The following is a 115,343-nucleotide window of genomic DNA, read 5'->3' on the forward strand; positions in this document are numbered from 1 at the left end:
GGCGCCTTGCGTGGTGCCCGCCTTCTCGATGGCCTTCTGCAGCGCGATCAACGCCGCCGCCGCGGACGCATGCACGTAGTCGGGGTCGTGCTTCTCGCGGGCGACGAATTCGTCGTAGAAGGCCTTGGTCGATCCGAACACGTCGTCCGCCTTGTATTGGGACGACTGATGCCACCAGGTCGCGCTGCTGACGTTGTTGGCCAGCGGGCCCAGCGCATCGATGAACTCCTGGTAGGCCGGACCGGTGATCATCGTGATGATCGGCGCGGTGGTGCCCAGGTCCGCCATCTGCTTGCGCACCAGGATCAGGTCCTTGGTGTAGCCGGTGATATAGATCCAGTCGGCGCCCGATGCCTTGATGCGCGACAGCGATGCGGAGTGGTCGAGCGCCCCGACCGGGAAATATTCGTTGTGGACAACCTTGAGCCCGGCCTTCTCGGCATGCGCCTTCATGGTCGCGGCCATCGAGCGCGGAAACACGTCCTCGCGGCCGAGAATGGCGATCTTCTTGACCGCAGGCATCTGCGCGGTGAAGGTGCGGATCATCGAATCGACCAGGCCGCCGTTCGGCGCCAGCGTGCCGAACAGGTATTTGTAGCCCTGGTCGAACACCGACTCCGACGACGCGGCCGACGCCATCACGGGAATGCCATAGCGCTCGGCCACGCCCGCGACGACCTTGGTATGCCCCGAGCCGAACGGCGCGGTCAGGAATTCGACCTTGTCCTGCGTGATCAGCTTCTCGGCCATCTGCTGCGCGCGCTTCTCGTCCGACTGGTAGTCGTAGGTGATCAGCTCCACCTTGCGCCGGGTGCCGCCGACATTGATGCCGCCCGCCGCGTTGACCCGCTTGAGCCACATGTCATAGGCAACCTGCTGCTTCTTGCCTTCGTCGGCCAGGCCTCCGGTCAGCGCCAGCGGCGCACCGATGCGGATGGTGGACTGGGCGTGGGCCAGCGCGGTGGCGCCCATCAGGAGCGCGGACAGCAGCGCGGTACGGATCAGCTTGGGGGTCATGGAATACCTCGTCACGGGACAGGTTTGGGGTCGAATCGATGGAGGTGGCGCGAACTCAGCGGCGGCCGAACGACAGCCACTGGCGGAGGCGGGCCCACAGCGCGGGCCAGAACAGCGCATTGAGGTCGAGCGGCGCGTTGGGCGGCGCGTTGGGCGGCGCGTTTGGCGGCGCATTCGTTGGCGCATTCGTTGGCGCATCCGTTGGCGCCTGGGCCGACGCCGCCCCCGGCGAACGAGGCGCCGTCTCGACAAAGGCCGGAGGCTCGGCCACGGCGGCCGCGGCTACCGTGGCGCCGGCCCCGGCCTCGGCCTCGAGCTTGCCGCGCAGGTTGGCGGCAAAGGCCTCGGTCAGCCGCGCGGCCAGTTCGCGCACGATGCCGCCGCGCGAGAACTGCGCGAGGCTGCCGGCGATCGCATAGTCCACTGCGATGTCGACCCGTGTGGCCGGCCCGCCGGTCGCGTCCGCAACGTCATGCAGCGAGAACGCGGCCTCTCCCTTGACGCGCGAGCCGCTCTTGCGGTCCGCTCCGGTGCCCGTCACCGCACCGCGGTAGCTGGCATCGTCCAGGCGCATCTCGCCGTCGCCGGCGAAGGCCGCAACGATGGGCCCGAGCTTGACGGTCATCGTCAGCGGCAACTTGCCGTCTCGTGGCGGCGCCGACAGCGACGCCCCCGGCAGGCAGGCAACGACGCCCTCGGTGTCGTGGAAGCAGCGCCATACCGCGTCGCGGGCGAATGGCAGCAGGAAGGTTTGTTGGAGTTCCATGCGGGGCTCGGCTTCTGGGTCGCGTCGGTCGCGTGGGTTGGCATCAGGCGGGGTTCGCCGCGCCGGCGGCCCCGCGGGCGTCCAGCACGCTGCGTATCGCCCGCACCAGGCCGACATAGCCGGTGCAGCGGCACAGGTTGCCGGCAAGCTCGTGACGGATGCGCGCATCGTCGGCGTCGGGCAGGCGCAGCACGATGTCGCGCGCGGTGGCCAGCATGCCGGGCGTGCAATATCCGCATTGCAGTGCGTGTTCGGCGCTGAAGGCCTCGCGCAGTTGCGCCATCACGGGGTCGGCATCGAAATCTTCGATCGTGCGTACCTGCGCGCCGGTGCAGCTGACCGCCAGCACGGTGCACGAGCGCGTCGGCACGCCATCGACCTGCAACGTGCAGGCGCCGCAGACGCCCTGTTCGCAACCGAGATTGGTGCCGGTCAGATGCAGGTGTTCGCGCAGGAAGTCGGCCAGGTGCGTGCGGGGCTCGACGACGGCGCTGACAGGCTCGCCGTTGACATGCAATTCGACAGGCATCGGGGACGTCATGCGCCTTCTCCGGTAAAGACCGCCAGCGCCGCGGCGGCGCGCCGCAACGCGACCGCGTGCAGCTGATATTCGTATGTGCCGGGCTCGAGCCCGGCCACGCACAGGTGGTGGTGCGCCAGCGTTTCGTCCCAGCGGTCGATCAGCGCGCCGGCGTCGGCGATCACGAACGGCGGGCCGTCGATGGCGCCGATCACCGCGCGCCGCCTGCCCTGCGCCGCATCGTCGACGAAGGCGCAGATCGCCTCGGCGAATTCGCCCGGCTTGCGGTTGACCTTGTAGTAGCTCCAGCGCGCGCCGGGGCCCAGCCGCGCGATCCGGACCGCGAGCAGCACTTCGTCGTCCGCGAGCGCCGTGGTGAATGCGCCGGCCATCCAGTCGCGCTGCGCAATCTCGCGTTGGCCGCGCGGGCCCGCCACGATGCAGCTGGCGTCGAGCAGCGCCATCACGTTGATCCAGTCGGCCGCCGGATCGGCATGGACCAGGCTGCCGCCCAGCGTGCCGCGGTTGCGCACCGCCCGATAGGCGATGCCGCGCGCCACCCAGGGCATCAGGCCACGGCTCGGATCGGGAATCGTTCCGTCCTCGATCTGCGCATGCGTGATGCCGGCGCCGAGCTGGACCGACGCGCTCTCTTCGCGGCATTCGCGCAATGCCGCGATGCCGCGCAGGTCGATCAGCTCGGCCGGCTGCGCCAGCCGCAGGTTCAGCATCGGGCCGAGCGACTGGCCGCCGCCGAGCGCCTTGGCAAAGCCACCGCTGCCGGCCAGGGCGGCGATGGCCGCGTCGACGGTGTCGGGCCGCCGATAGTCGAACGGTGCCGGCTTCATGCCACCACCTCCGCCGGCGACGACGGCATCGGCCTGGCGTGGCCGGAATGCCCGGCATCCCCGGCACGGGCGTTGGCCAGCGCCGCGAGGATCGCCCGTGGGCTTGCCGGCAGCTCGCGCAGCTCGGCGCCGAGCGGGCGCAACGCGTCGTTGATCGCATTGACGATCGCGGCGGGCGAGCCGATCGCCCCGCTCTCGCCGATGCCCTTCTGGCCGAATTCGGTGTAGGGCGCCGGCGTTTCCATATGGTCGATGCGGATCGCCGGCACTTCGGTCGCACCGGGCAGCAGGTAATCGGCCAGCGTCGAGGCCAGCGGCTGGCCGTCCTCGCTGTAGCGCATCTCCTCGTACAGCGCGGTGCCGATGCCCTGCGCAGTGCCGCCGTAGACCTGGCCGTCGACCACCATCGGATTGATCAGCACGCCGCCGTCCTCGACGATCGCGTAGTCGAGCAGTTCGACCTTGCCGAGTTCGGTGTCGACGGCGAGCGCTACCGCATGGCACGCGTAGCTGAAGGTGCCGGTGTCGCGCGTCGCCTGATAGGTCGTCATGACCTCCAGCCCGGCCGGATCGACATCGGCCGGCAATTTCTGCGGCTGCCGGTACCAGACATGGGCGAGCTCGGCCAGCGTCGCGCGGCTTCCGCCGGCCACCACCGCGCCGTCCTGCCAGCTGGCCGCCGGCTCTGGCATGCCAAGCAGATGGGCGCCGATGCGCAGCAGCCGGCTTCGCAACTGCTTGCAGGCCTGGCCCACGGCCCCGCCCGCCATCACGATCGAGCGCGAGCCCCAGGTGCCGGTCGAATACGGCGTGATCGCGGTATCGCCGAGCAGCACGCGCACCTGCCCGGTGTCGACGCCGAGCACCTCGTGCGCGATCTGCGCCAGCGTGGTTTCCATGCCTTGCCCGTGCGAATGCACGCCGGCACGGATCTCCAGCACGCCGTCCGGCGTCAGCCGCACCACGGCCGGCTCGCGGCCCGGCACCATCGGAATGCCCCAGCCGTGATAGACCGAAGTGCCATGGGCGCCTTGCTCGCAGAACACCGCGAAACCGACGCCGATGCGGCGCCCGTCGGGCTCGCCGCGCTGCTGGCGCGCGCGCAGGCCCGGCAGATCGATGGCCGCCACGGCGCGCCGCACGCATTCGGGGTAGTCGCCGCTGTCGAAATGCTTGCCGGTGATGTTGTCGTACGGCATGCGCTCGGGCGGCACCAGATTGCGCAGCCGGACCTGATGGGGCTCCAGCCCCGCCTCGACCGCGATCGCGTCCATCACGCTCTCGATCGCGAAGCAGACGCCGGTGCGCGCCACGCCGCGATACGGCAGGATCGGCGGCTTGTTGGTCGCCACCGACCAGGTGCGGCAGCGATAGCGCTCCATCATGTAAGGCCCGGGCAGGATGCTGCCCACCTGCGCGGCCTCCAGGCAAGCCGAGAACGGGTACGAGGAATAGCAGCCCGAATCGACCGTGGCCTCGCAATCGACCGCCAGCAGGCGGCCATCGCGATCGGCCCAGGCCTCGATGCGATAGACGTGCTCGCGGCAGTTCGCGTTGGCCGTCAGCTGCTCGCGCCGATCCTCGATCCAGCGCACCGGCCGCCCGAGTCGCATCGCCAGCCACGCGACGCAGACTTCCTCCGGCAGCAGGATGCCCTTGTAGCCGAAGCCGCCGCCGACGTCGGGCGAAATCACACGCACCTGCCCTTCGTCCAGGCCCAGACAGCCTGCCAGCCCCGTGCGGTTGATATGCGGCATTTGCGCCGCGGTGACGACCACCAGTTGGGCCAGGCGCCGGTCCCACCAGGCGACCACGCCGCGGCCCTCCATCGGCGCCATGCTCTGGCGCGCGGTACGCAGCGTGCGGACGACATGGATCGGCGCGCTGGCGCGGACGGCGGCCAACGCGGCCTCGTTGTCGCGGTCCGTGCCGACCGCCGTCGAAAGAAATACGTTGTCGCCCCAGTGCTCGTGCACCAGCGGCGCACCGGGCTCGCGTGCGGCCAGCATGTCCACCACCGCCGGCAGTTCGTCGAAGTCGACGAAGACCTGCGCGGCAATGTCCTCGGCCTGCGCGCGCGTCGGGGCCACGCACATCGCGATCATCTCGCCGACCTGGCGCACCTTGGCGTCGGCGAGCACCGGCTGCGCCGACGACTTGAATCCGGCCAGCCCGGAGTCGGCAACGATGGGCCGCACGCCGTCGAGATCGGCCAGCGTAAATACCGCATCGGCCAGCCCTTCGGGCTTCTCGATGCCACGGATGCGCGCATGCGCCAGCGGGCTGCGAACGAACGCGACATCGCGCATGCCGACCATCCGCAGGTTGGCGACATAGTCGCCTCGGCCCCGCAGGAAACGATCGTCCTCCTTGCGGCGCAGCCGCGCGCCGATGCCGCTGGTCTTGCTGCCGTTGTTGCCGCCGTTGTTGCCGCCGTTGCCGATGCGGTCGTCGTGCGCTGCCGGGGTCGTCATCGCGATCTCCCTAGGCGACCTGCGCCACCGGCAGGATCGGTGCGGCGGCGTCGAAGCGCCGACCGGCGCGCAGGCAGAACGCCGGCTCCAGCATCCGCTCGGCCACCACCTGGGTGCCCTCGTTGTCGGCCAGCACCCAGCGGCCGCGCAGATCCTCCAGCACCGAGACGTTCGCCTCGGCCCCGACGCGCAGCGTGCCGGCGCCGTCGGTCAGCCCTGCCATGCGCGCCGCATTGACGGTGGCCATGCGTACCACGTGATCGAGCGGCAGACCGAGCGCCAGCATGCTGGTCATCGCCGACACCAGGCTGAAGCGGACACGGCCGAGGAACATGTGGTCCTGGTCCGGATGTTCCGCCGGCGTCCCCGCTGGCGCCGGCACGTGCGTGTTGTAGCCGTGCATGTCGGCGCCCAGCGTATCGGGCACGATGCCGGCTTCGAGCACGGTGCGCGCCATCCGGTAGCTGAAGTGCGAGCCGTGACCGACATCGATCTTCAGCCCGCGCGCCGCGGCCTCGCGCGCCAGCGGGTGCACGGTGCCGTCGCGGTTGACGAAGCCGCCGGGATGGCGGCTGAACGGGTGCGCCAGCACGTCGCCAGGCTTGAGCATGTCGACCACCTGCTCGAGGATCGTGTCGGGGTCGATCTCGTGCGCGGGGTGGCCTGGCATCGGCCACAACTGGCCGAAATGGACATAGACAGGCAACCCGGTCTGACGGCCGATCTCGGCCGAGGCACGCATCACCTCGATACCCCAGCGCGCAAATCCGCCCAGTTCGGCATGGGCCTTGATGCCGCGCACCAGATCGGCATTGGCCAGCGCCGCCTTCACCGTGGCATCGACATCGACGCATTCGGGCCGATACAGCTCGGCGTAGTAATGGCCTTCGAGGCCGCCGACCAGATAGGCCGACAGGAAGGCATGGATGCGGCTGCTTGCCGGCTCGGCGACGTAGTGCCGAAACCCGGGCAGCGTCATGCAGCTCGCGCCCCCCTGATCGATCAGCGTGGTGACGCCGGAGTGTACGCCGCACATGTCCGCGTTCAGACCGAAGCGTCCGGTCACGTACTGGTAGACGTGGGCGTGGGTATCGATCAGGCCCGGCAAGACCAGCTTGCCGCGGCAGTCGATGACGTCGGCAACGGCCGCCTCGGCGGGCAATGCCAGCGAGCTGTCGCCGACCGCGGCGATGCGCCCGTTGCGGATCCATACATCGCACACCGCGTCGATGCCGGCGTCCGGATCGATGACGCGGCCTTGCCGAAGAACGATGTCGCGATTGCTTGCAGTCATGCTGGCCTCATGGGGTGAAAACGCTGGCTGCAAAACGCAAGAACTTTGCCAGTGCCTGCCGGCGCTCGCCCCGCCTTGGCCGCAAACCGTTGCGGCGCAAGGCTTTGCGGTTTTCCGGCCGCTTTCCCGGATGCGGGGTATGCCACCTATTGGGAGAGGATGCGCATGCGCGGCCCTGGTGCCGGCGCACCGCCAACCGGCGCAGACGGATGCTGCGCGCGGCGGGCGTGCCCCTTTGCTGTGCAATACGGGGTATGCCACGTATTCGGCGATAATGGGCGGCCGATGTCGCGCTGGAACGGCTCGTGCTTGACCAGCCCCAATCTGCCGGCGGCGAAGCGCCGTCGGTTTCGGACCACCACACCGCATGACGACCACCAAACGACCCATTGCCATCAAGACCGAGATCGATGCCGCCCGGCACCGCTCCACGCTGCTCGGACGCCCCGGCTTCCTGATCCGGCGCCTGCATCAGGTCCACTGCTCGCTGTTCCTCGAGGAAACCGAGGCGTTCGGCATCACGCCGGTCCAATACAGCCTGTTGACCGCGCTCGAGCAGCACGGCGAGCTGGACCAGAACACCGTGGCGCTCGAGGTAGGCCTGGAGCGCACCACGGTGGCCGAAGTCATTCCTCGGCTGGAGGCGCGCGGCCTGCTGCAGCGGCGGCAAAGCGAGACCGACCGGCGCGTCAAGCTGGTCAAGCTGACCCGCAAGGGCAAGACACTGGTCAGGAAGATGGAGGCTGCGGTTCAGCGCGCGCACGACCGCACCGTCGACCATCTGCCGCCCGCCGACCGTGAACGGTTCCTGCTGTATCTGATCCGGCTGGTCGAGGCGACCAACGAGCACGGCAGCGTGCCGTACCGGCTGCCGCCCGCGGAGTGACTGTCTGCGGAGAAATGTGACGAGTGATACATTAGCGCCAGCGCGATTTCCGGCTGGTCGTTGCCGTCGTTGCGCCAATCCACGTTCTTCCGCATGGAGCGCCGCATGAGCCCGTCCCGTTTTGCCGTCCCGCGTCGTGTTCTCCCACTCGCCCTTGCGGCTGCACTGTCGTGCGCTGCGCTGGCCGGCGCGCCGGCCCACGCGCAAGGCGTGCCCGCGCAGCAGCAGAGCCAGGTGCCCGGCTACTACCGGATGATGCTCGGGGAGTTCGAGATCACCGCGCTGTACGACGGCTATATCGATCTGGACCCCAGGCTGCTGCGCAACACCAGCGCCCGCGAGGTGCAAACCCTGCTGGCGCGCATGTTCGTCGAGTCGACCCCCGGCGTGCAGACCGCGGTCAACGGATTCCTGATCCACACCGGCAAGAATCTGGTGCTGATCGACACCGGCGCGGGCGCCTGCTTCGGCCCCGCGCTGGGCAAGATCGTCGACAACGTTCGCGCGGCCGGCTACGACCCGATGCAGGTCGACACGGTGCTGCTGACCCATCTGCACGGCGACCATGCCTGCGGCCTCACGGTCGACGGCAAGCCGGCGTTCCCGACAGCGACGGTCCATGCATCGCAGATGGACGCCGACTACTGGTTGTCGCAGGAGATCGCCGACAAGGCGCCGGCCGAGGCCCAGCCGTTCTTCAAGCTGGCGCGCGATTCGGTCGCCCCCTATCAGGCGGGCGGGCGCTTCCGTACCTTCAAGGCCGGCGACGAACTGGTGCCGGGCATCGCCGCGGTGGCCGCGTATGGCCACACCCCCGGCCATACCGGCTACCTGCTGCGCTCGGAGAAGAACGGCAAGGCGCACAGCCTGCTGGTGTGGGGCGACATCGTGCACAGCCATGCGGTGCAGTTCCGCCGGCCGGACGTGGCGATCGAGTTCGACGTGGACAGCCGCGCCGCGGTGCGCACGCGCAAGCGGCTGTTCAACGATGCCGCGCGCAACAAGCTGTGGGTCGCGGGCATGCACCTGCCCTTCCCTGGCATCGGCCATGTGCGGGCCGACGGCAACGGCTATACCTGGGTGCCGGTGGAGTTCGGTCCGATCCGCCCGGACCGCTGATGGCTGCTACCGGGGCGCACTAGCCCCGCTGCCGCTGATCCCGCCGCATCACGGCATCGCACATCGCCTGCAGGCGCGCCGCCATGTCGCGCGCGGGCGCCGACGGCTCCGGCCTGACATGCAGGCTCAGCTCGACCGGCGGCACCGCGCCGATCAGCGCCGGCTCGTCCAGCACCCGATGCGCGCGCGTGACCACGCGGCGCGGCAACAGGCTGATGCCAAGGCCGTCCGCCACCGCCGAGCTCAGGCTCGCGAGGCTGGCGCTGACGAAACCGATGCGCCAGCGCCGGCCGCTCGCCTCCAGCGCATGCGTCATCTCGCCGCGATACAGCGCGCCGCCGGGAAAGACGGCCAGCGGCACCGGATCGCGGCCGATGGCGGGACGCCGGCGGCTGTCGATCCAGCACAGCGGCTCGGGCCAGCTCGCCAGCCCCGCGGCGCTGCCCTCGCGCTGCTTGATCAGCGCCAGATCGAAATCCCCCTCCTGAAAGCCCTGCCACAGTTCGTGGCTCAGGCCGCTGGTGACCTCGAGCCGCACGCCGGGCCAGGCGTCGGCGAAATCGGCCAGCACCGGCGTCAGCGTCTGCGCCGCGAAGTCTTCCGGCACGCCGAGCCGGATCTCGCCCTGCACCGCGCTGTCGCGGATCACCGCGACAGCCTCGCCCGACAGCTGCAGGATCCGCCGCGCATAGCCGAGCAGACGCTCGCCCTCAGGGGTCGGCGTGACATAGCGGCCGCCACGGTCGAGCAGCACGCAGCCGCACTGCTCCTCGAGCCGGCGCAACTGCTGGCTGACGGTCGACTGGGTCAGATGGACGCGCTCGGCCGCGCGGGTAAAGCTGCCGCTGTCTGCCACGGCGACGAAGCTGCGCAGCAGCTGGGGATCGAGGATGCCGTTCAAGGAAGGTCGTCCGACCGGATGTCGGCAGGTATTGGGTTTCGCACTGCCGCGCATTCCATCATTTAATTTCCCAATTGCCAAGCACGCGCGTACAGTCTGCTCCTCTACCCGCAGGCTCTTTTTCCGCGAGGCATCCCATGTCCAACCACGAATCCCTGCTGCGCGAGGCCGTGCATCTGGCGCAGGCCAATCGCGCGCGCGGCGGCCGGCCCTTCGGCGCCGTGCTGGCGCGCGACGGTCAGCTGATCGCCACCGGCGTCAACGGCATCGTCCACAGCCACGATCCGACCAGCCATGCCGAGATGGAGGCGATCCGCGCTGCCAGCCGGCGGCTGCAAAGTCCGGACCTGCGCGGCTGCGCGATCTATGCCAGCGGCCATCCCTGCCCGATGTGCCTGGCCGCGCTGGTGATCAGCGGCGTGCAGGAGGTCTACTACGCCTTCGACAACAACGACGCCGCGCCCTACGGCCTGTCCAGCGAGGCCACCTACCAGGCGTTGCGGCTGATGCTCGACCCGCCGCCCCTGCCGCTGATCCGGCTCGATGTGGGTATCGGCGCGGATGCGGTCTATGGCCGTTGAGATCCATGGCAGTTGAAGTCTCCACCGGCCGGCGCGGCATCGGCGCGCCGGGCTGGGCGCTGGCCGCGATCGTGCTGGCCGGCCTGAACCTGCGCCCCTTCCTGACCGGCATCGGGCCGCTGGCTCCGGTCATCCGCAACAGCACCGGGCTGGACTACCGCGGCATGGCGTGGCTGACGCTGCTGCCGATGGTACTGATCGGCGTCGGCGCCTGCCTCGCCCCCGCGATGCGCCGATGGCTGGGTGAGCGGCGCGCGGTGCTGCTCGCGCTGGCGCTGGTCGGCATCGGTTCACTGTTGCGCCTCGCCTGGCCCGGCGGCACGGCGCTGATCGCCACGGCCGCGCTGTGCGGCCTCGGAACGGCGGCCGCGCAGGCGGCGCTGCCCGCGATCGTCAAGCGCCAGTTTCCGGCGCGGATGGCGATGGTGATGGGCCTCTATTCGGCCGCGCTGATGGCGGGCGGCGCGCTCGGCGCGCAGCTGACGCCGTGGATCGCCGGGCTGAGCGGCAGCTGGCATGCGGGGCTGGCGGCGTGGGCGCTGCCGGCATGGGCGGGGTGGCTGCTGGCGTGGCGGACGCTGCCGGGCGATGCGGCCGTCGAGCCAGCGACTGCTGCCGGCGACGTCGCCGATGCCAGGGCCAACGCAAACGCCACCGTTGATGCCAGAGCCAGGGCCAACGCCAGCCGCCCCACCGCCATTCCGGTGCTGCGGCTGCTCAAGCGCCCGCGCACCTGGCTGCTGATGGCCTCGTTCGGCGTGATGAACGGCGGCTATGCCTCGCTGATCGCGTGGCTCGCCGCCTACTACCAGGAGCGCGGCTGGAGCGGCCCGGCCTCGGGCGGCCTGATCGCGGTGATGTCGGTGGCGCAGGCCGCTGCCGCGCTGGCGCTGCCGACACTGGCGGCCCGCAGCCCGGATCGCCGCACATGGCTGGCGCTCGCGCTGGCCATGCAGGCAATCGGCTTCGCCGGCCTGGCCGGATGGCCCGATCTCGCACCGCTCGCATGGGCCATCATCGGCGGCGCCGGCCTGGGCGGCTGCTTCTCCCTCTACCTCGTGGTCGCGCTGGACCACCTGCCCCGTCCCGAAGACGCCGCCGCGCTCGGCGCGCTGATGCAGGGCGGCGGCTTCCTGCTGGCCGGCTGCGCCCCATGGCTGGCGGCGGTGCTGCACGACGCCACCGGCAGCTTCGCCGCCGCCTGGTGGTACCACCTCGCCGCGGTCGTGCTGGTGATGCTGGCCACCACGCGTTTCGATCCGCGCCGGTATCTAGCGGCGATGCCGAGCCGGGCCTGACGGTCTTGCTGGGGCGAAGGGGAAGGCCTTCGCCCCAGCCTTATCTGCTCTCCGTCCGCGTCGACCCGGCACTTCACCATCGTGGATAGACCTCCGATTTACGAATCTCGCCTGCCGGTACTTGCCCCAGGAAAGCTGCCTCGGAGACGCTTCGTAGAACCTTCAGTCATCGATGCATTCAAAAGTGTAAGATTGCAGTCAATGAAAGCAATTCTCACGAGGTGACTATGGCTATCCTGACGATCCGAAATGTGCCAGACGAGGTGCACCGCGCCCTGCGCATGCGCGCCGCGGTCCACGGCCGCAGCACCGAGGCAGAGGTACGACAAATACTGGAGAACGCTGTGATGTCGGAGCAACGTGTTCGGCTGGGTGACGCCTTGGCCGAAATCAGCCGCCGAGTCGGACTGACAAACGAAGACTTCGCCGTGCTGGAGCAGGGACGCGATAAAACGCCAGCGGAGCCAATGAGGTTCGAATGATCGTACTCGACACGAATGTCGTCTCCGAGGCGATGAAGCCGGCACCCAACGAAGCGGTACGCGCCTGGCTAAACGATCAGGTCGCGGAAACCTTGTATGTGTCCAGCGTGACGCTGGCAGAACTGCTGTTCGGCATCGGAGCGCTCCCGGACGGGCGACGCAAGCAAGGCTTGACGGAGGCATTGGACGGCGTGATCGCGCTGTTCGGTGAGCGGATATTGACGTTCGACACCGATGCCGCCCGGCACTATGCCGAATCGGCGGTCAAGGCAAGAGCAGCGGGCAAAGGCTTTCCGACACCCGACGGATATATTGCGGCCATTGCCGCGTCGAGGGGATTTATCGTGGCGACCCGCGATACCAGCCCCTTCGAAGCAGCCGGACTCACTGTCATCAATCCCTGGAACCGGCCGTAACCTGAAGTCGCCATTCCAGACCACCCGCCACGGTCCACCAACCAGCTACGCCCCGCGTACCCGTTTCTGCGTACAACCGAGGTGATGCCGGACACGGCCGTACCCGTTTCTGCGTAGACCGGCCCGGCCTTTCAATGAGGTCGTGATCCCAGGCACGGCGTGCCGATCGGCATGCCGCCGCCCTGCCACGTTCATTTCCGATGTAACGCCGCATTACGCGCGCGCAATGCACCGCGTCGCTTGCACACCCTTTCATCCCGGCGAAAAAGCCTTGCCGCGCAACGAGATACGCCGCTCGACGCCGTCGATCGGCGCGGCCGGCGCCATCCCATGGCGCTGTGAGAGAGCCTTACAAGTGCAACGTCCGCCGCAGCATGCGCGCCGCTACATTGCAGCCATGTTCAACGCGCCCCGACAAGGAGCCAAAGATGAAACGAACCAAACGAACGCTGTCGATTCTCGTGCTGCTGTCCGCCACCGCCGCCATGCTGTCCGCCTGCATCGTCGTGCCGCATGGACACGGACATGGGCATCACCATCGCCATCACCGTTATTGATTGAAATGCGGTCGCGCCGACTGGCCGGACCGCATCAGAACAAACCCAAGCTTGTTTCCCGAAGCAGGAGTACCCGATGACCCGTCCCTTGATTCTCGCGCTCGCCACCCTCGCCGCCGGCTCGGCCTTCGGATTCGTGTCGCCCGTCCAGGCATATGATGGCCATCGCTACGACCGCGACCCCGGCTATCGGCGCGATGCACCGCCACCGCCGCGCCATGAAGCGCCACCGGCCGCACGCCGGGGACAGGTGTGGGTGCCGGGCTACTGGCGCGCCGCCGGTCCGCGCTATGTCTGGCAACCGGGCCACTGGGAACGCGCCCGCCCCGGCTACCGCTATGTGCCCGAGCGCTGGGTGCGCGGGCCGCATGGCTGGGTGATGCGGCCTGGCCATTGGGTGCGATTCCGTTAGCGCGCAGTGCATGAATGCCGCCCCACCAGCGCGGGGGCGGCAACCGTGTCGGCATTCGTTGAATGCCGTTCCACCGAGCACCGAGAGCCGGCCGTTGTGCCGGCTTTTTTTGTCATCGCCGCGCCACTCACAGCGCCGCACGAGGACCGTCGACCTCTGTTGCCTAGCAAACATTGCTGCGGCACAGCGGTCGATACACTTGCCCTGACGGTTTCACCCAATCGCATCGGCACGCGCGCAGCGGCCGATTGGAGGTGTCATGGCAAGCGAGAATCGAATCGTACCGGTGGTGCTGTGCGGCGGCACCGGTTCGAGGTTATGGCCGCTGTCGCGCGACGGCCATCCGAAGCAGTTCCTGCGTCTGCTTGGCAACCATACCTTGCTGCAGGACACGCTGCTGCGCGTGCGCGGCATCGACGGCGTCGGCGCGCCGATCCTGGTCAGCAATGAAGCGCATCGCTTCGTCGTCGCGGAACAGGCGCGCGAGATCGGCTGCGAACCGGCGGCGATCCTGCTCGAGCCGCATGCCCGCAACACCGCGCCCGCCGCCGCGGTCGCCGCGCTCAAGGCCCAGGCCGGCGGCGACGATCCGATCCTGCTGGTGCTGCCGTCGGACCATCTGGTGCGCGACCACGTCGCCTTCGCGCGCTCGGTGGCGGCGGCCAGCGCAGGCGCGGCCGCCGGCGCGATCGCCACGCTGGGCGTGGTGCCGACCTTTCCCGCGACCGGCTACGGCTATATCAAGGCGGTACCGACCAACGACACCGGCCTGATGACGGTCAAGCGCTTCGTCGAGAAGCCTTCGCTGGAACAGGCGACCGACTTCCTCGGCGAGGGCAACTGCTATTGGAACAGCGGCATGTTCCTGTTCCGCGCCTCGGTCTATCTCGAGGCGCTGCGGCAATTCGCGCCCGAGATCCTGCGTGCCGCCGAACAGGCCGTGGCGCGCGGCAAATCGGACCTGGACTTCTGCCGGCTCGATGCCGATGCGTTCGGGGCGTGCCCGTCCGATTCGATCGACTACGCGGTCATGGAGCATCTGCGCGACGCACGCATGGCGCCGCTGGCCGCCGACTGGAGCGATATCGGCTCGTGGGACGCGGTATGGAAGGCGGCCGACAAGACCGAAGACAACAACGCGGCGATCGGCAATGTGGTCACGCACGGCGCGCGCGACTGCCTGGTCCACGCGTCGCACCGGATGGTTGCCGTGGCGGGGCTCGACAGCGTGATCGTGGTGGAGACGCCCGACGTCGTGCTGGTGGTCCACAAGGACCATGCGCAGGACGTCAAGCAGCTGGTCGAGGCGCTGCGTGCGCAGGGACGATCCGAAGCGACGCAGCACCGCCAGATCTACCGCCCATGGGGTTCGTACGATTGCGTCGACCACGGCCAGCGCTATCAGGTCAAACGCATCAGCGTCAAACCCGGCGCCAAGCTGTCGCTGCAGAAGCATCACCATCGTGCCGAGCACTGGGTGGTGGTGTCGGGCACCGCGCGGGTGCGCCGCGGCGACGTCGAATTCCTGCTGACCGAGGATCAGTCCACCTATATCCCGATCGGCGAAACCCACAGTCTCGAAAATCCCGGACGGATCCCGCTCGAACTGATCGAGATCCAGTCCGGCTCGTACCTTGGCGAAGACGACATCATCAGGATGGCAGATATTTATGGGCGCACTTGACCTGCAACCGCTCGGCCCGCTGGCGGCCGGCGATCTCGAACTCCAGCCGCGGCAGCACGACGAGGGAACGTCCGGCGGCGGCGCGCGCCGCAAGCGTGCGCTGATCACCGGCATCACCGGGCAGGACGGCGCCTATCTGTGCGAACTGCTGCTGGCCAAGGGCTACGAGGTCCATGGCATCAAGCGGCGCAGCTCGCTGTTCAATACGGAGCGGATCGACCATCTGTACCAGGACCCGCAGGCCCCCGACCGCCGCCTGATCCTGCACCACGGCGACATGACCGATACCGCGAGCATGGTGCGCGTGGTGCAGCAATCGCAGCCGGACGAGATCTACAACCTGGCCGCGCAGAGCCATGTGCAGGTGTCGTTCGAAGAGCCGGAATACACGGCCAACACCGATGCGCTCGGCACGCTGCGCCTGCTCGAGGCGATCCGCATCCTCGGCCTGGAAAAGACCACGCGCTTCTACCAGGCGTCGACCTCCGAGCTGTACGGCCTGGTGCAGGAGATTCCGCAGAAGGAGACCACGCCGTTCTATCCGCGCAGCCCGTATGCGGCCGCCAAGCTCTACGCATACTGGATCACGGTCAACTACCGCGAGGCGTACGGCATGTACGCCTGCAACGGCATCCTGTTCAATCACGAGAGCCCGCTGCGCGGCGAGACCTTCGTGACGCGCAAGATCACGCGCGCCATCGCGCGGATCGCGCTGGGCCTGCAGGACACGCTGCATCTGGGCAACCTGTCGTCACTGCGCGACTGGGGCCATGCGCGCGACTACGTGCAGATGCAATGGATGATGCTGCAGCAGGAGCAGGCCGAGGACTTCGTCATCGCCACCGGCGAGCAGCACAGCGTGCGCGAGTTCGTGCAGCGCGCCGCCGCCGAGCTCGGCATCACCGTGCGCTTCGAGGGCAGCGGCGTCGACGAGATCGGCGTGATCGCCGCGCTCGACAACAGCCGCCAGCAGCTGGCGCCGGGGCGCAAGGTCGGCGACGTGATCGTGCGGGTCGATCCGCGCTACTTCCGCCCGACCGAGGTCGACACGCTGCTCGGCGATCCGACCCGCGCGCGCGAGCGGCTGGGCTGGTCGCCGACCACCAGCTTCGACGAACTGGTGCGCGAGATGATCGGTGCCGATTACGCGGCGGCGCGGCGCGATGCGCTGTGCAAGCTGGCGGGCTTTCGCGCCTACGACCATCACGAATGATGCGGTGGACACGAGTTTGAACGCATAAGCGCATGGCATGACGGCCCGGGCCTGCCGCGGCAGCCGGGCCGCAAACGGAAGAGGCGAGCGTGGAGCGGATATTGCGCGGAATCGGCGCGAACGCGCTGGGCCAGGCGGTCACCATCGTGACGCAGCTGCTCAGCGTGCCGATGTTCCTGGCGGCATGGGGTCCGGAGCGCTATGGCACCTGGCTGATGGTGATCGCGGTGCCGGTCTATCTGGGGCTGGCCGACCTGGGCTTCACCGGCGTGGCGGTCAACCGCATCAACATGAGCATCGCCGCCGGCAACCAGCGCGCCGCGGTGGTGTGCTACCAGTCGGCGCTGGTGCTGCTGCTGGGGATCGGCGCCGTGCTGGCGGGTCTGTCGATGCTGCTCGGCGCGGCCTTCGGCAACGCGATCCAGGGCTGGACCGGCCTGGCCGGCGGCGCCGCGGTGCTGGCGATGCTGATGATCGCGATCCAGGTCTCGACCTATATGCTGGCGCTGCTGTCGCACGGCGTGTTCTGGAGCGCGGGCCGCTACGCCGAAGCCACGATGTGGTTCAACCTGTTCCGGCTGCTCGAGTTCGGTGCGCTGGCGGCCGGCGTGCTGCTGTTCGACGGCGGCTTCCTGCTGCTGCTGACGCTGCTGGCGATCGTCCGCGTGCTGCTGGTGATCGTCATGTATCGCCGCATGATGGCGTTCGCCCCGTGGGCGCGCGTCGGCGTGTCGGCCTTCTCGCGCGCCGAGGTGCGCGAGATGCTGCTGCCGGCGCTGGCGCTCAATGCCTTCCCGATCGGCAATGCGCTCAATATGCAGGGCATGGTGCTGTGCGCCGGCTTCGTGTTCGGGCCGGCCTTCGTGGCCTACTTCAGCGCGATGCGCACGCTGTCGCGCATCCCCTACCAGCTCGGGCAGCTGATCAGCCAGGCGCTGTCGCCCGAAATCGGCCGGCTCTATGGCCAGCGCAACGCCACCGCGCTGCGCGCGCTGTTCCGCCACGCGCTGACCGCGTCGGTCGGCCTGGCCACCGCCTGCGGCATCTTCCTGTACGTCGCCGGCGAATGGATCTGCCAGTTGTGGACGCACGGCAAGATCTCGCCGATCCATCCCGACTACAGCTGGCTGCTGGCCGCCGCGGTGGTCAATTCGCTGTGGCACACGGCGTCGGTGATGGTCACCTCGACCAACAACCATGCGCGGCTGTCGCTGGTGTATCTGGGCGCCAATGTCGCGGGCCTGCTGATCGCGGTGGTCGGCGGCAAGCTGTTCGGGCAGCCGGCGGTGTCGTTCGGCGTGCTGGCCACCGAGCTGCTGATCCTGCTGGTGCTGCTGCCGCAGATCCATGGATTTGCGCGGCACGGGTTGGCGGGGGCGCTGGTGAAGCCGTGACAAGCCGGCCGTGACATGCCGGGCGTGACAAGCCGGCCGTGACATGCCGGCCGTGCAATGCGGCCGTGCGACGCGTCATTCCCGCGCACGCATGCAGGTCCCCGCATTCGCGCGGACGGCGTCGGGCCGCTTCGCGCGCCGTGCGGCCTCAGACGATATACCCTTCCTCGCGGCGGAAATACGCCAGGTCTTCCGGCAGTTCCTGCACCGCCTTGGCGGGGCAGCCGCCGTACAGCATGTGCGGCGCCGCCATGCTGCGGTTCAGCACCGCGCCGGCGGCCAGCACGCTGTAGTCGGGCAGCGCCGCGCCGGGCAGCAGGATCGAGCCGGTGCCGACGAAGCAGTAGGCGCCGATCGTCACCGGCGCGCAGCGCTGGCGCGATTCGCGGATCGACACGCTATGCGTCAGGATCTGGCTGCGATAGCCGGCCACCGTCGAATAGGCGCCGACCGTGATCGTATCGGTGCAATCGAGGATATGGCGCGAGGTGATCGCGGCATGCCGCCCGATCACCAGCGCCGGATCGCGATCGGCGGCATCGCGAAAGTGCGGCGAGTCGGTCAGCCCCTGCGGGAATCCCGACACCCAGTTCAGGCTGCCGAGAATCGCATGCTCGCCCAGGCTCAACCGGCGGATACCCTTGACCAGCGTCAGATGGGCGATATGCGAGTGCGGCCCCATCTCGAGCTCGTCGCACAGCACCAGCGACCAGCCGATGCGCGCGCTCGGATCGATGCGCGCGCCGCAGAAGCGGTTCAGCAGCCGCCGCCGCAGCGGCCACGGCAGGCCGATCGAGACGGCCGCCAGCACTTTCCGGATCATGACTGCCTCCCGAACACGGGGCCGCGCACCACCCGTTCATAGGTCGCGCGCGGATTGGCCAGATGCTTGGTCACGCGGTACCAGGCCGATGCCAGGTCATCGTAGCGGCGCCGATCGCGCCCGAGAATCTTGCGGAACATGCGCTGCTCGAACTGCCGGTGCGCCTCGGCAAGCCGCGCCGAGCCGGTGATCGACTCGGCGTAGACGCGGTAGCAGCTGAGGAAGTCCGGCACATTGCGGAAGGTCGCTCCCGCCAGCGCCATGTCGACGACCAGTTCGCCGTCCCAGTTCGAGCGGTTCTCGACGTTGAAACCGCCGACCGCGCGATAGGTCTCGGCGCGGAAGAACGTCGACGGCTGGATCGCGATGCTCGCGCCATAGGCCGCGCGGCGCAGGCCGAAGCGGTCGGAGTACACCCGCCGCACCAGCGCGCCCTCGCCGTCGATCACGTAGCCGTTGCCGCAGATCACGTCGGCCGACGGATAGCGGCGGAAATACGCGGCCACCTTGGCGAACGCTTCGGGCAGGAACAGGTCGTCGGAGTTCAGGTAGCAGAAGATCTCGCCGGTCGCCGCCGCGAAGCCCTTGTTCAGTCCGTCGGCGGGGCCGCTGTCCGGCTCGAGGATGCAGCGGTCGATCGAGCCCGCATGGCGCGCGATGATGTCGCGGCTGCCGTCGGTCGATCCCGGGTCCACCACGATGTATTCGAGCTCGCAGCCGCGCTGGCCGGTGACCGAGCGGATCGCCTGTTCCAGATAGCGTGCCTGGTTGAACGAGACCGTGACCACGCTGAATTTCATCGCACGCTCCGCAGCTGGCGATAGCGGGAGGCATGGTGCCACGCGAACAGCATGCCGAGGAACATCGCGGACTCCCAGCGGTGGTCCGCCGAGAACGGCGAGAAGAACACGTCCCAGACGAACTGCGCGGTGCCGACATAGAAGAAGATCGGCATCGTGGGCATATTGCGCACGAACAGCCACAGCGTGCGGGCCAGCATGCAGATCCAGTAGAGGCCCCCGACGATGCCGCTCCAGATCAGCGCGCCCATCAGGAAGGAGTGCGCGGGAATCAGCGTGTCGTCGGTGACCACGATCTTGTCGTCGAGCGCCGCGCCCATCTGGTAGACCATCACGCTGTAGGCGTCCTGGTAGCCGTTGCGGTCGACCGCCCATGAACCGTGGCCGAGCAGCGGCGCATCGAGGAAGGCGCGCACCGAGATCAGGATCTCCGAGCGGCCGCCGAACAGGATGCCCAGCTCGCTGGTGGCCTGCACCGTATATTTGTGCGCCGCTTCGGGCGTCAGGAAGCTGAACTCGCCGGCGTGCGCGAAGATCATCGAGAACAGCGCGTTCAGCGAGGCGATCACCAGCACCAGCACGCCGAACAGCAGCGGAATGCCGCCGCGCGTATTGGTCAGGCTGCGTATCCATGCCACCACCGACGTTCGGCGCAGCAGATAGATCGCCAGCGCCAGCAGCGGCAGGCCGGCGGCGCTGCGGAAGTCGAACACCACCGATACCGCGCAATAGGCAACGATGCACAGCGCGATGCGCAGCGCGCCGGCACGCGCCATCGACAGGTAGCACAGCAGCAGCATCAGCACCGGCATCGCATAGCCCCATTTCCAGGGGTTGAACAGCATCTCTTCGGTGGGTGCGCGGCTGAGGTTGACGATCTCGCTGAGCGCGGCGCCGATCAGGAAGTACCAGATCCGCTTCGAGCTGCCCTGGCTGAAGTGGGTGCCGATGGCGAACACCGTCAGGAAGAACACGCCGGGCGCCAGCACGCCCTTGATCGACGAGTTCAGCGGCGTACCATTGGACAGGTCCGACAGCGCCTGCGCGAAGGCCCACATCAGCGTCAGGCCGAGGAAGGAGGCATAGGCGCGCTCGATCCGCAGCGTGGACAGCATCGCCAGCGCGTAGGCAGCCGCGACGAACTCGCCGACATACACTTCGCCGATCACGTTGACCTTGATCGCGCACAGTGCGCCCAGCCCGAGATACAGCAGCATGGCCGAGTGGCTGGTGCGGGCGCCGATCGGCAGGGTCGAGGTCGTTTGCATGGTCTGGCCGCCTTCTGAGTCGGTGAGCGGGTATGCCGTGCGGGCCATGAACCCGCATGGCCGCACGATGCCGGGGGGTAAGCATGTTTTCCGTTCGATGGCGCACACCGGTTCGACGCGGCCTGCGCGAATGTGCGCAAGCCCACAGTCGGCGGCGGGAGCGCGCGCTAGAGTCCGTCCAGTGCACGCCCTTCCGGGTGCAGCCCGGTGTGCCCGCCCATCGTCCGACGGCCACGTTGGTGGCCCACTTCGCCGATCCACAGTCAGTGTCACAGCCATGAATCAGCCTCCACACCGCATCTTCGTCGCCGGCCATCGCGGCATGGTCGGCGGCGCCATCGTGCGTGCGCTCGGCACGCGTCGCGACATCACCGTCATCACCCGCACGCATGCCGAACTGGACCTGTGCGACCAGGCCAAGGTACGCGCGTTCTTCGCCGAGCAGCGCATCGACGAGGTCTACCTGGCCGCGGCGCGCGTGGGCGGCATCCATGCGAACAACACGTATCCGGCCGAGTTCATCCAGCAGAACCTGATGATCGCGGCCAATGTCGTTCACGAGTCGTGGCGCTCCGGCGTCAAGCGCCTGCTGTTCCTCGGTTCGAGCTGCATCTATCCGGCCTTCGCCGCGCAGCCGATCGACGAGGCGGCGCTGCTGACCGGCGCGCTGGAGCCGACCAACGCGCCGTATGCGATCGCCAAGATCGCCGGCATCAAGCTGTGCGAGAGCTACAACCGGCAATACGGCACCGATTTCCGCTGCGCGATGCCGACCAATCTGTACGGCCCCGGCGACAACTACCACCCCGAGAACAGCCACGTGATTCCGGGCCTGCTGCGGCGCTTCCACGAGGCCAAGCAGAACGGCGCCAGCGAGGTCGTGGTGTGGGGCACCGGCACGCCGCTGCGGGAATTCCTCTACGCCGACGATCTGGGCAAGGCCTGCGTGCACCTGATGGGGCTGCCGCAGCAGGAGTACCGCAATCACGCCGGCGCCCCGGGCTTCTTCAATGTCGGCAGCCCGGACGAGGTCAGCATCCGCGTGCTGGCCGAGCTGATCGCCGACACCGTGGGCTTCCGCGGCGCGATCCGCTTCGACACCAGCAAACCCGACGGCACGCCGCGCAAGCGGCTGAACTCGCACCGGATCGAGGCAACCGGCTGGAAGCCGACCGTGTCGCTGGTCGACGGCCTGCGGCTGGCCTATCGGGACGCGCTGCAAAGCGGCCGCCTGGAAAGCCCGCCCAGACGCCAGCCGCGGCTGGTGGCGCTGCGCTGATCGCGCGCATCGAGAACGGCGCGCGCCGATGAAGATCCTCCTGTACTGCCTGAACTACTCCCCCGAACTGACCGGCATCGGCAAGTACACCGGCGAGCAGGCACGCTGGTTCGCCGCGCGCGGCCACCAGGTGCGCGTCGTCACGGCGCCGCCCTACTATCCCGCCTGGCGTGTCGGCACCGGGTATCGCGCATGGCAATACCGGCGCGAGCAGCACGATGGCGTGCAGGTATGGCGCGCGCCGCTGTGGGTGCCCAGCCGCCCCTCGGGCCTGAAGCGCGTGCTGCATCTGGCCAGCTTCGCGGCAAGCAGCGTGCCCTGCCTGCTGGCGCAATGGCGCTGGCGTCCGGACGTGGTGATGGTGGTCGAGCCGCCGCTGCTGTGCAGCCCGGCCGCGCTGCTGCTCGGGCGCTGGACGGGCGCGAAGACCTGGCTGCATGTGCAGGACTACGAGGTCGATGCCGCCTTCGCGCTGGGCCTGCTGAAGCAGCCGTTGCTGCGCAAGGTCGCCTTGGCGCTGGAACGCCATGCGATGGCCGGCTTCGACCGCGTGTCGACGATCTCCGAGGCGATGCTGCGGCTGGCGCGCGACAAGGGCGCGCCGGAGGCCCGCACCCAGCTGCTGCCGAACTGGGTCGACCTGCGCGCGATCCGGCCCGGCCGCGGCAGCCTCTATCGGCGTCGGCTCGGCATTCCGGCCGATGCGACGGTGGCGCTGTACTCGGGCAACATGGGCAACAAGCAAGGGCTGGAGGTATTGGCGCAGGCGGCGCGCCAGCTGCGCGACCGGCCCGACATCTGGTTCGTGCTGTGCGGCGACGGCGCCGGCCGCGCCGCGCTCGAGCAGGCCTGCGCCGGGCTGCCGCAGGTCCGCTTCCTGCCGCTGCAGCCGGCCTCGCGCTTTCCGGCACTGCTGGCCGCCGCCGATCTGCATCTGCTGCCGCAGCGCGCCGATGCCGCCGACCTGGTGCTGCCGTCCAAGCTGGCCGGTATGCTGGCCAGCGGCAGGGCGGTCATCGCGACGGCGCATCCCGGCACCGAGCTGGCCCGCCTGGCGGCGCGCTGTGGCCGCGTGGTGGCGCCTGGCGATGGGCTCGCGCTGGCCGCGGCGATCGAACAACTGGCCGCGGACCCGGCCACGCGCGACACGCTGGGCGCGGCGGGCCGCGCCTGGGCCGAGCGCCATCTGGACCGCGACGCGGTGCTTGGCCGCTGGGAGGCCGCGATGCAGGCCCTGTGCGGCGAGCACACGGCGGTCAGCGTGCCGGCCGCCAGCGTCGGCACCGAGCGATGATTCGCACGGCGGGGGCTTACCGGTCGCTGCCGCTGGTCACACCGCCACCGCCCGTGCCGCGATCCGAGGTGCCGCTGCCTTTGGTCGCGCCGGACGGCGTGCTGGCCTTGCCGCCGCCGGCACTGGCGCGGCTGCTGCCCTGGGTCGAGTCGGACACGCCGCTGGCACGGCGCGAGTCGGTCGCCGGCCTGCCGCCGGTCGCGTCGCCGCCGCGGTTCGCCGCGGCATTGCCCGCGGTGTTCGCCGTCCCCCCGCCGCCGGGCGCTGCCTTCGCGCTGCCGGGCGGCTGACGTCCGCCGGACGGCGATCCGGTGGTGGGACTGCCGCCATGCTCGACATCGCCGGCGCGGGATTGACGCGAATCGCCGGCGCCGGCTTGTGCGCCACCCTGAGCGCCACTCTGGACACCACCTTGCCCGCTTCCTTGCGTGTTCGACTGCGCGCCCTGCCCGGGACCGACCGCGCCGCGCGCACCGCCGCTGAGGGGACCGCTGGCGCCGCCCGCCGTGCCGGTCGCCGCACCGGCTTCGGCGCCGGTTCCCGACGATGTCGCGCCCGTGCCCGTGTTGCCCTGCGCGCTAGCGCCTTCGCTCATGCCGGTCGATCCCGCCTTGCCGCTGCCGCCGCTCGAGCGGCCCTGCGCCATCGCAAGCTGGCTGGCCAGCGCGAGGCAGGATGCGGCCACCACCAGCAGATGTCGTGGTTTCATGCTGTCCCTCCTGATTGTCGACGTGGCGACCCACGCGATCTCTGCGCGATCTCCAATCCCCCTCTTCACGCAAGCCGCATGCCGGCATGTGGGCACGATCCGCGGCATGCGGACGCCGCGCCGCGCGGCATGCTTGCAGAATTTGCTCCACGGACTTGCATATTTGGGGCCGGCACGCCCCGCGTATCGGCGAACGCTTCCCCCGTGGATCACGGCGCGGTGGCGAACGCGCTGGCCGGCACGCGGGCCGAGCGCCGCGCCAACCGTTCGAACTCGACCATGTCGTGGCCGCAGCAGACCGTCATGTGGCCATCGCGCCGTTCCTTCAGTTCGCGCAGATGCCGTTGCGTGGCCAGCCGCGCCTCGCGGTCCTTTTCCATCATCCATTGATAGAAGCGCAGCCCTGGCGTGCAGTACGGCCGCGCCGGGTCGAGTTCGCCGTGATGGAAATAGGCGTCGCCGGCCTGCAGCAGCCACTCGCCCTGCGCCTGTACCGCAATGCCCGCGTGGCCGAAGGTGTGGCCCGGCAATGCAACCAACGCCATCTCGGGCGGCAGGCCGTCGAGCGTGCGCACCTGGTCGAAGCCGTACCAGCGCTCGCCGGCGTCCGGCGCGTAGGCGCGCCAGCGCTCCTGCGTCGACCACTGCTGCGGGCGAAAGCGCTGGCGGTCCAGCCACGTACGTTGCAGCCGCGCATAGTCGCGTTCGGCGGCCATCAGGTGCACGGTGGCCCAGGGAAAGTCGTCGAGGCCGCCGGCATGGTCGAAGTCCAGATGCGTCAGCACGATGTGCCGCACGTCGCGCGGATCGAAGCCCAGCGCCTCCACCTGCCGATAGGCCGTCATCTCGTCGCGGAAATCGGGCCGCAGCAGCGTCAGGAAGAAGGCGCTCAGGCGCGAGCGCGGATCCTGCACGTCGCGCCGGCCGAGGCCGGTATCGACCAGCACCAGGCACTCCGGCAACTCGACGAGCAGGCAGTGGCAGGCCAGTTCGCCGCGCTCGAGGATCGAGCGCGAACGCCCGTCCATCAGCCGCCCGCCGAGCGGACAGGTCGAGATGCAGTTCAGATGATGGATCCGCATGAATGCCCTCCGGTTGGATCCACCGTTCGTGCAAGTCCCATTCCAGGCCACCTTCGCGGCGCGCATGGCGCGGGGTCTGTGACCGGCCGCACTGACCGGCGGCGTGCGCCGGCTCACCATCGTGCCGTGCGCGCCGTGCGCTGACCGGGACAGCCGATGCTGATTACGCAAGACGATCCGACCATGGGCCCCTCGTTTTCGCTGGGGAACCGCGTGCAGCGGCAGATCTGGAACTGGGTCTGGCTGTTGCTGTTCCGCCCCAGCCCGCGGCCCGCGCATGCGTGGCGCGCCGCGCTGCTGCGGCTGTTCGGCGCACAGCTTGGGCGGCATGTTCATGTCTATCCCGGCGTGCGGATCTGGGCGCCGTGGAATCTGCGCATCGGCAACAATGCCGGCGTGGCCGACGGCGTCACGCTGTACAACATCGAACGGATCGACATCGGCGAGTACTGCGTGGTGTCGCAAGGCGCGCATCTGTGCACCGGTTCGCACGACTACAACAGCCCGAACTTCCAGCTGATCGCGTTCCCGATCACGCTCGCCCCGCGGGTATGGATCTGCGCCGAGTGCTTCGTCGCGCCCGGCGTGTCGGTGCCCGAAGGCGCGGTGGTCGCGCCGCGCTCGGTGGTCACCAAGCCGCTGCCGACCGCGTGGACCGTTTACGGCGGCACGCCGGCAAGGCCGATCGGCAAGCGCAAGCCGCAGGGACGCTGATCGGCGACGCGCAGCGCGGTACTGCGTTCAGCCAACCAGGTCCATCACGATCTGCTGGTAGGTCTCGGCGAAGCGCCGACGGCGCCGTACCAGGTCGTCGCGCGCAACGCGCGCCTGTTCGGCGTCCCGTTCCGGCGCCGCCGGGCCGGCAAGGACCTGCGCCATGGCGTCGGCCAGGGCCGGCGCATCGTCCGGCGCGAAATAGACGCCGCGCGGCGGTGCCTGTTCCCGATGCACCTCGATATCGGACAGCAGGATCGGCTTGTCCAGCGACTTGGCCTCCTCCACCGTGGTGCTCCATCCTTCGAAGCGCGACGGATTGATCAGCGCGGCCGCGCCGCGCATCAGGCCGGTCAGATCGCCGTGGGGCACCACGCCGAGGAAACGGAAATGCCGTTGCAGCCCGGCCTCCTCGACGCTTCGGAACAACCGCTGGCCATAGCCGGGCTTGCGATGGTCCGCGGTCTGGCCGGTGGACAGCACCAGCGCGTCGATCCCGCGCCGACGCAGCAGGCGCAGCGCCTCGACCACGATGCCGTGGTTCTTGTGCTGCCACAGCTGGTTCGGCAAGTGAAAGTAGGGGCCGCGAAAGTCGTAGCGGCGTTCCAGTTCGGACACCGGCGGCGCCGGCGCCAGCGGATTGATGTTGGCGACGAACTGCAGCACGCGGGCGCGATGCGCCTGCGCCGGAAAGCAGCGCTGCAGGTCGCGGCACGCGGCGTGGCTGCTGACCAGTATCCGGGCCGAGCCCTCGCACAAGGAGGCGAACAGGCGATCGCGCATCGCGATCTCTTCGGCCGAGAACATCTCGGGCAGATGCAGATGCTGGAAATCCGGGATCCAGCCGAGCGTCGGCACGCCGGCGCGCGGACCGAGCGGGTTGTGGTGCGACAGCACCGCGATGCCCTTGCGGACCAGATAGCGCGCCAGCATCAGGTCGTTGCCGCTGGCCGCCTGGCATGCCTTGCGCATGTACCACCACGGATGGCGGCGGTCGAGCAGGCCCGTGCGGTGGACCGGCAGCGGCGGCATGCCATCGAGCAGATACGCCGGCGTACGCGCGCCGGTCAGGATCACCGGATCGATGGTCCGTTCGGGCAGCGTGTGCAACGCCCACAGCAGGTTGCGGAAGTAACTGATGCCGCCGAGCCAGCCACGATCCTGGAAGGCAAAGACGAAGCCGACCCTAGTCATCGCAGGCCGCCTCGAACCAGCGCGCAAAGCGCTGCACGCCCTCTTCCAGCCGGATTTGGGGGGCCCAGCCGGTGCTCAGCGTATGGCCGATATCGGCACGCTGGTCGCAGGGATCGCCATGGCGCGCCTCGCGCGAAAACCGCGGATGACGCGCGGGCGCCAGCTCCCGATACAGCAGCGCCAGTACCTGCCTGACCGTGGTGGCCGTGCCGCTTGCCCCGTTGTAGATCGCGCACGCCGGCGAGGCATGCGGCGCCACCGCGGCCACCAGGCGCGCCGCATCCTCGGCATGCAGCCAGTCGCGGCTCTCCTCGCCCGTGCCGCCATAGAGGTCGTCGCGCTGACGGATCTTGCGGCAGGCGTCCCACAGCAATTGCTTGCGCTGGCCCTCTCCATACAACGAGAAGAAGCGGACCACCGCGACCGGCACGCCGAAGTGCGCGCCATACGAGGCGCACAACTGTTCGGCCATCAGCTTGTGCGCGCCGTAGGGTGAGGCGGGCCGCAATGGCACCGTGCTCCCTTCGCGGGCCGGGCAATGCGCGGCGTCGCCATAGACGGCTGCGCTGGACGGATAGACCACCGGCGTGTTCGGGCAATGTCGACGGACATATTCGAGGACGGCGGCGGTACTGTCGACGGTGCGCGCGTGGTCGCCGAAGGGATCGCGCAGCGACGCCGACACCGAACCGCTGCCGGCGCAATGCACCAGCAGGTCGGGCTCGATCTCGAGCCGCTCCAGGCTCTCGAGCGCGACATTGGCGCGATGCCAGACCATGCGGCCCTGGCAGGCGCAACCCGGCAGCCCGTGACCAAGGCCGACCACGCGCCAGCCCGCGGCCAGATAGTGCTCCACGACGTAGCCGCCGAAGAAGCCCCTCGCCCCGGTCACCAGCACGGTCTTCTCAGTCATCGTCAAATCGCCTGCAACGCGTTGCCAACCCGAACGTTCGGTTGTGTGAACAATATAGCGTTGACGCCGGCAATCGAACGTTGCCTGGGCCTCATAACGTGAAGCGTCCTTGCTGACGGTCGTGCGGCGGGATCGGGAGCGCCCTGCGTGCTAGACGCAATGGCTGTGCAGCAGTTGCTTGACCTGTTCGCCGGCACTGCGCCAGTTCAGCCGTTCGGCGTACTCGCGGTACGCGCCCCGGGCGAGCGCGCCATAGTGCGGGGCGGACTGGAACACGCGCTCGATGTAGTCGCACCACTCGAGCGGATCGGCCTCGAGCTCGAAGGTCATGCCGTTGCGGCGATCGCGGACCGCGGTCGGAATGCCGCCGACGCGCGTGGCCAGCGACGGCAGGCCGAAGGAACTGGCCTCGGCCAGCACCACGCCGTAGCACTCGGCGGTCGACGGCAGCAGCAGGAAATGCGCCTCGCTCATCAGCCGCTCGAAACGGCGGCGGCCCTGCTCGGTCGTCTTCGGCACGAAGCCGTGCAGCTTGACGAAGCTCGGCGGCTCGTACGGCGGGCGGCAGCCGACCACATGCAGCTCGGTGGGCAGGCCGCGGCGGTTCAGGCACTGCGCCACCGCCAGCGCGGTTTCGCCGCCCTTGCGCGTCCAGTCCACGCCGACCAGCAACAGCCGGCACACGCGGTAGTCCTTGCCGAGCACGATCCGCTCGATATCCTGCGACGTGCGCCGGCAATCCAGGTTCGCGCCGAACGGCACCACCTTGACCTTGGCCGCATCGACGTCGTAGTGGCGCAGCGCGGTGGCGGCCGCCCATTCCGAGCTGAAGATCGCCAGCCGGCAGCGCGACAGCGCCTGCTGCTCGAGCCGATGGCCGTCGCGCAGCGTTTCCGCGCAGAAATTGCTGAAGCCGGGATAGAAGCCGACCATGCCGTCGAAGGTCGCGTCGGTCCAGATCGCGATCGGGCGGTCGGTGTCCAGGCACGACACCGGCAGCGTGCCGGGGCTGAGCACCGCGTCGCAATGCGCGCCCTCCAGGCGGCGCTGCACGCGCCGCGCATAGCGGCGCGCCACCGTCGGCGAGCGATCGCGCTGGTAATCGCGCCGCAGCAGCCGCCGATAGGCCAGCGCCTTGGCGCGCAGCAGGCAGGCCAGCACCGGCCCCTCGTCGACCTTGTCGATCACCTCGGTCTCGATCGCGCTGCTGCGCAGCGCGCGCGGGATATAGCTTGCCGATCCCGACCAGGCATGGGGATCGGAGGCATCGTATGTCGTCACATAGGCCACTCGCATGGTTCTCTCCAGCGGTGGCGGCGCAAGCCGGCTACAGGGGTAACTGCATCGCCCGTCGTCGCTGCTCCTGTACCTTCAGCACCACCATGTATTCGTAGATCGATACCAGCACGCAGTAATGAAATCCGGCCTTCCCGTCGATGAAGCCGAACTTCAGCAGGTACAGGTATAGAAAGCGCGCCACCGGCCGCATCGGCAGGCGGAACGACAGCTCTTTCAGCGCCCGCCGGCGCGCCGGCGGATCGGAGGCCAACAGCGAGGAAAAACGGAACTTGTCCTCGTCCAGACTGCGAATGGTCTCCAGCGCCTCCCCCATCGAATATTTGTTGTGCTTGTCGAACCAGGCGTCGAAGCCCTTGTTGAAGCTGTAGTGCAGGAAGTGATGGCGCAGGAAGCCGACCGACCCGTCGACTACCGGCGCCGGGTTGACGAGCCGCTCCCAGCGCACCTTGTCGGGCTGGAAGAAGCGCAGTACCCAGATCGGATAACCGCCGGCGAAGCGGATCCATTTGCCGAGAAAGTAGTTCTTGTAGCGCACGCGGTAGGCCACGGGCGCCGCGGCCTCATCGCCCGGCACCCGGTCGGCGATCTCGCGCAGCTCCGCCGCCAGCTCCGGGCTGACCACTTCGTCCGCGTCGGAGTAGTAGACCCACTTGTGCTTGAAGTCGATGTTCTCGTTGGCCCAGTTCTGATGGGCCGACCAGTTGTCGAACTTGCGCTGGAAGACGCGCGCGCCGTGGCGCCGTGCGATCTCCAGCGTCTGGTCCGTGCTGTACGAGTCGAGCACGACCACATCGTCGGACCACGACACCGATTCCAGGCACCGGGCGAGGTTCTTCTCCTCGTTCAGCGTCAGGATCAGCACCGACACCCGGGCCGTCTGGCATGGCACGGCATGCGTGCCGTCGGCGGCGGCCTGCGGCGTGTCGGGGCGCGCCACCGCCTGCGGCGGCAGGCTACGGGCCAGCGGAGCGGTCATTGGCCGTACCTCCGCAGCGCGATGCCCGCGCGCTGCAGCGCCGTGCGCAACGCGGCGGCGTTGACCAGCGGTTCGGTTTCGCCGCGCCGCCATGGTTCGGCGTAGCCCGGATGCACCGAGATCTCGGTGATGCCGTCGCGCAGCAGCTCCGGCAGCCGCGCGGCCCAGTCGGTGTTGTCGTGGTTGATCGCGCCGTAGTAATGGGTATGGCGCAGCCCGCTGAAGTAGCGCTGGCAATAGCTGTTCATCACCGCCTGGCGCGGATTGGCGGTGAAATAGAAGTTCTGCGGGCGCCGTACCCATTCGAGGCCGGCGCGTTCGAGTTCGGTGCGCAAGGAACTGATCACGATCGGGAACTTGTGCAGGTGGCCATGGCTGTCGACATAGGTGACCTCGACGCCGTTGTCGCGCAGCTCTTCGAGCTGGACGCGGAACTCGCGGGCGATATCGTGCTCGGACAGCATCCACGCGAGCGCGCGCACGCGCTGCCGATGGCTGGCGCGAAAGCGTCCGTCGCGCGAACACAGCGACGACGGCCGTCCCGCATGCGGCAGATGGCCATCGACCATGTTGAAATGCAGGCCGAACGAGAAGCGGCCGCGATTGCGGCGCGCGTAGTCGTACGCCTGCTGCGACGCCGGCCGGCCGGTCATGATGGTGGCGCTGGTCAGCAGCCCTGCCTCGAAGCAGGCAATGGTGGCGTCGCAGGTATCGGCATCCCAGCCGAAGTCATCGGCATTGAGGATCAGTTCTCGCATCTGGGGTCTCCCGGTCAACCGCTAAGGGGCCGCATGCGAAAGCGCCGGTCCCGAATCGCGGTCGGCCGGCGGGGCGCCATCGGCGCGGCCCTGGATGATGTCGAGCAGGCGTTCTCCGACCTGCCTGCTCTGGAAGCGGCGCGCGAACGAGAGCGGCGCGGCGGCGCGCATGCGCGCGCGCGTGGCCGCGTCGGCGGCCAGCCATTCGCGCAGCCCCTGTTCGGTGCCATCGACGGTATCGGTCCGCACGATGCCCGCGCCGTCGGCCTCGATCTCGCGCCAGATATTGACCTTGTCGGAGATCAGCACCGGCACGCCGCAACCGAGCGCCTCGACCACGGCCACGCCGAAGTTCTCCTGGTGCGACGGCAGGCAGAACACCTCGGCCGCATGGAAGGCGCCCCACTTCTGCGGGCCGGACAGCATGCCGGTCCAGACCACGCGCGGCGCGATGCCGACCCGTTCGGCCAGCATCTCCAGTTCCTCGCGCAGCGCCGGCGTGCCCGGGCCCGCGATCACCAGCTGCAGCGCCGGATCGACGTTGGCCACGCGCGCGAAGGCCTCGATCAGCAGATCGCAGCCTTTCTTCTCGTGGATGCGCCCAAAGAACAGCACGATGCGCTTGCCCTCGGTCTGCGGAAAGGCGGCGTGGAAGGCGGCGCGCAGCGTGCCGTCGTCGGCGGGCGGCTGCGCGGTGCCATAGGACGCGATGCGTTCGGTACAGCGGTACCAGGGAAACGACAGGCGAGCGCGCCGGCGCTCCTCGTCGCAGGTGAACAGCACCGCGGTCGCATGGCGCAGCGCGCGGCGCTCGAACAGCAGCCAGTACGCCAGCTTCTTCAGATGCTTGAGCGGATAGCGGGCCTTGAACCACGGATCCAGCATGCCGTGGGTGAACACGTAGTACGGCACCTTGCCGCGCAGCACCCGCAGCGCCGCAAGGCTGTGGAATTGCCACAGACCCTCGATGATCACCGCGTCGTAGCGCGCGCCGTGCTCGCGCAGCCATGGCACCAGCCGCGGGTTATAGGTGTAGATGCCCTTCGACGGCCCCAGCGCGATCACGTTGAGCTCGCTCTCGCGCACCCATGGCGCGGCGGGATCATCGCCGCAGACGACGTCGACATGCACGCCGCGTTCGACCAGCGGCATCCGCAACTGGCGCAGGCCTTCGATCGGGCCGCCGCCGGCCGGATTGATTGTCGCGATGATATGAAGAAGCTTCATGGCCCTGACCGTATCGGCATGCAGCAGAAGGGATGGCGCGCGCAACGGCGGAACGTGCCGCGCCAAGACGCGCCGTGCTGGCGGGCGGCGCTCCGTGCCACAAAGCGTAGGCAGCGCGATGGGCAAGCTCTGTTCGCTGGCGCACCCAGGGGCCGTGCCGACAGGCGGCGCCCGGAGGGTGGAAGCGGGAGGAAGGCGGGGTGGAGGAGGGACGAGGCGCCCGGCCCCGCGGCCATCATCCTGATGGTGGAGAACCCGCTCATCCATTTGGCGGGACCCTCGTTTGCGGGGTGCCTCCGGAGTGCGCGGCGCGATCCACGGCGGGGCGGACCGACACTGTTTCAGCGCTGTATCGACAGGCCACGCCAAGCCCGGCCTACTGCGATGGGAGCGTCATCGGCGAGGAGACGAGTTTCAACGCTGAAACATTATCCGACAAGCGCTGTTTCATTATTGAAACTCGAATGGGCGCATTTATTCTCACCCATTTGGGGAGGCTGGAAACGCTTATGGATCAAGGGTTACCGGATTATGAAAAGCGGTGGTAATCCCATCCTTCCGGGGCCCCGGAGGTGACTTGATTTCGACTGACTCAACCCATAAGATGCCCTAAACGGATTAAAGATAAATGTTTTGGGGTGGGGATCAGGGTTGGCTATCGGACCGGCGCACCACAGTGGCCTGGTGATGCCGACACCGACAGACGGGGGGAAGGCCTGAGCCGCTTCGCCGGGAAGCTACCTGCGATGGGGCAACTGCGTTCACCAGTGTGTTTACCTGTTTTCCGCCCACAGATACGGGGGAAAAAGAAGATGAATGCACTGTTGATTGAAAGCCATCCCTTGCTCCGGCTGGGCCTGCACCAGATGCTGGAGCGCATCGACGGAATCGACCAGGTCATCGCCATCGATCCCGCCGATGTCACGCTTCTCGATGGCACCGACGGCGACACCGACCTGATGGTGTTCGGCATGCCGCAGGATGTCGACGCCGGTTGGCAACTGCTGACCCAGGTTCGGCGGGTGCTCAACGCCCACCGCGTACTGCTGCTGTCCGATACGGTTCCCTTGCAGGTGCCCGCTGCCGCCATGGCGCAGGGCGTCTGTGGCTGCCTGCCGAAATCCGCCTCGCTCGCCGTGCTGGAAGCGGCCATTCGGCTGGCGATGGTCGGCGGCTATTTCGTGCGCGGCAACGGCGCCGCCGGCACGCTGTCGTCGTCGCTGCCGGGCGCAGGCTATGGCGGTCCGGTGGTCGCGCCGCCCTCGCTCGGCGCGCGCCCGGCGATCGCGGGTACCGCCACCGTATCGCCGCATCCGGCGATGCCGGCGTCCTCGCGCAGCGGCATCGTGCCGCCGCACGCCGCCGCGGCCGCGCCGCGGCCCGCACCGGTCGACACCGGCAGCGCGGAAGCAACCTACTACGACGAAGCCGAGATGCTGCAGATCACGCCGCGGCAATACGAGGTGCTGGTACTGCTGGCACGCGGCCATCCGATCAAGACGGTCAGCCGCATGCTCAATATCTCGGTGGCGACGGTCAAGAGCCACGCCTGCACGCTGTATCAGCGCTTGAAGGTGCGCAACAAGGGCGAGGCGGTCTACACCGCGCTGCAACGCGGCGCCAAGCTCGAATGGGTCAACGGCGATGGCGCGGCGCCGGTAGCGTCGGTCACGCGCATGCCGCGCCCGGCGAGCGACCGCGCGGAGATCGCCGACCTGCCGCTGCAGGCGGGAGGCGGCATGCGCTGACGCTGCGGGTTTCGAACGAAGGCGGGCCGGATATTTTCCGGCCCGTTTTCGTTTGGGTACCGCGGACGGCCGCGCGACATCGAACGCTGGCAACGACAACGTCAAGACGCGGCCCTGCAAACCCCTTCCGTGGCCCTGCCCTTCCACGCCGCATCAAATGTGTGACAACGCACCGATACCCAGTGCCTCGGCGGACACGATGGCAGCATCCGGGGGACATGGCCGTGCGCGTGTCCATGTGCAAGTCGCAGTGGGGGGAGGTTGCCATGAAAGCATTGGAACAGCATCAGCAACGCGGTCCACGCAGTGTGCGCCGCGGTCGATCGGTGGCGGGACTGGTCGCCGCCGGCGCGGTGGGTGCGGCGGCGCTGCTGGCCGGTTGCGCCAGTTCGCCGGGCATGTATTTCGACAAGCAGGCGCCGGTCTCCGCGATCGGCCCCGATGCGGTGCCCAAGATCACGCCGATCACGATGGACCTGGTGCGCGAGCTGCGCAACAACTCGCGCCGCGACAACGAGAACGTCGAGGAACTGTTCGCCGCGCCGCAGCCGTATCGCGTCGGCCCCGGCGACATCATCTCGGTGGTCGTCTGGGACCACCCCGAACTCGTGTTCCCGACCCAGACCTACAGCATCGGCCAGGCCTACGAACTGCCGAGCACCGGCGGCAGCCCCAACGTGCCCGGCTATGTGGTCAGCCCGCACGGCGACATCCAGTTTCCGTATGCCGGCGTGATGAAGGTCGCCGGCAAGACCGCCAACGAGGTGCGCGACCAGATCGCCAAGGCGCTGTCGCGCGTGGTGCGCGATCCGCAGATGACGGTGCGCGTGCTGGCGTTCCGCAGCCAGCGCGTCTATGTCGACGGCGAAGTCAAGACACCGGGCATGCTGCCGATCGACGACGCGCCGATGACGCTGGTCGAGGCACTGAACCGCGCCGGCGGCGTGCTGACGCAGACCGGCGACAGCAGCCGCATCCGCGTGACGCGCGGCGAGCGCAGCTGGTACATCAACATGCCGGCGCTGCTGGCCAAGGGTGTCGACCCGTCGCGCATCCTGCTGCGCAACGGCGACATCGTTCGCGTCGAACAGCGCGAGGACAGCAAGGTGTTCGTGACCGGCGAAGTGCTGCGTCCCACCGCGTTGCTGATGAGAAACGGCCGCATGACGCTGAACGAGGCGCTCGGCGATGCCGGCGGCGTGAATCCGAGCTCGGCCAGCGCCGATCAGATCTACGTGATTCGCAAGACCACGGCCGGCGAAGAACCGAAGGTGTTCCACCTCGACGGCAGCTCGCCGGTAGCCCTGGCCATCGCCGAAGGATTCGAGCTCGAGCCGAAGGACGTCGTCTACGTCGATGCGCGCGAACTGGTGCGCTGGAGCCGCGTCATCAACCTGCTGATCCCGTCGACGCAGCCGGTAATCGGCACGGCCGGCGTGGTCCGATAGGCGGCGCGATGATCCGAACCATTCTGGTGGTCTGCATCGGCAATACCTGTCGCAGTCCGATGGCGGAAGTCCTGCTGCGGCAGGCGCTGCCGACGTGCGAGGTGGCCTCCGCGGGACTGGCGCCGCCGGTCGGCGCGGCGGCGCACCCGTGCGCGATCGCGCTGATGGCCGCCGAAGGGCATGAACTGCGCGGGCATCGCGCCCGCGTCGTCGACGCGCAGCTGGTGGACTGGGCCGATCTGGTGCTGGTGATGGACCTCGAGCAGCGCGACGAGGTCGAGCGCCGGTTTCCGGATGCACGCGGCCGCGTCTATCGCATCGGCGAATTCATCGCGGCCGACGTGCCCGATCCCTTCGGCGGTTCGCACAGCATGTTCGCCATCGCACTCGGCTTGATCAAGACGGGCATCGAATCCTGGTCGGTACGCATACGAGCCATTGCGCCGGCCGAATGTCACGGGGAGGCATCATGAACAGCAACAACATCCGGAGCACCCACGCCGAGCGCGCGGACGACCGCGACGGCATGGTCGATCTGACATCCTGGTTCGACGTGCTGGCGCGATACCGTTGGACCTTCCTGACGGTGGCGGGCCTGGTCATCGCGCTCGGTGCGATCTATGCGTTGATCGCACGCCCGGTCTATCGCGCCGACATCATGGTGCAGGTGGAGGAGAGCACCAACACCACCGCGGCGACCAATCGCGTGGCCGCGCAGATCTCGCCGGTGATCGAGGTCAAGTCGGCCGCCTCCGCCGAGATCGAACTGCTGCAATCGCGCATGGTGGTCGGGCGCGCCGTCGACAACCTGATGCTGAACGTCGAGGCGTCGCCGCGCTACTTCCCGGTCATCGGCCGCGCGATCGCGCAGAACAACAGCGAACTGTCGCGGCCGGGGCTGTTCGGTTGGGGCGGCTTCGCCTGGGGCAGCGAATCGATCGCGGTCAGCGAGCTGACGGTGCCGGCCGAGATGGACGAACGCAGGATCACGGTCACCGCGCTCGGCAACGGCGAATACCGCGTCGGCTTCGACAGCGATCCGGCCCGCGCCAACGGCAAGGTCGGCGAGCCGCTGACCGTCAAGACCGCCTACGGCCCCGTCAACCTGACCATCAGCAAGCTCGACGGCCGTCCCGGCGCGCAGTTCACGCTGCGCCATCTGCCGCGCCTGGCCGCGATCGCCCGCCTGCAGCAGCAGCTGCACATCATGGAGCGCGGCAAGCAGAGCGGCGTGATCGGCGTCACGCTCGAAGGCGATTCGCCGCAGCTGACCGCGGCGATCCTCAACGAGATCGGCATGGAGTACGTCGAGCAGAACGTCCGCCGCAAGGCCGCGGAAGCGGAGAAGTCGCTCGAATTCCTGCAAGGCCAGATGCCGCAGCTGCGCCAGCAGGTGGAGGCCGCCGAATCGCGCTATAACGCGATGCGCAACCAGCGCGGCACGGTGGATCTGAGCGAGGAATCGAAGCTGATCCTGGCGCAGTCGGTGCAGATCCAGACCCGCTTGCAGGAACTGAAGCAGAAGCGCCAGGAACTGGCGATGCGCTTCGTCGGCGACCACCCCAGCATCACCGCGATCGACGGCCAGATCGACAGCCTGACCGCGCAGCTGAACGGCGTCACCGGCCGCATCCAGCGCCTGCCCGATGTCGAGCAGAACGTGCTGCGGCTGATGCGCGACGTCAAGGTCAACACCGAGCTCTATCAGGCCCTGCTCAACGACGTGCAGCAGCTCAAGCTGATGAAGGCGAGCAAGGTCGGCACCGCGCGCCTGGTCGATCCGGCCAACGTGCCGCTCAAGCCGGTGCGGCCGAACCGCCCGCTGATCGTCGCGGTGGCGGTGGGCCTGGGCGTGCTGGCCGGCCTGCTGATGGTGGTGGTGCGCCGCTCGCTCGATGGCGGGCTGACCGACGCCGACGAGATCGAGCAGCAGACCGGCCTGACGGTCTACGCGACGATCCCGCTGAGCCAGCAGCAGACCCGCAAGTTCGGCGGCGCCAAGCCGCTGCCCGGCCTGCTCGCGCTGCAGGAGCCCGAGGACCCGGCGATGGAGAGCCTGCGCAGCTTCCGCACCGCGCTGCAGTTCGCGCTGGTCGGCAGCCGCAACCGCATCGTGGTGATCACGGGCCCCGCGCCGGGCGTCGGCAAGTCGTTCATCGCCGCCAACTTCGCCGCGATCCTCGGCGCCGGCGGCAAGCGGGTCGCGCTGGTCGACGCCGACCTGCGCCGCGGCGGGCTGAACCACCGCTTCGGCTCGCGCCGCTCGCCGGGCCTGAGCGACGTGCTGCTCGGCACGCCGCTGGACAAGGTGGTGCAGCGCCAGGTCGCGCCGGGGCTGGACTTCATCCCGACCGGGGCGCAGGCGCCGCAGCCGGCCGACATGCTGAACAGCCCGGGCATGGAGGCGCTGATCGACGAGCTGAAGGCGCGCTACGACGTGGTGCTGATCGATTCGCCGCCGGTGCTGGCGGCCGCCGATGCCGGCATCCTGGCCAGCCGGGCGGGCGCGGTGTTCCTGGTGGCGCGCGCCGATGTCACCACCGCCAGCGAACTGCAGGCGACCGACAAGGCGATCCGTCATGCCGGCGGCGACGTCAAGGGCGTGCTGTTCAACGGCCTGCACGTCGAGGGCCGCTGGTACCGCTCGCACTACCACTTCGGCAAGTATCGCTATATGAACCAGTACAGCGCGATCAAGGCCAGGCGAGCCTGATTCGCGCCGCCTTCGTCGCTGCCGTCGCATCGATGCCGATCCCCGCCGCGCGCGGGGATCGGCGTTTTGTAGGACAGCGGGCGCGCGCCGCGTAGGACGGCGCTGTCGGTCTTCTTGCCATTTGTAAGCAGTTGTTGGAACGCGGAAACGGCGACGGCCGCTTGCCATCAAAAATCGAGCGGGCGGCAGCATCTCTGTAGCGCGTGCCGCCACCGTCGTCCCCGCGGCCTGCACGGCCGCGGGCTTCGTTCGATAACAACTGACGAGGTCCGATATGTCCCGAAACCTGACTGTGCGCAACCGAACCGCCCTGGCGGCGCTGGCCGCGGGTCTGATCAGCGCGACCGCCTTTGCGCAGGCGCCGATGGCGCCCTCCACCGGCACCGGTGCCGACACCAGCGTTGGCGCGGGTGCCGCCGCTGGCGCCGGCGGTACCGGTGTCGGCGCGGGTGCCGGTGCCAGCGTTGGCGCCGGCGCTGGTGCCGGCACGATGGCGCCCGCCGGCGCCGCCTCCACCATGCCGACGACCGGCCCCGCTCCCGGCAGCGTTCCGGCCGGCATGGTCGCCGTTCCTCACGGGCCGGGCGTCTATCAGCTCCAGCCGAAGCTGGACCCGCTGGTCGAGCGGCGCATGGCACGCGCCGAGGCACGCGGTGAGTACCGCGCGCGCAAGTCCGAGGCGCGGCAGGAATACCGGCAGGAAGTAAACGCCGCCAAGCAGGAGCGCAAGGCGGAGATGCGCGAGGCCAACGAGGAAGCCAAGCGCGAACTGACCACCCCGCCGGCGCGCTGATGCGCTGATGTCCTGACGTGTCGCGGGCCGCCGTCGGACGCCGCCGGATGAAGCCGGCGCGCCAGGCGGTCCGCGCGTTCAGCGCAGCGACTGGCGCAATGCCGGCGAGGCGCTCGGCGAAGTTGCCGGCAACGTTGCCGGCGGCATCGCCGATGCCATCTCCACCGGCGCATCGAACGCCGCCAGATGCCGCATCAGACAAGCGGCGAATTGCGCGCGGCTCTCGGCCAGAAACAGCGAATGGTCCAGCCGCGGCAGCACATGAGTGCGGATGCCGCTCAGCTGGGCCAGCGCCTCCAGATGCCGGCCGAAGCGCGAGCGCGCTTCCTCCAGGCCGATATCCCCCGCCCCATACAGCAGGTCGACGCGCACGCCGCGGCGTTGCAGGCTCTGCATCGCTTCGCGCGCGTAGGCATCCAGATCGTTCGCGCCCCGCTTCGAGCTGCCCCTCGCGCGCCCGCCAAACAGCCGGCGCGCCAGCGCCGCGGCATGCGGCCATGGATCGATCTCGCCGCGCAGCAGCCGCAGCCATTGCGCCGGATTGCGCGCCGCGGCCAGATAGACGCGTGTCGATTGCAGTTGCGCATCGGCATCATCCGCACCGTCCGCGCCGTCCCCACCGTCCCAGCGGAATTTCAGCAGATTGGCGAGCACCAGCCCATCGATCACCGCCCCGGCCAGCGCCGCCTGCAGCGCGATGAAGCCGCCCGAGCAAACCCCGCCGACGACCACGCGCCGATATCCGCGCGCCCTCAGCCAAGCCACTGCCGCCGCGACATCGCGCGCCGGCTGTTCGCCATAGAGCGCCGCAATGCGCATCGTGCGCGCCGCCAGCGGACTGTCGCCAAGCGCCGATACGTCCAGCCGCAATGCCGCCACGCCGGCGGCAGCGAGCTGGCGCGACAGCGTGACGAACAGCCGGCAGTCGCCGACGTGGTGATTGCCGCCGGTGTTCGGAAACAGCACTGCGGTGGCGGTGGCAGAGGCCTCGGCTGATGCCATGGTTTCGTCACCACCGCCCGGCGTGCACAGCAGGCCGAACTGGCGACCGCCATCGAGCCACACCGGCTGCTCGACCGCTGCGTCGAGCCGCAGCACCGCATCGCCGGCGACATGGCTGGAGGGCCGGCCACGGCGCGCGACCGATGCGGCGGGGCCCAGCCATTGCGCGATCTGCTGCCACGCCTGCTCGGGGACGCTGCTGTTCTCGGCCGAACGCATCATCGCGGGATACTCGTCGAAGTCGAGCCGCGTCACCTGCGCGCCCTGCGCACGATAGCGGCCCGCCAGCGCGGCGACCGGCGACCCGGCGCCGGGCCACGCATCGAGCAGCAGCATGCGCGGCGCGGGACAGACCGCACGGCGTTCGAGCCGCAGGCTCTCGAGCAGGGCCACCGCGTCGGACGGCAGCCGATAGCCCAGCACCTCGCAGGCACCGTCGCCCGGCGGCGCGACCGGAATATCGGGGATCGCGTTATTGCACCAGCTGCTCTGCAGCGCGCGCAGCTCGCGCAGATAACCGCGGCCCGTCACCGGGGGCGCCAGCAGGATCAGTCCATCGGCGCGCTGGCCGCCGTCGGCGGCCATCGCCTCGGCGGCCAGCACCGCGAGCGTCGCGCCCAGGCGCAGGCCGCACAGCACCACGCGCTCGACGCCGGTATGCGCGCGCAGCGTCTGCGCAGCGCGCACGATGCTGTGCGCACAGATGCCGAGCCGATCGGGACCGTCCTCGCTGCCCGCGGAATCGCCGCAGCCGGGATAGTCGAAGCGCAGCACCGGCATGCCGGCGCTGGCGAGGTCGTCGGCCAGATGCCGCCACGCGCGATGCGACCACATCGCTTCGTGACCCCAGGGCGCGCACAACACCACGCCGGTTGCGCCAGGGCCCGGATGCAGCCAGCCGACGCAGCGGTCGAACGCCACGCGTTTCATCGGTCTTCCCCCGGATGCGGAAATGCGCGGGCATTGCGCCCGCGCAGCTCCTGTCGATGCGGATCAGGACGCTCGCAGAAACGGGTACGCTGCCCGCTTCACGCCTTGCCCGCTTCACGCCTTGCCCGCTTCACGCCTTGCCCGCTTCACGCCTTGCCCGCTTCACGCCTTGCCCGCGGCGGCCGCGACCGGACGCTCGAGCGCACGGGCGGCCGGTGTCGCGGGCGGCAGCGGCATGCCCAGATACGGATTGATGGTGGCGAAGTCCGCGCGGTTGCTGCGACGCTGCGCCACGCCGTTGATGATGCCGCCCGCGATCCGCGCATCGGCGCGCGCCAGCCGCTTGAGCGTGTCGTCGACCTGGCCGGGCAGCGTCACGTCGGCACGCATCACCAGCAGCGTCGAGCCGGCCAGGCTGGCGATCAGCATCGCGTCCGCGACCGACAGCACCGGCGGCGTATCGACGATGACCAGGTCGAACCGCTCCTTGCACTGCTGCAGCGCGTCCTTCAGCGTCGGCAGCATCAACAGCTCCGACGGGTTGGCCGGCGTCGCACCGGCACCGAGGATGCACAGCCCCGCGACCACGGTGGGCTGCACCGCCGCGCCGACCGGAATGCGGCCGGCCAGCACATCGGACAGGCCCGGTTCGGCGGCCTGGCCAAACCACGTCGATACCTTGCCGCGCCGCATGTCGGCGTCGATCAGCAGCACCCGCTGCCCGGCCTCGGCGAACAGCACCGCAAGATTGACCGCGGCGAAAGTCTTGCCGGCGCCGGGCGCGGGGCTGGTGATCGCCAGCACGCCATCGGGCGCGCCGCGCAGGCCGAAGTACAGCGAGGCGCGCACGCTGCGCAAGCCTTCGACCGCCAATGCGTGCGGCGAGCGGCGCGCCAGCAGGAAGCGGTCGTGCAGGCCATTGCCGGTGCGGGCGCCGGCCTGCGGGTCGGCGCCGCCTTGCGCCTCGGCCAGCGCCGTGCCGGGCGCCGGTGCGGCCAGCCGCTGGCGCGCAGCGTCCGCCAGCCCCATTGCCGCCATCGCACCGAAGCGCCGCTCGAGTTCGGCCTGGCGCTCGAGTTCGGCCTGCTCGTCGCTGAAGGCGACGTCGCCAAGCATCGACAGCCCCAGGCGCGCCTCCGCTTCGTTGGCATCGGCGACCACGGGTTTCACGCGCCGGCGCAGCATCACGCCGCCGATAGCCAGCGCCAGCGCCGCCACGCCGCCTGCCACCGCGGCCGGCCACGGGCCGATACCGACCGGCACGGTCGACGCAGCGGCCGCATCGACGACGCGCACCGCGCTGCTGCGGTCGGCCTGCACCAGCGACAGCTGTTCGATCTTGCGGCGCAGGGTCATGTACATGTCCTCGGCCACCTTGACGTCGCGCGTCAGCGCCACCGATTCGCGCTCGGACAGCGACAGGTTCTGCATGCGCTCGTCGAGCTCGCGCCGCTCGCGGATCAGCTGCTGGATCTGGCTGTCGACGGTCTTCACCTCGTTGGCATCGGTGGTGAAGCGCTGCAGCAGCTTGGTACGCTCGAGCCGCAGCGCGGCGATCTGGCGCTGATATTCCATGCTGCCTTGCAGATACGACTGCGCATCCTGCGTCGGCTGGATCGAGCCCGAGCGCGAGCGATAGCGCGTCAGCGCCGACTCCGCGCGCTCGAGCTCGGCCTGCACGCGCGGCAGCTCGGCCGCGAGGAAAGCCAGCGATTCGGCCGCGTCGCCGCGCCGCGCGCTGGTCTGCCCGCGGATATAGCCGTCGGCGATGCCGTTGATCAGATCGGCGGCCTGCTTGCGATCGCCGCTCTGCCACGACAGCCGCACGGTGCCGCCCGGCATTTCGCTGACCTTGAGCTGGCTCGCGATCGCATCGACCGTCGCGACCGGATCGCGGCGCATCAGCGTGAAACGCGTGCCCGGCCGCGCGTCGATGCGCGAGATCAGCACCTCGACGCCATCGACCGCGGCCGACTCGCCGACGCGCCCTTCGAGCAGCGTACGGTCGGCATCGCTGAGGCGGAACGCGCCGCCGCTGAGCACCTCCAGCGTCAGCGGCTTGTTCAGCAGCCGCTCGGGCACCGCGAGCGTATCGAGCGCGATGCGCTCGCCGCCCCACGCATAGCCCATTCCCGGCGGCCAGGCACCGCGCACCTGTCCCGGCTCCGACAGCCGGGCCGCCAGCGCACCGACCAATGGCGCGCGTACAGGCTCGGCGGTGATGCCGAGCCGAAGCTGCTCGATCACCGGCGCAGCCACCGCGCGGCTCTTCAGGATGCTGGCGTCGAAGCCGGCGGCCGGCGCCGATGGCGCGCCCGGCGCGCCGCTGGCGGCAACGTCGGGCCGCGCGACCTGGATCAGCGCCGCGGCTTCGTAGCGCGGCGGCACCGTCAGCGCCGCCAGCCCGGCCACGGCCGCGCCGGCCAGCGTCGCACCGACCAGCAGGCCGGCGCGATCCTGCAGCGCACGCGCATAGCCGGCCGGCCGTTGCGGCACCACGTTGGGAGCCGGCATCGTTCCGGCGAAAGACAACCTGTCCACGGCAATCTCCTGACGCACTGGCGCAAATCACGCTTCGGCGAGGGCCGGCAGCAGCCGGTCGAATTCGCGCTTGACGAGCTTGTAGCATTCGCACGAATGCGCTTCGAGCCCATGACGATCGAGCACCGTGATATGGCCGCGGCTGTGGTGGATCAGGCCGAGATCCTCCAGCTTGCCGGCAGCCTCGGTCACGCCCTCGCGCCGCACGCCCAGCATGTTGGCGATGACCTGCTGCGTGATCACCAGCTCGTTGGTCGCCATGCGATCGAGCGCGAGCAGCAGCCAGCGGCACAACTGCTTGTTCAGCGAATGATGGCGATTGCAGACCGCGGTCTGCGCGATCTGCGTCAGCACCGCCTGCACGTACAGCAGCGTGGCGCGCTGGATCGTCGGCGAGCGCATGAACTCCTGGCGCAGCGTGCCGGCCGACAGCCGGTATGCGAAGCCCGGCGTGCGGACCTCGACACGGCATGGCATGGTGTCGCCACCGGTCAGCACCGGAATGCCGACCAGACCCTCGTTGCCGATCGCGGCGATTTCGGCCGTCGCGCCGTTCTCGAGCAGCGACAGCATCGAGACGATCGCCGTGGTCGGAAAGTACACATGATGGATGCGTTGACCCGAGTCGGTGAGCAGTTGTCCCGCACGCATCCGTACCAGCTCCAGGTGCCCCGACAGCGTTTCCCATTCCTTGCGCGGCAGCGAGGCCAGCAGGTGGTTGACGTGCAAATCCGAACGTTGACCGATCATTTCTGTTCTCCCTTCTTGTCCTTCTTGTTCCCGGTTTTTCCCCCGCCTCGCACCGATTCCGATCGACGGCGTCCGTCACAACCACGAGACAACTCGCTGACCGTGACGGCGACGCGGTGCGGCTTGCGTGCTTCCATTAAGTTCCATCTGTGGGACGCCCAACAGTAGCCGCACGGCTGAAACCTGCTCATCCTTCGGTAGGTGGGAATCGGGAGGGAGCCGCGTTACAGCGGTGCAACCATTTGGCGCACCATATCGGCGACGCGTCGGCGCGTCGTGACGGGGACTGGCCTGCGCGCCGATGCGCTAGGCGCTGTAGCCAAGTGGACGAGGCGCGTTCAGCGCGCGAATCTCACCCATCGGGATGGCCGCGCCTGCCAGACGGTTTAGGCCTTCCGCGGCGCGCCTGTCGTCGTGACCCGGTCCGTCGTCGGCACGCAGCAGCACACGGCGGCTCGTACCGGGCGCGAGATGGAAGTAATCGCTTGCCGGCCGCAGGTTGGCATCGTCGATCTGCACCCAGCGTGCGAAACGGCGCGCCGATATCGTCAGCCACCACTGGCCGTCGATGCGCTCGACCTGCGCGTGCAGCTCCGGCGGCGGCAACGCGGCGGCGCTGCGATCGGGCAGATAGAAGGCCTCGCTGACCACGTTGCCGTCGCCATCGCGCCACGCCGCATGGACCACGTCATGCAGGCGCGGGCCGAAGCGGTAGGCATGGGCGAAGTCGAAGAACTGGCCCGCCAGTTCGGCGCCGCTGACGCATTGCACCGAGCGCGGCGCCAGCGTGAAGTCCCGCGTCACGTCGAGCAGCGGCGTCAGGCCGTCGCGCAGGCAACGCAGCTGCAGGCGCATCGGCTGCGCCACGGCGCTCTCGTTGATCAGATGCACGTGGATGCCGTTCAAGCCTTCGTCGGTGATCAGCGCCTGCAGCGGCTGCCAGACCTGGCGCAGCGCATGCCAGCCGGACTTGGGCCGGCGCAGCGCATCGACGATGCCCCAGCCGGCGCCGGGCACCAGGTCCTGCCATTGCCATACCAGTCCTCCGGCGCAGCAGGAGCCGGCGCGGCGCCATTCGGCAAACACCTCGCTCATCAGCTCGGCGACCACCGCGCGCGAGCAATGCAGATAGCGCGCCGGATCCTCCCGGCGCAGACGCGCGGGATCGACCGCATAGAGCGACTGCAGGTAGAAGTCGCGCACGTCCTCGAAGTCCCAGCTTGCGCCGGCATCGCGCGGCACCGTGCGCTTCCAGCGTGGATCGTGCACCGGCGCGACGCCGGCCATCGTCTCGCGCAGCGTGCGCTCGCACGGCACGTTGGCGAAGGCCAGGCACTCGGCGGCAAAGCGCACGCGCGCGCGCCGCGCATCGTCGAGCGGACGCTGGTAGGCGCCGACGCCGTAGTAGTGGCTGACGCCGCGATCGGGCTGGAACGGCCAGGCACCGCCGCTCGGCGAGTTGCGGACATAGGGCACATTGACGCCGTGCGCGGCAATGCCGTCGGGAATCAGCGTGTCGAACAGCGGCTGGCGCCACGCCTCGCGCGGGGCCCCGAGCATCGCCGCCTGCTGCTCCGCCTCGCTGCCGCCGCACAGCACCGCAAGGCTCGGATGGTGTCCATGCGCGGCGAGCCATTGGCGTACCTCGCGGCGTACGTCGTCGCGCAGCGAGGCGTCGGCATCGGTGCCGGCAGCGGAGGCAGGCCGGGTGCCATCGATGTTCGAATAATCGAAGTTGGCGAACGCAAGGTCCTGCCACACCAGCAGGCCCATCGCATCGCACGCCGCGTGAAACGCCTCGCCCTGATAGCAGGTCACGCCGCTGACGCGAATCATGTTCATGTTGGCTTCGCGCGCCTGCGCAAGCCACGCCGCACAGGTGTTCGCATCGGGCGCATGGCCGTGCAGGTCCAGGCTTGCCACGCAGGCGCCGCGGCAGAACACCGGTACGCCGTTGACGCGGACCACGAAGCCGCCATCGCTGTCGTCGACGTCGATCCGCCGGAAGCCGACCCGCGCGCAGTGCAGCGTCTGCATGCCGGCGCGCAGCGTGACGTCGTACAGCACCGGCTCGCCGTGCGTGTGCGGCCACCATTTGCGCACGCGGGGCAGCGATACGCTGCCGTGCCAGATCGCGCCGTGCTGGGCGTCGTGCCGGCATGTCAGCGCGGCCTCGTGGCCGTCGACCTGCAGCGTCAGCGCGTCTTCGATCTGCGCGGGGACGCCGCGCAGCTGCACCGACACGACACCGTCGTCACCGTCCAGGCGCGCGCCGATCTCGCAGCGCGCCGCGGCGAGCGCCCGCGTCGCCGATGGCGCCGGCAACAGATCGATCTCGCGCCATGGCCCGACGGCGTGGACCGGCGGGCACCAGCCCGGCATATGGCCGAGCAGCGTGGTGCGGACATGGCGCAACGATGGCATCGACACCAGCCGCGGCTTCCATCGCACCGGGCCGCGCCGCCCGCGCAACGCGCGTTCGAGCGAACGGAAGCACAGCGACAGCGTGTGGGTACCCGACAGCGTCAGCGCGATCTCGTGCTCGGCGAACATCGACCGGCTCTCGAGCATGCGCGTGCCGTCGAGCCACACCTCGCAGATCGTCGCGAGGCCGCGCAGCCGCAGGCAATGCAAGCCCTCGCCGGAGATCGGCGCGCGATACCAGTAATCGTGCCGGTGCAATGCGGGCGGCGCTTCGGCCTCCCAGCGGCCGGCCGCCTGCAGCGCCTGCGCGACCGTGCCGGGGACCGGTGCCGGCAACCAATCGCCGTCAGCCGGCAAGTCGAGCGGCGTGGCGATGGCATCGGCGTCGGTTTCCCGCATGCGCCATGGACCGGCAACAGGCTGCCGCACCAGCGGCCTGCCGAGCGGGATGGCCGTCGCCATCCGCTCGCACCGATCGGGCGCGGTCATCGCCGCGCCCGGGACGCTCACGGCGCCCGCGGCGTCAGGATTCACCCTCGCCGACATAGGCCGCTAGCGCCGGCACCGCTGCCTCATAGCAGGCTTCCATCTGATCGAGGCAATCCTGGCAGGGGTCGGGCCGGCGTCCGAGGATCGAGCGGATCAGCCGGAACTGCATCACCATCGCCTCGGACGCCAGCCGCTGGCACGCGGTGGCGATCGCGGCCGGCAATGGCTGTCCCTGCAGGCTGAGCCAGCGCAGGTACTTGCCGAGCAGCTCGAAATTGGCGCCCAGTTGACGCAGCACGTTGAACGCGTACGGGTGGAAGGCCGGTTCGCCGCGTACCGCGAGTTCGTCCAGATGCTGCGGAAACACCTGCCGGTACGCCGCGATCGGGTTCTGCCGCGGGCGCCGCGCTAGATGCCGCCGCAACAGCGCCAGCGAGGCGCGCAGCAGCATCGGCCCGGACAGCGGCGGAAAGCGCCGCCGCACCACCTCGGCGTACGGGAACAGCAGGTGCGGATCGGCCTGCAGCTCGGGCAGCAGCCGGAACAGGCCGGCATAGTCGTCGCCGCGCGCGACGTGGTAGCCGTCGTTGTGGTAGTAGCCGACACCGCGCGCCTCGGGCATCAGCACGTCGATCCCGATGGTGGTCTTGGTGTGCTGGCGCCGGTACGACGTGGCGCGATTGTCGGGCAGGTAGTAACCGTCGACTTCGAGCAGCACCACATGCCCGCGCGCGGTCTGCGTCGCCACATGGCGCTCCATCGCGTCGTACAGCGACAGCTCCTGCACCACCACGCCATAGAGACGCTCCAGATCGTCGACCGGGTATTTGAAGAAGGTGAACTGGTCGCCCTCGAAGTCCTGCGCGACGGTGAAGGGCAGCGCCGCCAGCGGATCGAGCTGCCAGCCGTGCAGCAACTCGATCCACAGGTCGACATAGCAGTTGGTCTGCGGCCAGACCGCCTGCTCGGTATGCAGGACATGCGAGGCATGCACGGATGGCGCCAGCCGCCCGGTGCCGTCATACATGGCGCAGTCCCAGCAGCTCGCGCACCTGGCCCGGCCAGCGTGCCAGCGCGAAACCATGGTGGCGCAGCAGCGCCAGAATCAGCCGGTCGATCCCGAAGCCGACGCAGCCGGTATGGGCACGCCCGCCGTCGGCGGTGCGCAGCGGCCAGACCTCGGCGAAGTGATCCTTGTGGTAGTTGAAGCTCATGCAGGCGGTCGGTGGGGCGTCGTCGTGGATCGGAATCAGCAGTTCGAACTTCAGCTTCTGTTCGCGCTGGCCGTCGGCGACGATCTTGCCGCCGCGGCCGAAGAACGGGTCGTTGGCCAGATCGAGCCGCCAGGGCAAGGCCAGCTGCTGCGCCAGCGCACTGCCGCGCTCGATCCACTGCGTGCGGAACGCGACGATCTGCTCGGCAGTGCCCAGCCGCACGTACTCGCGCATGCGGAACAGCTGCATGCGCGCCGGATCGACCGACGGCTCATGGCGGAAGCAGTACGACAGCACGTCCACCACGCGGCCCTGGGGCGGCAGCGCACCGCGCGCGGCGATGACCGGATAGACCGGATAGCAGGCGGCCGGCGTCAGCACCACGCGCGTGGGCCGCTGCTGGTCGGCCCACTCCTCGCCGGCATCGAGCCGCGCCAGCAGCCGGTGATGGTCGCGATCGCTGCCGCAGAAACTGTGCACGGTGCCGGCCAGTTGCGGAAAGCTTTTCAGGTATTCGCTGGCTTCGAAATCCTGCCGTGCCATCGCCGGCGGAAAGCGCATCACCTCGGCCTGCTGGTCGGCGCCGAGCGCGCCAATGGCCGCGTTCAGCCCGTCGGCAATGGCCTCGAAGTCGGCGCTGCGGCCATACAAGCCGTCGACGCCGGTCGGGATCAGCAGGCCCGCCTCGATCAGCGCCTGGCGAAAGCGCCGCTGCGCCGCCAGCGCGGCCTCCTCCGGTGGCCGGGACAGGCGCTGCGGCGGCGCCGCGGTGTCGGCAGGCTCGACGGCGCCACCTTGCTGGCCGCTCTGGTACTCCATGCCGATTCTCCTCAATGCGAACGTTCGGCCAGCAGCAGGCTGGCGGTATTGGTCAGGATGCGGTCGTTGCTGATCATCAGCGGCGCGGACCACAGGTCGCGCAGATGGCGGCCCACGCTGAACGGCGTGCCGTGCTTGTAGCCCGCCATGCCGCAGATCAGCAGCGCGGTCTGCACCGCTTCCAGCGCCAGCGTCGACACGCTGGTCTTCAGGCCGTTCATTTCGGCGGCAAAGGCAAAGTCCGCGGAGACGGAACGGCCCGGCGTGTGCTGGCGGTAGTGCGCGAGCGCCATCTGCACGCGCGCCTCCATCGTGTCGATCATCGCCGCGGCCTCGGCCAGCCGCGTGGCCGACGGCGGCAGCGTGCCGGGCCGCGCGCGCGCCTGGCCCTGGAAGAAGGTCTTGGCCCGCTGCACCGCGTCGGCGGCGATGCCGGTCCACAACGCGCTCCACAGCATGTGCGACACCGGCGTCATGGTCGCGTCGGCGATCTCGCCGAACGGCACCGGCACGATCTGCTCGCAGGCGCCGCGCGCCTCCAGCCGGAAGCCGTTGCTGCAGGTGCCGCGCATGCCCAGCGTGTCCCACCCGCTCGTGCATTGCAGCGTGCAATCGCCATCGAGCACGCAGACCAGTACCTGGTCGGACTGCGGCGCCTCCGCATGACGGCGCGCGGTGGCGAGAATCACGTCGGCCTGCGCGCCGTACGAAATGGTCGGCGCCATCTTGACCAGATGAAAGCGCCCGCCGTCCGTCGCCACCGCGCAGCCGCTGGTGCGCAGCGCGCCGCCGGTCGACTGTTCCGAGGTCGCCGAGGCCAGCAGCAACTGGTCGGCCGCGATGCGCGCGAGCAGCCGCTCGTGCCAGATGCTGCCGCGCGCATGGGCGACCAGGCAGGCGACCTGGATCTGGTGCATCGCGTAGATCATGCCGGTCGCCGCGCAGGCGCCGCCGAGCACGCGGCAGATCGCCGCGATGGTATCGAGCGACGCGCCGCCGCCCCCGAGCTCTGCCGGCACCATCGCACCGAGCAGGCCGCGCTCGCGCAACGCCGCGAACGCCGCTTCGGGAAATGCCGCCTCGCGGTCGACGCGATCGGCCTGCGCCGCGGCAAGCGGCACCACCTCGCGCGCAGCGGCCAGGGCATCCCGCGGCGGATGCTCCGGCTGCGGCGCATCGTCCCGCCCCCGATCGGCGGCAGCGTCGTGCGGGTGGGGCTGCACCGCATGCGCCGCGAACGCGTTCATGCCGCCTCCTGCTGCTGGCGCAGATAGACGATCGCGTCGGCCAGCGACTGGATGCTGCGGAACAACTGGCGCGTCAGCATTCGGTCCGGGATCTCGATATCGAAGGCGTTTTCGATGGCCAGCATCACATGCACCGTGGCGAGCGACGACAGACCGGCTTCGTAGAGGTCGGCCTGGTCGTCCAGCGTGTCCGCTGGCACCTCGAGCCGGCCCACCTCCGCCAGGATCGTGCGTAGGGTGGCTTTCATGGTCTCCTCTCCCTGGGGTCTTGGTATGCCCCATTTGGCTCGACCGTACCCGCCGGCACCGTGCGCTTGCCAACGCACGTTCGCCACCGCCGTGGGCCGGACCCCTTTTCAGAATGCGCTCTTGCCAGTCCAGCCGTGCAGCGCGGTGCGCGCGATGATCCGCAGGTCCAGCTGGAAGGACCAGTTGCGGATGTAGTAGATGTCGAACTCGATGCGGGCGCGCATCTTCTCGACCGTGTCGGTCTGTCCCCGCAGGCCGTTGATCTGCGCCCACCCGGTGATGCCGGGCTTGACGCGATGGCGCAGCATGTAGCGGTCGATCAGCTCCTTGTACATCTCGTTGTGTTCGAGCGCGTGCGGGCGCGGACCGACCACCGACATCTCGCCGCGCAGCACGTTGAAGAACTGCGGCAGCTCATCGAGGCTGGTACGGCGCAGGAAGCCGCCGATGCGCGTGACACGCGGATCGTTGCGTGTCGCCTGCGTGACGCCGCGGTCCTGGTGGACCACCATCGTGCGGAACTTGAAGACGTCGAACGGCTTGCCGTCGATGCCCAGGCGCTTCTGCCGGAACAGCACCGGCCCGGGGGAAGACAGCTTGACGCCGATCGCGATCGCGATCAGCAGCGGCGACATGCCGAGCAGCGCGACCGCGGCGAACACGCGATCGAAGCTTGCCTTGAGCAGGCCGGTGATCCGCGAATCGGGCGGGCTGTTCAGATCGATAACCGGCAGGCCGAGGAATTCGCTGAAGCGATGGCCCAGCAGCTCGACCGACATGATGTCGGGCACCCAGCGAATGTCGACCAGGTCGTTGCGGAACTGGTAGACCACGTCGCACAGATCGCGGCACGCCGCCATCGGCAGCGTCAGCCAGATCTCGCGCACGTCGTGGCTGCGCACGAAGCGCGTGACGTCGCTCATCTCGCGCAGGATCGGCACGCCGGACGGCAGCGCATCGTCGTCGTGGTCGCAGTAGATGCCGACCACGTGATAGCCGGCCTCGCGAATGCGCTGCACGCGCCGGTACATCTCGTTGCCGAGCGGGCCGTAGCCGAAGATCAGCACGCGCTTGGCATTGATGCCCTGCTGCCGCACATTGCCCAGCAGCTGGTACAGCACCAGCCGCGAGCCGACCAGCGCCAGCGAGACGGCGCCGAACCAGGTGGTCGACCACAGCCGCGACACCGCGCCGATCTGATGCATCAGGTAGGCCAGCACCAGGCCGCTGACGGCCACCAGGCTCCATGCCGCCAGCGTGCGCAGCCCGAGGGCGGCGCGGCTGCGGCCGCGCCACGATTCGTAGAGTCCGCAGGCAGGGAACACGATCAGCGCGGCGACCGCGCAGAACGCGGTCAGGAAGCCGTGCACCGGCGCCGCCGATGCCAGTCCGCCTTCGGGAAACCAGAATTCGCCGACCAGGATGCCGCAGACGCCCACCGTCAACGCATCCGAGACCCGATACAGCAGTTGCAGCGCTGTCTGCCGCTCGACGACCGCTTGCGCGCTTGCCGTTGCCATGACCCTCTCCCCTTGCTGCCCGTCGATGCCGTGCGTCGGCATATCGCGAACATCGTCGCGCGCGGGTCGGCGCAGGGTCTGTTTGCTCCCCCACACAGGTGAAGGCCGTGCGCCGCGGTCGCCGGTGCGGTGGCGGGTGTTGCCGGTGTTGCGGGTCTTTTGGGCTCTGTGGGTCTTGTTGCGCGTCGGTCCTGTGCGCGTTCTTCAGTCGCGCATGACGGACATCGAGTCGAGATGCCATTGCGCAAGGCGCAGCGGCGGCCGTGCGGCGGGCGTCGGCATGGCCGTGGCTGCGGACGTGCGTGCGGACGTGCGTGCGGACGTGAGGGCGGGGGCGAACGTGGAGAGCGACAGCGGTGACGATGGCTGGATCGTCGCGGCTTCGCGCCGTTGCCAATCCGCGCGTTGAAACGGCCGTGCGCGTCCGGACAGATACAGCGCGATCTGCTCGATCCATTGTTCGGTCGGCGCATGCGCCCCCGATGCCGGCACGCCCAGCAGCAACGCGCCGATCAGCAGCAGCAGCGGTGCGCGCGGCGAACGGTGGCGCCGATGCGGCACGGTAGCCAGCAGATAGCCGCCGCTGACGGCAAAGCCCAGCGCCAGCCCGCCAATCACTTCGCTGGCCGAGTGCGCGCCCAGCGGCAGACGCGAATAGCCGACCAGCAGCGCAAGCCATGCGCCCAGCATTGCCGCGGCCCACCGCAGGCGCGGCGCACGCCCCGGCGCGAGCCGGTGCATCAGTACCGGCAGCACGCTCGCCGCCATCATGCTGTGGCCGGAGAAGCCGGTGAAGTCGAGCGCCGGCACGCCGACGCCCCAGCCGATGAAGGCGAGTTTCGATACCAGCGTCAGTCCCGCCGCGGCGGCGAACGCGAGGCACCAGTGGCGCGCCGCGCGCCATTCGCCACGATGGCAAAGCGACAGCAGCAACAGCGCGGCGCAAGGCAGCAGCAGCGCGGTGTCGCCGAAGCGCGAGATCAAATGCCAGTTCCACATGGTGTCGAAGGCCCCGCGCCGTCGCGCTGCGGCCGTGGGCTTTTGGTCCTTTTGGTTGATGGAAGTCGCAAGATCGATTGGATATCGTCAGTCTTGTGGTGGGCCAGGCGGAATCGGCCTGCCACTTTGGAGCCCGCATGGTCCCCCGGTCTGCGGGCTTCTTTTTTCCCCCTTCCCGGGTTGCGCTCGCCGTCGCCTCGCCGACATGCCCGCGCCCCTCCAAAAAAGAAAGGACCCCGGCGTGCCGCCGATCGAGCGGCGGCTCCGCCGTGGTCCGCAGATCCGGCCGGGCGGTTGCCGCGGCCGAGACGCGCGTGTACGCATGTCGTTCGATTCGCCATCCGACATGCGGCTCCCCCGAGCACGCGCCTTGTTTCCCCCCTTCGTGTTCGTACGGCCCGCTTCGCTTTACCGGTCGTGCGGCCGCGGTGTCTTGCTGTCGCCGCCCTCGCCCGCGCACGTGCCGGGCGCCACCGACAGGAACGACGTCGCCAGGCCCGCCGCGATACGCCGCCGCGCTTCGCGCTCGCCGGCTTCGCGGGCGGCGATCACCGCGGCATCCTCGCTGCAGAATGCGCGGCCATGCAGTTCGCCGCGATAGACCAGCGGCCCATCGCACGCCGACGCCAGCCGGATCTCATAACAACATGCCCACTTGTTGCGGCCCTCCGGCACGGCAAAGCCGCGCACGATCAGGACCGCCGATCCTCCATTCATATGACCCCCCGCTTCTGCGGCGGCGGACCTTCTGATCCCGGGGTCCGGCTACGCCAGCAGCGTAGTGCCAGCATAGGCGGCATCGCCGGTGGACGACCATCAGCCGCTTGCCGTAGAACCGGGGTGCAAAAAGTTGGAGGTCGGAGCGGGAGCGGGCGCCATCAACCAGGCCATGCTCGCCCGTGGAAAGCATTGGCCGCCGGCGCTGACCAGCGCCACCGCGGCGCTGACCAGATCGGGAGAAGCCGGCGCCAGCAGGCAGCCGCCGGCACCGAGCCGGGCTGCGCGCTGGGTCAGCGCGGTGGCCCCGGGCCGGGCGATCAGCAGCCATCGGCGCGGCGCGATGCGCTGGCACAGGGCATCGATCAGTGCGAGCGGGTCCGCTTCGCTGCTGCTGCAATCGAGCAGCGCGAAATCGACGGGTTGCTTGGGCAGTTCGGTCGAGGGTGCGTTCAGCAGCCATTCCGGCGACTGCAAGGTCAACGGGCGGGAGGCCTGGCGCTTGCCCAGGTAGCGCGAGAGCGCGCGCACCATGATCGCGTTGTTGGCCAGAAGAATGGTCGTCATCGACTCGGGCGAGCTCAGGAGGGCGAGGTGACTGCCGGCGTGCATGTCCATAAGCCTAGCAAGCCGCCTCCCGGGCCGCCTCGACCATTGGCATGAAGTCCCTCAGCCGAAAGGATGAGTTCGCGCCAGCACATGCCCCCATCATCGGCGCTGCCGAGATCACGCCGCCTGACAGACCGCGGGCAGCCGCACGCCGTCCGCGTGCAACGGCACCGCGCCGAGCGTCGAGGGTCCCGGCCAATTCAGCTTGGCACCGCGCCGCAGCGCTTCGTAGACGGCCTCGCCCTTGTTGCGGACATGCAGGCGGTGGTACAGCGTACAAGCATGGGTCTTGGCCGTGGCGACCGAGATATTGAGCACGCGGCTGACCGTCTTGATCGGATAGCCGCGCGCCAGCAGCGCCAGCACCTCGTATTGCCGCTCGGTGATATTGAGCAGATGCGAGCCGAACGACGGCGTCTCGATATCGGGCTGGATCAACGGGGCGGTCCGGATGGCGATGTCGGCGGACCAGCCGGGCACCGTGCGCCTCGACTCGATCGGTTCGTCCGGCCGGTTCACCGCTGCCTCCCCTTTCCCGTCCGCGTCCGCGTGCACGGCGCGCAGGGCGGCATGCTGCGTCGGTTCGGCGTGGACCAGTGCCGGGAAACATTCGCCGCCGGCAAGCACCAGCCGGATGGCGGCGTCCAGCACTTCGGCGCAACAGTTCTTCGACAGCAGGCCCGCCACCATCGGCGGCACCGATTCCTGCGCCATCGCGGCGGGCAGGCCATCGGCCAGCACCAGCACCCGCTGCGGCGCCAGGTAGCGGCACACGTCTTCCATCGCGCACCAGGTGCCGCTGCCATCGTCGTGCCAGCCGTAGATCAGCAGGTCGGCGTCGCGCAGGCGGGCATCGTCGACGGACGGCAGCGCAGCCGGTTCGACATCGATGACGTGCACGGGAAGCTCGGATTGCGCCAGTAGCTGGCGCAGGCCCAATCGCAGTAGTGGATGAGGCTCGATCAACAGAATGGTGGCCATGCCGCTCTCGTTCTTGTTGCGACACGTGCGCCGCGACGGTCGCCCGTGTGATCGGAAGTGCGGCGCTATGTTGCGCCTGCCCCTCCCTACGATCCACCCCGCTTCAGTTCGGCGCAGCGTTCAGCGCGGCCGTCCCTCCCGTCAAGCGCGATGCGATCGCCCCGTTTGCGTGTTTGCACGCTTTCGATCCCTCTAAAGACAGACTTAACTTTCACTTATTCTGCGGTCCAGCATATGCAGGGCAAAACAGGAAAGCAAGGCTCGCCAGATGGTTGGTAAGTCGCTTTTGTGCGAATGCGTACGCAGCGCAAGGCTGGAGGCGGCCTCGGGATTTTCCCTTACGTCGATCTCGAAGCGGCCGCCTTCTCAGGGTTCGGACCGATGTCCCGGGGCGTTTCCTGGCGAGCCTGGCGCGGTGGATGGCCGGCGCTGACAGGTGTGCGCCGAAAATAATTTACATTACACTTCGGGTAGCAATTTGGGCAGGTTGCGCTACTCGTCTGCCGAAAGTCGTTATCAATCAATCACTTAAGGCCGATTGTCAATGTCTGTGCGGGACGACACGCTGGACCCCTTGAAGCTGACCCGGACCGAATTCGCCGTGGTGCGCGCGTATGCCCAGGGCATGGCGGCGGTCGACATCGCCAACCGTTATCTGCTCGACCCAGACGAGGACGAGGCGCTGACCGAGCATCAGGCGGTACAGCGCATCCTGCGGCTGCGCGATCGGCTGGTGCAGTTCGCGCTGCAGAACAACCGCCCCGATATCGCGGCGATGTTCGACTCGCTGAAGGGCCGGTCCAATGTCGCGATGGACCGGCGCGTCGACGCCCTGTCGTCGCTCGAGCGGCTGTCGCCGGGACGGCCGGCGCTGGACCATGCGGTGTCGTTGTGGTTCGGGCCGAGCCTGTCGCGCCGACTGGTGGCGGGCGGCATCGGCAGCATCGGCGAGCTGGTGGAGAGGGTCAACCGGCGCGGCGCCGCTTGGTGGCGCGGGGTGCCGCGCCTGGGCGCCAAGTCTGCGGACGTGGTTCGGCACTGGCTGGAGCGGCAGCGGGAAACGCTGCGCGCCAGCGACGGCGGGCCGGTGCTCGGACCGCAGGTCGGCGCGCTGCTCGCGCCGTCGCAGCGGCCGCCGATGGCGCCTGCCGTGCTGGACGATCGGTTGGGCGAACCCGTTCCATTGGAATATATGCTTCATACCGCACCTAATACGGACTGGCGCTTTGCCCTTGGCGAAGAGCTGCAGCTGGTGCGTCAATGGCTGGACGGCAAGCGGCCCGGTTCGCATACCTGGGCCAGCTATCGTCGGGAGGCGGAGCGGCTGCTGCTGTGGGCGGCGCGGCGGCGGCGGCCCTTGCGCGTCATGACGGCGCAAGATCTGGCGGCGTATTGGGACTTCCTGGCCGATCCCCAACCGGCGTCGTTCTGGCAGGGGCCTGCCGGTCCGCGCGACCGCAGGCCATGGCGGCCGTTCGAAGGCGGACTGCGGGACAGTTCACGCCAGGCGGCCATGCGGGTGATACGGGCGCTGTTCGGTTGGCTGCGGCAGCGTGGCGTGCTGGCGCGCCATCCCTTCGACGGGTTCGCGATACCGGTTGCTGCGGCGGCATTGCCCGCAGGCGACCTGGAAGAACCCGGCATGGCGGTCAACGGCGACACCAGCGTGATTGCATTTCGCCGCTGGCTCGACGCGGCGGACGGCACGCCGATATGGCGGACGGCCAATGCCGCGGCCTATCTGATCGGGGATTGCGGAATGCGGATCGGCGAAGCCGTCTTGGCCACCGGTCGGCATCTTCGGCGGGACGACGGCGGGCGCTGTCTGCTTCGGCCGCGGTTTGCGGCGGAAGATCTGGCGGTCGTTGTGCCGGAGATCGGATCGAATCTCGAGGTGCCACTCGCCGCGCTTGGCGACGATGCCTGGAACGCCCTCTGCCGGCATTGGGCGGACCGGGGATGGACGGCGGACGGGCTACCCCCGGCGGCGCCCTTGTTGGGTCCGCTGCGATTGCCGCCCACCTCGCGGGGACAGGCCAAGCAGGCCACCCTGCCCTTGGCCGGTTACTCCGCCAGCGGGCTTGATCGCCTGCTGCGGGCGGCATGGCGGGATTTCGTTGCGTTGCCCGAACATGCGGACCATCGCGCCGTCCGCTTCACGCCGCGCATGTTGGCTCGGGTGCAAAGCGCGGAGTCGTGATGGCCGGCCGCTGCCTGGGCCGTTCCCGTCCGCGCGGTACACGGCCGCCCGCTGCTTGCTACAGCAGCGATTTGTCCAGGCCGAAACGCGCCTTCAGCGCTTCCAGCAGCGCTTCGCGCGCGTCGCGATCGGTCAACTGGACATCGAGCACGACGCGGCCGGAGTCCCACTCCTTGATCGTGCCCAGCAACTCGCCGCCGCTGGTGCGGATCTTGTACTGGCGGCTGATCTCCTTGACCTTGCGCGCCTTGCCCTCCTGCGCCTGCTTGCGGATCGCCTCGACTTCGCGGCTCGACAGGCCGTCGTTCATGATCCGCATCGCGAGTTCGCGCGTGCGTTCCTCGCCGGCCAGCTTGTAGTACAGCGTCAGCTCGTAGCCGGCCGCGATGCCGATCGCGCTGGGACGCTCGCGCATCACCATCAGTACCGACTCGGGCAGTTTCAGCAGCGCCAGCGTCTTGTTGACGGTCCCGGCCGACATGCCGGTCAGCTCGCAAATATCTTCTTCCTTGGCAACCTTGCCCTCGTCCAGCAACTGGCGCCAGGCGATGGCGTTGTCGAGAGCCGACTGGTCCGAGCGCTGCTCGTTCAGCAGGAAGGACAAGCGATAGAAATCGAGGTCGCTGAGATCGCGCTCGACGAAGCACTCCATCTCGAGCTTGCCGGCCGCGGCCAATGCGCGCTTGCGGTAGTGGCCGTCAATCAGGATGTAGTGACCGGGACGGGACGCGTCCGGCGCCGCGAGGCCCGGCGTCTTCTGCCCATGCGTCGCGATCGAGGCAGCGCGTTCCTGGACCACCGCGGGATCGTAGATCCGGCGGGCGTTCAGCGGGTTGTCATGCAGCTGGGACAGTGGGATGCGCTTCAGCACCCGCCCGTCCGCCGAGCGCTCCTCGGTTTCAGCGCTGAAAGTTTCAGCGCTGAAAGTCGCGCGGGGTTCGGCGCCCTTGGCCTGCAGCAAGCCGTGCGGGTGCTTGGCGATCGCGGCTTCGGCGCGGGCGAAGCGATCCAGTGTGTCAGCGCGGTTCTTTTCCGCCGCCATGCCCGCCAGCATGCCGGCCCGCAGATTCTTGATCTTCGTTGCCATTCTCTTTACTCGATCAGGGACAGCACCTCGTCCACCATGATGTCGACCTCCTGGACCGCTTCGCGTGCGCCCGCGACGCCATGCACGGTGCAACCGATCGCCTGGCACTCGCGGAACGCCGAGCGGGAGCCGATCATCGATTGCAGCAAGGGGAAATCGCCGTCATCGCCCAGGATCTCGATGGCCTGGCGCGCGATGGAAACGCGGCGTTGAACCATATTGGCCATCACACGGACGGTCAACGTTTCGTTCTGGACCTGCGCATGCTGCGCGAGGGTCTTGGCGGCCACCGCGGCCCACAGGTCGGGGGGCGACGGGACCACGGGAATCACCGCCAGATCGGAGATCAGCAGGGCGCTGGATGGCGCCGCCGAATGCACGGCGGGCGGACAGTCCACGACGATATAGTCGTAGTCCTGTACGAACTTGCGCACTTCGCGGTGCATTGCACCGCCGGACGCCGCCAGACCGATGACCGACGCCGGGAAAGGACGCTCGTCCGAGGCCTGCGCGGCCCAACGCGTCGCGGTTCCCTGCTCGTCCATGTCGACCAGCATCGCGCGCGCGCCGCGCAAACCCAGGGTGCCGGCCAGGTGCATGCTGACCGTCGTCTTTCCGCAGCCGCCCTTCTGATTGAACACCGTGATGATTTTCGCTGCCACCGGGGCCTCTCTCTTTCAGCGCTGAAAGCGCGGTTTGACTGTAGGCGAAACTTTAGACAATCGCCTCGGTGCTATCAACCGATTTTCTTCAAATACACAAATTAGTTACGGTGCGCGCCGCAAAAGCCGCGCAAGTATCTTCAAAACTTGTGCTTGAAAATCGGTCGAGAATCGGCCTACATTAGAGGTTGTGCGTTGTACGCCGCACATGACACGGTCAGACAAACTGGATATGATGCCCAATACAGTCGCGTCAAGTCGTGTCACCCTCGTCGGCTTCCGTTCGGTATCTGCGAGACATCAACGTGCTTGAACGGTTGTTTGCGTCGTGTACAAAGAACTTGCGTCGGAAAGGAAACTCACATGGCAACCGGTACGGTTAAGTGGTTCAACGAAACCAAGGGGTTCGGCTTCATTACCCCTGACGATGGTGGCGCGGACTTGTTCGCCCATTTCTCGGAAATCCAGGGCACTGGATTCAAGACGCTGAAGGACGGCCAGCGAGTGACCTTCGAAGTCAAGGAAGGTCCGAAGGGCAAGCAAGCTTCCGGCATCAAGCCGGCCTGATCGCCCGCGTCGCCGCTGGTTCGCGGCACTGGCCAGGAACCAGCAAAAAAGCAGGTGTTGAACACCTGCTTTTTTTATTGGCGCGGCGAACAGCGCGCAGCTTCCGCGGCCGCCGCGGGCGGCTGTTCAGGCCAGCTTGCGCACGCTGGTCCGCGAGGGCTGCAGAATCAGCGCCTTCGACGAATCTGCGTCGACCTTCGCGTCCGGATACACGACCAGCACATCCTTCAGCGCCTTGCGGAACAATGCACGGAACTTGCGCTCGCTCTCGGTTTCGGTACCGAACTGCATCTGCAGCGCTTCCCACGGAATCTCGGTGCGCCGCTGAATCGTGAAGAAGCGGTAGGTCAGCCACGAATAGACGTCCAGCGCGAACGGCGACTGCTTCAGCGCCTTCAGCGCGCGCATGTCGACCGGCACCGGACGATTGACCAGCTCGTTGAAGAACGGCTCGGACAGCACCACGAAGCTCTCGAACATCGAGCCCTGGCCGGGCTGCATCGGATCCCACCACGTCGACAGCTGGTCGGCCAGCAGATAGCCGACGCGATCGATCGACATCGGCTCGTGGTTGTTGGTCTGGTTCTGGGTCGGCGCGGACTTGTTCTGGACGATCGCAATGGTCGCCGAGAACAGGCGGATCATCTGCTGGCGTACCAGCGTCATGGTCCCGCGCTTGCCGCCCGTTGCCATCGGGATCCCGAGGTTGTACATGAACTCGGACAGCGAGTTGCCCAGCGAGATGCGGCGATCGTCGACGGTGCCGGTAAACTCGCCGCGCTTCTTCTTCGCCATGATCTCCTTGCCGATCCAGGCCAGCATCAGACGCGGATAGGAGCCGTAGGGATAACCGAGCGACACGGTTTCCGACACCAGCTTCTGGCGGCCATTGCTGGCGCGCTCCGAACGCTGCTGCGTGAAGTACCCGGGCTGGATCATCAGCGAGATATTGCCGCTGGTGCGCGTCCAGACGGGCGGCGCGCCCTTGGGCGCGCGATAGGGCAGGGTGACCTGAACGCTTGCACGACTCAGAAAGCCGACTTCGCCACTTTGCCAGGCGTCCTCGCGCTCCATGGCCTGTGCTTCGTCGAACAGCCGCTGAAATTTTTCGGACGGGACCAACGGCGCATCGTTGCCAGGAACGATGATGCGCGAGGGACCGGTTTCAACGTCGGTGACGGTGCGGTCGTCCGGGGTGGCCAGGGAACGTTTGATCGGCATATCAGCGTGCTTCGAATTACCCGCCTTTTTACTTGATGACGCCACCCTTGTCACGCAGAAACGGGTACGTTCGGGGATTCGGGCGTATACCCCGGCACGGCGCCCGGTCTGGCCGCGAATACGCCGACTTGGCGCCCGTTCACGCCAGCCCCAGGATTCCTGCCGATGTTTCTCTGTTGCCAGCTCGCATGCCGTGCGGCAGGGGGCAACCCGGCAGGGTTGTCCACTTCCGCGCGGTCATCCACTACAAGCAATACATACCTTTACGGTTAACTACTCGTAAACCGTATACGCGCGGCCAAGCCGTTGAACCGTAAACGTAAACCGTCCCCTCTCCGTACCTGATTCTGCGCTGCAGCGTACTCGATTCTGCGAAGCCTCGAACCCGAATCTGCGTATACGCGAACCCGTTTCAGCGCAAGGGCCGAACCGTTTTCTGCGGGGATAACTTCGGCATTGCACAGGCTTATCCACAGCGGGTCCGACATCTGGCGTACCCGTTTCTGCGCCGCAATCAAGGCGCCTCCCGTGCGGAAAGACCATATAAGTGCCTACTGAGGCATGTTCATGGCTCTCGAGCCCGGTTCTCGCCAATTGCGTACCCGTTTCTGCGTGAGCCCGGCACGATCGTCGCCGCGGCTAGCCCGTACCTGTTTCTGCGGCGTACCCAGTTCTGCGAGCTGTTCGGGCCGGCGCGGCTTCCGAAAAGCGTACCTACTTCTGCGTACCGAAACCGGGTCATGCGGACGGGAACGTACCTGTTTCTGCGAGCCTCCACGGCCGGCGGAAGGCGCTCCTGAGACCAAAGGTCCACGTATACGTACGTCAAATAAAAAGCGGGTACTCGCAAACATATGTGGCCGCAGGACACTGCCGCGACCGCCAGCGTACCCATTTCTGCGGCAAGCGACCGCACCGGCCAGCGATCCCGCAGGAAGCCGCCAGCCAACGCGTACCCGTTTCTGCGCATCAAGGCGGGGAATCAGCCGGTCCTTCCGCGTACCCGTTTCTGCGGCAGGCAGCCGCGTGTCGGACGGTAGCAAGCGGACGCAACAAGCCGTACCTGTTTCTGCGTCCCAAGGAAAAAATCGCTCGGACCGTACCCGTTTCTGCGTGCGCCGCCGCGCGAGGCCGGCCGATCGGTAGCCAGAACCTGCGGCCGCGTACCCGTTTCTGCGCGCTCCGAGCCTTCGCCAGGACCGGCATTGCGTACCCGTTTCTGCGGGCGTCGATACGCGGAGGACGGCCGTGCATCGGGAAGCCGTACCCGATTCTGCGGACGATGCAGCGCGATTCCGTACCCGTTTCTGCGGCGGTCGGCTTGCCGGATGCGCGGCGCTCCGTTCCGGCAACACGTGGGTCAGGGGGGCGGGAAGGGAAGGGGAGGACAGGGGAAGGAGCGGCCGAGCAGACCGGCCAGCCGCAAAAACAAAAAGCCCCGCACAGGGCGGGGCTTTCAGCGTCGTCTCGCCGCGAAGGCGAGGAGCGCGATGCTTACAGCGGGGTGATGTTCGCTGCTTGCAGGCCCTTCGGGCCGTTCTTCACTTCGAACGAAACGCGCTGGTTTTCTTGCAGCGACTTGAATCCAGAGCCCTGGATTTCCGAGAAGTGGGCGAACAGATCATCACCGCCTTCGTCCGGCTTGATGAAACCGAAACCCTTGGCGTCGTTAAACCATTTGACGATACCGGTTTTCATGGTCTTGCATTTCCTAAAAAAAATTAAAAAACGGAGGCGCGCGGCGCTTCCGGCAGAGCAACTCAAGGAAAGGACACCATGGACAACCGAAGTACCATGACGGTGGCTAACGAATGTGCTGTTGCCTCGTCGCTTGAATCTAGCGCGCTTTATACGGGGGATCGGAGCCCACGTCAAGCGCGGTGTTCCCCTGCTGCAGGCTAGATCACGCGAGTGCCCTCGTGCGATCATCACCCATTTTGCATACAGTCTATTTGTCCGTATCGGCGCACCTGTATACAAAAGTGTAAGACATTACGTGTGCCTCCCTGGCTCATGCATGGGGAGGCTCTTGCCTTTTGCGAGAGACGGGACAAAACGATACAGGAGACACAGCATGTCGATGCCCGAACCCCTTTCCGAACCCAACGACACACCCGCCATGGCCGCGCCGTCGCGCCGTTCCCCGCTCGAACGCCTGTTCAGGCTGCGCGAGCACCAGACCAACGTGCGCACCGAGATACTGGCCGGCGTCACCACCTTCCTGACGATGGCGTACATCATCTTCGTCAACCCGACCATCCTCGGCGATGCGGGCATGCCGAAGGACGCGGTGTTCGTCGCCACCTGCGTGGCCGCGGCGCTCGGTACGCTGATCATGGGTTTCTATGCCAACTATCCGATCGCGATGGCGCCGGGCATGGGCCTGAACGCCTATTTCGCCTACACGGTGGTCAAGGGCATGGGACTGCCATGGGAAGCCGCGCTCGGCGCGGTGTTCATCTCCGGCTGTCTGTTCCTGCTGGTCACGCTGCTGCGCGTGCGAGAGATGATCGTCAACGGCATCCCGCATTCGATCCGCGTGGCGATCACCGCCGGCATCGGGCTGTTTCTTGCCATCGTCGCGCTGAAGAACGCCGGCATCGTCACGGCCAGCCCCGCCACGCTGGTCACGCTCGGCGACCTGCATCAGCCCTCGGCGGTGCTGGCCATCGTCGGCTTCCTCGCGATCGTCGCGCTCGACCGCCTCAAGGTGAAGGGCGCGATCCTGATCGGCATCCTGCTGACCACGCTGCTGAGCTTCGCCTTCGGCGGCAATACCTTCCACGGCATCGTGTCGGCCCCGCCGTCGATCGATCCGACCCTGTTCAAGCTCGACATCACGGCCGCGTTGTCGATCGGCATCATCAACGTGGTGCTGGTGTTCTTCCTGGTCGAGCTGTTCGACGCGACCGGCACGCTGATGGGCGTGGCCAACCGTGCCGGCCTGCTGAAGGCCGGCAAGATGGATCGGCTGAACAAGGCGCTGATGGCGGACAGCACCGCGATCATGGCCGGCTCCTTCCTCGGCACCTCGTCGACCACCGCCTATATCGAAAGCGCCTCGGGCGTGCAGGCCGGCGGCCGCACCGGCCTGACGGCGGTGACCGTGGCCGTGCTGTTCCTGGCCTGCCTGTTCATTGCGCCGCTGGCCGGCACCGTGCCCGCCTACGCGACCGCGCCGGCGCTGCTGTATGTGTCCTGCCTGATGCTGCGCGAGCTGGTCGAGATCGACTGGAACGACGCGACCGAGGTGGTGCCGGCCGTGCTGACGGCGCTCGGCATGCCGTTCACCTATTCGGTTGCCAACGGCGTGGCCTTCGGCTTTGTGACCTATGCGGGCCTGAAGCTGCTGACCGGCCGCGCCAAGGACGTGCCGGTCATGGTGTGGATCATCGCCGCGGTGTTCGTCTTCAAGTTCTACTATCTGCCCGGTCATTGACCGCAGCCGTGTTTGACGGACAGGGCGGCCAGGGCCGCCCTTTTTCTTGCCCATCGCTCTCGATGTATCGGGAAACGTTCGAATTTTCGCTGCAATCTCACCGAACCGTACCCGTTTCTGCGTACCGCCGGGCTTGGCAGAGCGGGCGGCGCGTACCCGTTTCTGCGTACAAGGTAAGTGCTTATTTACCTCAAGGGCCATGGCCGGTCTCCCTTGTTACCGTCATACCGAAGGATGATTTTGGGGGCATGCCCCACGCGGGGGCTAGACAAACGAAGCCAAATGCACTGAACTAGAGGCATATTCCGGGGGCGCTTCGAGGCGCCCCTTGTTGACTCCGGGAAACGGAGTGCGCCAGTGGCGCGACGCAGACCCATTCGATCCGCTGCAGCGGACGTACAGACAGACCGCCGCCAGGCGGCTTCGCCTCCACGACGAGAGCATGCGCCAAGCGTGCCGGAACAATAAGCGGAACAAGTGGTAATCGCGAACGTGTAGTGCCGGGGGATGTTGTTCAACGGGGAAGAATCATGACCGCAGGAGAAGTCCATCGGCCCGTTCTCGAGCCGACTCGATCCGCCACGCCTTCGATTGCCCGTGCCTGGAGCCATCTGGCCGATGTTGCCAGCGCCAAACCCGATCACGATCCCAGCCAGTCCCATCGCGAGCATCGCGACGAATCGATCGCCGATGCCGTCGCCGCCGTGCTCGCGGCCGACGACAGCGTGCCGCCGGCCATACGGCAGGCCGTCCAGGGCCTGTTGCAACGCCACCGCCAGCTCGAAGCCGACGTCGCCCGCCTGCGCGCCCAGCGCGAGGAATGGATCGTCAACGTGCTGACCTATCAGGCCCTCTATCACCGTTATTCCGGCCAGACCCTGCATGACCCCAGCGACCGCCTGATGCGCGAGCGCGACAGCATGCGCCGGACCATCCGCGAACAGCTGCGCAGCGGCACGACGCCGACCGCGATGTTCGATCTGCCTCCCCACAGCGTTTCGAGCGTGTAATGGCGGCCCCGCACATGGGTGCGCAGGCGCACCGCTTACCACAGGACCGCAGCCCGATCCCGTCCGCCAGCCGGCGCGGCGAGACGGTCAGGCACGCGGCCACGCCAAACGCGCGGGAGAACGGGATGGACCGACTCAGCAAGCCGCCATCGCGGGCCGCGCAGGTCCTGGTGGTGTCACGACAGCAGAACTTCGGCATCGATGCGAGCCAGTTCGGGCCCGGTTGGGAGATCCGCCACCACCACCAGTTGCGCGACCTGCCGCGGGTCGTTCGCGGCAGCGGGCCGATGGCCGGCGTGCTCGACCTGGAGACCGAATATACCGATGCCGAGATCGCGCTGCTCGAGCAGAGCCTGCAATGCCTGCACGTGATGTGGGTCGCGATCACGTCGGCGCAGCGGCTCGAGGACGAACGCGTGCGGCGTCTGATCCGGGACTATTGCGTCGACTATGTGCGCGTGCCGTTCTCGTACAACGAGCTCGCCTACACGCTCAAGCATGCGCATGGCATGGCTGCCCTGCACGCCGCGCGCGGGCCCGACACGGCGGTGCAGGGCAAGATGATCGGCGAATGCGCGGCGATGCGCGCGATGTTCCGCTCGCTGTCCAAGGTCGCGCACAACGACGCCCCGGTGTTCATCTCGGGCGAGTCCGGTACCGGCAAGGAACTGGCGGCGCAGGCGATCCACGAAGCGTCGAACCGGCGCAAGGGGCCGTTCGTGGCGATCAATTGCGGCGCGATTCCGCCGCACCTGGTGCAGTCCGAGCTGTTCGGCTACGAGAAGGGCGCCTTCACCGGCGCCAACCAGCGCAAGATCGGCTGGATCGAACAGGCGCAGGGCGGCACGCTGTTCCTCGACGAGATCGGCGACCTGCCGCTGGAGAGCCAGGTCGCGCTGCTGCGCTTCCTGCAGCAGGGCATGATCACGCGGCTGGGCGGCCATCAATCGATTCCGCTGGATCTGCGCATCATCTCGGCCACGCACGTGGACCTGGTCGCGGCGCAGGCCGAGGGGCGCTTCCGTTCGGACCTGTTCCACCGGCTGTGCGTGCTGACGCTGTCGATCCCGCCGCTGCGCGAGCGCGGCGAGGATATCCTGCTGCTGGCCAACGCGGTGCTCGCCGAGCATGGCCACGAGGCCCATCGGCGCATACGCGGTTTCTCGCCGTGCGCGACGCAGGCGATGATGCAGTACGGCTGGCCGGGCAATGTGCGCGAACTGATCAACCGGGTGCGGCGCGCGATCGTGATGACCGACAATCGCAAGATCACGGCCGAGGACCTGCAGTTGCATGGCAACAGCGACGCGCCGCGCAAGACCCTCGACGCGATCCGCGAAGAGGCCGAGCGCGAGGCGATCCGCTCGGTGATGGCGAGCCACGGCTTTCACGTGGTGCCCGCCGCGCGCGAGCTCAACGTGTCGCGCGTCACGCTCTACCGGCTGATGCACAAGCACAATATCCGCGTCGAAGGGCAGTCCAGCCACGCGGAGTAGCCGCGCATCGCGACCGCGGCAACCGCCAGGGCCGACGATGCGTCGGCCCTTTTTTTTTGATGGCGAGGCGGGCAGCCGGGCAGCGCCGTTCCGTGCCGTTTCAGCGCCGCGGCGCCAGCGACGACGCAGGCTTCCAGCATCCGGAGCCAAGGCCGCCGCCATAGCCGACCGAGTCGCCCGACGCCGCCAGCAGATCGATCGGCATGCGCGCGGCCTGTCGCATGCTGCCGTCGTCGTCCACCGCGGCCTGCCGGCCGGGCGGCAGGCCCTCGCCTTCCTCCGCGCCGGCGCCAAGCACGCCCAACGACAGGCCGAAGCCCCTGACGTAGATATCGTTGCTCAGTGCCGTATGGCTATGGATCTCGGCATCGTCGGACCGGTCCAGATGGCTGAAGCTGCCGGCCGCGGCGCTGGTACAGACGATAGCCATCGCAGCCAATGCGCAAAGTCTGATTTTCATTTCTCTCTCCTCCCTGTCCGGATGCCGGACGTGCCGCCGGTGCGCGAGCTGCGGCGCACGGACAGACGACCGGCGGGCGGCATCATGCCGCCGACGACCCACGGGAAGGCGGCTAGCGCCGCGTCCGGCTGCGGAAGGCCGCGACTGGCAGGACGCGGTTGGACTCCAGGCAGAACGACGATGTCGCCCGATGCGGCAACCGCGGCGCGGGCAATAACGGGGGCGACAGCAGTTGCAATACCGACGGCGCGGCGCGCGCCGGACGTTGGGCGCGGCGGCGTGCCGTCATGCGTGCTGGAGGGTGACGCATGGTGGGGCGCTCTCCCGTGGCTGAAGCGTGGATCCTGGCTCTTTGGGGACTGTTGCGACAAGCATGCCAGGACGCCGCGGCCCCTGTTCCGGCTCGATTTGCGGAATCGCGGCGGCGGCGCGCTCGGCCGCCGCGGCCCGGCCGGTCCCAATCTGTTGCGGCCCTGAAACCCGGGTGGCGCCGACGGCCCGCGCAGTGTTTCCGCCACCGGACTCGCTGCCATCGCCTGCACGGTGGCTCGCGGCGGGCGGGCACAACGGCACCGGCGCCGACATCCGTCCGAAGGAGGAAGTTCGGATGAAGCCGCGGCAGGCAGCGCTGGGAAGGGCTCCCCAAAACGGCGGAAGTGGCGCGATCGGACGGCGCTTCCGCCGACCGTGGCTCGCAGGTTGCAGCGGCTTAACGGAGCGCGGCCCGGCCGTGTGCGTGCGAATCCGACACGCCGGGGCGCATGCAGGGCATCCGGACACACGCCGATCGCACACACGGACGGGCCTTGGGGCCACGGCGGCGCCCGCAGAAACGGGTACGCCCCTCGGGCTGCGGGGTACGCCCCTCGGGCCGCGGCCGTGCCTGGGTCATTCCTTGCGGACCGGCGGATGAGTCGATGGCGCGGTCTCGGCTGCCGGTGCGTCGCCCGAAATCGGCTTGGGGCCGGGCTGGCTGCGGTCGCAGCCGGCGCTCGCGAGCAGGGCGGCAATGCCCAGCGCCAGCGTGCCGAGTCGGACGGTGCGCAAGGATGCGGTCGGAAGACGGATCACGGTACCTCCTGATGGAAAGAGGGCGGACAACAGACAGACACAAGGGCGAGACACAAGGGCGGACGGAAGGCCGCTGCGCCCCGGCAACGGCGCGCCGCCTGCATTCACTCTAGCAGTTGCCCCCGCCGGCCCCGCCGCCGGCACCGGCTTGGGCACAGGCGCGAGGCGGGGTATCCTGAACGCTGCCCCGCCTGGCCCGTCCGGGCCGGCGGTTGCAGGACCCCAGCCCATCCGGACTTCAGCCCACCGACCAAGCCAGGGAGCGCCGTCTTGCCGATGTTCCAACCCGACCCCGAGCACCGCAATGGCCGCCGGCGCGGCCTCGCCCGCATGCTGCCCGACCGTTATACGCTGCGCCGCACCGCCATGGTGGTGACCGCCGCCGTGCAGTCCTGGTTCGCCCACCGCGCTGCCAGCAAGGGCGCCGCGCTGTCGTTCTACATGCTGTTCTCGCTGGCGCCGATCCTGGTGCTGGTGATCTCGATCGCGGGGCTGTTCTTCGGCGCGGAAGCGGCGCGCGGCGAGATTTTCGCGCAACTCGAGGGCCTGCTTGGCACCCAGGGCGCGGCAGCGATCCAGCAGATCCTCGCCGCCACGCATCGCGCCGGCGGCAGCGGCATGGCGGCGCTGATCGCCACCGGCATCCTGATCGTCGGCGCGACCAGCGCCTTCGCCGAACTGAAGGCGAGCCTGGACGACATCTGGGAGGCCGACGCGACGCCGGCCGGCGGCTGGCGCGCGCTGGTCCGCACGCGGCTGCTGTCGTTCGGACTGGTGCTGGTACTGGCTCTGATGCTGCTGGTCTCGCTGGTGGTCAACGCGGCGATTGCGGTGGTGCAACGCTTCTGGGACGGCATGTGGTTCGAGTCGTGGCTCGCGCCAGTAGCCACGACGATCTCCAGCGGCTTCTCGTTCGTCGTGGTCAGCGTGCTGTTCGCGGTGGTGTTCAAGATGCTGCCGCGCGTGCGCGTGACCTGGCGCGACGTGACGATGGGCGCGATCATCACCGCGGTGCTGTTCTCGATCGGCAAGCGCCTGATCGGCATCTACCTGGGCAACAGCGCGGTGGCGTCCTCGTATGGCGCGGCCGGGTCGGTGGTGGCGCTGATGCTGTGGGTGTACTACTCGGCCCAGATCTTCTTCTTCGGCGCCGAACTGACCCATCAGTACGCGCTGCAGTTCGGCAGCCTGCGCGAGCGGCAGCGCCGCGGCGAGGCGCCGGAACCGGTCGGCGCCGGGAACCGGTAGAATAACGGCCCATTCCCCTCGGGCGCCCCGCCGCGACAGCCGATCCCAAGCCGGCCGCCGCGGACCGCGACACCAGGCGCGGCGCGATTGGCCTGGCCTCGCGCTCCTGCCGCGCCCCGCCGCGCCCCGCCGGGTCCCGATCCATCCGCCTGCCATCCGAACGTCCTACCGTGAGCTCGCTCGTATCCGAAATTGCGCGTCGTCGCACCTTTGCCATCATTTCCCACCCCGACGCCGGCAAGACCACGCTGACGGAAAAGCTGCTGTGGTTCGGCGGCGCGATCCAGGTCGCCGGCGAGGTGCGCGCGCGCAAGGCCGACCGCCACGCGACCTCCGACTGGATGGAGCTGGAAAAGCAGCGCGGCATCTCGGTGACCTCGTCGGTGATGCAGTTCCCCTACCGCGAGCACATCGTCAACCTGCTCGACACCCCGGGCCACGAGGACTTCTCGGAGGACACCTACCGCACGCTGACCGCGGTCGACTCGGCCGTGATGGTGATCGACTCGGTCAATGGCGTCGAGGCGCAGACAATCAAGCTGCTGAACGTCTGCCGGCTGCGCGATACGCCGATCCTGACCTTCATCAACAAGCTGGACCGAGAGGGGCGCTCGCCGATCGAACTGCTCGACGAGATCGAGGACGTGCTGAAGATCCAGTGCGCGCCGATGACCTGGCCGATCGGCATGGGCAAGTCGTTCCGCGGCGTCTACCACCTGATCGACGACAAGGTGCAGCTGTTCGATCCGCACGGCGACAAGGGCACCGCCGCGATCCTGGACGGGCTCGACAACCCCGAGCTCGATCGCGTGCTCGGCTCGCAGGCCGAGGAATTGCGCATCGAGATCGAACTGGTGCGCGGCGCCTCGCACGCCTTCGACAAGGCCGCCTTCCTCGCCGGCAAGCAGACCCCGGTCTATTTCGGCTCGGCGATCAACAACTTCGGCGTGCAGTCGCTGCTGGACGCGCTGTGCGATCTGTCGCCGCCGCCGCAGCCGCGCGCGACCGACAGCCGCACGGTGCAGCCGGAGGAAGCGAAGTTCAGCGGCTTCGTGTTCAAGATCCAGGCGAACATGGACCCGCGCCACCGCGACCGCATTGCGTTCGTGCGGGTCTGTTCGGGACGCTTCACGCGCGGCATGAAGCTGCTGCACGTGTCGGCGGGCAAGACGGTGGCCATCAACAATGCGATCACCTTCATGGCGCAGGATCGCAACACCACCGAGGAGGCCTACGCCGGCGACATCATCGGCGTGCCCAATCACGGCACGATCCGGCTGGGCGATGTCTTCACCGAAGGCGAGCCGCTGAAGTTCACCGGCATTCCGTCGTTCGCGCCGGAATTTTTCCGCCGTGCGCGGCTGAACAACCCGCTGAAGGTCAAGCAGCTGCAGAAGGGCCTGCAGCAGCTGGCCGAGGAAGGCGCGACGCAGATGTTCCGCCCGATCGCCTCGAACGAGCTGGTGCTCGGCGCGGTCGGCATCCTGCAGTTCGACGTGGTGGCGCACCGGCTCGAGCACGAGTACGGCGTCGACGCGATCTTCGAATCGCACGAGTGCGCGACCGCGCGCTGGCTCAAGGGCGACCCGGCCGAGATCGAGAAGCTGATCGAGAAGGCCGGCCACAACGTCGCGCTGGACGGCGCCGGCGACCACGTCTATCTGGCACCCAGCATGGTCAACCTGCGGCTGACGCAGGAGCGCTTCCCGAACCTGCAGTTCATGGAAACGCGCGAGATCGTCTGAAGCGCGTCCAGTACGTGATCCCCGCGCAGGCGGGGGCCCAAGGGCCTCGCTTCGATCCGGAGGCGGCAGGCGCGGCCTCCGGGTCGCGCCGTCAGAACGCCAGCGTCGCCTGCACGTAGAACGTGCGCGGCATGCCGACGTACTTGCCCAGGTTGTTGTCGGTCGAGCGCGTGAAATAGCGGCGATCGAACAGGTTCTTGACGCCCACCGCCACCTTCAGATTCGACATCGACTTGCCGAAGTCGTAGCCCAGGCGCATGTGCACCAGCGCGTAGCCGGGGATGTCGCCCAGCGCGCCGTTGGCGCTCTCCTCGGTCCGGTACGGCGTGCCGTCGGTCGGGTCGCCCGGCGAATGCTGGCGCGATTGCGCGAAGCCATCGACGTTCAGCGTCCAGCGGTTGCGGCTGTAGCGCACGCCCGCCGTGGCCACATGGCGCGAGTAGAACGGCAGGTCGCGGCCGGCGAAGGTGCCGTGGTTGTAGGTCGCCTCGGTATAGGTATAGCCGGCATAGGCCGACAGCCCGGCCAGCGTCTTCGACAGCGTGCCGAAGTCGTAGCGCAGCGAACTCTCGACGCCGCGGTGGCGCGTCGCGCCGAGATTGGTCCAGGCGTCCGGGCTGCCCATCGTGCCGCCGCGCAGCTGCAGCTCGTCGTCGAAGTCGATGTTGAACAGCGTCAGCTCGCCGCCCCACCCGTTGGCGTTGAAGTGCGTGCCCAGCTCGTACGTCTTGGCCTTTTCCGGCGCCAGGCCATTGGTGGTCTGCGCGATCTGGAAGTACTGCAGCGGGCCGAACGAGACGCCGGCATTGCCGAACAGCTTCCAGTTGTCGCTGACGTGGTACATCACGGCCAGCGAGGGCAGCGGCTCGTCCGACTTGATGTCGGTGCGGCGCTGCGTGAAATGATCGGTCACGTTGGAGCGGATCATCTCGTAGCGCAGGCCCGGCGTGATGGTCCAGTTGCCGACGTTGATGGTGTCGTCGATGTAGACCGCGTTGGCCGTGGTGCCGCCGCTGCGCCACTGGTACATCGGCGAAGCGATCGTGGTCGGATCGACGGTGCCGGGCGTGTAGAAGGCCGTGCGCGATGCCTGCTCGTCGCTCGACTCGCGCAGGTAGCGGTAGCCGACACTGACCTCGTGGCTGACGTTGGCGCCGCGGAACAGCTGCGAGTAGCGCGGCTCGACCGCGAAGGTGTGATAGTGCCGCGGGAACGATCCCAGTCGGCGGCGGCCGGCGCTCTCGCTCTCGATCTGGCTGCCGCGGAAGCTGTCGGTGTAGTACGTCAGCACCTCGAACTTGCGGTTGTTGTCCTGGTGCGAGTACTTCAGCGAGACATCGTTGCGGCGGCCGGCGAAGGTGTCGTACGGCCGCACCGACTGGAACGGATCGGCGGCGTACTGCGCGGCCGTCAGCCCGCCCGGCATGTCGGCCAGCGCCTCGTAGTAGTGGTAGCTCGCGGTGATCTGGTCCGTGCTGGAAATCCGGTACGAGCCCTTGAGCATCAGGTCGTCGATATCGACGCGGTCGTTGCCGCGGCGATAGCCGTCGCCATGCACGCCCGAATACATCAGCGCACCGCCCAGGCCGTTGTCGTTGGTGCCGCCGATGAAGAGGCTGGGCATGGTCTTGACGTTGCCGCCGTGCGTGGCGATCTCGGTTTCCACCGAGGCCTGCGCGGCGAAGGTCTGCGGAATCGGCCGGGTCACGAAATTGATGATGCCGCCGACGTTCTGCGGGCCATAGCGCACCGAGCCGGCGCCGCGCACCACGTCGATGGTGTCGATATTGCCCATCGACAGCGGGGCCATCGACAACTGGGGCTGACCGTAGGGCGCGACCGCCAGCGGAATGCCGTCGAGCAGCACGGTCGAGCGCGGCGACAGCCGCGAGGCCAGACCGCGCACGCCGACATTCAGCGAGATGTCGCTGCCGCCGGTGCCGTTGCTGTCCTGCACCTGTACGCCCGGCATCCGGCGCAGCACCTCGCGCACGTTGGTCGCGCCGCTTTCCTCGATGGTGCGCCGGTCGGCGATCGAGCGCGCACCGGGATGCTCCAGCACCTTGGTCTCGTTCGGCTGGTCCAGCCAGTTGCCGACCACGGTGACCGTGCTCAGCGTCTTGTCGGCGTCCGCGGCCGCCGGAGCGGCGTGCGCCTGAGCTTGCGCCTGCGCTTGCGGCGAAGCCTGGGCGGTCACCACGGGCTCGGCGGCACGGGCCGAGGACGACAGGCACAGCAGGGCGACGCCGGCGGCTGCGGCGGTCAGGCGGAAGGCGGCTTGCAAGATCGGATCCTGAAGAAAGGCGGGAAAGCGGCATCGGGTTCGCGAGACGGCGCGATGACCGACACGTGACCTGATGGGCGGCATCACGGCGTCGGCGTCACCCGAGAAGCGGCGGATTATAAATGCGAAGCATTCTCAAGCGCCGCAAACCTGCCTCGCCGTCATGGTCGACGTTGCAGGAGGCCAACACCGCCCACACCGGCCCGACACCGGCCCAACACCGCGCTGCCGGAAGGGACTCATGTAGCGTCGAGCGCGCATGGCGCCGCTCCGCTAGAATTGCGGCTTGCCGGCGTAGCGAGCCATGGGCAACCCATGGGCGCCCCACGCCGGCCTCCCGCTGTCCCGGCAGCCGTCACCGCACAAGGCGGCGCCGCTTCTCTCTCCCGCCATGCCTTCCGCCCCTGCCAGCACGACCCCGGCCGCCTCCGATCCGGATTCGGTCTTCCGCGACCCCGGTTTCCGCATGTTCTGGTGCGCCCGTCTCTGTACGACGATCGGGTATCAGATCCTGACCGTGGCGGTGGGGTGGCAGATGTACGACCTGACCGGCGATGCGCTGATGCTTGGGCTGGTCGGCCTGGTGCAGTTCCTGCCGTCTGTGGTGCTGCTGCTGATGTCGGGCCACGTGGCCGACCGCTTCGACCGCCGCCAGATCGTCCGCATCTGCCAGCTGACCGAAGCCGCGATCGCCCTCGGCATGGCGGCGGCCAGTCTGGCCGGCTGGGTCCGGCACGAGCACATCTTCATCTTCGTCGCGCTGCTCGGCGCGACCCGCGCCTTCGAAACGCCGACGCTGCAGGCGCTGCTGCCCAGCGTGGTGACGCCGCGCCAGCTGCCGCGGGCGGTCGCGCTGTCGAGCTCGGCGACGCAAACGGCGATCATCGTCGGCCCGGCGCTCGGCGGCTTCGCCTATGTGGCCGGGCCCGGCGTGGTCTACGGCATCGGCGCGCTGCTGTTCCTGGCGGCCGCCACGCTGATCACGCTGCTGCGGCTGCGCCAGCGGCCGCAGCGGCTGACGGCCCCGGTCAGCATCAGCACGCTGTTCGCGGGGTTTGCCTATATCCGCAGCCGGCCGGTGCTGCTGGGCGCCATTTCGCTCGACCTGTTCGCGGTACTGCTTGGCGGCGCCACCGCGTTGCTGCCGATCTATGCCCGCGACATCCTGCATACCGGTCCGTGGGGCCTGGGCCTGTTGCGCTCGTCGCCGGCGATCGGCGCGCTGGCCACCGCGATCTGGCTGGCCCGCCATCCGCTCGAGCGCAAGGTGGGCCGCGTGATGTTCGGCGCGGTGGCGCTGTTCGGGCTGGCGACGATCTGCTTCGGGTTGTCGACGTTGCTGCCGTTGTCGATGCTGGCGCTGGTGGTGCTGGGTGCCTCGGACATGATCAGCGTGGTGGTGCGCTCGACCCTGGTCCAGCTCGATACGCCGGACGACATGCGTGGCCGGGTCGGCGCGGTCAACTCGGTCTTTATCGGCGCCTCGAATCAGCTCGGCGAATTCGAGTCCGGCGTGACGGCGGCGTGGCTGGGCCCGGTTGGCGCGGTGCTGCTGGGCGGCGTCGGCACGCTGGTGGTGGTGGCCGTGTGGATGCGGCTGTTCCCGGCGCTGGCGAACCGCAACAGGCTCCACGACAGCCCCGGGGCCAGCTGAATCCGGCTGATTCCGACTGACTCGGGGCGGACTTCGCCCCGATTTCCCACCCCGGCCCGTACCCGTTTCTGCGTGGCGCCACGCGGACGGAAGCGGCGCCTACAGCACTCTCCCCGATATTTTTTCAATCCGCTGCAGCCCTTGCCCAGCAAGGGCTCGCGCCCGTTCGCGCCGTCCCCGGCAACATATTCACGGAAACCATTTCTCCATCGATCTGTCCCGAAAATATTGTCAATTTCGATTATCTGTAGGCGAATTCCGACATTGCGTCGGATGAGCGCGGGCAGACCCCGGCATCGCCCCGTGCGATAAGCAAGGAGGTCCCGCGCGCCTGCGGGCAAGGGAGCAGACCATCGATGTGCGGTATCGCAGGAGAAATACGTTTCGATCAACAGATGGCCGACCTTCACGCCGTGGCCGACATGGCGCGGGTGCAGGCCGCGCGCGGCCCTGACGGCGAGGGGCTGTTCGGCCTCGGCCGGCGCGCCTTCGGGCATCGGCGCCTGCGGATCATGGACCTGTCCGAGCGCGCGCATCAGCCCTTCATCGACAACGCGCTGGGGATGGGCATCGTCTTCAACGGCGCGATCTACAACCACCATGCGCTGCGCGAGGAACTGAGCGCGCGCGGCTACACCTTCTCGTCGAGCGGCGACACCGAGGTCATCATCAAGGCCTGGCATGCCTGGGGCCCGGCGGCGCTCGATCGCTTGGCCGGCATGTTCGCGTTCGCGCTGTGGGAGCGCGATACCGGCATCACGCACCTGGTGCGCGACCGTCTCGGCATCAAGCCGCTGTATTACAGCCAGGATGCGCGGCGCCTGCGCTTTGCCTCGACGCTGCCGGCGCTGCTGGCCGGGGGCGATATCGATACCGCGCTCGACCCCGTTGCGCTGCATCACTATCTGACGCTGCACGCCGTGGTGCCGGCCCCGCATACGATCGTGCAAGGCGTGCGCAAGCTGCCGCCGGCCACGCACATGACCGTGCATGCGGATGGCCGCACCGAAACCCGTACCTGGTGGCGGCTCGAGTTCGTGCACGACGCCGCCGACAAGGCACGCTCGTTCGAGGAATGGCGCGACATGACGCTGGCCGCGCTGCGCGACGCGGTGCGCCTGCGCACCGTCGCCGACGTGCCGGTCGGCGTGCTGCTGTCGGGGGGCGTCGACTCCAGCCTGATCACCGGACTGCTCGCAGAAACGGGTACGCCCATCCTGCGCACCTATGCGATCGGCTTCGAGGCCGCCGGCGGCGAGGCCGGCGACGAGTTCCACTATTCCGATCTGGTGGCGCGGCATTTCGGCACGCGCCACGAGAAGATGATGATTCCCGCGGCCGATCTGCTGGACGCGTTGCCCGACGCGATCCACGCGATGAGCGAGCCGATGGTCAGCCACGACTGCGTGGCCTTCTATCTGCTGTCGGCGGCGGTCGCGCGCCACAGCCGCGTGGTGCAGAGCGGGCAGGGCGCCGACGAGGTGTTCGGCGGCTATCACTGGTATCCGCCGCTGGCCGCCAATACCGATGCCGACGGCGGCGTCGCGGCCTATCGCAAGGTGTTCTTCGACCGCACGCAGTCGGAGATGGCCGAGCTGCTGTCACCCCAATGGCTGGCCGACGATCCGAGCGGCCGTTTCCTGGCGGCGCATTTCGCGATGCCCGGTGCCGACAGCGCGATCGACCGCGCGTTGCGGCTCGATACCACCGTGATGCTGGTCGAGGACCCGGTCAAGCGCGTCGACAACATGACGATGGCCCATGCGCTGGAGGCCCGCGTGCCCTTCCTCGATCACCGGCTGGTCGAGCTGGCCGCGCGCATGCCGGCGCGTCACAAGATCGCCGCGGGCGGCAAGCACGTGCTGAAGGAAGCCGCGCGCCAGGTGATTCCCGCCGAGGTGATCGACCGCCCGAAGGGTTATTTCCCGGTGCCGGCGCTCAAGTACCTGCGCGGCCCCTTCCTGGAGTACGTGCGCGGCCTGGTCGACAGCGATGCGGCGCGCCGGCGCGGCCTGTACCGGCCCGGCGTGGTCGAGTCGATGCTGGCGGATCCCGACGCCCACATCACCCCGCTGAAGGGCTCGAAGCTGTGGCAGGTAGCGCTGCTCGAGGGGTGGATGCAGTCGCATGGCCTGTGAGGCCGGCCATGACTGGCGACAAACCGGCAGCCCCCCAACCCGACGATGAAGCCAACGGCCGCCGCGCGCGGCCGCAGTCCCTTGTCGGCAACGACAGAAGCCAGAACGCGGACAACAACGAGGAGAAAGATCGAATGTCGACCGTCAATGCGGAAGTCCGTCCGGCCAAGCCGTCGGCGCTTGCCGATTCCCTCCACCTCGGCGCGCCTGCCGGCCCCGCCGGGCAGGCGCCGCGCGCCGTGATGCACGATGCCGGTGGCGCCCCGGTGCAGCAGGATCCCGCCATGCAACCAAGCCCGGCACCCGCGCCGGTGTCCGCGCGTCCGAACGCGATGCTCGATTGCGGCTGGGGCCGGCTGATGTTCGCGCCGTCGTTCGAATCGCCGGCGCGGCTGGCCGCCGAGCTGCAGCAGGAAGCGCCGGGCCGCCGCGATATCGCGCTCTATGTCGAAGCGCCGCAGCTGCTGCTGGCCGAGGCGCCGCAGACGCTGTTCCTCGATCCGTCGCTGCTGTTCCGCCGCACGCTGGAGGACGGGGATGCCGCGGTGGCGACCGGCGCCGCGGGCGTGACGATCCGCCGCCTGTCGACCCGCGCCGATATCGCCGCGATCAACCGCCTCTACGCCTCGCGCCACATGGTGCCGCTCGATCCCGCCACGGTCTGGCGCCAGCGCGACCACGACGCGGTGGTCTACCTGATCGCCGAGGACGAATCGACCGGCGACATCATCGGCTCGGCGATGGGCGTCGACCATCTGCTGGCCTTCGGCGACGAGCGCGGCGGCAGCAGCCTGTGGTGCCTGGTGGTCGATCCGCAGACGCATCTGGCCGGCGTCGGCCAGGCACTGGTGCGCGAGCTGATCGCGCTGTTCGCCGCGCGCGGACGCAAGCACCTGGACCTGTCGGTGCTGCACGACAACCAGCATGCGATCGGCCTGTACCACAAGCTCGGCTTCGTGCAGGTCGACGGTTTCGTCGTCAAGCACAAGAACGCGATCAACGAGCCGCTGTTCGCCGGCTCCAGCGAGTGCGACAACCTCAATCCGTATGCCGCGCTGATCGTCAAGGAAGCGCGCCGGCGTGGCATCGGCGTCGAGATCATCGATGCCGATGCCGGCATCTTCAGCCTGCGCTACGGCGGCCGCGAGATCCTGTGCCGCGAGTCGCTGTCCGAGCTGACCGGCGCGGTGGCGATGACCTGGTGCCAGGACAAGGCGCTGACGCGCAAGCGGCTGGAGCAGGTTGGCCTGAAGGTGCCCGCGCAGCGCCAGATCGGCACCGATGCCGAGAACCTGGCCTTCCTCGCCGAGCACGGCTCGGTGGTGGTCAAGCCGGCTTTCGGCGAACAGGGCCGCGGCATCAGCGTCGACGTCCGCACCGAGGAGCATCTGCGCAGCGCGATCGAGACCGCGCACGCCGAGGGCGGCACCGTGCTGCTCGAGTCGTTCTGCCCGGGCCAGGACCTGCGCATCGTGGTGATCGGCTACGAGGTCGTCGCCGCGGCGATCCGCAAGCCGGCCGAGGTGGTCGGCGATGGGCAGGCCGATCTGAAGACGCTGATCGAGCGCCACAGCGCGCGGCGCAGCGCGGCCACCGGCGGCGAGAGCCGCATTCCGCTCGATGCCGAGACCGAGCGCTGCCTGGCGGCGCAGGGGCTGACGCTGCAATCGGTGCCGGCCGCGGGAGAGCGGGTGCCGGTGCGCAAGACCGCGAATCTGCATACCGGCGGCACGCTGCACGACGTCACCGCCCAGCTGCATCCGGTGCTGCGCGAGGCCGCGCAGACCGCGGCGCGCGCGCTGCGCATCCCGGTGGTCGGCCTGGACTTCCTGGTGCCGGCCGCCGACCAGCCCGAGTACGTGATCATCGAAGCGAACGAGCGGCCGGGACTGGCCAATCACGAGCCGCAGCCGACCGCCGAGCGCTTCGTCGATCTGTTGTTCCCCTTTACATCGTGAATTCCTGCCGGGCGCGTCGCGCCCGGCATCGTCCATCCATGCAGAAACTGAAGATCGACCGGCTGTACCTGAAGACCGCCCTGCTGGAGCTGCTCGCCATCCCCAGCCCGGCCGGGCTGACCGACGAGATCGTCCACTACACCGCCAACGTGCTGGACGGGCTCGACATCCCCTATCAGCTGACCCGGCGCGGCACCATCCGGGCGACGCTGCGCGGCAATCGTGCCAACAGCGGCATGGGCCCCGACTGCGCGATCGTCGCGCACCTGGACACGCTCGGCGCGATGGTGCGCGAGCTCAAGCCCAACGGCCGGCTGGCGCTGGCGCCGATCGGCACCTGGTCCAGCCGCTGGGCCGAAGGCGGCCGCGTGACGCTGTTTACCGAACATGGCCGCCATCGCGGCTCGGTGCTGCCGCTGCTGGCCTCGGGCCACGTCTACAACGAGGCGGTGGACACGCAACCGGTCAACTGGGATCAGCTCGAGCTGCGGCTCGACGAGCCGGCGGCGACGCCGGAGCAGCTGCGCACGCTCGGCATCCAGGTCGGCGACTTCGTCGCCTTCGATGCCAACCCCGAGATCCTGGACAACGGCTATGTCGTCTCGCGGCATCTGGACAACAAGGCAGGCGTCGCCGCGGTGCTGGCCGCGCTGAAGGCCGTGCGCGAGAGCGGCGCCTCGGTGCCGATGGACTGCCATGCGGTATTCACGCTGACCGAGGAGGTCGGCTCCGGCGCCACCGCGGTGATCGAGGACGACGTCAGCGAGGTGATCGGCATCGATATCGGCCCGGTGGCGCCGGGGCAGGGCGCGCGCGAGGAAGGCGTGACGATTCCGCTGATGGATTCGGCCGGCCCGCACGACTATCACCTGACCCGGCGCCTGCTGCGGCTGTGCGACGAGCATGGCATTCCCAGCCATCGCGACGTGTTCCGCTTCTACCATTCGGACGCCGGCGCGGCGGTCAGCGCGGGCCATGACGTGCGCACCGCGCTGCTGTGCTTCGGTGCCGATGCCTCGCATGGCTACGAGCGGACCCATCTGGACGTGCTGGTCAATCTGGCCGAGCTGCTGACCGTCTATATCCAGAGCGGGCCGACGCTGCCGGAGGACCGCCAGCGCCGCATGGGCTCGGTGGCCGGCTTCTCCCATCAGCTCGATCCGCGCCAGCTGACGCGCAGCGAGACGCCGTTGCCCGATGCCGGCGAACTGGTGCATACGCGCCGCGACAGCGCGTCCTGATGCCGCGCTTGACGACATCCCTTCCGGAATGAACCTTATGGATCTGAATTTCATCGACGCCGACAAGCTGCAGGCCACCTGGGCCTATCTGCTGCAGCTCGCGGTGCACCAGGGCCTGAACGTGCTCGCCGCGCTCGCGATCCTGATCGTGGGCTGGTGGCTCAGCGGACGCGCGCGCAACGCGGTGCTGCACGCCTTCGACCGCCCGCATGTCGACGCGACGCTGCGGCCGATGCTGGGCAGCGTCACGCAGTGGGTGGTGCGCGTGGTCACGGTGATCCTGGTGCTGTCGCAGTTCGGCGTGCAGACCGCCAGCATCATCGCGATGCTAGGCGCCGCCGGCCTGGCGATCGGGCTGGCGCTGCAGGGCACGCTGCAGAACATCGCCGCGGGCATCATGCTGGTGCTGCTGCGGCCGTTTCGCGTCGGCCAGTACATCGACGCCCAGGGCATCGCCGGCACCGTGCGCGAGACCGGGCTGTTCATGACGGAGCTGACGACCTTCGACGGCGTCTGCCTGCGCGTGCCGAACAACAAGATCTGGGGCAGCGCGATCACCAACTACAGCGAGAACCCGACGCGCCGGCTCGATATCGAGGTCACGGTGCCGTTCGGCGCCGACGTGCAGACCGCGCTGGGCGTGCTGCGCCGTATGCTGGCCGATGACGAACGCGTGCTCGAGGTGCCGGCGGCCGAGGCGATGGTGGTCAACTTCACCAGCGAGGGCGTCACGCTGAACCTGCGCTGCTGGACCTCGAACGACAACTACTGGAACCTGCGCTTCGCGTTCTACGAGCGCGTCAAGCGCGAGCTGCAGGCGGTCGGTATCCATATCGCGGTGCCGGTGCAGGAGCTGCGCGTGCCGGGCAATGGCGGCAATGGCGAGCAGACCGCGCTGGTGCTCCACCATACGCCGCAGCCGTCGGCCGGCGGCGCAGTGCCGCGCGCATAGCGCGCCGCCACGGCGCCGGCAGCCGCGCGACGCCGTGCCGAGGTGATGGTGGTCCCCGCGCAGGCGTGGACCCAGTGGCTTTTCAAGCGGCTTGCGATCAGTCTTCGTCCGCGAACAGCGTGCAGGCGCCTTGCTCCGCCGTGCTGACGTTGCGGCGGAAATTGCCGAACAGGTCGCGGCCGACGCCATGGCGATGGCGGCTCAGGTCGGGCCGCTCGATCGTGCGGGCCTCCCACTCGGCCTGCGGCACCAGCGCGGTCAGGATGCCGGCCGGCGCATCGACGCGGATCATGTCGCCGTCGCGGACCTTGCCGATCGCGCCGCCTTTGAGCGCTTCCGGGCAGACGTGGATCGCCGCCGGCACCTTGCCCGACGCGCCCGACATGCGGCCGTCGGTGACCAGCGCCACGTGAAAGCCCCGATCCTGCAGCACCGTCAGCGTCGGCGTCAGCTTGTGCAGCTCGGGCATGCCGCACGCGGCCGGCCCCTGGAACGGCAGCACCGCGACGAAATCGCGCTCCAGCTCGCCGCGCTTGAAGGCCGCCAGCATGTCGTCCTGGTGATGGAACACGCGCGCCGGCGCCTGCACGACCTGATGCTCGGCCTTGACCGCAGAGGTCTTGATCACCGCGCGCCCCAGGTTGCCGTCCAGCACCTTGATGCCGCCGTCGGGCGCGAACGGCTCGCCGGCGCCGCGCACCACCGACGTGTCCAGCGATTCGGTGGGCCCGTCGAGCCAGACCAGCTTGCCGTCGCGCAGCGCCGGTTCGCGCGTGTAGTCCTCCAGGCCCTGACCGACGATGGTGGTGACATCGTTGTGCAGCAGCTCGCGCGCCAGCAGGCCGCGGATCACCAGCGCCAGGCCGCCCGCGGCCTGGAAGCCGTTGACGTCGGCCTGGCCGTTCGGATAGACGCGCGCCAGCAGCGGCACCACCGCCGACAGCTCGTCGAAGTCGTCCCAGGTCAGCACGATGCCGGCCACGCGCGCCATCGCGATCAGATGCAGCGTGTGGTTGGTCGAGCCGCCCGTGGCGAGCAGGCCGACGATGCCGTTGACGAACGCGCGCTCGTCGAGCACCTGCGCGATCGGCGTATAGCGCTCGCCCTGGTGCACCAGCCGCAGCACATGCCGCGCGGCCTCGCGCGTCAGCGCCTCGCGCAGCGGCGTGTACGGGTTGATGAAGGCGGTGCCGGGCAGATGCAGCCCCATGATCTCCATCAGCATCTGGTTCGAATTGGCCGTGCCGTAGAAGGTGCAGGTGCCGGGCGAATGGTAGGACCGGCTCTCGGCCTCCAGCAGTTCTTCCCGGCCGATCTTGCCTTGCGCATACAGCTGGCGGATGCGCGCCTTTTCCTCGTTGGGGATGCCGGTCGGCATCGGCCCGCCCGGTACGAACACCGCGGGCAGATGGCCGAACGACAGCGCCCCCATCACCAGCCCGGGCACGATCTTGTCGCAGATGCCCAGGTACAGCGCGGCGTCGAACATCTGGTGCGACAGCGCGACCGCGGTGGCCTGCGCAATCACGTCGCGCGAGAACAGCGACAGCTCCATGCCGTCCTGGCCCTGCGTCACGCCGTCGCACATCGCCGGCACGCCCCCGGCGAACTGCGCGGTAGCGCCGGCCTCCAGTGCGGTCTCCTTGAGCCAGGCGGGGAACTCTCCGAGCGGTTGGTGCGCCGAAAGCATGTCGTTGTACGAGGAAACGATCGCCACGTTGGGCCGTTCCTCGGCCTTCAGGCGGATCTTGGCGGGCTCGGGCATCGAGGCGAAGCCGTGGGCCAGGTTCGTGCAGGACAGCTGCGCGCGTTGCACCTTGCTGCCGGCCATGGCCTGCGTGCGGGACAGGTAGGCCTGGCGCGTCGGCGCGCTGCGGGCCACGATGCGGGCCGTCACTTGTTCGAGTACGGGATGGGGCATGGGGCTCTCCAGCGGGATTCTTGGATGTCGCAGGTAATGTCGCAGTTCAGCCTAGCGCATGTCATCGAGGCTTGCATGGAGCATGCCTGCCGCGCCGCGAGCCCTTGCCGCTGGCTGCCGCGTGGCTCGCAAAGCGCCCGCGACTCACGTAAACTGGCCGCAACGGCCGCGCTTCGGGGTCTCTATCAAGCGACAAGGAGGTCAGGGTGAGCATGCCCGATTTCGACATGGTGCTGGTTGGCGGCACCGGTGACCTGGCCAGGCGCAAACTGCTGCCGGCCTTGTTCGACGCGCATCGCGCCGGATTGTTGCATCCCGCGGCGCGCATCCTGGCCACGGGCAGCCATCCTTCCACCACCGAGGAATACGTCGCCACGCTCGAGCAGGGCATGCGGCCGGGGCTCGAGCATGCGCCGCCGGGCGACTGGGCCAGTTTCGTCGCGCGTCTGTGCTACGTGCAGGCCGACGCCCGCCAACCCGAGCATTTCGATGCGCTGGCGCGCAAGGTGCTGTCCCGCCAGCCCGAGGTCGTGGTCTGCTATCTGGCCACCGCGCCGCATCTGTTCGTGCCGATCTGCGAGCAGTTCGGCCGCACCGGCCTGAACCAATCCAACGTGCGCGTGGTGCTGGAAAAACCGCTGGGCCACGACCTGGATTCGAACGAGGCGATCAACGCGGCCGTGGCGCGCTACTTCGCCGAGGAGCAGATCTACCGGATCGACCACTACCTGGGCAAGGAGTCGGTGCAGAACCTGATGGCGATCCGCTTCGGCAACGCGCTGTTCGAGCCGCTGTGGCGGCGCGAGTGGGTGCAGGACGTGCAGATCACGATCGCCGAGGAGCTCGGTGTCGAAGGCCGCGGCGACTTCTACGACCAGACCGGCGCGCTGCGCGACATGGTGCAGAACCATCTGCTGCAGCTGCTGTGCATGGTTGCGATGGAGCCGCCGACGAGCCTGACCGAAGACGCGGTGCGCGACGAGAAGATCAAGATCCTGAAGGCGCTCAAGCCGATCACGCCGCAGGAGGTCGCCGAAAAAACCGTGCGCGGCCAATATCGCGCCGGCGCGATCGCCGGCAAGCCGGTGCCGGGCTATCTCGAAGAGCCTGGCATCGCGCCGGACAGCCGCACCGAGACCTTCGTCGCGATCAAGGCCGAGATCGCCAACTGGCGCTGGGCCGGCGTGCCGTTCTACCTGCGCACCGGCAAGCGGATGCAGTCGCGCGTGGCCGAGATCGTGATCCACTTCCGCGACGTGCCCCATGCGATCTTCCCGCGCCCGCTGACGCTGTCGCCGCAGAACCGGCTGGTGATCCGGCTGCAGCCCGAGGAAAGCATCCGGCTGTACTTCCTGGTCAAGCAGCCGGGCGACACAGTCGCGCTGACGCCGACCTCGCTCGATCTGGACTTCGCCAACTCGTTCAAGGTGCGGCGTGCCGGTGCCTACGAACGCCTGCTGCTCGACGTGATACGCGGACGGCTGGGCCTGTTCGTGCGCCGCGACGAACAGGTGCAGGCATGGCGCTGGGTCGAGCCGATCATCGACACCTGGGCGGACAGCTCGCTGCCGCCCAAGCCCTATACCGCGGGCACCTGGGGGCCGGCGGCGTCGTCCGCGCTGCTGTCGCGCGACGACGCGCTGTGGCACGAGGAGGTTTGACGCTGGCTTGTCCACTCCGCCGGTTCGGCCCGCCGCTCCGCTCCAACGAATCCTGACTCGGAAATCGCCATGCGTCGCTTCGAATATCCTTCGCCGCTGGATCAGGCCGAAGCGCTGGCTGCCTCCGTCGGCCACGCGCTCGACCTTGCCATCCAGGACCGCGGCCACGCGGTGCTTGCCGTCTCGGGCGGGCGCTCTCCGGTGCCGATGTTCGAGCGGCTGCGCTATCGGCCGGTGCGCTGGGACGCGGTCACCATCACGCTGGTCGACGAGCGCGCGGTGCCTCCGGGACACGAGGACAGCAACGCGCGGCTCGTGCAGGAACACCTGCTGCGCGATGCCGCCGCCGCGGCCAGCTTCGTGCCACTGATCGCCGATGCGCTCGAGGCCTCCGAGCCCGCGCGGGCGGTGGTGCGCCTCAATGGCGCACTCGATGCCGCATTCCGCCAGCCCGACGTCGCAGTGCTCGGCATGGGCGAAGACGGCCATACCGCCTCGTTGTTCGCCGATGCGCCGGAACTCGGCGAAGCGCTGAACGGGGATACGCCCTGCTACGTGGTGACGCGCCCGCCCAGCGCGCCGCATGCGCGCGTGACGCTGAACCTGGCGGCCTTGCTGGCGGCGGAACGGGTCTTTCTGGCGTTTTCGGGCGTCGCCAAGGCCGCCGTGTTCGAACGCGCGCTGCAGGAGCCCGGGCCCGCGTTGCCGGTGGGGCTGGTGGCCAGCCGGCATCGGCACGGCTTCGACGTCTTTACCGCGTAGATGCGCTGCGCGAATGCGTCCTCCGATCTCGCCGCCTGATTGCCGCCTGACGTTTCCTGCCTCGCGATGACTACCTACCCACGCCTGCTCGCCGATGTCGGCGGCACCAATGTCCGCTTCGCCCTGCAGACCGCGCCCGATGCGATCGGACCGGTCACCGCGCTGAAGGTCGCCGACTATCCGTCGCTGGAGGCGGCGATGCGGCAATACCTGTCGCAGCTGGCCGGTCCGCCGCCGCGCCACGCGGCGATCGGTCTGGCCAACCCGGTCACCGGCGACCGCGTCAAGCTGACCAATCATGCCTGGGCCTTCTCGATCGAGGCGGTGCGCCAGGCGCTGGGCCTGGAGACGCTGCTGGCGCTGAACGACTTCACCGCGCTGGCGCTCGCGCTGCCGTACCTGCAGCCGGGCGAACTGGCGCCGGTGCGCGCCGGCACGCCGGCCGCCGGCTCGCCGCTGGCCTTGATCGGCCCCGGTACCGGGCTCGGCGTGTCGGGGCTGATCCCAGGCCGCCACGGTGCGGCGCCGGTGGCGCTGGCCGGAGAGGGCGGACATGTCGAACTGATGCCTGCCACCGACGACGAGTGGATCGCCTGGCATGCCGCGCATCGCGAGCACGGCCGCGTGTCGGCCGAACGGCTGCTGTCGGGCATGGGACTGTCGCATACGCATGCCGCGCTGGCCGCAGAAACGGGTACGCCCGTGCGCGTGCCGCTGACCGCGGCGGAAGTCACCGAGGGCGCCTTGCAGCGTGGCGACGCGTTGTGCCAGCGTGCGCTTGCGGTGTTCTGCGGCCTGCTCGGCTCGGTTGCGGCCGATGTGACGCTGATCCTTGGCGCGCGCGGCGGCGTCTATATCGGCGGCGGCATCGTGCCGCGCTTCGTCCAGACGCTGGCGGCGTCCAGCTTCAATGCGCGCTTCGTCGACAAGGGACGCATGCGCGCGTTCCTCGAACCGGTGCCGGTGCAGGTGATCACCGCGCAGTTTCCCGCGCTGCCGGGGCTGGCACACGCGCTGGCCGAAGCGGTCGATCGGCGATGAGCCGCCGCGGCCGCCGCGAGTGGCGAACCAACGGAGCGAAGCGATGCGCGTGCTGCTGATCGAAGACGACACGATGATCGGCGATTCCGTGCGCCTCGCGCTGCGGCAGGAAGGCTTCGCGGTGGACTGGGTGCGCGATGGCGAGGCCGGCCTGTCGGCGGCCACGCAGCCGCCCGGCGTCGCGGCCGGCGGCGCGGCCGAAGGACAGCACGATCTGGTGCTGCTCGATCTCGGCCTGCCACGCCGTTCGGGCCTCGATGTGCTGGCCGGCATGCGCGCGCGCGGCGTTGCCACGCCGGTGCTGATCCTGACCGCGCGCGATGCGGTCGCCGATCGCGTCGCCGGATTGAACGCCGGCGCCGACGACTATCTGGTCAAGCCCTTCGACCTGCAGGAGCTGGTGGCGCGCATTCATGCGCTGGCGCGGCGGGCGCAGGGCCGTGCCGAGCCGCTGGTCCGCTATGGCGCGATCGTGCTCAATCCGGCCACGCGCGAAGTCACGCTGGCAGGCGAGCCGGTCCATCTGTCGGCGCGCGAATACGCGCTGCTGGCCGCGTTGCTGGCCCGCCCGGGCAAGGTGTGGTCGGTGCCGCAGCTGCAGGAAAAGTTGTACGGCTGGGACGACGAGGTCGGCAGCAATACGGTCGAGGTCTATATCCACGCGCTGCGCAAGAAGTTCGGCCAGGGTTTGATCCGCAATATCCGCGGCGTCGGTTATGTCTGTCCGAAGCTCGAGGAAGGTGCGCAGCAGGGTGACAGGGACGGCGGCAAGGACGGCGGCAGGGACGGCGGTGACGCGCATGAAGCCGCTGGAGGAGCGCGCTGATGCGATCGATCCAGCGGACCCTGCTGTGGTGGCTGGCGCTCGGCCTGCTGGCCGGCATCGCCGCCGCCACCGCGCTGATCTACGGGCAGGCCCGGCAGGAGGCCAACGCGCTGTTCGACTATCAGATGCGCCAGGTCGCGCTCGCGCTGCCGAGCCAGTTCAACGGTCCGGCGCTGCCGTCGCTGTCGCCGCCGCTGCCGCCCGGCACCGACAATCTGTTCCGCTCCGACGAGGATGTGGTGATCCATATCTGGGACGGTACCGGCCGCAGCCTCTATCTGTCGCACTCGCGGCCGTCGCTGCCGCCGCGCGCCGAGCTCGGCTTCTCCAACGTCCGCACCGACGACGGCGAGTTCCGCATCTACAGCGTGCAGCTCGGGCCGGCGGTGGTGCAGATCGCGCAGCCGATGAGCGCGCGCCGCGAAGTGGCGGCGCGAATGGCGCTGCGCACCGTGGCGCCGCTGCTGTTGCTGCTGCCGCTGCTGGGATGGATGGTCTGGCTCGCCGTCGGCCGCGGGCTGCGGCCGGTGCGCGAGATCGCGCGGCAGGTCGGCAAGCGCGATGCCAACGCGCTGTCGCCGCTGGCGGTTGCCGAGATGCCGGCCGAGATCGCGCCGCTGACCGAGGCGCTGAACCTGCTGCTGGCGCGGTTGTCCGACGCGATCGACACGCAGCGCGCGTTCATCGCCGATGCCGCGCACGCGCTGCGCACGCCGCTGACCGCGCTGCAGCTGCAGGCGCAACTGGTCGAACGCGCCGACAGCGAGCCGGCGCGCCGAGAGGCGGTCGGCAATCTGCGCGATGGCCTCGAGCGGTTGACGCATCTGGTGACGCAGTTGCTGACGCTGGCGCGCCACGAGCCCGGCGCGGCCGTCGCGGGCCAGCAGCCGGTCGCCTTGCGCGAGCTGGCAGCCACCGTGGTCGGCGAGATGACACAGGCCGCGCTGGACCGGAATATCGACCTGGGGCTCGACGCCAGCGGCGACGGCGACGGCGACGGCGACGATGGTGGCAATGGTCGCAGGGCTGGCGATGCTGGCGCTGGAGACGCGGCCGGGCTGACCGTGCAGGGCGATCCCGACGCGCTGCGCATCCTGCTGACCAATCTGATCGACAACGCGCTGCGTTATGTGTCCGCCGGCGGCAAGGTCGACGTGCGCGTGCAGCGTGCCGACGCGGGCCGGGTCGCGCTGATCGTCGCCGACAACGGTCCCGGCATCCCGCCCGAACAGCGCGCCCGCGTGCTGGACCGCTTCTATCGCTTGCCCGATGCGCCGAGCGGCGGTAGCGGCCTGGGCCTGGCGATCGTCGACGAGATCGCCCAGGTACACCGCGCCACGCTGTCGCTGGAGGACAACGAGCCGGGGCTGCGGGTGCGGGTGGTGTTTCCGGAAGCCGGCAACGCGCAGCGCACGGGCCGCGATTAAGCCACTGCCTTGACGCGCCGCTGCGTTGCTGTCGAAAAGCGTACCCGTTTCTGCGTACCCGCTTGACTGACCCTTTCGCCGTCCTCTTCGCTGATTTCACCCTGTTTCAGGAGGTACCCATGCAAATCGATCTCACCGGCAAGACCGCGCTGGTCACCGCGTCGACCGCCGGCATCGGACTGGCCATTGCCATTGGCCTCGCGCGCAGCGGCGCCGCGGTCATCGTCAATGGCCGCAAGCAGGACACCGTCGAGGGCGCCATCGCGGACGTGGTGCGCGAAGTTCCGGGCGCCGCGGTGCGCGGCGTCGCGGCCGATGTCGGCAGCGCCGACGGTTGCGACGCGATCGTGGCCGCGGAGCCCGCGGTGGACATTCTGGTCAACAACGCCGGCATCTACGGTCCGCGCGATTTCTACGAACTGAGCGACGAGGACTGGACCCGCATCTTCGATGTCAACGTGATGTCCGGCGTGCGCCTGGCGCGGGCGTATACGGCGGCGATGGCGGCGAACGGCTGGGGCCGCGTGGTGTTCATTTCGTCGGAGTCCGCGCTGAACACGCCCGAGGACATGATCCACTACGGCTTCTCGAAGACCGCACAACTGGCGGTGTCGCGCGGCCTCGCCAAACGGCTGAGCGGGACCGGCGTCACGGTCAACGCGGTATTGCCGGGACCGACGCTGTCGGACGGCCTGCGGGAAATGCTGCGCGAGGACGCGGACAAGGCAGGGCTGTCGATCGAGGAAGCGGCCGCCGAGTTCGTCAAGGCGCATCGGCCCAGCTCGATCATCCAGCGCGCGGCCACGGTGGAGGAGGTCGCGCACATGGTGGTCTACGTCTGTTCGCCGCAGGCATCGGCGACCACCGGCGCCGCGTTGCGCGTCGATGGCGGCGTGGTCGACACCATCGCTTGATACCGAGGCGCGAGCGCGCTGCCTCCGCGCGGCGATGGCGAGACGTCGAGGCATCGGAGAGCCTTGATTCGACTGAGGTTGTGTACGCAGAAACGGGTACGCACGGCACGCCACGCGGCATCGGACGGCGTTCGCACGACGCAGAAACGGGTACGGTGCGGGCCCGCATCGCAGGCGGCCGGTGCGGATTGCGCGCCCGATCGATGCCATGCCCGGGTCTGGCTTTGGCCCGCAAGGTGCACTGTGAGCCGGCAATTGGGCGGGCAGTAGGGCCGGCAGTAGGGCGGGCAGTAGGGCGGGCGGTAGGGCCGGCAGTAGGGCTGGCCATGGGGCTGTCAATGCGGCCGCCAATTGGCTCCAGCCGGCTGCCAGTCGGCTGCTAATCGGCTGCTAATCGGCTGCCAATGCGGCCCGCAGAAACGGGTACGCTCGCCGAAAGCCGTGCGCAGAAACGGGTACGCTTTGGCGCCCATGCATGCGCGGCAGCGATGAAACGAAAACACCGGCGCGCATGGCAACGCCATGCCGCGCCGGTGTCGTTGTTTCATACCTGTATCAGACGGATATCAAAGCTCGGCCGGCTCCGATGCGGCGGCGCGCGCGGCAATCACCGGCGCGAGCGGACGCGCCATCCGCGGCGCCTGCGGCAGCGGACCGCAAAAGCCGAAGTCCACTTCCGGCACGCGGCCGCTGATCAGTTCGGCGATCGCGCGTCCCGAGCCGCAGCCGTGGGTCCAGCCCAGCGTGCCGTGGCCCGTGTTCAGGTACAGCCCCTGCACCGCGCTCGCGCCGATATACGGCACGTTGCCCGGCGTCGCGGGACGCAGCCCGGTCCAGTAGCGCGCCAGTTCGGGGCGGCTGACACCGGGGAAGATCTCCAGCGTGCGCCGCACGATGGCCTCGCAACGCACCGGGTTCAGCTCCATCGAATAGCCGTTGAGCTCGGCGGTGCCGGCGATGCGCAAGCGATCGCCCAGCCGCGAGAACACCAGCTTGTACTCGTCGTCGGTCAGGCTGACGGTCGGCGCGCGCTCGGGATCGAGCACCGGCAGCGTGGCCGAATAGCCCTTGGCCGGATAGATGTCGAGCTTGACGCCAAGCGGACGCGCCAGCATCGGGCTGAAGCTGCCGAGCGCGAGCACATAGGCGTCGGCCTGCTCGACCGTGTACGCGCCGGTCTCGTCGGCGATCTCGACGCCGCGCATGCGGCCGCCTTCGGCCAGCAGCCGCTGCACGCGCACGCCATAGCGGAAACGCACGCCGCGCGCCTCGCACAGTGCGGCCAGGCCGGTGGTGAAGCGGTGCACGTCGCCGGACTCGTCCTCGCTGGTGTAGGTGGCGCCCGCCAGCCGCGGCGCGATCGACGCCAACGCGGGTTCCAGCTTCACCACTTCGTCGGGACCGATCACGCGGCGCTCGCAGCCGAGCTCGCGCATGATGCGCGCCGGCTCGATCGCCGCGTCGAATTCCTTCTGGCTGGTATAGAAGTGCAGGATGCCGCGGGTCAGGTGGTCGTACTCGATGCCGGTCTCGGCGCGCAGCGCCTGCAGGCTGGCGCGGCTGTAGGTGCCGAGATTGAGCAGCTGGATCATGTTGCGGGTGGAACGCCGGGCCGGGCATTCGCGCAGGAACTTCAGGCCCCACGACCATTGCGCCGGGTCGGCGCGCAGGCGGAACAGCAGCGGCGCGTCCTCGCGTCCCAGCCAGCTGAGCAGTTTGAGCGGCGCCGACGGATTGGCCCAGGGTTCGGCATGGCTGACCGAGATCTGGCCGCCATTGCCGAAGCTGGTTTCGCGTGCCGCGCCGGCATTGCGCTCGAGCACCACGACCTCGTGGCCCGCCTTGGACAGATACCACGCCGAGGCCACGCCGATCACGCCGGCCCCCATCACGATGACTTTCATTTCAGGCTCCAGGATGCAAAAAGGGGCAGCCGGCCGGCATCGTCGATGCCAACCCGGCTGCCCCCACTGTCCTTTTGCCTGAGAGATTCACCGCGTCCGCCCCGGACCCGGCTTGCCCCTTCGGCGGCCGTCATCGTCGAATCATGATGGCGGCGCTCTCCAGTTCGTTGTCGTCTCCAGTCTTCGGTACCTGAGCGTTTCGGGGGTACGCCTTCGGCAGCGCTGCCGCCGCGCTGTCGCGCCGCAGGTTCGCTTTCTCCTGGATGGCCGGACAGTAACACGGCGCGGCGGCGGCCGCAACGCGAGTTACTGACCCCCGGCGGGCGGCGTCCCTGCCTTGCGGGCCTGCTTGTTCGCGTACATCGCCTGATCGGCCTGCGCCAGCAGATCGGCGATGCCCGCGTGGCGGGCGGGATCGAACGCGACCGCGCCGGCGCTGAAATCGAGCCGATAACCGCGCTGGCTCTGCGCGTTGTGCGCGTCCACGCCCTGCCGCAGCCGGTCCAGCATCGCGTCGCACTGGTCGGCGCAGGCGTCGACCAGCAGCACGACGAACTCGTCGCCGCCGAGCCGTCCGATCAGGTCGGACTGACGGAACGCGCGGCGCAACTGGTCGGCAAAGGCGGTCAGCGCCAGATCGCCCTCCGCGTGGCCGAAGCGGTCGTTGATGGCCTTGAAGCCATCCATGTCGAAGAACAGCAGCGTGACCGGCACCCCCTGGCGCTGGCAGACCGCCAGCGCGTGCTGCGCCAGCGCCGAGAAGCCGCGCCGGTTCGACAGCATGGTCAGGTCGTCCATCGACGCCAGTTGCGCGGATTCCAGCTCCTGCTCGGCCAGGCGCCCCAGATCGTGCAGCAGCGCCTGATCATCCTGGTCGAACTCGCGCGGCGCGGTGTCGATCAGGCACAGCGTGCCGACCTTGGCGCCGCCGCGTACCGCGAGCGGGCAGCCGGCGTAGAAGCGCACGCCGGGCGCGCCGGTGACCAGCGGATTGTCGTGAAAGCGCTGGTCCTGCAGCGCGTCGGGCACGATCAGCAGATCGTCGCGCAGGATCGCATGGCCGCAGAACGATTGCTCGCGCGGCGTTTCGCGCACGGCCAGGCCGAACGAGGACTTGAACCACTGCCGCTTGGCGTCGACCAGGCTGACCAGCGCGATCGGCACGTCGAACAGCCGCCTGGCCAGGCGCGTCAGCCGATCGAAGCGCTCTTCGGCCGCGGTATCGAGGATGTTCAGCGAATACAGCGTGTCGAGGCGCCGCTGGTCATCGGCGGGAATGGGAGCAGGAATCATCTGGTCAATGCGATCGTTGTTACCCCGATCGTCAGCCCGTCTCGAGCGGGTTTGTTTCCGGCCGCCGCGGGGCGGGGCCGGTCGAAGGTTCGGTCAATGCGCTGGCGGCCGGTGGCAGGGTCGGGCGCGTGGCCCGCAGCATGGTCGCGTCCGTGGCCGGGTCCATGGCCGCCAGCACCGGTGCGCTGGCGCTACACCTCGCGCGTCATCCCCTTCAGGTCGATCCATTGTTCGAACTGCTCGGCGGTGACATGGCCGGAGGCAATCGCCGCCTCGCGCAGCGACAGGTTGCGGGCCACCGCCAGCTTGGCGATCTCGGCGGCCTTGTCGTAGCCGATATGCGGGTTCAGCGCGGTGACCGGCATCAGCGATCGTTCGAGCAGCTCGCCGATGCGCGTCCGGTCCGCTTCGACGCCGGCCACCATGTGCTCGGCGAAGCTGGCCGCCGCGTCGGCCAGCAGTGTAACCGACTGCAGCAGGCTGTAAACGATGACCGGCTTGTAGGCGTTCAGCTCCAGCGTGCCGAGGCCGTTGGCCAGCGTGATCGTGGTGTGGTTGCCGATCACGCGGCAACAGACCATCGCCAGCGCTTCGGCCTGCGTGGGATTGACCTTGCCCGGCATGATCGACGAACCCGGCTCGTTGGCCGGCAGCTGCAGCTCGGCAAACCCCGCGCGCGGGCCGGAGCCCAGCAGCATGAAGTCGCGCGCGATCTTCAGGAAGGACGAGGCCGTGGTGTTCAGCGCGCCCGACAGGTCGGTCAGCGCGTCGTGCGCGGCCTGCAGCGCGTAGCGGTTGGCGGCCGGTTCGAACGGCAGGCCGGTGTAGTCGGCCAGCGCGCGCGCGAAGGCGGCGGCGAAGCCGGCTGGCGCATTCAGGCCGGTGCCGACCGCGGTGCCGCCCTGGGGCACCGGCATCGCGCGCAGCACGGCCTGGTGCAGCCGTGCCTGCGCGTCGGCGACCTGCGCCTGGTAGCCGGAGAACTCCTGGCCCAGCGTCAGCGGCACGGCATCCTGCAGATGGGTGCGGCCGACCTTGACGATGTCGGCGAAGGCCTCGACCTTGCTGCCCAGCGTCTTCTGCAATGTCTCCAGTGCCGGCAGCAGCTGGCGCTGCACCGCGCGCGCGGCGGCGATATGCATCGCGGTCGGGAAGCTGTCGTTGGACGACTGGCTCGCGTTGACGTGGTCGTTGGGATGAACCGGACGCTTGCTGCCGACCTCGCCGCCGAGCAGCTGGATCGCGCGATTGGCGATCACCTCGTTCAGGTTCATGTTGGTCTGCGTGCCGGAGCCGGTCTGCCAGACCGACAGCGGAAACTCGTCGGGCCACTGGCCGGCGATGATCTCCTCGGCGGCCTGTTCGATCGCCTGCGCCAGCTTCGCGTCGAGCACGTTCAGTTCGCGGTTCGCGCGCGCCGCGCACAACTTCAGGATCGCGAACGCCTCGATCAGCGCGGGCGGCATCTTCTCGTTGCCGATGCGGAAGTTCTGGCGCGAGCGCTCGGTCTGCGCGCCCCACAGGTGGTCGGCGGGGACGGGCACCTGGCCCAGGCTGTCCTGTTCGATGCGGGTCGCTGGGGGCTGCTGGTCTGACATGGCTGGCTCCTGTGAACGAACGGTGCGAATCGGTCTTCTAGGATACGCCGCCGGGACTGCCGACGCCGCGCCGGCGCGCAAGGCGGCCTACGGGCGGGCCTCGCGCGACCGGTTCGCCAGCTCGGGCGGGCCGATCTCGAAGCGGCCGCGTCCGGCGTCCTTGGCGCGGTACAGCAGCGCATCGGCCTCCTTGGCCAGCTGCTGCCAAGTCATCGGCGCGCCCTGGTACAACGCGATGCCGATGCTGACATTGACGTCGACGAAGGCGCCCTCGATGAAGAAGCGGCGGCCCACCGCGTGCAGGATCGCGCCGGCGACGCGCACCGCGACATCGGGCCGGTCGATGTCCTCCATCACGATCGCGAATTCATCGCCGCCCAGCCGCGCCACCGCATCGCGCTCGCGCACGCAGCGCTGTACGCGCTTGGCGAAGCTCTGCAGCAGCTGGTCGCCGGCCGCGTGGCCATAGTGGTCGTTGACCGCCTTGAAGCGGTCCATGTCCAGATACAGCAGCGCCATCAGCCGGTCCTGCGAGCGGCTGCGTGCCATCGCCTCGGCCAGCCGCGTCTCGAACGCGCTGCGGTTCAGTAGCTGCGTCAGATGGTCCAGCCGCGAGATCTGCGCGAGCCGCAGCGTCTCGAGCTTGCGCGCGGTGATGTCCTGCACATGGACATGCACGCCCTCGACGCGGCTGCCGTCGGCGCTCCACTCGGGCCGGAAATTGGTTTCGGTGCAGTGGTAGTCGGGATCGTGGAACTCGGTCTCGAAGGTGACCGCGGTGCCCGCCAGCGCCTGCTGCAGATACGGCTGGATGCGCGCGTACCGTGCTTCGCCCAGCAGTTCGCGCAGCGTCATGCCGCGCAGCTGGTCGAGCGGAATGCCGAAGGTGCGCTCGTAGGCGAGGTTGTTGAACACGTAGCGCTCGTCGGTGTCGATGAAGGCCAGCAGCGACGGCAGCGTGTCGGTGACCGCGCGCAGGCGCGTTTCGCTGCGGTGCAGCTGTTCGCGGCGCTCGCGCACGTCGCGCATCAGCCGGGCGAACGCGCGCGCGAGCACGCCGATCTCGTCATGGCGATGGGTCGACAGCCGCTCGTAGGCCGACAGGTCGCGCGCGCTGTCGCGCACCACGCGCCGCAGCTGCGCCAGCGGCGCGAACATCCAGTGCACCGCGAACCAGTTCAGTACCGCCGCCAGGCCAACGGCGACCGCCGACCACAACAGGAAGCGCTGCTGCATCGCGTGCAGCGGCTGGAAGGCCTCCTTGGCCGGCAGCACGGCGACCAGTTCCCAGCCGGTGGTCGCCATCAGATAGCGTGCGATGACCGGCTCGCGCGGGGTCAGGAATTCCAGGGTTGCCGGCTGGGCCTGCACGCCGCAGGTCTCTCCCTGCGCGCGGGCTGGCTGTCCCACCTGCTGCTGCAGCCGGTGCTGCACGTAGACCGGCTGGGCGCCGGCCGACACCAGGCAATAGAAGCCGGTGCTGGCGATCGGGCTGTGCGGCACCTCGACCAGGAAGTTCGAGCGCGCCAGGTCGATCCAGCCGCCGACCAGGCCGAGGAAGGTCTTGTCGTCCGAGACGATCGGCACGGCCAGCAGCACGCCGACCGAACCGTCGGCCCGGGCGCGGATCGGCGGGCTGATCACCGGCGCCAGCGTGCGCGCGGCCTCGCGGAAATAGGTGCGGTCCGCGACCGACACCACGGTACCGTCGCGGGCCAGCAGCATGCCCCTGGCATCGACCACGACGGCGCTGTTGAAGGTGCCGGGGATCGGAATGGTGCGGCTGAGCATGGCCTGCAGCTGCGCGGCCGGCGCGTCCATCATCGACTTGAATTGCGGGGCGAGGTGCTCGAGCAGGATCAGGCGATCGTTGACCGCGGAGTCGAGCTGTTCGGCCGTCAGCTTGACGACGGAATCCTGTTGCGCCTGCAGTGCGTCACGCAGGTCGTCATGGGCCGATTTCAGCGAGCCCACCACGAGGGCGGCGCCGAGCACGGTCGACAGACCGGCGGTGACCAGCGCGATACGGGTCGTCAACGACAGCGCGAACCGGGGACGACGCGCCGTGGCCGTGGCAGGCGGCTCGCGGCGATCGTCGTTCGGTGTGTCGGGCGGTCCTTTCGGCGCTACGTGCGGCGGTGCGTTGGGCGAGTCGTCGAGCAAGGGGGGACGGTGGCATGCGTGCCCGCAAGGGCATTCCCCGGGTCGGCGGGTTCCGTAGGCGTCACCGTATCACATCGAGCGGCATGGTGCGAGTCGCGGCACACGACCTGTCCCGCTGTCGCAAAGTGCATTTCGCGCGGTATAGTCCAAGCCGTGATCCGAGCCTGGACGCCAGCGGCATCGGTGCCGGTCACGACCTTGGCGCCACGCCGCGCCGCTCCTATCCAGGCCGCACGGCCCCGCCTTGCTATTGCGATGAAACTGCCTTCGCTTCCTCCCGCCGTCCTGGCTTTGCTGGTCGTGGCCGCGGGCGCCTGCATCACTGCCGCGGCCGCCGTGCAGAGCGCCGCATGGAGCGAACGCGCCGCCGCGCAGCGGCTCGACGCGATGCTGTCGGCGAGCGTGATGGCAGTGCGCCAGCGGCTCGACACCGGCGAGCGCCTGCTGCGCGGAGCCAGCGGCCTGCTGGCGGCCAATCCCGACACCACGCGGGACCAATGGCGGGCCTATATGCTCGCCACGCAGGTCGACGACCTGCCCCCCGGCATCCATTCGGTCGGCTATGCCAGATTGGCGCAGGCCGCTGCGCTCGACGCGCTGGTCGAATCGGTCCGCGCCGAAGGCCTGCCCGCCTTCGACGTATTTCCACGCGGCGAGCGCGAGGTCTACGCGCCCGGTATCTATGTCGAGCCCTTCGCCGGCCGCACGCTGGGCGCGCTGGGCTTCGACCATCTGTCCGACCCGGTACGGCGTGCCACCGCGGAAGCGGCGCGCGATTCGATGCAGGCGCGCATGACCCCGCGCGTGGCGCTGCTGCGCGAAGTGCATCGCAGCGTTGCCGCGCAGGGCGCGGTGCTGTATCTGCCGGTCTACCGCAACGGCATGCCGGTCAATTCGGTGGAGGAGCGGCGGCAGGCGCTGCTCGGCTATGTCTATGCGGCCTACCGGCTCGGCGACCTGATGGCGGACGCGGCGGCCATCCATGGCGGCAGGCTTTCGCTGGCGCTGTACCAGGGGCGGCCCTCCGCCGCCAATGCCTTGCTGCTGGCCCGGGCAGGCGGCGAGGCGGCCCCTCGCACGCATTCCCATCCGCTGCGCCAGCTCGATCGCGAGCTGGCGTTCGGTGGCCAGACCTGGACCGTGCGCGCGACCACGCTGCCCGCGTTCGAGGAAGGGGGCCCCGGTGCACCAGTGCCGCTGGTGATTGCGGCAGGTACGCTCGGCACCGCGCTGCTCGGCTGGCTGGCCTGGCATCTGGCCGCGCGGCGCCGCAGCGCCGAGCGGGCCAGGCAGTCGGCCGATTTGGTGGCGCAGCGGCATGCACGCCTGCTCGACCATGCGCCGATCTGCGTGATTGCTTTCGACGGACACGGCACCATCACCTCGATCAATCGGCCTGGCGAGCAGATGCTGTGGTACCAGGCGCACGAACTGGTCGGACGCATTCCGTACAGCGCACTGCACGAGCCGGGCGAGCTGGCCGCGCGTGCCCGTGCCCTGTCGGCCGAACTCGGCCAGCCGGTCGCGCCCGGTTTCGAAGCGCTGATCGCCAAGCCGCGCCTCGGGCTGGTCGACGAGCACACCTGGCACTACATCCGCAAGGGCGGCTCCACGCTGCCGGTGCAATTGACGCTGTTGCCGCTGTCGGGCGGCGATGCCGGCAAGCGCCACGGCCAGCCGGGCCAGGACGGTGCCGGCGGCTATCTGGCGATCGCGCACGATCTGACCGAGCGGCGGCGCGCCGATGCCTATATCGATCACCTCGCGCACCACGACACGCTGACCGGCCTGCCCAATCGCGACTATCTGAGCGGACGCGCCGACGCGTTGCTGCAGGCGGTGGGAGCCCACAATGGTCGGGTCGCGCTGCTGCTGATCGATCTGGACCAGTTCAAGCGCATCAACGATTCGCTGGGCCACCACGTTGGCGACGATGTGTTGCGGACCATGGCGGACCGGCTGCGCGCCGCCGTGCGCCGAGCCGATCTGGCGGCGCGGATGGATGGCGACGAGTTCGCGGTGGTGTTGTCCGACATTGCCGACGACAGCGAGGCCGAACTGGCGGCCGCCAAGATCGTGGCGCGGCTGTCCGAGGAGCTGCGGCTCGGTGGCGTCAGGCTGCGCGTCGTGCCGTCGATCGGCATGGCGCTGTTCCCGAGCGACGGCAATACCGTCGCCGACCTGCTGCAGGCGGCCGATGCGGCGCTGCACGCGGCCAAGCAGGGCGGCCGTGGCCAGGTGCGCCGCTTCTCGCCGGACATGAAGGAGGCGTCGCTGGCCCGCTTCACCATCGAAGGGCTGCTGCGGCGGGCACTGGCCGAGCAGGAATTCACGCTGCGCTATCAGCCGCTGGTCGATACCGCCAGCCAGCGCATCGTCGGGGTCGAGGCGCTGCTGTCCTGGTACACCGCCGAGCGCGGCGCGATGCAGCCGGGCCAATTCATCCCGATCGCCGAGCAATGCGGACTGATCGTGCCGATCAGCGAATGGGTGTTGGCCACCGCGTGCCGCGAGATCCAGACGCTGCGGATGCGTACCGGCCTGGACCTGGAGGTCGCGGTCAATATCTCGCCGCCGCACCTGCAGCAAGAGGACTTCCCCGCGCTGGTCGACCGCTGCCTGCGCGAAAGCGGCCTGCCGGCCCGCAATCTGGCGATCGAGGTCACCGAGGGCATCCTGATCGAGGGTACGCCGCAGACGATCGACGCCTTCCGCGGCATTCGCGCGCTCGGCGTCGGCCTGTCGATCGACGACTTCGGTACCGGCTATTCGGGTTTGAGCTATCTGACGCGGCTGCCGATCAACAAGCTGAAGATCGACCGTTCCTTCGTCGCCAATCTTGCCGAAGGCGATGGCAATGGCAATGGCGAGGACCGGGCCGTGGTCGCGGCGATCATCGCGCTCGGCCATCAGTTGCGGCTGCAGGTCGTGGCCGAAGGCGTCGAGACCGCCGACCAGTTCCGCTTCTTGCGGGAACAGGGTTGCGACGCGGTGCAGGGCTTCCTGTTCGGCGCCGGCGTGCCGCTGGCGGAGCTGATCGAGCGCTGCGAACGCGGCGTGGCGGTACAGGCTGTCTAGCGAAGACATGTCCGCGGTGCGCCCGCAGAAACGGGTACGTTTTTGGCCCGGCATGGCGCCGCTTCGCGACCGCGGTGCCGCCGCACCAAAAAAAGAAGCCGCCAGTTGCCTGGCGGCTCGTCGGGAATGCGTCGGAGGGGTCAATTAACTCTGGCGCAGGTCAGAGTTTAATTTCACTTAAGGCGTTTTGTCACTGCTTGTAATATTTACCCTTTCTGTTGTGGGGTCAAGCTGATGCCGTCACGCAACAGTTGCGTCCTTACATCGCCAAGCCGGACGCCGGGACCATCCGGATGTCCGAAAACGGCTTGCCATCGGTCGCCGACGAGCGTCAAATCCGGCCATCTGCGCACATCCGCGCGCCTGTACCGGACGCCACGAGCGCCGATCCCATCATGACCCCCGCCGATTTCCTCCGTCTGCTCTCGCTGTCCGCCATCTGGGGCGCCAGTTTTCTGTTCATTCGTGTCGGCGCGCCGGTGCTCGGTCCGCTGACCGCCGCCTTCGTCCGTGTGGTCATTGGTGCGCTGGCATTGGCAGCGATCCTGGCCGTGCTGCGTATCCGCTGGGACATGCGCGGCAAATGGGGCCGCGTGATGGTGCTGGGCGCGATCAACTCCGGCATTCCCTTCGTGATGTACTCGGTGGCCGCGCTGTGGCTGCCAGCCGGATATTCCGCGGTGTTCAACGCCATGACGCCGCTGATGGGCGTGCTGATCGGTGCGCTGTTCTTTGCCGAACGGATGACGCTGGCCAAGGCTGTCGGCGTATTGATTGGCGTGGCCGGCGTGGCGGTGTTGACGCGGACCGGCCCGGTCGCGTTCAGCATGGACGTGATCCTCGGCGCTCTCGCCTGTCTTGCCGCGACCGCCTGCTATGGGTTGGCCGGCTTTCTGACGCGCCGCTGGATCGGCCAGCAGGGCGGACTCGACGCGCGGCTGGTGGCGGCGGGCAGCATGGTTGGCGCGACGTTGTTCCTGCTGCCGTTTTGCGTGGCGTCGCTGGTTCGAGAGAACACGCTGCCGGCGGCAAGCGCCGGCGTCTGGGCGGCGATGGCGGCGTTGGGCATCGTCTGTACCGCGCTCGCCTATATCCTGTATTTCAGGCTGATCGCCGATATCGGACCGGTGCGCGCGCTCAGCGTGACGTTTCTGATTCCGCCGTTCGGCATCGTATGGGGTGCCGTGTTTCTCGGCGAGTCGCTGTCCTGGGCTCACGCGGTGGGCGGGGCGCTGATCGGCGTGGCGTTGTGGCTGGTGCTGAAGCCGGCGGCGGTGCCGGCAGTGCCGGCCACGGGACGACCGTGATCCGGCGGTGGTCGGTCATCGAGTGAGTCGGCGTCCGGGCGCCTAGGCCGCGGCGGCGCCGGCCCCGCCCTTGCGCTGGCCGGTCAGGCCGGCGGCGACGTTGTAGCGCTCGCGCACCAGCATGATCACCTGCCGCGCATGCGGCAGGTCGCGCACGGCATCGTCATCGCAACGACCGGGAAAATCGACCTCCGCGCTCCAGTTGCAACCGGTGTGGTCGGGCCGATGCACGCATACCGCGCGCAACTGGCAATCATGGCAACCTGGCTGCTCGCGCAACTGCCGCGCCAGGATGCGTTTCAGTTCGGTCAGTGGCTTGAACAGGCGTTCCATCGCGAAGCTCCATCGAGGGGCCGGCATGGCGAAGCGGCGGACAGTCAGAGGAGAGCGCTCGATGCGCGGGCGCGCACAGCGCGCCGGGCGACGGATGTTCCGGCTGCCGCGCCCTGGCCGGGCGCCCGGAAAAGACACGCCGTGCACGGCACGGCGCCAGGAATAAAAAGGTGGCTTTGCTTGCCGACGGAGTTTGGCGATCAAGAAAGCGGGGTCTGGTTGCTCCCCTGATCCTCCGGCGACTGGCTACTGCCAAACGCTCCGCGGTACGGAGCGGTCCCCACAAAAGACGGTTTGGCGGACACCGCCAGGCGGCGTCGCGGAATTCTCGCGGCAGGCGCTGGTGCTGCGCCGCCGGCTGGTCTGCGCCTCGGTCCTGATACTCAGGTGTCGGCGTCGTCAGACAGTGATGCGATAGTAAATGAGAATTGATCTCATTACAAGCGTTAATTGGTGGGGAAACATACTGTTACATGCGCGCCGCTGTGCCAGGGATGGCGTGTGCACGAACGGCTGTTGTGTTCATGAAATTCATGAACTAGCATGGCCGTTATGAAGTGCCACCGTTCGATCAACAGGTTCTCCGATGAAAATCTATCGCACCCGTTATAAAAGCGGCCATGGAGAGTCGGCTGAAACCGTACGGCAACAATATCTCTACGGGTCGTCCGTCTATGCCGGCCGCGCGTTTCGCTATGGCGATGTCCTGACACTGAACCAGAGCGCCGCAATATACCCTGATGCGTCACAGCCGCAGCCTCCATGGGCATTCGGCACGCTTCCTCCGCGCCACGAACCCTTCTCGCACAAGGTGAAGGCGAAGGCCGAAGCAAGACACGTTGGCACTGCGAAGCGATTTTCGACGACAGTACGCGTGCTGCATCGGTCCGCGGCCCCGGACCCCTATGTGGCGCTCGCGGTTGCCGTCCTTGAGCGCGTTCGGTCGCTCGCCGAACGTCGCGGCGTCCAGCGCGACCAGCACGCCTTCGCCTCGGACGCCGCCGAAATCGACTCCTGGCTGCGTGCAGCGGCCGAAGCTCTGATCGAACGTGGTTCCGATCCATTGCAAGCGGCACGCGATCGGGGTCGTCACCAGGCCCTGGTTGAATGGCAGAAGCCGGACAACCTGACGCTGCGTGACGCCTCGATCTACGCCGGCCGCTCGGATGGCGCGATCAACGAAGCGCGTCTGAAGGGTCGGCTTTACGCACTGGTGCCCCCGGGCAAGCAAAGGGGCCTTCGCTATCCGCAGTGGCAGTTCGATGCGGAGCCCGAGCGTCTTGCCGCCGTGCTTGCGCCCTTCGTCCAGGCCAACGCCAGTTGCTGGGTCCTGCACAACTTTATGCAAACCCCGCAGGAGAGTCTTGGCGGAATGAGTCCGATGGCCTGGATACTTGATGCAACCAGGCCGATCGCCCCAGTCGTCGAGGTGGCGCGCAACCGGTACAACGCCGACCAAGGGGCGGCTTGATGTCGGCACTTACCGCGGAGGAGCTGGACTGCCCGTTGCCACCGGCGGATCTGGCAGAGCGCTCGATGCCGGAAATCGAGCTGGATCTCGACAACACGCCGCTATGGCGAATTCATCGCTCCATTTTTGGACCGATTCACTACACGCGAAGGTCGCTTGGCGGCATTCCTTATCGCTTCGACGCGGCAAACGATGAGTTCGGCGTGCTGTACGCCTCTCCTAGCTTCGCCGCGTGCATGGCAGAGGGTGTGATCAGGGACAGGCTGCAGGGCAAGCTGCTTCCGCTGCTGCTGGATGAAGCAGAGTTATCGGCACGAAGCATTACGGCATTGACGATCGAGCGCAGCCAGCCGCTGCGCCTGGCGGACCTGACCAAGCCGCATCTGCACCTGGGCATGGACAACCGCGTGCTGACAACGACGGACTATCGCGGGCCGAATCTATGGAGCTCGGCGATCTACAGGGCGTATCCGCACATTGAAGGCATCTATTTCACCTCGCGGTTTGCCAATGAACCCAGTGTCGCGGTGTTTGACAGAGTCCGAATGATCCAGCGAGGCGCGTCGATTCCCTTGCTGCGCTTCCACATGCTGCCGGAGTTCCTGGACCGCAACGGAATCGGACTGGCGGCGCCTTCGAGCCCCTGGGGCCCGTGACAGCGGCGCATCGTGGTCCAGATGACCGGTGCGGCGGATGCCGATCCTTCGACGGACCAGCATCCGACCTTCAGCGCTTCAATACTTCCACAAGATCTTCTGCAGCTCGCGCGTGTCGTTCGTTTTGGTCAGCGCCAGCGCGGTCAGGATGCGGGCCTTCTGCGGCAGCTGGTCGTCGACCACCACCCAGTCGTACTTGTCGTCGGGCTGCTCGCCGTTGCGGATCACGATGCCGCTGCCGGTGCGCGAGGCGCGGACGATCTGCACGCCCTTGGCGCGCGCGGCCTTCAGCGGCTCGACCATGTACTCGCCGACGCTGCCATTGCCGGTGCCGGCATAGACGATGGCCTTGGCGCCGTTCCTGACCGCCGCGTCGACGCTGCCCGGATTCGCGTTGCCGTAGCCATAGACGATCGCCACTTCAGGCAGGCTGTCGATGCGGTCGATGTCCCATTCCGTCGCGGTGGTGTGCGGACGTGCCGGCAGCCGGTAATACAGCGTGCGGCCCTCGACCACATAGCCCAGCGGGCCGAACGGCGAGCGGAACGTCTCGGTCTTGAAGGTATTGCTCTTGGTGACGTCGCGGCCCGTGTGGATCTCGTCGTTCAGCACCACCAGCGTGCCCTTGCCCTTCGATTCGGGGCTGGAGGCGACCAGCACCGCGTCGTACAGATTCAGCGCGCCGTCGGCGCCCAGCGCCGTACCCGGGCGCATCGAGCCGACCACCACCACCGGCTTGTCGCTCTTGAGCGTCAGGTTCAGGAAGTAGGCGGTTTCTTCGATGGTGTCGGTGCCGTGCGTGATCACGACGCCGTCGACGTCCGGCTGCTTCAGCAGTTCCGACACGCGCTTGCCGAGCTTGAGCAGGCGCTCGTTGTTGAAGCTTTCCGAACCGATCTGGAAGACCTGCTCGCCCTTGACGTTGGCGACCTTCGAGATTTCCGGCACCGACGCGATGATCTTGTCCACCGGCACCACCGCGGACTGGTAGGCGGCGGTATTGATGGCCGAGGCGCCCGCGCCGGCGATGGTGCCGCCGGTGCCGACGATCACGATATTGGCCTTGCGGACCTGGCTTGGCGCCGCCACGGCCGCAGCCGTGGTGGCCGCGGGGGCAGCCGGTGCCGCAGGGGCGGCAACCGTCTGCGCATGGGCAGCGCCGCCGAGTAGTCCGGCGCAAAGCAGCAGCGCGGCAATCGGACGGACAGGGTGAAGGGTGGTGGTACGGGCCATGATGCTCCTCTGAATGGATGGCTTCGCGTCGCCTTGTGAGCGCGCGGCCGTGTGCAACTGTCCTTGTTCGTATTGGATTGCCTGCGCCTGCGGTACCGGCTGTTCACCGGTTCACGTCAAGCGCAGAGCGTGGACTATACACACGACACCGTAGGCCATCCAGAGGCACCCAGCGGTTCTTTCAACGTACCGGGCCGGCTTGCCGCGGCCCTGGGCGATCAGGCCGCCAGGCGGAACGTACCCACCGCCCGATGCAGCGCGTCGGCCTGGTCTTCCAGCGAAGCGGCCGCCGCCGCCGCCTGTTCGACCAGCGCGGCGTTCTGCTGGGCCATCTGGTCCATCTGCGTGACGGCCTGGTTCACCTGTTCGATGCCGCCGGTCTGTTCCTCGGTGGCGGCGCGCATCTCGCCGATCAGGTCGGTGACGCGCTTGACCGCCTCGACGATCTCGCCCATCGCCTTGCCGGCGTTCTCGACCAGCGCCGAGCCGTCCTCGACGCGCTGCGCCGAGTTGCCGATCAGCGCCTTGATCTCCTTGGCGGCGGTGGCGCTGCGCTGGGCGAGGCTGCGTACTTCGCCGGCCACTACGGCAAAGCCGCGGCCCTGGTCGCCGGCGCGGGCGGCTTCGACCGCGGCGTTCAGCGCCAGGATATTGGTCTGGAAGGCGATGCCCTCGATCACGCCGATGATGTCGACCACCTTGCCGGACGCGTCCTTGATCTCGCCCATCGTGGAAACCACCTGATGGACGAGCTCGCCGCCGCGCACCGCGATCTCCGACGCGCCTTCGGCAAGCCGGCTGGCCTGACGCGCGTTGTCGGCGGTCTGGCGCACGGTGCTGGTCAGCTGTTCCATGCTGGCGGCGGTCTCTTCCAGCGAGGCGGCCTGTTCCTCGCTGCGGCGCGACAGGTCGGCATTGCCGGCGGCGATCTGCTTGGCGGCGCCGGCGATCGAATCGGCCGAGCCGCGGATGGTGCCGATCGCGCCGGTCAGGCGCTGCTGCATCTGCGCCATCGCGAACAGCACGCTGCGCTGGTCGCCGGGCGCGACCTCGACGCGGCTGGCCAGATCGCCTTCCGCGATCCGGCTGGCGATATGCGATGTGAGCGCCGGCTCACCGCCAAGCTGTTTATGCAGGCCGTTGGCGATGCGGACAACGACCAGGCTCATCAGCGTGCCGATGACCAGCAGCAGACCGAGCGATTGCCACAGCGAGGCGCGGAAGGCCGCGTCGATATCGTCCAGATAGACGCCGGAGATGAAGTTCCAGTCCCACGGCTTGAAGTTGGCGACATAGCTGAGCTTCGGCTGCGGGGCCTCGGCGCCCGGCTTGGGCCACAGGTAGTGGACGAAGCCGGTGCCCGGACCCTTGCCGATCTCGGCGATGTCGCGGAACAGGTAGGTGCCGGCCGGGTCCTTGAAGTCGGCCATGCTCTTGCCGTTCATCTCCGACTTGATCGGGTGCATCACGACCACGGTGTCCGAGCGCATCAGCGTGAAATAGCCATCGCTGCCAAAGCGCATCGTCCGAACCTTGTCGACGGCGAATTCCTTGGCTTGCTCGACCGTCAGCTTGCCGGCCTTCGCCTCGGCCTCGTAGGCCTTGACCACCGACAGCGCGGTCTCCGTGACGTGGACAAGGTCGGTGCGGCGCTCGTCCAGCCGCATGTTGCGCATTTGCCAGGCATCCCACAGCAGCAGCGCCAACAGGCACACCCAGCTGAGCACCAATGGCAGCAGCAATTTCTTTCTCAAGCTAAGACGTTCCAGCATCGTGTTTCCCCGTGGTCCACCGTAAAAATTGTGTTTGTCGGCGGCATAACGGCGAGCCGCCGGACAAACTTGACCGGGATCGGCCTAGGGCTTTCCACGAGTGCAAATGCGGACATAATCGTGTCAGTACGCGTAAAGTTACATGCACTTACTTACAAGTTGCGGCCACGTGAAATGCGTTGTAATACTTCTCGATCACGTCTGCATTGCAGGACCAAATGAGAACAATTATTCTTTCGGTCTCCTGAAACTCCCGTTGCGACGGGCCCACGAGGGACGGCCAACGCAAGCGCAGCGCGCATCGCCGCCGTCCCGCACGCCGCATTGCCCCGGCGACAGCAACACGCAGTGGCGCCGGAACACAGTCATGAACCAATCCCGTCTGGACCCCCGCCTGGACCCGCCGCTGGACACACGTCTGGGCGCGGCGCAGCAGCGCCGGGCGTTCTGGCTCAAGCATCTGCATCAATGGCACTGGATCAGCTCCGCGCTGTGTCTGATCGGCATGCTGCTGTTTGCCGTGACGGGCTTCACGCTGAACCATGCGGGCCAGATCGAGGCCGAGCCGAAGGTCGTCAGCCGCACTGCCGAGGCACCGGCCCCGGTGCTGGCGGCGTTGCAGGCCCGCGAAGCGGCCCTGGCCGGCCAGGACAAGGCCCCGGTGCCCGTGGAGCTGGCCGACTGGCTGCAGCGCGAATTCGATGTCGATGCGCATGACCGCGAGGCCGAATGGTCGGCCGACGAAATCTACGTGCCGCTGCCGCGGCCGGGCGGCGATGCCTGGGTCAGCGTTGCGCTGGACAACGGCCAGACCCAGTACGAGCTGACCACGCGCGGCTGGATCTCGTATCTGAACGATCTGCACAAGGGCCGCAATACCGGCGGCGCGTGGAGCCTGTTCCTGGACGTGTTCGCGTTCGCCTGCCTGGTGTTCTGCGTGACCGGCCTGTTCCTGCTGAAGCTGCACGCCGGGGGGCGCGTCGCCACCTGGCCGCTGGTGGGCCTGGGGCTGGTCGCCCCGCTGCTGCTCGCGATCCTGTTTATCCATTGACGAGGTTTTCTCTATGCGTCGTTTGCTTAGCGTCTCCCTGACCGGCCTGAGCGGTCTGGGCGGCCTGGTTGCCATGCCCCTTGCCGCGCCCGCCGCGGCCGCTGAGATCCAGGTCAAGGTCGAGATCCCGCGCCTGAGCGTCGCCGAATATCACCGCCCCTATGTGGCGATGTGGCTGGAGCGCGCCGACCAGAGCCCGGTCGCGACCCTGTCGGTCTGGTACGACGTCAAGCTGAAGAATGCCGAGGGCACCAAGTGGCTGAAGGACATGCGCCAGTGGTGGCGCAAGGCCGGCCGCGATCTGCAGATGCCGGCCGATGGCATCTCCGGCGCGACACGCGCGCCGGGCGAGCACACCGTGACCTTCACCGACGGCAAGGCGCCGCTGGCCACGCTGCCGGCGGGCGAATACCAGCTGGTGGTCGAAGCCGCCCGCGAAGTCGGCGGCCGCGAACTGCTGCGCGTGCCGTTCACCTGGCCGCCTGAAGATGCCAGATCGGGCGCCAAATCCGCTGCCAGGTCGGCGCAGGCCAAGGGCCAGCACGAACTGGGCGCCGTCACCGTCAGCCTGAAGCCGTGAGCGGCGCGCGCTGCGCCGCTGTCCGCCGCATTCCTTTCGACGCTTTCCGATCCCGTGCCCTGGAGCCCTCGATGAACCGTTCCGCGATGTCCCCACTGTCCCTCTGCGCCAGGCTGTCCGCGCTGGCCCTGGTTGCGCTGCTGCCGCTGTCGGCGCACGCCCACCGCCAATGGCTGCTGCCGTCGGCGACCGTGCTGTCGGGCAGCGACCCGTGGGTCACCGTCGACGCGGCGGTGTCCAACGACCTGTTCTATTTCGAGCATTTCCCGCTGCGGCTGGACAACCTGAGCGTCAGCGCGCCCGACGGCAGCCCGGCCAAGGCCGAGAACCAGAGCACCGGCCGCTATCGCAGCACCTTCGACGTGCATCTGACCGCGCCGGGCACCTACAAGCTGGCCGTGGTCAACAACGGCCTGTTCGCCAGCTACAAGGAGAACGGCCAGAGCAAGCGCTGGCGCGGCTCGGCCGACGAGTTTGCGCAGAAGGTGCCGGCCAACGCGCAGGAGCTGCAGGTCACCCAGTCGGAGAGTCGGCTCGAGACCTTCGTGACCGCGGGCAAGCCGACCACCCAGGCGCTGAAGACCACGGGCCGCGGGCTGGAACTGGCCCCGGTCACGCATCCGAACGATCTGTTCGCGGGCGAGCCGGCCAATTTCCGCCTGCTGCTCGACGGCAAGCCGGCGGCCAACGTCGAGGTCGAAGTGGTGCCGGGCGGCAACCGCTATCGCGACCAGCTCGGCGAGATGAAGGTCAAGACCGATGCCGACGGCAAGTTCACCATCAAGTGGCCGTCGCCGGGCATGTACTGGATCGAGGCCGAAGTGCGCGACGACAAGGTCTCGCTCAAACCCGCCAAGGCGCGCCGCGCGGCCTATATGGCGACCTTCGAGGTCCTGCCGCAGTAAGCGCGGCGGCCTGGGTTCTCCGATGCAGTCGACGTCCGTCACCGCGGCGCCTCGCACGCAATCCCCGCCCGCGCCGGCAGCCGCGGCCGGGCGCGTGCTGGTGCCGCTGCGCTTCGATGCGCCGCCGTCGCCCCCCGATGGCGACATGGTGCTGCATCGATGCGGCGGGCGAACGATGGGAACCACCTGGTCGGTGCGCTGCCTGATTGCGCGCGATGACGTGTACCACCGCGATGCCGTCGCGATCGAAGCCGGCATCGATGCGCTGCTCGCGCAGATCGTCGCCCAGATGAGCAACTGGCTCGACGACTCCGATATCGGCCGTTTCAACGGCGCGCAAGCGGGAAGTTGGCTGACGTTGCCGCCCGCCTGCTTCTCGGTCCTGCAGACCGCGCTGGCGGTCGCGCGCGACAGTGGCGGCGCCTACGATCCGAGCGCCGGACCGCTGGTATCGCTGTGGGGCTTCGGGCCCGACGGCCCACGGTCGGCGCCGCCCGGCGCCGACGAAGTGCAAGCGGCGCGGGCCCGCTGCGGCTGGGCGCGCATCGAGCTCGACGAGCAAGGGCGGCGTGCGCGCCAGCCCGGCGGGGTGTCGATCGACCTGTGCGCGATCGCCAAGGGCTATGCGGTCGATGCGGTATCGGCATGGCTGTCGGCGCGCGGCGTGTCGCACCATCTGGTCGAAATCGGCGGCGAGCTGCGCGGCGAGGGCGTCAAGCCCGATGGCATGCCGTGGTGGGTCGAGCTGGAAAGCCCGCCTGCCGCCGATGATGCCGCCGCCGATGCCGCGCGGACCGTGGTGGCGCTGCATGGCCTGTCGGTCGCGACCTCCGGCGATTACCGGCGCTATTTCGACAGCGGCGGCCGCCGCTACGCGCACACGCTGGACCCCCGTACCGGCTATCCGGTCAGCCACGCGCTCGCGTCGGTGACCGTGCTGCACCGTCGATGCATGATGGCCGACGCGCTGTCGACCGCGCTGACCGTGCTCGGCCCCGAGGCCGGCATGGCGTTTGCAACGCAGCGCGGCATCGCGGCGCGGATGCTTCTGCGCACGCCGAGCGGCTTTACCGAACGCATGTCGCCGGCTTTCGCGGCGATGCTGGCATGAATGCGCCGCGACGATTCCGCCTTCCCTCGCTGGCGAGCGCGCTCAGCGGCGTCGCGGGCGCATCCGGCCTGGCGCTGTCGCTTGCCGGTGCGGGCAAATGGCCGACCGCGGGCGGTGTCGCGCTGGCCTACGCCGGTTTCTGCGGCGCGATTCTGGCGCTGCATCGCCATCGGCACCAGCGCAGCGCGGCCTTCGCTTCGACCGCGGACGATGCCACGCTGATCGCCTATGCCAGCCAGACCGGGTTTGCCGAGCAATTGGCGATGCAGACCGCGCAGGCGCTGCAACGCGCCGGCTTGCCGGTGCGCGTCGCCTCGTTTGCGGAACTCGATCTGTCCGCACTGACGCGCTGCCGGCAGGCGCTGTTCGTGGCCAGCACCACCGGCGAAGGCGATGCGCCCGACAGCGCCGCGGGTTTCACGCGCAAGCTGGCCGCTGCCAGCGGCGATGGCCTGAGCCGCCTGCGCTACGGCATCCTCGCGCTGGGCGACAGCAGCTACGCGAATTTCTGCGCCTACGGCCATGCCTTGGCCGCGGCGCTGCAACGCGCACAGGCGCGGCCGCTGTTCGATCTGGTCGAGGTCGACAACGGCGACACCGGCGCGCTGCGCCATTGGCAGAACCACTTGTCGGCGCTGGCCGGCGGCGCCGAGATCGCCGACTGGGAGGCGCCGCGCTATGGCCGCTGGCGGCTGGTGGAACGCCGGCTGATGAATCCCGGCAGCGCCGGCGCGCCGGCCTTCCATCTGGCGCTGGAGCCCGAATCGCCGGCCATGCTGGACTGGCATGCCGGCGATATTGCCGAGATCGGCCCGCGGCTGCCGCCCGATCAGCTTGCGCAATTGCTGCGTGACCTGTCCCTCGATGGCGCGACGCCGGTACGCTGCGATGGCGAGGCGATGCCGCTGGCGCAAGCGCTGGCCACGCGCATGCCGTTGCCCGCGCCGCATGCCGAAACGATGCGCGGCTTGTCGCCGCAGGCGCTGGTCGACGCGCTGCCGCCGCTGCCGCACCGCGAATATTCGATCGCCTCGCTGCCCACCGATGGCCGCCTGGAGTTGCTGGTGCGCCAGACCCGCCACGACGATGGCCGGCTTGGTCTCGCTTCGGGCTGGCTGACCGAGCACGCGCCGACTGGCGCCGCCATCGCGCTGCGCGTGCGCACCAACCGCGCGTTCCACGCACCGGCCGACGACCGGCCGCTGCTGCTGATCGGCAACGGCACCGGCATGGCCGGCCTGCGCGCGCTGCTGAAGGCGCGCGCCGCTGCCGGTCATGCGCGCAACTGGCTGCTGTTCGGCGAACGTAGCGCGGCGCACGACGCCTTCTATCGGGAGGAGCTGGCGGCCTGGCAGGCGAGCGGCATGCTGCAGCGCCTGGACCAGACCTGGTCGCGCGACGGCGCGCCGCTGCGCTACGTGCAGGACGCGGTGCGCGCCGCTGCGCCCCAGATCCGCGAATGGATCGCCGCGGGCGCCGCGGTCTACGTCTGCGGCAGCCTGCAGGGCATGGCCGCCGGTGTCAACGATGCGCTCGCCGAGGTGCTGGGCGCGCAGACGCTCGCGACGCTGGCCGAGACCGGGCGCTATCGGCGCGACGTCTACTGAGCAGGGCCCGTTGGCCCCCCGCCGAGCTGTCGCCCCCGCGAACGCGGGAAGACGACATGCCCTTCGTACGATCGCTCATTCCATGCCTGGAAACCGCATGTCCTCGTACCTGATGAACCGCGTCTTGCGTGTCCACCGGTAGCCGAGCCAGATCGCCAGGAAGATCGGAATGCCGATATAGGTGGCGGCCACCGACCACCAGTCGATATTGCCGCTGAGGAAGGCCTGGTAGTTCTGTCCCAGCGCGATCACCAGGCACAGCACGAACGCGAAGATCGGACCGTACGGGAAGAACGGCGAGCGGTACGGCAGCCGCGACAGATCGAGGCCACGCCGCATCCAGCCCTTGCGGAAGCGGTAGTGGCTGATGGCGATGCCCAGCCACGCGATGAAGCCCGTCATGCCGGACAAGCTCAGCAGCCACAGATAGACCGCCTTGCTCTCGAACAGCGAGGTCAGGAAACACAGTGCGCCGACCGCGGTGGTGGCCAGCAGCGCGGGCATCGGCACGCCGTTGCGCGTGAGCCGGGCGAACACGCGCGGCGCACGGCCCTCGGTGGCCAGGTTGTACAGCATCCGCGTCGACGCATACATGCCCGAATTGCCGGCAGACAGCACCGCCGTCAGGATCACCGCGTTCATCAGGCCAGCGGCGAAGGCTAGCCCCGCATTGCGGAACACCAGCGTGAAGGGGCTGACGCCGATCGTCTGCACATCGCTCTTGAGCAGGCTCGGATCGGTATAGGGAATCAGCACGCCGATCACCGCGATGGCCAGCACGTAGAACAGCAGGATGCGCCAGAACACCTGCCGCACCGCGCGCGGAATATTGCGCGCCGGGTCGGCCGATTCGCCGGCGGCGACGCCGATCAGCTCGGTGCCCTGGAACGAGAAGCCGGCGATCATCGCCACGCCGATCATCGCGGGCAGGCCGCCGACGAAGGGCGCATCGCCCAGCGTCAGGTTGGCCAGGCTGGCCGGCACGTCGCCGCGCAGGATGCCGAAGATCATCAGCGTGCCGATCGCGATGAACGCGATCACGGTCACCACCTTGACCAGCGAGCACCAGTATTCGGCCTCGCCGAAGCCGCGTACCGAGATCGCGTTGAGCCCGAACATCAGCGCGAGGAACAGTCCGCTCCACAGCACGCCCGGTGTATCGGGGAACCAGTACTGCATCACCAGCTGCGCGGCCGCCAGCTCCACCGCGATCGTCACCGCCCAGTTGTACCAGTAGTTCCAGCCGAGCGCGAAGCCGAAGCCCTCGTCGACATACATCGAGCCGTAGGTCGAGAACGAGCCGGCCACCGGCATATAGGCGGCCAGCTCGCCCAGGCTCGTCATCAGGAAGTAGACCATCGCGCCGATCAGCAGATACGCGGCCAGCGCACCGCCGGGGCCGGCCTGGGCGATGGTCGCGCCGGAGGCGACGAACAACCCGGTACCGATCGAGCCGCCGATGGCGATCATGCTCAGATGGCGGGCCCGCAGCTTGCGCTGCAGGCGCGGCGCGGCGGCGCCCGAGGCGGTGTCGCTGTCGACGCCGACGCCGGCGCCGCGCGAGTCTTGGGAAGCGGTCATGGTGAACACAGGAAGGCCAGCAATGGGGCGGCATCCTATAAGAAAACCCGCCGCCGGGATAGCCGGGCCGCCAACTCGGTAGAATCGTGGCTTCCCTGCCCGCGTGGCCTGGCGGTGCCCCGATGCGCCGCGGTCCCGACACCATGAAGCTGAACCTCGATTTCAACGACAGCATCCTGCTGCATATCGTGCTGAGCGTGCTCATCGTCCTGATGGGCGTGCTGCTGGTCAAGCTGAGCAACCGCTTCTTCGTCTCGCGTCAGTTGGCGGACCGCGACAATCTGCGCAGCTATCGCACCTGGACCGTGGCCTCGCGCAATCTGATCGGCGCGGTGGCCTTCCTGCTGCTGCTCGGCATCTGGGTCTCCGAACTGAAGAGCGTCGCGATCTCGCTGGCCGCCTTTGCCGCCGCGCTGATGATCTCCGGCAAGGAACTGGTGATGTGCTTCCTCGGCGCGTTCATGCGGATGATCGCGCGCCCGTTCCAGCTCGGCGATCTGGTCGAGATCGGCCAGTACGCCGGCGAGGTCATCGACATGGACGCGCTGACGACCACGCTGGTCGAGGTCGCGCCGACGCGGCAGTTCACCGGCTTCACGGTGCAGGTGCCCAACAGCCTGCTGCTGACCGTCGCGGTGCGCAACCATTCGCAGGCGGGCAAATACACGCTGGACACGGTGCGCATTCCGCTGGCCGCGCAGTGCGACCCGGACCGCATCGAGGCGGAACTGCTGGACATCGCCCAGCAGGCCTGCGAGCCGTTTCTCGAGGCCGCGGGCCAGAGCCTGCGCCGCTATGGCGATACGCGCTTCCTGGACCTGTCGCAGTTCGCGCCGCGCGTGATGTTCGAACCGGTTGGCACCGACCGGCTCGATGCGATCGTGCGTTTCCCCGCGCCGGTGGGCGGGCGGCTGCCGGTGGCGCAGCAGATCATCCGGCGCTTCTATCGACAGCGGATCAACGACAGCAAGCAGGCAGGCGGCGATGTCGCCGCCGAGGCCGGGACCGGGAACGAAAAGCGGGAAGCCGAACGACGCGAGGCCGCCGAGGATCGGGCGCGGATGGCGCGCTCGGTACGGCCCGGCGCGGCCGGCAGCCCTGGCAACCCGGACACCAGCGGGCCGCCCGCCTCGTCGCCGGCGTTCTGATCGCCGGCCAGGGCCAATGGGTCCCTGCCTTCGCGGGACGACGGGCCGGGGCCGGCCTCGCCTGCATGGCGCGTGCCGCGGCCGGTGACCGCACAGCGCTGCCGCTTCCCTGGCGCAGTGCGCCATGACCGCCGCGACGCTTGCCCTTACACTAGGGCGATCCGATGACGGCCCGC

Annotated in this window: 94 protein-coding genes and 1 riboswitch (1 of these 95 running past the window's edge); of the genes, 47 read left to right on the forward strand and 47 right to left on the reverse strand. The window is 68.6% G+C overall.

Features of this window, described 5'->3' with window-relative positions:
- The 6 genes in view from F7Q96_RS11130 to F7Q96_RS11155 are tightly spaced (at most 55 nt apart) and all read right to left on the reverse strand, a layout consistent with a single transcriptional unit that may run on beyond the window.
- Positions 1–1,017 carry the 5' portion of an amino acid ABC transporter substrate-binding protein gene (locus F7Q96_RS11130; RefSeq protein ID WP_053823301.1) on the reverse strand. It extends 177 nt beyond the left edge of the window, so the window shows 1,017 of its 1,194 coding nt (coding positions 1–1,017); the start codon lies at positions 1,015–1,017; its stop codon lies off the left edge, out of view.
- Between the two features lie 55 nt (positions 1,018–1,072).
- Positions 1,073–1,783, reverse strand: a complete 711-nt coding sequence (locus tag F7Q96_RS11135; protein ID WP_053823300.1) for an SRPBCC family protein — start codon at positions 1,781–1,783, stop codon at positions 1,073–1,075.
- 43 nt (positions 1,784–1,826) lie between these two features.
- A complete protein-coding gene (locus F7Q96_RS11140; RefSeq protein WP_053823299.1) occupies positions 1,827–2,324 on the reverse strand; it encodes a (2Fe-2S)-binding protein in 498 nt (165 codons plus the stop codon).
- On the reverse strand, positions 2,321–3,151 hold the full coding sequence (locus F7Q96_RS11145) for an FAD binding domain-containing protein (RefSeq protein WP_053823298.1): 831 nt from the start codon (positions 3,149–3,151) through the stop codon (positions 2,321–2,323). Before F7Q96_RS11145 ends, F7Q96_RS11140 begins: the two co-directional genes overlap by 4 nt.
- Positions 3,148–5,625 carry a xanthine dehydrogenase family protein molybdopterin-binding subunit gene (locus F7Q96_RS11150; protein WP_053823297.1) on the reverse strand — a complete coding sequence of 826 codons (2,478 nt, stop codon included), beginning with the start codon at positions 5,623–5,625 and terminating at the stop codon, positions 3,148–3,150. Before F7Q96_RS11150 ends, F7Q96_RS11145 begins: the two co-directional genes overlap by 4 nt.
- Before the next feature lie 10 nt (positions 5,626–5,635).
- Positions 5,636–6,919, reverse strand: a complete 1,284-nt coding sequence (locus F7Q96_RS11155) for an amidohydrolase/deacetylase family metallohydrolase (RefSeq protein ID WP_053823296.1) — start codon at positions 6,917–6,919, stop codon at positions 5,636–5,638.
- A 367-nt stretch (positions 6,920–7,286) separates the two neighbouring features.
- On the opposite strand from F7Q96_RS11155, the gene F7Q96_RS11160 reads away from it, so the two are divergent.
- On the forward strand, positions 7,287–7,805 hold the full coding sequence (locus F7Q96_RS11160; protein ID WP_053823295.1) for a MarR family winged helix-turn-helix transcriptional regulator: 519 nt from the start codon (positions 7,287–7,289) through the stop codon (positions 7,803–7,805).
- 105 nt (positions 7,806–7,910) lie between these two features.
- The gene (locus F7Q96_RS11165; protein ID WP_053824513.1) at positions 7,911–8,924 is read left to right on the forward strand and encodes an MBL fold metallo-hydrolase; all 1,014 of its coding nucleotides are present in this window, start codon (positions 7,911–7,913) and stop codon (positions 8,922–8,924) included.
- 19 nt (positions 8,925–8,943) lie between these two features.
- Here the strand turns inward: F7Q96_RS11165 and F7Q96_RS11170 are convergent, their stop codons facing one another.
- Complete coding sequence (locus tag F7Q96_RS11170; protein WP_053824512.1) at positions 8,944–9,816, reverse strand: LysR family transcriptional regulator; 873 nt, start codon at positions 9,814–9,816, stop codon at positions 8,944–8,946.
- 146 nt (positions 9,817–9,962) lie between these two features.
- Between F7Q96_RS11170 and F7Q96_RS11175 the strand changes: the two genes are divergently transcribed.
- The 9 genes from F7Q96_RS11175 (at position 9,963) to F7Q96_RS11210 (ending at position 17,862) form a co-directional block, all read left to right on the forward strand.
- Positions 9,963–10,406 carry a nucleoside deaminase gene (locus tag F7Q96_RS11175; RefSeq protein ID WP_151022643.1) on the forward strand — a complete coding sequence of 148 codons (444 nt, stop codon included), beginning with the start codon at positions 9,963–9,965 and terminating at the stop codon, positions 10,404–10,406.
- Between the two features lie 5 nt (positions 10,407–10,411).
- On the forward strand, positions 10,412–11,704 hold the full coding sequence (locus tag F7Q96_RS11180; protein WP_151022645.1) for a cyanate transporter: 1,293 nt from the start codon (positions 10,412–10,414) through the stop codon (positions 11,702–11,704).
- A 227-nt stretch (positions 11,705–11,931) separates the two neighbouring features.
- A complete protein-coding gene (locus F7Q96_RS11185; RefSeq protein WP_053823294.1) occupies positions 11,932–12,186 on the forward strand; it encodes a FitA-like ribbon-helix-helix domain-containing protein in 255 nt (84 codons plus the stop codon).
- The gene (locus tag F7Q96_RS11190) at positions 12,183–12,602 is read left to right on the forward strand and encodes a type II toxin-antitoxin system VapC family toxin (RefSeq protein WP_053823293.1); all 420 of its coding nucleotides are present in this window, start codon (positions 12,183–12,185) and stop codon (positions 12,600–12,602) included. Before F7Q96_RS11185 ends, F7Q96_RS11190 begins: the two co-directional genes overlap by 4 nt.
- A 428-nt stretch (positions 12,603–13,030) precedes the next feature.
- Entirely contained in the window at positions 13,031–13,159 is a 129-nt protein-coding gene (locus tag F7Q96_RS27390) for a hypothetical protein (RefSeq protein WP_023263369.1), read from the forward strand.
- Between the two features lie 76 nt (positions 13,160–13,235).
- The gene (locus F7Q96_RS11195) at positions 13,236–13,571 is read left to right on the forward strand and encodes a YXWGXW repeat-containing protein (protein WP_053823292.1); all 336 of its coding nucleotides are present in this window, start codon (positions 13,236–13,238) and stop codon (positions 13,569–13,571) included.
- Between the two features lie 259 nt (positions 13,572–13,830).
- On the forward strand, positions 13,831–15,255 hold the full coding sequence (locus tag F7Q96_RS11200; protein WP_053823291.1) for a mannose-1-phosphate guanylyltransferase/mannose-6-phosphate isomerase: 1,425 nt from the start codon (positions 13,831–13,833) through the stop codon (positions 15,253–15,255).
- Positions 15,242–16,468, forward strand: a complete 1,227-nt coding sequence (gmd, locus tag F7Q96_RS11205) for a GDP-mannose 4,6-dehydratase (protein ID WP_170265920.1) — start codon at positions 15,242–15,244, stop codon at positions 16,466–16,468. The genes F7Q96_RS11200 and gmd overlap by 14 nt, the downstream gene beginning before the upstream one ends.
- A gap of 89 nt (positions 16,469–16,557) precedes the next feature.
- Positions 16,558–17,862, forward strand: a complete 1,305-nt coding sequence (locus tag F7Q96_RS11210; RefSeq protein ID WP_144425912.1) for a lipopolysaccharide biosynthesis protein — start codon at positions 16,558–16,560, stop codon at positions 17,860–17,862.
- 148 nt (positions 17,863–18,010) lie between these two features.
- Here the strand turns inward: F7Q96_RS11210 and F7Q96_RS11215 are convergent, their stop codons facing one another.
- From F7Q96_RS11215 to F7Q96_RS11225, 3 genes are read right to left on the reverse strand one after another with little or no spacing between them, the layout of a single operon-like run.
- Complete coding sequence (locus F7Q96_RS11215; protein ID WP_006577967.1) at positions 18,011–18,685, reverse strand: acyltransferase; 675 nt, start codon at positions 18,683–18,685, stop codon at positions 18,011–18,013.
- A complete protein-coding gene (locus F7Q96_RS11220) occupies positions 18,682–19,485 on the reverse strand; it encodes a glycosyltransferase family 2 protein (RefSeq protein WP_053823289.1) in 804 nt (267 codons plus the stop codon). The genes F7Q96_RS11215 and F7Q96_RS11220 overlap by 4 nt, the downstream gene beginning before the upstream one ends.
- Entirely contained in the window at positions 19,482–20,753 is a 1,272-nt protein-coding gene (locus tag F7Q96_RS11225; RefSeq protein WP_144425911.1) for a hypothetical protein, read from the reverse strand. Before F7Q96_RS11225 ends, F7Q96_RS11220 begins: the two co-directional genes overlap by 4 nt.
- A gap of 277 nt (positions 20,754–21,030) precedes the next feature.
- Between F7Q96_RS11225 and F7Q96_RS11230 the strand changes: the two genes are divergently transcribed.
- Together F7Q96_RS11230 and F7Q96_RS11235 are read left to right on the forward strand one after the other, a co-directional pair.
- The gene (locus F7Q96_RS11230) at positions 21,031–22,032 is read left to right on the forward strand and encodes a GDP-L-fucose synthase family protein (RefSeq protein ID WP_053823287.1); all 1,002 of its coding nucleotides are present in this window, start codon (positions 21,031–21,033) and stop codon (positions 22,030–22,032) included.
- Between the two features lie 28 nt (positions 22,033–22,060).
- Positions 22,061–23,326, forward strand: a complete 1,266-nt coding sequence (locus tag F7Q96_RS11235) for a glycosyltransferase WbuB (protein WP_053823286.1) — start codon at positions 22,061–22,063, stop codon at positions 23,324–23,326.
- A 16-nt stretch (positions 23,327–23,342) separates the two neighbouring features.
- Here the strand turns inward: F7Q96_RS11235 and F7Q96_RS11240 are convergent, their stop codons facing one another.
- Positions 23,343–24,035: a hypothetical protein gene (locus tag F7Q96_RS11240; protein ID WP_053823285.1), complete on the reverse strand. Its 693-nt coding sequence runs from the start codon at positions 24,033–24,035 to the stop codon at positions 23,343–23,345.
- 209 nt (positions 24,036–24,244) lie between these two features.
- On the reverse strand, positions 24,245–25,117 hold the full coding sequence (locus F7Q96_RS11245; protein ID WP_053823284.1) for an MBL fold metallo-hydrolase: 873 nt from the start codon (positions 25,115–25,117) through the stop codon (positions 24,245–24,247).
- Positions 25,118–25,273: 156 nt separating this feature from the next.
- Here F7Q96_RS11245 and F7Q96_RS11250 point away from each other — a divergent pair, with 156 nt between their 5' ends.
- Positions 25,274–25,831: an LbetaH domain-containing protein gene (locus F7Q96_RS11250; RefSeq protein WP_053823283.1), complete on the forward strand. Its 558-nt coding sequence runs from the start codon at positions 25,274–25,276 to the stop codon at positions 25,829–25,831.
- Positions 25,832–25,858: 27 nt separating this feature from the next.
- Here F7Q96_RS11250 and F7Q96_RS11255 read toward each other — a convergent pair whose 3' ends face one another.
- From F7Q96_RS11255 to F7Q96_RS11280, 6 genes are all read right to left on the reverse strand, one after another.
- A complete protein-coding gene (locus tag F7Q96_RS11255) occupies positions 25,859–27,025 on the reverse strand; it encodes a glycosyltransferase family 4 protein (protein WP_053823282.1) in 1,167 nt (388 codons plus the stop codon).
- Positions 27,018–27,938, reverse strand: a complete 921-nt coding sequence (locus F7Q96_RS11260) for an NAD-dependent epimerase/dehydratase family protein (RefSeq protein ID WP_053823281.1) — start codon at positions 27,936–27,938, stop codon at positions 27,018–27,020. The genes F7Q96_RS11255 and F7Q96_RS11260 overlap by 8 nt, the downstream gene beginning before the upstream one ends.
- 150 nt (positions 27,939–28,088) lie before the next feature.
- On the reverse strand, positions 28,089–29,234 hold the full coding sequence (locus F7Q96_RS11265; RefSeq protein WP_053823280.1) for a glycosyltransferase family 4 protein: 1,146 nt from the start codon (positions 29,232–29,234) through the stop codon (positions 28,089–28,091).
- Between the two features lie 31 nt (positions 29,235–29,265).
- Positions 29,266–30,213 carry a glycosyltransferase family 2 protein gene (locus F7Q96_RS11270; protein ID WP_082371666.1) on the reverse strand — a complete coding sequence of 316 codons (948 nt, stop codon included), beginning with the start codon at positions 30,211–30,213 and terminating at the stop codon, positions 29,266–29,268.
- Positions 30,210–30,971, reverse strand: a complete 762-nt coding sequence (locus F7Q96_RS11275) for a ChbG/HpnK family deacetylase (protein ID WP_151022647.1) — start codon at positions 30,969–30,971, stop codon at positions 30,210–30,212. Before F7Q96_RS11275 ends, F7Q96_RS11270 begins: the two co-directional genes overlap by 4 nt.
- 21 nt (positions 30,972–30,992) lie before the next feature.
- Positions 30,993–32,198 carry a glycosyltransferase gene (locus F7Q96_RS11280; protein WP_053823278.1) on the reverse strand — a complete coding sequence of 402 codons (1,206 nt, stop codon included), beginning with the start codon at positions 32,196–32,198 and terminating at the stop codon, positions 30,993–30,995.
- Positions 32,199–33,010: 812 nt separating this feature from the next.
- On the opposite strand from F7Q96_RS11280, the gene F7Q96_RS11285 reads away from it, so the two are divergent.
- From F7Q96_RS11285 to F7Q96_RS26810, 5 genes are all read left to right on the forward strand, one after another.
- Complete coding sequence (locus tag F7Q96_RS11285) at positions 33,011–33,946, forward strand: response regulator transcription factor (RefSeq protein ID WP_053823277.1); 936 nt, start codon at positions 33,011–33,013, stop codon at positions 33,944–33,946.
- A 266-nt stretch (positions 33,947–34,212) separates the two neighbouring features.
- Positions 34,213–35,394, forward strand: a complete 1,182-nt coding sequence (locus F7Q96_RS11290) for a polysaccharide biosynthesis/export family protein (RefSeq protein WP_053824509.1) — start codon at positions 34,213–34,215, stop codon at positions 35,392–35,394.
- Positions 35,395–35,402: 8 nt separating this feature from the next.
- Positions 35,403–35,867 carry a low molecular weight protein-tyrosine-phosphatase gene (locus tag F7Q96_RS11295; protein WP_053823276.1) on the forward strand — a complete coding sequence of 155 codons (465 nt, stop codon included), beginning with the start codon at positions 35,403–35,405 and terminating at the stop codon, positions 35,865–35,867.
- Positions 35,864–38,107, forward strand: a complete 2,244-nt coding sequence (locus F7Q96_RS11300) for a polysaccharide biosynthesis tyrosine autokinase (protein ID WP_053823275.1) — start codon at positions 35,864–35,866, stop codon at positions 38,105–38,107. The genes F7Q96_RS11295 and F7Q96_RS11300 overlap by 4 nt, the downstream gene beginning before the upstream one ends.
- Before the next feature lie 274 nt (positions 38,108–38,381).
- Positions 38,382–38,900, forward strand: coding sequence for a hypothetical protein (locus F7Q96_RS26810; protein WP_053823274.1), 519 nt, complete (start codon positions 38,382–38,384; stop codon positions 38,898–38,900).
- 78 nt (positions 38,901–38,978) lie between these two features.
- Here F7Q96_RS26810 and F7Q96_RS11310 read toward each other — a convergent pair whose 3' ends face one another.
- From F7Q96_RS11310 to F7Q96_RS11370, 13 genes are all read right to left on the reverse strand, one after another.
- A complete protein-coding gene (locus F7Q96_RS11310) occupies positions 38,979–40,832 on the reverse strand; it encodes an alpha/beta hydrolase (protein WP_082371665.1) in 1,854 nt (617 codons plus the stop codon).
- Positions 40,833–40,994: 162 nt separating this feature from the next.
- Positions 40,995–43,373 (reverse strand): polysaccharide biosynthesis tyrosine autokinase, encoded by a 2,379-nt coding sequence (locus tag F7Q96_RS11315; RefSeq protein ID WP_226995001.1) that lies wholly within the window; start codon positions 43,371–43,373, stop codon positions 40,995–40,997.
- A gap of 27 nt (positions 43,374–43,400) precedes the next feature.
- Positions 43,401–44,123, reverse strand: a complete 723-nt coding sequence (locus F7Q96_RS11320) for a Crp/Fnr family transcriptional regulator (protein WP_006577453.1) — start codon at positions 44,121–44,123, stop codon at positions 43,401–43,403.
- Between the two features lie 306 nt (positions 44,124–44,429).
- A complete protein-coding gene (locus F7Q96_RS11325; RefSeq protein WP_151022649.1) occupies positions 44,430–47,009 on the reverse strand; it encodes a glycoside hydrolase family 2 protein in 2,580 nt (859 codons plus the stop codon).
- A 61-nt stretch (positions 47,010–47,070) separates the two neighbouring features.
- Positions 47,071–48,063 carry a DUF1839 family protein gene (locus F7Q96_RS11330; RefSeq protein WP_053823272.1) on the reverse strand — a complete coding sequence of 331 codons (993 nt, stop codon included), beginning with the start codon at positions 48,061–48,063 and terminating at the stop codon, positions 47,071–47,073.
- Positions 48,056–49,069 (reverse strand): amino acid--[acyl-carrier-protein] ligase, encoded by a 1,014-nt coding sequence (locus F7Q96_RS11335; protein WP_082371664.1) that lies wholly within the window; start codon positions 49,067–49,069, stop codon positions 48,056–48,058. The genes F7Q96_RS11330 and F7Q96_RS11335 overlap by 8 nt, the downstream gene beginning before the upstream one ends.
- 11 nt (positions 49,070–49,080) lie before the next feature.
- Entirely contained in the window at positions 49,081–50,316 is a 1,236-nt protein-coding gene (locus tag F7Q96_RS11340; RefSeq protein ID WP_151022651.1) for an acyl-CoA dehydrogenase family protein, read from the reverse strand.
- The gene (locus tag F7Q96_RS11345) at positions 50,313–50,564 is read right to left on the reverse strand and encodes an acyl carrier protein (protein WP_006579866.1); all 252 of its coding nucleotides are present in this window, start codon (positions 50,562–50,564) and stop codon (positions 50,313–50,315) included. Before F7Q96_RS11345 ends, F7Q96_RS11340 begins: the two co-directional genes overlap by 4 nt.
- A 108-nt stretch (positions 50,565–50,672) precedes the next feature.
- On the reverse strand, positions 50,673–52,085 hold the full coding sequence (locus F7Q96_RS11350) for an undecaprenyl-phosphate glucose phosphotransferase (RefSeq protein WP_151022653.1): 1,413 nt from the start codon (positions 52,083–52,085) through the stop codon (positions 50,673–50,675).
- Between the two features lie 204 nt (positions 52,086–52,289).
- Positions 52,290–53,084: a phosphatase PAP2 family protein gene (locus F7Q96_RS11355; RefSeq protein WP_082371663.1), complete on the reverse strand. Its 795-nt coding sequence runs from the start codon at positions 53,082–53,084 to the stop codon at positions 52,290–52,292.
- A 408-nt stretch (positions 53,085–53,492) separates the two neighbouring features.
- A complete protein-coding gene (locus F7Q96_RS11360) occupies positions 53,493–53,801 on the reverse strand; it encodes a hypothetical protein (protein WP_053823271.1) in 309 nt (102 codons plus the stop codon).
- 99 nt (positions 53,802–53,900) lie between these two features.
- Entirely contained in the window at positions 53,901–54,368 is a 468-nt protein-coding gene (locus tag F7Q96_RS11365; RefSeq protein WP_211923506.1) for a response regulator transcription factor, read from the reverse strand.
- A 159-nt stretch (positions 54,369–54,527) separates the two neighbouring features.
- Entirely contained in the window at positions 54,528–55,391 is an 864-nt protein-coding gene (locus tag F7Q96_RS11370; RefSeq protein WP_053823270.1) for a helix-turn-helix transcriptional regulator, read from the reverse strand.
- 550 nt (positions 55,392–55,941) lie between these two features.
- Between F7Q96_RS11370 and F7Q96_RS11375 the strand changes: the two genes are divergently transcribed.
- Positions 55,942–57,591 (forward strand): site-specific integrase, encoded by a 1,650-nt coding sequence (locus tag F7Q96_RS11375; protein ID WP_249041666.1) that lies wholly within the window; start codon positions 55,942–55,944, stop codon positions 57,589–57,591.
- A 58-nt stretch (positions 57,592–57,649) separates the two neighbouring features.
- Here the strand turns inward: F7Q96_RS11375 and F7Q96_RS11380 are convergent, their stop codons facing one another.
- Together F7Q96_RS11380 and parA are read right to left on the reverse strand one after the other, a co-directional pair.
- Positions 57,650–58,678 (reverse strand): ParB/RepB/Spo0J family partition protein, encoded by a 1,029-nt coding sequence (locus F7Q96_RS11380; protein WP_053823268.1) that lies wholly within the window; start codon positions 58,676–58,678, stop codon positions 57,650–57,652.
- Positions 58,679–58,683: 5 nt separating this feature from the next.
- Positions 58,684–59,340, reverse strand: a complete 657-nt coding sequence (gene parA / locus F7Q96_RS11385) for a ParA family partition ATPase (RefSeq protein ID WP_023263312.1) — start codon at positions 59,338–59,340, stop codon at positions 58,684–58,686.
- 363 nt (positions 59,341–59,703) lie between these two features.
- On the opposite strand from parA, the gene F7Q96_RS11390 reads away from it, so the two are divergent.
- Complete coding sequence (locus tag F7Q96_RS11390) at positions 59,704–59,907, forward strand: cold-shock protein (RefSeq protein WP_006576252.1); 204 nt, start codon at positions 59,704–59,706, stop codon at positions 59,905–59,907.
- 126 nt (positions 59,908–60,033) lie between these two features.
- Here the strand turns inward: F7Q96_RS11390 and F7Q96_RS11395 are convergent, their stop codons facing one another.
- Complete coding sequence (locus F7Q96_RS11395; RefSeq protein WP_053823267.1) at positions 60,034–61,128, reverse strand: replication protein RepA; 1,095 nt, start codon at positions 61,126–61,128, stop codon at positions 60,034–60,036.
- Positions 61,129–62,622: 1,494 nt separating this feature from the next.
- A complete protein-coding gene (locus F7Q96_RS11400) occupies positions 62,623–62,826 on the reverse strand; it encodes a cold-shock protein (RefSeq protein WP_006576725.1) in 204 nt (67 codons plus the stop codon).
- A 421-nt stretch (positions 62,827–63,247) separates the two neighbouring features.
- Between F7Q96_RS11400 and F7Q96_RS11405 the strand changes: the two genes are divergently transcribed.
- From F7Q96_RS11405 to F7Q96_RS11415, 3 genes are all read left to right on the forward strand, one after another.
- On the forward strand, positions 63,248–64,567 hold the full coding sequence (locus F7Q96_RS11405; RefSeq protein ID WP_170265859.1) for an NCS2 family permease: 1,320 nt from the start codon (positions 63,248–63,250) through the stop codon (positions 64,565–64,567).
- A 530-nt stretch (positions 64,568–65,097) separates the two neighbouring features.
- Positions 65,098–65,577 carry a hypothetical protein gene (locus F7Q96_RS11410; RefSeq protein ID WP_212762795.1) on the forward strand — a complete coding sequence of 160 codons (480 nt, stop codon included), beginning with the start codon at positions 65,098–65,100 and terminating at the stop codon, positions 65,575–65,577.
- Positions 65,578–65,702: 125 nt separating this feature from the next.
- Positions 65,703–67,073 carry a sigma-54 dependent transcriptional regulator gene (locus F7Q96_RS11415; protein WP_151022655.1) on the forward strand — a complete coding sequence of 457 codons (1,371 nt, stop codon included), beginning with the start codon at positions 65,703–65,705 and terminating at the stop codon, positions 67,071–67,073.
- Between the two features lie 100 nt (positions 67,074–67,173).
- Here the strand turns inward: F7Q96_RS11415 and F7Q96_RS11420 are convergent, their stop codons facing one another.
- Positions 67,174–67,533 (reverse strand): hypothetical protein, encoded by a 360-nt coding sequence (locus tag F7Q96_RS11420; RefSeq protein WP_144426000.1) that lies wholly within the window; start codon positions 67,531–67,533, stop codon positions 67,174–67,176.
- 888 nt (positions 67,534–68,421) lie between these two features.
- Positions 68,422–68,604 (reverse strand): hypothetical protein, encoded by a 183-nt coding sequence (locus F7Q96_RS11425; RefSeq protein ID WP_053824504.1) that lies wholly within the window; start codon positions 68,602–68,604, stop codon positions 68,422–68,424.
- 276 nt (positions 68,605–68,880) lie between these two features.
- On the opposite strand from F7Q96_RS11425, the gene F7Q96_RS11430 reads away from it, so the two are divergent.
- Positions 68,881–69,852 (forward strand): YihY/virulence factor BrkB family protein, encoded by a 972-nt coding sequence (locus F7Q96_RS11430; protein ID WP_053824503.1) that lies wholly within the window; start codon positions 68,881–68,883, stop codon positions 69,850–69,852.
- Positions 69,853–70,022: 170 nt separating this feature from the next.
- A complete protein-coding gene (locus tag F7Q96_RS11435) occupies positions 70,023–71,597 on the forward strand; it encodes a peptide chain release factor 3 (protein WP_053824502.1) in 1,575 nt (524 codons plus the stop codon).
- Between the two features lie 91 nt (positions 71,598–71,688).
- Here F7Q96_RS11435 and F7Q96_RS11440 read toward each other — a convergent pair whose 3' ends face one another.
- Complete coding sequence (locus F7Q96_RS11440; protein ID WP_053824501.1) at positions 71,689–73,881, reverse strand: TonB-dependent receptor family protein; 2,193 nt, start codon at positions 73,879–73,881, stop codon at positions 71,689–71,691.
- A gap of 391 nt (positions 73,882–74,272) precedes the next feature.
- On the opposite strand from F7Q96_RS11440, the gene F7Q96_RS11445 reads away from it, so the two are divergent.
- From F7Q96_RS11445 to F7Q96_RS11465, 5 genes are all read left to right on the forward strand, one after another.
- A complete protein-coding gene (locus tag F7Q96_RS11445; protein ID WP_053824500.1) occupies positions 74,273–75,535 on the forward strand; it encodes an MFS transporter in 1,263 nt (420 codons plus the stop codon).
- A 356-nt stretch (positions 75,536–75,891) separates the two neighbouring features.
- A complete protein-coding gene (locus F7Q96_RS11450; protein WP_151022657.1) occupies positions 75,892–77,673 on the forward strand; it encodes an N-acetylglutaminylglutamine amidotransferase in 1,782 nt (593 codons plus the stop codon).
- Positions 77,674–77,807: 134 nt separating this feature from the next.
- A complete protein-coding gene (gene ngg, locus F7Q96_RS11455; RefSeq protein ID WP_226994995.1) occupies positions 77,808–79,631 on the forward strand; it encodes an N-acetylglutaminylglutamine synthetase in 1,824 nt (607 codons plus the stop codon).
- Between the two features lie 38 nt (positions 79,632–79,669).
- Entirely contained in the window at positions 79,670–80,872 is a 1,203-nt protein-coding gene (locus F7Q96_RS11460) for an osmoprotectant NAGGN system M42 family peptidase (RefSeq protein ID WP_006577928.1), read from the forward strand.
- A 37-nt stretch (positions 80,873–80,909) separates the two neighbouring features.
- Positions 80,910–81,824, forward strand: a complete 915-nt coding sequence (locus F7Q96_RS11465) for a mechanosensitive ion channel family protein (RefSeq protein ID WP_226994994.1) — start codon at positions 80,910–80,912, stop codon at positions 81,822–81,824.
- Between the two features lie 97 nt (positions 81,825–81,921).
- On the opposite strand, the gene edd is transcribed toward F7Q96_RS11465, so the two are convergent.
- Complete coding sequence (gene edd, locus F7Q96_RS11470; protein WP_053824499.1) at positions 81,922–83,745, reverse strand: phosphogluconate dehydratase; 1,824 nt, start codon at positions 83,743–83,745, stop codon at positions 81,922–81,924.
- Positions 83,746–83,957: 212 nt separating this feature from the next.
- Here edd and zwf point away from each other — a divergent pair, with 212 nt between their 5' ends.
- The 6 genes from zwf to F7Q96_RS11500 all read left to right on the forward strand — a co-directional run bounded on the left by zwf (position 83,958) and on the right by F7Q96_RS11500 (position 90,376).
- Positions 83,958–85,406, forward strand: a complete 1,449-nt coding sequence (gene zwf / locus F7Q96_RS11475) for a glucose-6-phosphate dehydrogenase (RefSeq protein ID WP_053824498.1) — start codon at positions 83,958–83,960, stop codon at positions 85,404–85,406.
- A gap of 69 nt (positions 85,407–85,475) precedes the next feature.
- Positions 85,476–86,168 (forward strand): 6-phosphogluconolactonase, encoded by a 693-nt coding sequence (gene pgl, locus F7Q96_RS11480; RefSeq protein ID WP_053824497.1) that lies wholly within the window; start codon positions 85,476–85,478, stop codon positions 86,166–86,168.
- Between the two features lie 66 nt (positions 86,169–86,234).
- Positions 86,235–87,209, forward strand: a complete 975-nt coding sequence (gene glk / locus F7Q96_RS11485) for a glucokinase (protein ID WP_151022659.1) — start codon at positions 86,235–86,237, stop codon at positions 87,207–87,209.
- A gap of 43 nt (positions 87,210–87,252) precedes the next feature.
- On the forward strand, positions 87,253–88,035 hold the full coding sequence (locus tag F7Q96_RS11490) for a response regulator (protein WP_053824496.1): 783 nt from the start codon (positions 87,253–87,255) through the stop codon (positions 88,033–88,035).
- The gene (locus F7Q96_RS11495; RefSeq protein ID WP_053824495.1) at positions 88,035–89,462 is read left to right on the forward strand and encodes an ATP-binding protein; all 1,428 of its coding nucleotides are present in this window, start codon (positions 88,035–88,037) and stop codon (positions 89,460–89,462) included. Before F7Q96_RS11490 ends, F7Q96_RS11495 begins: the two co-directional genes overlap by 1 nt.
- Before the next feature lie 119 nt (positions 89,463–89,581).
- On the forward strand, positions 89,582–90,376 hold the full coding sequence (locus F7Q96_RS11500) for an SDR family NAD(P)-dependent oxidoreductase (RefSeq protein ID WP_053824494.1): 795 nt from the start codon (positions 89,582–89,584) through the stop codon (positions 90,374–90,376).
- 566 nt (positions 90,377–90,942) lie between these two features.
- Here the strand turns inward: F7Q96_RS11500 and F7Q96_RS11510 are convergent.
- From F7Q96_RS11510 to F7Q96_RS11525, 4 genes are all read right to left on the reverse strand, one after another.
- A complete protein-coding gene (locus F7Q96_RS11510) occupies positions 90,943–92,280 on the reverse strand; it encodes a D-amino acid dehydrogenase (RefSeq protein WP_053824493.1) in 1,338 nt (445 codons plus the stop codon).
- A gap of 56 nt (positions 92,281–92,336) precedes the next feature.
- Positions 92,337–92,453: riboswitch (glycine riboswitch) on the reverse strand.
- A gap of 133 nt (positions 92,454–92,586) precedes the next feature.
- A complete protein-coding gene (locus F7Q96_RS11515; protein ID WP_053824492.1) occupies positions 92,587–93,573 on the reverse strand; it encodes a GGDEF domain-containing protein in 987 nt (328 codons plus the stop codon).
- Between the two features lie 191 nt (positions 93,574–93,764).
- The gene (gene fumC, locus F7Q96_RS11520; RefSeq protein WP_053824491.1) at positions 93,765–95,171 is read right to left on the reverse strand and encodes a class II fumarate hydratase; all 1,407 of its coding nucleotides are present in this window, start codon (positions 95,169–95,171) and stop codon (positions 93,765–93,767) included.
- An 87-nt stretch (positions 95,172–95,258) separates the two neighbouring features.
- Complete coding sequence (locus F7Q96_RS11525; RefSeq protein ID WP_390884791.1) at positions 95,259–97,208, reverse strand: sensor domain-containing diguanylate cyclase; 1,950 nt, start codon at positions 97,206–97,208, stop codon at positions 95,259–95,261.
- A gap of 381 nt (positions 97,209–97,589) precedes the next feature.
- Here F7Q96_RS11525 and F7Q96_RS11530 point away from each other — a divergent pair, with 381 nt between their 5' ends.
- Both F7Q96_RS11530 and F7Q96_RS11535 read left to right on the forward strand, forming a co-directional pair.
- Complete coding sequence (locus F7Q96_RS11530) at positions 97,590–100,412, forward strand: bifunctional diguanylate cyclase/phosphodiesterase (protein WP_249041667.1); 2,823 nt, start codon at positions 97,590–97,592, stop codon at positions 100,410–100,412.
- Between the two features lie 395 nt (positions 100,413–100,807).
- The gene (locus tag F7Q96_RS11535; protein WP_053824736.1) at positions 100,808–101,719 is read left to right on the forward strand and encodes a DMT family transporter; all 912 of its coding nucleotides are present in this window, start codon (positions 100,808–100,810) and stop codon (positions 101,717–101,719) included.
- Between the two features lie 42 nt (positions 101,720–101,761).
- Here the strand turns inward: F7Q96_RS11535 and F7Q96_RS11540 are convergent, their stop codons facing one another.
- Positions 101,762–102,052, reverse strand: coding sequence for a hypothetical protein (locus tag F7Q96_RS11540; protein ID WP_151022661.1), 291 nt, complete (start codon positions 102,050–102,052; stop codon positions 101,762–101,764).
- Positions 102,053–102,638: 586 nt separating this feature from the next.
- Here F7Q96_RS11540 and F7Q96_RS27175 point away from each other — a divergent pair.
- Together F7Q96_RS27175 and F7Q96_RS11550 are read left to right on the forward strand one after the other, a co-directional pair.
- Complete coding sequence (locus tag F7Q96_RS27175; RefSeq protein ID WP_249041668.1) at positions 102,639–103,523, forward strand: hypothetical protein; 885 nt, start codon at positions 102,639–102,641, stop codon at positions 103,521–103,523.
- A complete protein-coding gene (locus F7Q96_RS11550) occupies positions 103,523–104,179 on the forward strand; it encodes an RES family NAD+ phosphorylase (RefSeq protein WP_053824488.1) in 657 nt (218 codons plus the stop codon). Before F7Q96_RS27175 ends, F7Q96_RS11550 begins: the two co-directional genes overlap by 1 nt.
- Before the next feature lie 78 nt (positions 104,180–104,257).
- Here F7Q96_RS11550 and F7Q96_RS11555 read toward each other — a convergent pair whose 3' ends face one another.
- Both F7Q96_RS11555 and F7Q96_RS11560 read right to left on the reverse strand, forming a co-directional pair.
- Positions 104,258–105,412: an asparaginase gene (locus tag F7Q96_RS11555; protein ID WP_053824487.1), complete on the reverse strand. Its 1,155-nt coding sequence runs from the start codon at positions 105,410–105,412 to the stop codon at positions 104,258–104,260.
- 218 nt (positions 105,413–105,630) lie between these two features.
- Entirely contained in the window at positions 105,631–107,184 is a 1,554-nt protein-coding gene (locus F7Q96_RS11560; RefSeq protein ID WP_053824486.1) for a methyl-accepting chemotaxis protein, read from the reverse strand.
- 367 nt (positions 107,185–107,551) lie between these two features.
- Between F7Q96_RS11560 and F7Q96_RS11565 the strand changes: the two genes are divergently transcribed.
- The 5 genes from F7Q96_RS11565 (at position 107,552) to F7Q96_RS11585 (ending at position 112,438) form a co-directional block, all read left to right on the forward strand.
- The gene (locus tag F7Q96_RS11565; protein ID WP_151022663.1) at positions 107,552–108,235 is read left to right on the forward strand and encodes a PepSY-associated TM helix domain-containing protein; all 684 of its coding nucleotides are present in this window, start codon (positions 107,552–107,554) and stop codon (positions 108,233–108,235) included.
- Between the two features lie 13 nt (positions 108,236–108,248).
- A complete protein-coding gene (locus F7Q96_RS11570) occupies positions 108,249–108,815 on the forward strand; it encodes a DUF2271 domain-containing protein (protein WP_053824485.1) in 567 nt (188 codons plus the stop codon).
- 71 nt (positions 108,816–108,886) lie between these two features.
- Positions 108,887–109,720 carry a DUF4198 domain-containing protein gene (locus F7Q96_RS11575; RefSeq protein WP_053824484.1) on the forward strand — a complete coding sequence of 278 codons (834 nt, stop codon included), beginning with the start codon at positions 108,887–108,889 and terminating at the stop codon, positions 109,718–109,720.
- Between the two features lie 145 nt (positions 109,721–109,865).
- Positions 109,866–110,831, forward strand: coding sequence for an FAD:protein FMN transferase (locus F7Q96_RS11580; RefSeq protein ID WP_249041669.1), 966 nt, complete (start codon positions 109,866–109,868; stop codon positions 110,829–110,831).
- Entirely contained in the window at positions 110,828–112,438 is a 1,611-nt protein-coding gene (locus F7Q96_RS11585) for a sulfite reductase subunit alpha (RefSeq protein WP_151022667.1), read from the forward strand. Before F7Q96_RS11580 ends, F7Q96_RS11585 begins: the two co-directional genes overlap by 4 nt.
- A 75-nt stretch (positions 112,439–112,513) precedes the next feature.
- On the opposite strand, the gene F7Q96_RS11590 is transcribed toward F7Q96_RS11585, so the two are convergent.
- Positions 112,514–114,019, reverse strand: a complete 1,506-nt coding sequence (locus F7Q96_RS11590; protein ID WP_053824734.1) for an amino acid permease — start codon at positions 114,017–114,019, stop codon at positions 112,514–112,516.
- 143 nt (positions 114,020–114,162) lie between these two features.
- On the opposite strand from F7Q96_RS11590, the gene F7Q96_RS11595 reads away from it, so the two are divergent.
- Entirely contained in the window at positions 114,163–115,167 is a 1,005-nt protein-coding gene (locus F7Q96_RS11595) for a mechanosensitive ion channel family protein (RefSeq protein ID WP_226994993.1), read from the forward strand.
- Positions 115,168–115,343 lie beyond the last annotated feature (176 nt).

This window comes from Cupriavidus gilardii (assembly GCF_008801915.1).
GTDB classification, from domain to species: domain Bacteria; phylum Pseudomonadota; class Gammaproteobacteria; order Burkholderiales; family Burkholderiaceae; genus Cupriavidus; species Cupriavidus gilardii.

Excerpts from the sequence above, each read along its gene's own strand:
- F7Q96_RS11135 (WP_053823300.1), bottom strand. The coding sequence starts at position 1,783 with ATGGAACTCCAACAAACCTTCCTGCTGCCATTCGCCCGCGACGCGGTA.
- F7Q96_RS11140 (WP_053823299.1), bottom strand. The coding sequence starts at position 2,324 with ATGACGTCCCCGATGCCTGTCGAATTGCATGTCAACGGCGAGCCTGTC.
- F7Q96_RS11145 (WP_053823298.1), bottom strand. The coding sequence starts at position 3,151 with ATGAAGCCGGCACCGTTCGACTATCGGCGGCCCGACACCGTCGACGCG.
- F7Q96_RS11150 (WP_053823297.1), bottom strand. The coding sequence starts at position 5,625 with ATGACGACCCCGGCAGCGCACGACGACCGCATCGGCAACGGCGGCAAC.
- F7Q96_RS11155 (WP_053823296.1), bottom strand. The coding sequence starts at position 6,919 with ATGACTGCAAGCAATCGCGACATCGTTCTTCGGCAAGGCCGCGTCATC.
- F7Q96_RS11160 (WP_053823295.1), top strand. The coding sequence starts at position 7,287 with ATGACGACCACCAAACGACCCATTGCCATCAAGACCGAGATCGATGCC.
- F7Q96_RS11165 (WP_053824513.1), top strand. The coding sequence starts at position 7,911 with ATGAGCCCGTCCCGTTTTGCCGTCCCGCGTCGTGTTCTCCCACTCGCC.
- F7Q96_RS11175 (WP_151022643.1), top strand. The coding sequence starts at position 9,963 with ATGTCCAACCACGAATCCCTGCTGCGCGAGGCCGTGCATCTGGCGCAG.
- F7Q96_RS11180 (WP_151022645.1), top strand. The coding sequence starts at position 10,412 with ATGGCAGTTGAAGTCTCCACCGGCCGGCGCGGCATCGGCGCGCCGGGC.
- F7Q96_RS11185 (WP_053823294.1), top strand. The coding sequence starts at position 11,932 with ATGGCTATCCTGACGATCCGAAATGTGCCAGACGAGGTGCACCGCGCC.
- F7Q96_RS11190 (WP_053823293.1), top strand. The coding sequence starts at position 12,183 with ATGATCGTACTCGACACGAATGTCGTCTCCGAGGCGATGAAGCCGGCA.
- F7Q96_RS27390 (WP_023263369.1), top strand. The coding sequence starts at position 13,031 with ATGAAACGAACCAAACGAACGCTGTCGATTCTCGTGCTGCTGTCCGCC.
- F7Q96_RS11195 (WP_053823292.1), top strand. The coding sequence starts at position 13,236 with ATGACCCGTCCCTTGATTCTCGCGCTCGCCACCCTCGCCGCCGGCTCG.
- F7Q96_RS11200 (WP_053823291.1), top strand. The coding sequence starts at position 13,831 with ATGGCAAGCGAGAATCGAATCGTACCGGTGGTGCTGTGCGGCGGCACC.
- gmd (WP_170265920.1), top strand. The coding sequence starts at position 15,242 with ATGGGCGCACTTGACCTGCAACCGCTCGGCCCGCTGGCGGCCGGCGAT.
- F7Q96_RS11215 (WP_006577967.1), bottom strand. The coding sequence starts at position 18,685 with ATGATCCGGAAAGTGCTGGCGGCCGTCTCGATCGGCCTGCCGTGGCCG.
- F7Q96_RS11220 (WP_053823289.1), bottom strand. The coding sequence starts at position 19,485 with ATGAAATTCAGCGTGGTCACGGTCTCGTTCAACCAGGCACGCTATCTG.
- F7Q96_RS11225 (WP_144425911.1), bottom strand. The coding sequence starts at position 20,753 with ATGCAAACGACCTCGACCCTGCCGATCGGCGCCCGCACCAGCCACTCG.
- F7Q96_RS11230 (WP_053823287.1), top strand. The coding sequence starts at position 21,031 with ATGAATCAGCCTCCACACCGCATCTTCGTCGCCGGCCATCGCGGCATG.
- F7Q96_RS11235 (WP_053823286.1), top strand. The coding sequence starts at position 22,061 with ATGAAGATCCTCCTGTACTGCCTGAACTACTCCCCCGAACTGACCGGC.
- F7Q96_RS11240 (WP_053823285.1), bottom strand. The coding sequence starts at position 24,035 with ATGAAACCACGACATCTGCTGGTGGTGGCCGCATCCTGCCTCGCGCTG.
- F7Q96_RS11245 (WP_053823284.1), bottom strand. The coding sequence starts at position 25,117 with ATGCGGATCCATCATCTGAACTGCATCTCGACCTGTCCGCTCGGCGGG.
- F7Q96_RS11250 (WP_053823283.1), top strand. The coding sequence starts at position 25,274 with ATGCTGATTACGCAAGACGATCCGACCATGGGCCCCTCGTTTTCGCTG.
- F7Q96_RS11255 (WP_053823282.1), bottom strand. The coding sequence starts at position 27,025 with ATGACTAGGGTCGGCTTCGTCTTTGCCTTCCAGGATCGTGGCTGGCTC.
- F7Q96_RS11260 (WP_053823281.1), bottom strand. The coding sequence starts at position 27,938 with ATGACTGAGAAGACCGTGCTGGTGACCGGGGCGAGGGGCTTCTTCGGC.
- F7Q96_RS11265 (WP_053823280.1), bottom strand. The coding sequence starts at position 29,234 with ATGCGAGTGGCCTATGTGACGACATACGATGCCTCCGATCCCCATGCC.
- F7Q96_RS11270 (WP_082371666.1), bottom strand. The coding sequence starts at position 30,213 with ATGACCGCTCCGCTGGCCCGTAGCCTGCCGCCGCAGGCGGTGGCGCGC.
- F7Q96_RS11275 (WP_151022647.1), bottom strand. The coding sequence starts at position 30,971 with ATGCGAGAACTGATCCTCAATGCCGATGACTTCGGCTGGGATGCCGAT.
- F7Q96_RS11280 (WP_053823278.1), bottom strand. The coding sequence starts at position 32,198 with ATGAAGCTTCTTCATATCATCGCGACAATCAATCCGGCCGGCGGCGGC.
- F7Q96_RS11285 (WP_053823277.1), top strand. The coding sequence starts at position 33,011 with ATGAATGCACTGTTGATTGAAAGCCATCCCTTGCTCCGGCTGGGCCTG.
- F7Q96_RS11290 (WP_053824509.1), top strand. The coding sequence starts at position 34,213 with ATGAAAGCATTGGAACAGCATCAGCAACGCGGTCCACGCAGTGTGCGC.
- F7Q96_RS11295 (WP_053823276.1), top strand. The coding sequence starts at position 35,403 with ATGATCCGAACCATTCTGGTGGTCTGCATCGGCAATACCTGTCGCAGT.
- F7Q96_RS11300 (WP_053823275.1), top strand. The coding sequence starts at position 35,864 with ATGAACAGCAACAACATCCGGAGCACCCACGCCGAGCGCGCGGACGAC.
- F7Q96_RS26810 (WP_053823274.1), top strand. The coding sequence starts at position 38,382 with ATGTCCCGAAACCTGACTGTGCGCAACCGAACCGCCCTGGCGGCGCTG.
- F7Q96_RS11310 (WP_082371665.1), bottom strand. The coding sequence starts at position 40,832 with ATGAAACGCGTGGCGTTCGACCGCTGCGTCGGCTGGCTGCATCCGGGC.
- F7Q96_RS11320 (WP_006577453.1), bottom strand. The coding sequence starts at position 44,123 with ATGATCGGTCAACGTTCGGATTTGCACGTCAACCACCTGCTGGCCTCG.
- F7Q96_RS11325 (WP_151022649.1), bottom strand. The coding sequence starts at position 47,009 with ATGGCGACGGCCATCCCGCTCGGCAGGCCGCTGGTGCGGCAGCCTGTT.
- F7Q96_RS11330 (WP_053823272.1), bottom strand. The coding sequence starts at position 48,063 with ATGTATGACGGCACCGGGCGGCTGGCGCCATCCGTGCATGCCTCGCAT.
- F7Q96_RS11335 (WP_082371664.1), bottom strand. The coding sequence starts at position 49,069 with ATGGAGTACCAGAGCGGCCAGCAAGGTGGCGCCGTCGAGCCTGCCGAC.
- F7Q96_RS11340 (WP_151022651.1), bottom strand. The coding sequence starts at position 50,316 with ATGAACGCGTTCGCGGCGCATGCGGTGCAGCCCCACCCGCACGACGCT.
- F7Q96_RS11345 (WP_006579866.1), bottom strand. The coding sequence starts at position 50,564 with ATGAAAGCCACCCTACGCACGATCCTGGCGGAGGTGGGCCGGCTCGAG.
- F7Q96_RS11350 (WP_151022653.1), bottom strand. The coding sequence starts at position 52,085 with ATGGCAACGGCAAGCGCGCAAGCGGTCGTCGAGCGGCAGACAGCGCTG.
- F7Q96_RS11355 (WP_082371663.1), bottom strand. The coding sequence starts at position 53,084 with ATGTGGAACTGGCATTTGATCTCGCGCTTCGGCGACACCGCGCTGCTG.
- F7Q96_RS11360 (WP_053823271.1), bottom strand. The coding sequence starts at position 53,801 with ATGAATGGAGGATCGGCGGTCCTGATCGTGCGCGGCTTTGCCGTGCCG.
- F7Q96_RS11365 (WP_211923506.1), bottom strand. The coding sequence starts at position 54,368 with ATGACGACCATTCTTCTGGCCAACAACGCGATCATGGTGCGCGCGCTC.
- F7Q96_RS11370 (WP_053823270.1), bottom strand. The coding sequence starts at position 55,391 with ATGGCCACCATTCTGTTGATCGAGCCTCATCCACTACTGCGATTGGGC.
- F7Q96_RS11380 (WP_053823268.1), bottom strand. The coding sequence starts at position 58,678 with ATGGCAACGAAGATCAAGAATCTGCGGGCCGGCATGCTGGCGGGCATG.
- F7Q96_RS11390 (WP_006576252.1), top strand. The coding sequence starts at position 59,704 with ATGGCAACCGGTACGGTTAAGTGGTTCAACGAAACCAAGGGGTTCGGC.
- F7Q96_RS11395 (WP_053823267.1), bottom strand. The coding sequence starts at position 61,128 with ATGCCGATCAAACGTTCCCTGGCCACCCCGGACGACCGCACCGTCACC.
- F7Q96_RS11400 (WP_006576725.1), bottom strand. The coding sequence starts at position 62,826 with ATGAAAACCGGTATCGTCAAATGGTTTAACGACGCCAAGGGTTTCGGT.
- F7Q96_RS11405 (WP_170265859.1), top strand. The coding sequence starts at position 63,248 with ATGGCCGCGCCGTCGCGCCGTTCCCCGCTCGAACGCCTGTTCAGGCTG.
- F7Q96_RS11410 (WP_212762795.1), top strand. The coding sequence starts at position 65,098 with ATGACCGCAGGAGAAGTCCATCGGCCCGTTCTCGAGCCGACTCGATCC.
- F7Q96_RS11415 (WP_151022655.1), top strand. The coding sequence starts at position 65,703 with ATGGACCGACTCAGCAAGCCGCCATCGCGGGCCGCGCAGGTCCTGGTG.
- F7Q96_RS11420 (WP_144426000.1), bottom strand. The coding sequence starts at position 67,533 with ATGAAAATCAGACTTTGCGCATTGGCTGCGATGGCTATCGTCTGTACC.
- F7Q96_RS11430 (WP_053824503.1), top strand. The coding sequence starts at position 68,881 with ATGTTCCAACCCGACCCCGAGCACCGCAATGGCCGCCGGCGCGGCCTC.
- F7Q96_RS11445 (WP_053824500.1), top strand. The coding sequence starts at position 74,273 with ATGCCTTCCGCCCCTGCCAGCACGACCCCGGCCGCCTCCGATCCGGAT.
- F7Q96_RS11450 (WP_151022657.1), top strand. The coding sequence starts at position 75,892 with ATGTGCGGTATCGCAGGAGAAATACGTTTCGATCAACAGATGGCCGAC.
- ngg (WP_226994995.1), top strand. The coding sequence starts at position 77,808 with ATGTCGACCGTCAATGCGGAAGTCCGTCCGGCCAAGCCGTCGGCGCTT.
- F7Q96_RS11460 (WP_006577928.1), top strand. The coding sequence starts at position 79,670 with ATGCAGAAACTGAAGATCGACCGGCTGTACCTGAAGACCGCCCTGCTG.
- F7Q96_RS11465 (WP_226994994.1), top strand. The coding sequence starts at position 80,910 with ATGGATCTGAATTTCATCGACGCCGACAAGCTGCAGGCCACCTGGGCC.
- edd (WP_053824499.1), bottom strand. The coding sequence starts at position 83,745 with ATGCCCCATCCCGTACTCGAACAAGTGACGGCCCGCATCGTGGCCCGC.
- zwf (WP_053824498.1), top strand. The coding sequence starts at position 83,958 with ATGCCCGATTTCGACATGGTGCTGGTTGGCGGCACCGGTGACCTGGCC.
- pgl (WP_053824497.1), top strand. The coding sequence starts at position 85,476 with ATGCGTCGCTTCGAATATCCTTCGCCGCTGGATCAGGCCGAAGCGCTG.
- glk (WP_151022659.1), top strand. The coding sequence starts at position 86,235 with ATGACTACCTACCCACGCCTGCTCGCCGATGTCGGCGGCACCAATGTC.
- F7Q96_RS11490 (WP_053824496.1), top strand. The coding sequence starts at position 87,253 with ATGCGCGTGCTGCTGATCGAAGACGACACGATGATCGGCGATTCCGTG.
- F7Q96_RS11495 (WP_053824495.1), top strand. The coding sequence starts at position 88,035 with ATGCGATCGATCCAGCGGACCCTGCTGTGGTGGCTGGCGCTCGGCCTG.
- F7Q96_RS11500 (WP_053824494.1), top strand. The coding sequence starts at position 89,582 with ATGCAAATCGATCTCACCGGCAAGACCGCGCTGGTCACCGCGTCGACC.
- F7Q96_RS11510 (WP_053824493.1), bottom strand. The coding sequence starts at position 92,280 with ATGAAAGTCATCGTGATGGGGGCCGGCGTGATCGGCGTGGCCTCGGCG.
- F7Q96_RS11515 (WP_053824492.1), bottom strand. The coding sequence starts at position 93,573 with ATGATTCCTGCTCCCATTCCCGCCGATGACCAGCGGCGCCTCGACACG.
- fumC (WP_053824491.1), bottom strand. The coding sequence starts at position 95,171 with ATGTCAGACCAGCAGCCCCCAGCGACCCGCATCGAACAGGACAGCCTG.
- F7Q96_RS11530 (WP_249041667.1), top strand. The coding sequence starts at position 97,590 with ATGAAACTGCCTTCGCTTCCTCCCGCCGTCCTGGCTTTGCTGGTCGTG.
- F7Q96_RS11535 (WP_053824736.1), top strand. The coding sequence starts at position 100,808 with ATGACCCCCGCCGATTTCCTCCGTCTGCTCTCGCTGTCCGCCATCTGG.
- F7Q96_RS11540 (WP_151022661.1), bottom strand. The coding sequence starts at position 102,052 with ATGGAACGCCTGTTCAAGCCACTGACCGAACTGAAACGCATCCTGGCG.
- F7Q96_RS27175 (WP_249041668.1), top strand. The coding sequence starts at position 102,639 with ATGAAAATCTATCGCACCCGTTATAAAAGCGGCCATGGAGAGTCGGCT.
- F7Q96_RS11550 (WP_053824488.1), top strand. The coding sequence starts at position 103,523 with ATGTCGGCACTTACCGCGGAGGAGCTGGACTGCCCGTTGCCACCGGCG.
- F7Q96_RS11555 (WP_053824487.1), bottom strand. The coding sequence starts at position 105,412 with ATGGCCCGTACCACCACCCTTCACCCTGTCCGTCCGATTGCCGCGCTG.
- F7Q96_RS11560 (WP_053824486.1), bottom strand. The coding sequence starts at position 107,184 with ATGCTGGAACGTCTTAGCTTGAGAAAGAAATTGCTGCTGCCATTGGTG.
- F7Q96_RS11565 (WP_151022663.1), top strand. The coding sequence starts at position 107,552 with ATGAACCAATCCCGTCTGGACCCCCGCCTGGACCCGCCGCTGGACACA.
- F7Q96_RS11570 (WP_053824485.1), top strand. The coding sequence starts at position 108,249 with ATGCGTCGTTTGCTTAGCGTCTCCCTGACCGGCCTGAGCGGTCTGGGC.
- F7Q96_RS11575 (WP_053824484.1), top strand. The coding sequence starts at position 108,887 with ATGAACCGTTCCGCGATGTCCCCACTGTCCCTCTGCGCCAGGCTGTCC.
- F7Q96_RS11580 (WP_249041669.1), top strand. The coding sequence starts at position 109,866 with ATGGTGCTGCATCGATGCGGCGGGCGAACGATGGGAACCACCTGGTCG.
- F7Q96_RS11585 (WP_151022667.1), top strand. The coding sequence starts at position 110,828 with ATGAATGCGCCGCGACGATTCCGCCTTCCCTCGCTGGCGAGCGCGCTC.
- F7Q96_RS11590 (WP_053824734.1), bottom strand. The coding sequence starts at position 114,019 with ATGACCGCTTCCCAAGACTCGCGCGGCGCCGGCGTCGGCGTCGACAGC.
- F7Q96_RS11595 (WP_226994993.1), top strand. The coding sequence starts at position 114,163 with ATGAAGCTGAACCTCGATTTCAACGACAGCATCCTGCTGCATATCGTG.